We start from the raw sequence: 115343 nt of genomic DNA, 5'->3' as shown, positions 1-115343 counted from the left end.
CACCTGCCCGCTGCCGACTCGTCGCCACCCGGGCAACCTACCCGCTCGTACTTCGGCGCCGACGCACCTCCGGATCGGTGCGCGCCGCCACCAACAAAAGGCCACCCGCCTCACCACCCACCCGCCCCACCCGGACCGCGACCTCGCGGGCGGAGGCGTTGGCGGTAGAAAGCAGCCGACCCGCCGCGGGGGTGGAGGCCCTGGCGGCGGGTCGGCAACGGAAGTGCGGGCGGTCAGTCAGGTGATGGCTGACCACCGGATGTGCTTGTCAGACGTCGAACTGGGCTTCTTCGAGGCGCTGCTTGACTGCCGTCAGGTAGCGGGCCGCGTCGGCGCCGTCTACGAGGCGGTGGTCGTAGGTGAGGGCCAGGTAGACCATCTGGCGGATCGCGATGGTCTCGCCGAGCTCCGGGTGGGTGATGACGACCGGGCGCTTGACGACCGCGCCGGTACCGAGCATGCCGACCTGCGGCTGGTTCAGGATCGGCGTGTCGAACAGGGCGCCGCGGCTGCCGGTGTTGGTGATGGTGAACGTGCCGCCCGCCATCTCGTCCGGCAGCACCTTGTTGTTGCGGGTGCGGTCGGCCAGGTCGGCGATCTTCTTCGCCAGTCCGGCGATGTTCAGGTCACCGGCGTTGTGCACGACCGGGACCATCAGGCCCTTCTCGGCATCGACGGCGATGCCCAGGTGCTCGGCGGCGTGGTACGTCACCTCACCGGCCTCGTCGTTGATCGACGCGTTCAGCTTCGGGTACTGCTTCAGCGCGTCCACCGCGGCGAGCGCGAAGAACGGCAGGAAGGACAGCTTGACGCCCTCGCGGGCCTCGAACTCGGCCTTCTTCGCCTGCCGCAGCTTGGCGATCTCGGTGACGTCGACCTCGACCACGGTGGTCAGCTGCGCCGAGACGTGCAGCGAGTTGACCATGTGGTTCGCGATCGCCTTGCGGATCCGGCTCATCTTCTCGGTCGTACCGCGCAGCGGGCTGACCGTCGCGGGCTTCGCAGCAGCCGGGGCGGACGATGCGGCAGCCGGAGCGGGGGCGGCCGCGGCTGCCTTCTTGGCCTCGGCGGCGGCGATGACGTCCTGCTTGCGGATGCGGCCGCCGACGCCGGTGCCCTGGACCGAGCCGAGGTCGACCTGGTGCTCCGCGGCCAGCTTGCGGACCAGCGGGGTGACGTAGTTCGGGCCGTCGGAGGAGGAGCCGTTTGACGAGGCGGCCGGGGCAGACTGCTGAGCTGGGGCCTGGGCGGGCTGCGCCGGGGGAGCGGACTGAGGGGCCGGAGCCTGCGCGGCGGGCTGAGCCGGAGCCTGAGCCGCCGGTGCCTGAGCGGACTGCGGGGCAGGGGCCTGGGCGGGAGCGGACTGGGGCGCCGGTGCCTGGGCGGCCGGTGCCTGGGCCGGGGCGGACTGCGGGGCCTGTGCGGAGGCCGACTGCGGTGCCTGGGCCTGCGGTGCCTGGGCCTGGGGGGCGGCCTCCTGCTGCGGCTCTGCCGGCTGGGAGGGTGCGGACGCGGCCGGGGCGGCGTCGCCGGAGCCGACGATGGCTAGTTCGGCGCCGACCTCTACGGTCTCGTCTTCGGCGACCTTGATCTCCAGGAGCTTGCCGGCGACCGGCGAGGGGATCTCGGTGTCGACCTTGTCGGTGGAGACCTCGAGGAGAGGCTCGTCGACGGCTACGTCGTCGCCTACCTGCTTGAGCCAGCGGGTGACGGTGCCCTCGGTGACGCTCTCGCCCAAGGCCGGGAGGGTGACGGAGGTGCCGGATGCGGCCGAGGAGGTCGCGGGGGCTGAGGCGGCTTCGGCCGGAGCGTTGGAGGAGGAGGCGTCGCCGGGGGCGGCCTGCTGCGCGGCCTGCGCGGGCTGGGCCTGCGTGGCAGCCTCCGCCTGCGGTGCGGCCTGCTGGGCATTCGCCTGCGAACGTGCGTCCGCCTGCGGGACCTGAGCCTGCGCGGCGGCGTCGGCCTGCGGGGCCTGGGCCTGTGCGGCGGCGTCGGCCTGCGGGGCCTGGGCCTGCGGGGCGGCGTTCGCCTGCGGGGCCTGGGCCTGCGGGGCGGCGTTGGCCTGGGCGGGCTGCTCGGCGGGTGTCTGGGTGTTCTGCGCCTCGGCGGGAGCCTGGGTGTCCGCGGAGGACTGGTCGGCGGCGGGAGCGTCTGAGGAGCCGGAGGATTCGCCGGCGTCGCCGATGACGGCTAGTTCGGCGCCGACCTCTACGGTTTCGTCTTCGGCGGCCTTGATCTCCAGCAGGGTGCCGGCCACGGGGGAGGGGATCTCGGTGTCGACCTTGTCGGTCGAGACCTCCAGCAGGGGCTCGTCAACGGCAACCGTGTCACCGACCTGCTTGAGCCAGCGGGTGACGGTTCCTTCGGTGACGCTCTCCCCGAGGGCCGGCAGGGATACAGAGGTCGGCATGACGGTCGTTGCTCCTTCGTCTGATCGGTCGAGTGTCAGCCTACGGTGCCGCCGGAACGGGCGAGATTCGGGTCACAGCCGACCCGCACGTCCCAGCGGCATCGAAACTACCCGCGGCTGGCCTTACTCATGGAAGTGCAGGGGCTTTCCGGCCAGCGCGAGATGCGCTTCGCCGAGAGCCTCGCTCTGGGTCGGGTGGGCGTGCACCAGCGGCGCGACGTCGGCGGGGAAGGCCTCCCAGTTGTAGATCAGCTGGGCCTCGCCGATCAGCTCGCCGACCCGGGAGCCGACCATGTGCAGGCCGACCACCGCGCCGTCCTTGGCCCGGACCAGCTTGACGAAGCCCTGGGTCTTGAGGATCTGGCTCTTGCCGTTGCCGCCGAGGTTGTAGTTCAGGATCTCGACCTCGCCGTACTTCGCCCGCGCCTGCTCCTCGGTCAGGCCGACGGAGGCGACCTCGGGCTCGGAGTACGTGACGCGCGGGATGCCGGCCTCGTCGATCGGGGCCGGGTTCAGCCCGGCGATGTGCTCGGCGACGAAGATGCCCTGCTGGAAGCCGCGGTGCGCGAGTTGCAGGCCGGGCACGATGTCGCCGACCGCGTAGACGCCCGGCATACTGGTCTGGAGGTTCTCGTCCACCGTGACGAAGCCGCGGTCGAGTGCGACCCCGACCTCCTCGTAGCCCAGGCCGGCCGTGTTCGGGCCGCGCCCGACGGCGACCAGGAGCAGTTCGGCCTCGATCACCTCACCGCCGGCGACGGTGACGCGTACGCCGTTGTCCACCACCTCGACCGACTCGAACGCGGTCCCGGTCTTGAACGCGATCTTGCGCTTGCGGAAGGCCCGCTCGAGGGTCTTGCTGCAGTCGGCGTCCTCGGCCGGCACCAGCCGGGGGAGCGCCTCGACGATGGTCACCTTGGTGCCGAACGATGTCCAGGCGCTGGCGAACTCGACGCCGATCACGCCGCCGCCGAGGACCACCGCGGACTCCGGCACCCGGTCGAGGGTCAGCGCGTGCTCGCTGGCGATCACCCGGTGGCCGTCGAGCTCCAGGCCCGGCAGCGACTTGGAGTACGAGCCGGAGGCGATGATGACGTTGCGGCCGGTGTACGTCGTACCGGCGACCTCGACCGTGGTCGGGGAGGTGAGCCGTCCCTCGCCCTCGATCACGGTGATGCCGCGGGACTTGATCTGCCCCTGCAGGCCCTTGAACAGCCGGTCGACGACGCCGTCCTTGTACTTGTTCACGCCGCCCATGTCGACGCCCTCGAGCGTCGTCCGGACCCCGAACTGCTCGCCCTCGCGGGCCGAGTCGGCGACCTCGGCCGCGTGCAGCAGCGCCTTGGTCGGGATGCAGCCGCGGTGCAGGCAGGTGCCGCCGAGCTTGTCCTTCTCCACCAGAGCCACCGACTTGCCCAGTACTGCGGCGCGCAGCGCGGCGGCATAGCCACCACTGCCACCGCCGAGGATCACCAGGTCGTACGTCGCGTTGCTGTCTGCCGTGTTCGTCACAGGTTCCTCCGTGGGCGTCAGGTCGGCGGGCGGCCCCCGGATCGCGGAGTTCCGGCCCGGGCGTCATCTTGTCACCGTCGGCCCGACGCGTCCCGTCCGGGCCCACGCTGCGGGCCGGATTTGCGGGAATGGTGGACACTTGCTCCCATGAAGTGGTTCGGTCGCCGGCAGAAGCCCGGCACGATGCGCAAGTCGGACACTCCCGACCAGGCGCACCTGCGAGAGTTCGCCCAGACCCGGCAGGGTGTCGAAGGGTTCGTCGAGCCGCGCACGGCGGTGACCGACTACACGCTGCTACTCGTCGCCATCGACGGTGAGTGGACCCGTCGCCGGGTGCCGTCGGTCGAGTGGGCCCACAACTTCGCCAACAAGCTGGGCATCCCGTCGTACGACGCTGCCGTCGTCGGCTACCCGCCCCGGATGCGCGAGTACAACGCCCGAATGAAGAAGAACGGCCTCAGCTAGAGGCTCGGACGAGCGCGGGCGGTGTCACCGCCTACATCGAGCCGCGCGCCTTGGCCCAGTTCCTCCTGACCACCTCAAGTGCATCCGCGGCTGTGATCTCCAGCCTCAACTGCCCGCCAAGGTCCCGGCGCCAACGGCTCTCGTCTGGCGGAGTCGCGAACATACTGTCGTCAGGCGGCCGATTCGTCGGACCGTAGCGAACGAACAGACGCGCCGCCTCCGGACTGATGAGATCGATCATCGCCAGTGCCCAGAGGTCGTACAGGTCTCGTGCAGCGGCTCGGTCGAACCAAGCTGTCGTCTTCCATGCGGCGAACGAGGGTGGTGTCGGTGTGGACAGCCGCGCGGGTGGCGCGTCGCTGTAACGCTGCACCAGGTCGACGGTCCGCACCGGCCACTTCGGGTATCCGAGCGGATCCAGGAGTTGGAGTCGTACGGTCAGACCATCCGGTGAGCGCAGGAGCGCGGAGTCCACGTCTCGGACCTCGGTCAGTGATGGCTCCCCAGGACAGTCGTGGGAACTCACGTCTCCCCTGCCACTTCGGTGAGTGCCGCGAGCAGGTGGGAGATCAGGTGATCTCGCCTGATTTGGTTGTCGGAGGCTCCGAAATGATCCGCGATGGTGCGGGCCTCGGCTGGGTTCAGCATCTCAATTCCTCGCGGCGAGGGCGCGTTCGACGGTGGCGCGGCGATGTTGTTGCTGGGCGAGTTCGAGGAGGAGGTCGAGGTCGGACCGGCTCAGGAGGGCGTCGACGGCCTCCTCGGCCGCATCCGGGGCGCCGCCGAGTTGCGGTCTCGCGATCAGGTCCAGCGCTGTCTGCTCGATTGTGGTGACCCAGCCCGTTGCGAGTTCGGTGTGCTGACGCTGCAGGTCGAGGGTCGCGAGGTTTCTCCGGACGAACAGAATCTCGGCGTCGCGGTCGACGAGGGTGATGTCGCGGCGGTGGTGGGCGACGGCGACCGTGGCGATGTTGATGACTCTCGGAATCGCGTCATGGATGCGCGCCGCGCTGATCCCCATCAACGCGGCGGAGTCCGGACGCCCGCCGGCGGTGGCGATGCCGATGGCGACTGCCTCGAGGTCCGGCAACCAGTTCGTTCCCACCATGTCGTCTGGCACGACGGCGTACTGACCACTCGCCAACCGATGAAGAGCTCCCGCGTCCTCCAGTCGCCGGAACTCAGGCCGGGGATGCGCGTAGATTCCTTCGGCGTCGGCAGGCCTGAGCACGCGGCCCCGCCGGACTAGGTCCGGCGGGATGCGCCCAGTTGCATAGGAGGGCATTCATTGTCACATTCGTAGGGTATTTGCCTACGATTGTGACAGTGAAGGTGGACGCTGGCAACTCCCGGACAACTGGCTAGAGGATGGGTGTGCCGTACCGGACCGCGAGGGGTGCACGATGTTGGAGATCCGCTACCTGATCAGCTGGCCGCGGCGGCCAGTTCCACTAGCGTGCGGACCGAGTACCCGGTGCCGCCCGGGGTGGTGTAGCCCGAGGCGCCGCCGTCGTTGAAGGCCGGGCCGGCCACGTCCAGGTGCACCCAGTCGATGCCATCGGCAACGAAATCGCCGAGGAACGCGGCCGCGGCGAGTGCGCCGCCCCAGGCCTCGCCGGTGATGTTCGCCAGGTCGGCGATCTTCGAGTGCGAGCGCAGCTTGTCCAGCATCTCGGCCGGGATCGGCAGCGGCCACATCGCCTCACCCGCGGCGACGGCGGCGTCGACCACCCGGTCACGGGCGGTGTCGGTGTTCGCGAACGCGCCGGCCACCTTGGTGCCCAGGGCAACGACGCAGGCCCCGGTCAGGGTGGCCACATCGACGATCAGGTCGGGCTGGTCCTCCGAGGCCCGGACCAGGGCGTCGCCCAGGACGAGGCGGCCCTCGGCGTCGGTGTTGAGCACCTCGACCGTCTTGCCGCCGTACATGGTCAGTACGTCGGACGGCCGGGCCGCCGAGCCCGACGGCATGTTCTCCGCCATCGCCGCGTAGGTGGTGATCTGGACCGGCAGGCCGAGTCGCGCGATCGCGACGGTGGCGGCGATCACGGCCGCGGCACCGGCCATGTCGGACTTCATGCTGATCATGCCGCTGGCGGTCTTCAGCGACAGGCCGCCGGAGTCGAAGGTGATGCCCTTGCCGACGAAGGCCAGGTGCGTCACCGGCTTCTTCGGCGTGTAGGTGAGCCGGACCAGCCGCGGCGGGTTGGTGGACCCCTGGCCGACGCCGAGGATGCCGCCATAGCCGCCCTTGGCCAGCGCCTTCTCGTCCAGCACCTCGACCTTGACGCCGTGCTCCTTGCCCAGCTTCTGGGCGTGGGCGGCGAACTCGGCCGGGTGCAGGTCGGACGGGGGCGTGTTCACCCAGTCGCGGACCTGGTGGACGGCCTCGGCGGTGACCTCGGCGCGCTCGACGGCGACCTTGGCGTCCCGGTTGCGGGCCAGGTCGGTCAGCACGATCACGTTGCCCGGCGTCTCGCTGTTCGCCTCGGACTTGTAGGTGGTGAAGCTGTAGCGGCCGATCAGCGCGCCCTCGGCGACGGCCCGGACGCACTCGGCGTCAGGCGTCGGCAGCGCGAAGGCGACGGACTGGGCGGTCTTGGCGGCCCGGATCCCGACGCCGGCCGCGACCCGCAGGTCCTCGGTCTTGAGCGCGCCGTCCGGTGCGCTGCCCAGGCCGACGGCGATCAGCATCGCCGACCTGCCGGGCTTCGGGCCCGGCACCTTGGTCACCTCGCCCGCCTTGCCGGTGGCGCCGAGGCCGGACAGCACCTCCACCAGCTTCCCGCCGTACGCGGCGTTCAGCGACTCGGTCCCGGCGGGCAGGGTGACGCCGCCGTCGAGCTTGACCACGCCGATGACCAGGACGTCGGTCTTGACGCCGGCCGGATCGGACTTGCTCAGGGTGATGGTGCTCACGAAATCCTCAGTCCTCCTTGACCGGGTGGCAGGGTGCCGGTCGTGACGGTACGTGAATGCTGCCTCCGCATGCTACGCGGCGCGGGCCCGCGATCGGACACAGCGCCGACCCGCGGCGTGATGTCGGCCGCATCACAGGACGGCCGAGTCCGGTAAGTTCCGCTGCATGACCGAGTCTCCCGCCTTGAAGAAGTCTCCCCTGCACGAGCGGCACGTCGCCCTGGGCGCCAAGTTCGCCGAGTTCGGCGGCTGGGAGATGCCACTGGAGTACGGCGGGGTCGTGGCCGAGCACACCGCGGTCCGGACCTCCGTCGGCGTCTTCGACGTGAGCCACCTGGGCAAGGCGACGGTCAAGGGCCCGGGCGCCGCGGAGTACGTGAACTCCTGCCTGACCAACGACCTGGGCAAGATCGCGCCGGGCCAGGCGCAGTACACGCTGTGCTGTGCCGAGGACGGCGGCGTGGTCGACGACCTGATCGCCTACCTGCACGCCGACGACGACGTGTTCCTGATCCCGAACGCGGCGAACACCGCCGAGGTCGTTCGCCGGCTCGCCGAGCAGGCGCCGGAGGGCGTCGTGGTGACCAACACCCACGACGACTACGCGATCCTGGCCGTCCAGGGCACCAACAGCGACGACGTGGTCGCCGCCATCGGTCTGCCGACCGGCCACGACTACATGTCCTTCGCCGTCGCCGCCTTCCCCAGTACGCACAGTTCCGGTACTCCGGTCGTGGTCTGCCGCACCGGCTACACCGGCGAGCGCGGCTACGAACTGGTGGTCCCGAACGAGGCGGCCGTCGGGATCTTCGACGCGCTGCTGAAGGCAGGGGAGCAGTACGGCATGGTCCCCGCCGGTCTCGGCGCGCGCGACACCCTCCGTACGGAGATGGGCTACCCGCTGCACGGCCAGGACATCTCGCCCGAGATCACCCCGGTCCAGGCCCGGTCCGGCTGGGCCGTGGGCTGGAAGAAGGAGCACTTCTGGGGTGACCAGGCTTTGCGCGCGGAGAAGGAGGCCGGCCCGGCCCGCATCCTCCGCGGCCTGCGCGCCGTCGGCCGGGGGATCCCGCGGCCGCACATGACGGTCGCCGACCCGGCCGGTACGGCGCTGGGCGAGGTCACTTCCGGCACCTTCTCCCCGACGCTCAAGAAGGGCATCGCCCTCGCGCTGCTCGATGCCTCGGTCAAGGAAGGCGACCAGGTCGCCGTCGACATCCGCGGCCGGCAGGAAGCGTTCGAGGTGGTCAAGCCTCCGTTCGTGACGGTGCACGTCCGCGAGAGCTGACGGGAAGCAGTTCGGCACAGTCCGTGACGAGGTGGCACAGAAAGGCCACTGTCCGGGCTGTGTCGCTGCCTTTTCGCGAGCGATTCCTTGCGGTCAGTGACCTACTACCAGCGAATCCGTCAAACCGTCAGCCACTCCGGTAACGATTTGCGTACTCGTGCCGCAACCGGCTGGTCTAGTTCTGACGGCGTCCGGCAGGCTAACGCGCGGCTCTGGGGGAGCCGGATGTCAACTGGATTTCAGAGCTGACCGGAGCGCGCATGAGTATTGGGTCCCCCGACTCGACCGTGGGTGTCGAGGACCACCCGGCGTCGGCGGAGCCGGCCCGTGCGGCCTCCGTCGCCCACGGCAAGTCTCCGACCCGGGTCGCGCTGGACCGGCTCCGCAAGGACAAGGTCGCCGTCGCCTGCGCCTGCGTCGTGCTGTTCTTCATCCTGATCGCTGTGTTCGCGCCGCTGCTGACCAAGCTCGAGGGCGCCGACATCGGCACCTTCAATCCGGCCCTGGTCGACGAGTACGGCTTCCCGCTCAGCGGGCCGACCGCCGAGCACTGGTTCGGCGTCGAGCCGAAGACCGGCCGGGACAACTTCGCCCGCTGGGTGTTCGGCGCTCAGCCGTCGCTCATCGTCGCGTTCGTCGCCACCCTGTTCGGCACCGTCGTCGGCGTGCTGATGGGCCTGCTGGCCGGCTTCCTCGGCGGCTGGGTCGACCGGGTGATCTCCTGGGTGATCGACTTCGTGCTCAGCCTTCCGTACCTGCTGTTCGCGATCGCGATGGTGCCGATCGTCGAGTCGCTGCGCGGTGGATCGTTCACCCTGACGCCCGACGAGCAGGCCTCGACCAGGTTCTACGTACTGATCTTCGTCCTCTCCTTCTTCGGCTGGGCCGGCCTGGCCCGGATCATCCGGGCCGAGGTGCTGTCCCTGCGCGAGCGGGAGTTCGTCCTCGCGGCGCGGGCGATCGGCGTACCGACCCGGCAGGTGCTGTCCAAGGAGTTGCTGCCGAACCTGGTCGCGCCGATCGTGATCTCGGCCTCGCTCTCGCTGCCGGCCTACGTGACCGCGGAGGCGGGCCTGTCCTTCCTCGGCGTCGGTCTGATCGAGCCGAAACCATCCTGGGGCCAGACGATCGCGTCCGCGACGAACTGGTTCAAGGCCGACCCGTTGTACCTGTGGCTGCCGGTGCTGGGCATCACCGCGCTGGTGCTCGCGCTCGCCCTGCTGGGCGACTCCGTGCGAGACGCCTTCGACCCCAAGACTCGCCGGTAGCCCGGCGTTGCCCCAGCGGCAGAAAAGGAGAAACACGACAATGCAGTGGAAGCGCATCACCGCAGTCGCGGCAACGGTCATGCTGGCGGTCGGCGCCTGCGGCAGCCCGTCGTCGAACAACACCAGCGGCGGCACCGGGGGCGATGCCGGCAAGGCTCAGGAGAAGGCGACGGACGCGGCGCTGAAGGGTCCGGTGGCGGAGATCCAGGGCGCGAAGAAGGGCGGCACGGTCACCGTCTTGTCCGACGTCTCGCCGGACACGCTCGACCCGACCAACATCTACTACATCGACGGAACGCAGATCGCCAAGCTGATGTACCGCGCGCTGACGCAGTACAAGCTGGACCCCAAGTCCGGCAAGCCGATCCTGGTTCCCGACCTCGCCGAGGACCTGGGCACCAAGTCCGCCGACGGGCTGACCTGGACGTTCAAGCTCAAGCAGGGCATCAAGTACATGGACGGCCGGGTGGTCAAGGCCGAGGACTACGCGTACGCGATCAAGCGGTCCTTCGCGCACGACCTGTACGACGCCGGCCCGGCGTACCAGACCCAGTTCTTCAAGGACGGCGAGAGCTACGGCGGCCCGTACGGCCCGAACGGCGACAAGTACGCCGGGGTCGAGACGCCGGATGAGAAGACCCTGATCATCCGGCTGGCCAAGAAGTTCGACGACCTGCCCTTCTTCGCGGCGTTCCCGCTGTTCACGCCGATCCCGCAGGACAAGGACACCCAGAAGAACTACGACCAGAAGCCGATGACGACCGGCCCGTACCAGGTCGCGTCGTACACCACCGGCACCCAGCTCAAGCTGGTCCGGAACCCGCACTGGGACCCGAAGACCGACCCGGTCCGGCACCAGTACCCCGACGGCTGGGACTTCAAGTTCTCCCAGGACGTGCTCAAGGTGCAGCGTCAGGTGCTCGCCAGCACCGGCCCGGACGCGAACGCGCTGAACTACACCGACCTCGACGCCAGCCTCATCCCCGAGGTCAAGGACCAGAGCCAGATCGTCCGCGGGCAGAAGCCGTGCACCAGCTTCTTCGGCATGGACACCCGCAAGATCCCGCTGGAGGTCCGCCAGTTGATCGCGCAGGCGTTCCCGTACGACACCTGGCGCAAGGTCCGGGGGCTGAGCCCGGACACCGCGATCCCGGCCTCCACCATCCTGCCGCCGGCCGTCCCGGGTCACGAGAAGTTCGAGCTGCCGGGCCTGACCGGCCGCGGCAAGGGCGCCGAGGACCCGGCCGTCGCGGAGGAGATCAAGTCGAAGCTGAAGGACCTCGGCAAGGAGAACTTCACCCTCAGCTGGTACTACGCCAACGACGACAAGCCGCGGACGCTGGCCAACCAGCTGTGGACCCAGGTGTTCACCGCGGCCGGCTTCAAGGTGAAGTCGGTCGGGGTGCCGAAGGCCAAGATCCGCACCATGACGAACGACCCGAGTGCTCCGGTGAACATCGGCCAGGGCCCGAGCGGCTGGTGCTCCGACTGGCCGTCGGGTTCGAGCTGGATCCCGGTGCTGTTCAAGTCCGACGCCGTCAAGCTGAGCAACAGCGTCGGCATGCTGCAGGACAAGGACCTGGACGCCGAGATCGACCGGGTCGCGGCGCTCAGCCCGGACGACCAGCTGAAGGAGTGGCCGAAGGTCGACAAGCTGATCCTGGACAAGCACCTGCCGGCTCTGCCGCTGTACTACAGCGCCAGCGCCTACCCGGTCGGCAAGAACATCGGTCACGCCGTTCACGACATGACCCAGGGCATGCCCGAGTTCACCTCGATCTTCCTCAAGCAGCCGTGATCCGGACTGTGCCGAGCAGCAGTCTGATCACCTGACGGTGGGGTGACGGCCGGATCCCGGTCCGGCCGTCACCCCGATCGATGAGGAGAAACCTCGTGCTCTACTTCGTGGCGCGCCGGCTCGTCAGCGCGCTCAGTGTCGTGCTGGCCACGCTGATCGCGACCTTCACGCTCTTCTTCGTCGCCCCGACCGACCCGGCCGCGGCGATCTGTGGTGACCGCAACTGCACCCAGCAGCGGTACGACGAGATCAAGGAGAACCTGCACCTCGACCGGCCGAAGGTGCGGCAGTTCGCCGAGTTCACGGTCGGCATCTTCGCCGGCCGGACCTTCGAGACGGCCGGCACCAAGCGGGAGTGCGGCCCGCCCTGCCTGGGCTTCTCCTTCAAGAGCGACCGGCCGGTCACCGAGTTGCTGAAGACGCGGCTGCCGGTGACGGTGTCGCTGGTCGCGGGGTACGCGGTCCTGGTGCTGACGATCGGTGTCTTCGTCGGCTCGATGGCCGCGAAGCGGCGCGGCGGCACCGGCGACCGGGTCCTGATGAGCAGCACGCTGATCCTCAGTTCGATCCCGTTCTACATCGTCGCGCTGATGATCTCGCTCTACCTGACGATCCTGTACCCGATCCTGCCGCGCGGCGGCTACACGCCGATCTCGGAGAGTCCGGGGAAGTGGTTCGCCGGTCTGCTGACGCCGTGGCTGGTGATCGGCGTCTACAACTGCACGCAGTACGCGCGTTACGCCCGCGGCTCGATGGTGGAGACGCTGAGCGAGGACTACATCCGTACCGCGCGCGCCAAGGGCCTGTCGGACCGGGTCGTCACCTACAAGCACGCGTTGCGAGCGGGCATGATCCCGGTCATCACGATCTTCGGCCTGGACATCGCCGGCAGCCTCGCCGGCGCCATCTTCACCGAGAAGATCTTCGACCTGCCGGGCCTCGGCACCCTGGTGCTGGAGAGCCTGACCACCTACGACCTGCCGGTGATCATGGGCACCGTCCTGGTGGCCTCCGTCATCCTCGTCACGATGAACTTCCTGGTCGACGTGGCCTACAGCGTAATCGACCCACGAGTGAGGATGTCATGACCCTGGACAAGCTCTCCGCCCAGCCGGTCACCGCCACCCGCGAGCGGCGGGCGACCTCGCTGACGCCGAGCGGCGAGACGCCGTACCTGGTGGTCGAGGACCTGACCGTCCGGTTCCCGACCGCCGACGGCCTGGTCAGCGCGGTGAACGGGCTGAGCTACGCCGTCCCGCTCGGCCGGACGCTGGCGATCGTGGGCGAGTCCGGCTCGGGCAAGTCGGTGTCGAGCATGGCCGTGATGGGGTTGCACGACCCCCGGCGGACCAGGATCAGCGGGTCGATCAGGCTCGGCGGCGACGAACTCGTCGGGCTGCCCGAGAGCGACCTGATGAAGGTCCGCGGCGACGCCGTCGCGATGGTCTTCCAGGACCCGCAGTCGTCGCTGCACCCGCTCTACACCGTCGGCGACCAGATCATCGAGGCCTACCGGGTGCACCACCCGGTGTCCAGGAGCGTCGCGAAGAAGCGCGCCCTGGAGATGCTCGACCTGGTCGGCATCCCGAACCCGGTCCGCCGGTTCAAGCAGTACCCGCACGAGTTCTCCGGCGGGATGCGGCAGCGCGCGATGATCGCGATGGGCCTGGTCAACGACCCGAAACTGGTGATCGCCGACGAGCCGACCACGGCGCTCGACGTCACCGTGCAGGCGCAGATCCTGGACCTGCTGAACACCCTGCAGAAGGAGTTCGGATCCGCGATCGTGCTGATCACGCACGACCTGGGCGTGGTGGCCGAGATGGCCGACGACGTCCTGGTGATGTACGCCGGTCGCTGCGTCGAGTACGGCACCGCCGAGGACGTGCTCGCCCGGCCGCGGATGCCGTACACCTGGGGTCTGCTCGAGTCGATCCCGACGGTCTCCGCCGCGAGCGAGCGGCTGCGCCCGATCAAGGGCCTGCCGCCGAGCCTGCTGGCGCTGCCGAGTGGCTGTTCGTTCAACCCGCGGTGTCCGTACACAGAGCGGGTGCGAGGTGAGCGCTGCACCACCGACCTGCCCGAGTTGCTTCCGGTGGACGGTGCCGGAGCCCACACGTCCCGCTGCCACCTGCATGACAAGGCCTCGATCTACGAGGTCGAGGTCGCGCCGAGACTGGGCTGAGGACAGAGATGAGCAACACAGTGCGATCCCGTGACATGGCACCTGACGCGGCGCCGGTCGACACGTCCCCGCTGCTGCAGGTGCGGCACCTGACGATGCACTTCCCGATCAGGGAGGCCGCCGGCCTGCGCCGTACCCGGAAGGTCGTGCAGGCCGTCGACGGCGTCAGCTTCGACCTGGGGCCGGGCGAAAGCCTCGGCCTGGTGGGGGAATCCGGTTGTGGCAAGTCGACGACGGGCCGGATGATCACCCGGCTGCTGAGGCCGACGGCGGGCCGGATCCTGTTCAAGGGCACCGACATCGCCCGGATGAGGGAGAAGGACCTGCGCCCGTTCCGGCGGCAGTTGCAGATCGTCTTCCAGGATCCGTACAGCTCGCTGAACCCGCGGCAGACGGTCAGCAACATCCTCAGTACGCCGCTGCGCGTGCACAACCTGGTCCCGAAGGGCAAGGAACTCGACCGGGTCCAGGAGTTGCTGGAGCGGGTCGGCCTGAACCCCGAGCACCACAACCGCTACCCGAACGAGTTCTCCGGCGGCCAGCGGCAGCGGATCGGCATCGCCCGGGCCCTCGCGGTGGAGCCCGAGGTGATCATCGCCGACGAGCCGGTGTCCGCGCTGGACGTGTCGATCCAGGCGCAGGTGATGAACCTGCTGGACGACCTGCGCCGCGACCTCGGCATCGCCTTCGTCTTCATCGCCCACGACCTGGGTGTGGTCCGGCACTTCTGTGACCGGGTCGCGGTGATGTACCTGGGCAAGATCGTCGAGCAGGGCCCGCGGGAGCAGATCTACGGCGCCCCGCAACACCCGTACACGCAGGCGTTGCTGTCCGCCGCACCCGACCTGGGCACGATCCGCGGCATCCCGCCGAAGGAGCGGATCCGGCTGGTCGGCGACGTCCCGTCCCCGATCGACCCACCGAGCGGTTGCCGGTTCCGGACCCGCTGCTGGAAGGCCGAGGACATCTGCGCGCACCAGGAACCGTCCCTGGTGCCACGCGGCCGCTCCGGCCCCAGCCACGCGGCCGCCTGCCACTTCGCCGAACCGAAACTCGACCTCACGGCCGCCACCGCCTGAGCTCTTCTACTCGTGGTGGCTGTGTTTGAGCTCGTCGCGTTCCTGGGCGAAGCGGACTGACTCGAAGGCGACCAGGCCGGCAAGGATCGCAGTCAGTACTGCGACCTGGGCCAGCGCCGGCAGGTCGGACAACGCCAGTACCGCGACCGCGCACAAGGCGGCGGCGATCAGGCGGCTGATGCCCACTTTGTGGGTGGTTCGCCACTTGAAGGCGACGTGGCCGAGTAGATAGAGCACGACGCCGGCGAAGAGCGCGAACAGGCCGACGCCCTTCAGCGGGTCGTCGAGGTGGTGGTGCTCGGTGTCACCGACGTACTCGAGCACCTTCTTCAGGCCGAGGGCGAGCAGCACGATGCCGGTCACCATCGGGAAGTGCAGGAACGTGTAGGCGTCGCGGCCCAGCTTCGGCTTGGTCTCGGCCGGTTCGGAGACCAGCGCCTGCTCGCCGAAGTGGACCGTCGCGTCGAAGTAGATCCACCACAGCGCCGAGGCGATGGCCAGGCCGAGGACCGAGGCGATGATGATCGGCCAGGAGATGGGCAGGTCGGTGACGCCGACGCCGATCGCCACGATCGACTCGCCCAGCGCGATGATGATGACCAGGCCGTGCCGCTCGGCGAAGTGCCTTGCCGAGTGCAGCCGCCAGCCGCGGGCATCGATCAGGTAGGTGCCGCCGTAGTCGGCAGCCAGCGCCGCGGCCCACAGCAGCGTCTGGGTCGTGCCGTGGAACTGGGAGGCGACGAGCAGCAGCGCAGTACCGGCCAGCATCGACGGCGCGAATCGGAGCAGGGTCCGGCGCAACTGGGCGTCGCCGTCGGCGATCAGCCAGAACAGCCACAGGTGCATCGCCCGGAAGGCGAAGTACGCGACGGCGATGACCACCGGGCCCGGAAGGCCGCCGGGCAGGTCGTGGAAGGCCTCCGGGATGGCGAGCGCGATCAGGAACATCGCCGCCATCGCGGCCAGCATCACCGCCCGGATCGGCCCCTCGTCAGCCTTCACCAGGTTGCACAGCCAGGAGAAGCCGATCCAGCTCCACCACAGCAACCCGATCAGCAGGACGCCGCGGATCACGCCGGGCCAGGTCAGTTCGTGGGCCATCAGCGCGGTGATCTGGGTCAGCGCGAAGACGAAGACCAGATCGAAAAACAGTTCCAGCGTGGTGACCGAGTGACCCTCGGAGGTGGCCTGCGCCCTGATCGGCGCCCTGCGTTTGCTCATGGCGCTCATTGTGTCCGACGAAGCGGTTATCGGAAGGCGATAACGCCTCTTTCCGCGCACCGCGGCCGACCGACAGCATCGGACCACCGATCTCCCTGACCGGAAGGATGTGGCCGCGGTGAAGGCTGTTCGAGTCCATGAGTACGGAAAGCCACCGACCCTCGACGACGTCCCCGATCCGGGCCTGAACGGGCCGCTGGACGTCATCGTCAAGGTGGACGCGGCCGGGGTCTGCCGCACCGACCTGCACATCATCGAAGGGCAGTGGGCCGAGAAGAGCGGCGTGGAACTGCCCTACGTGATCGGCCACGAGAACGCCGGCACGATCGTCGAGGTCGGTCAGGCCGTGACCGGGGTGAGCCCGGGCGACAAGGTGATCCTCCACCCGCTGGTGACGTGTGGACTGTGCCGGGCCTGCCGAGCGGGCGACGACGTGCACTGCACGAACTCCGAGTTCCCCGGCATCAACCGCGACGGGGGCATGGCCGAGTACCTCCGTACGTCGATCCGCTCCGTGGTGAAGCTGGACGACGGACTCGCGCCAGCGGACGTCGCGGCGCTGGCCGACGCGGGGTTGACGGCGTACCACGCGGTCCGGAAGGCGGTTCCGCTCGTGCATCCCGGTGACCGGGTGGTGATGATCGGCGCCGGGGGACTGGGCCACATCGGCCTGCAGTGTCTGCTCGCCCTGACGCCTGCGCGGATCACGGTGGTGGACCGGTCGGCCGAAGTACTGGAGAAGGCCTCGAAGCTCGGCGCGCACGACACCGTGCTGAGCGACGGCGACCAGGTCCAGCAGGTGCTCGACCAGACCGGCGGCGAGGGCGCGCAGGTGGTCCTCGACTTCGTCGGCGAGCACGGCACCGAGGCGGACGGCGTGGCGATGACGCGCAACTCCGGCTCGTACTTCGTGATCGGGTACGGCGGCAAGGTCGACGTCCCGACCATCGACATCATCTCCCGCGAGATCAACGTGGTCGGCAACCTGGTCGGTTCCTACAACGACCTGGACGACCTGATGACGCTGGCCGCGCAGGGCCGGGTCCGGCTGGCCACCAAGCAGTACTCCCTGGACGACGCGCTGACCGCGCTCGACGACCTCGACGGCGGCCGGGTCCCCGGCGGTCGCGCCATCCTCACGAGCTGAAGGGCTGTTCACATGTACAGCAAGGACGGGAACGACTACTTCATCGTCGACAGCCACGTGCACGCGTGGGACGCGACGCCCGCGAACCAGGCCAACCGGTACGGCGAGGGCTTCATCAACTGCTTCTACGACTACCACCGCAACCTGTCACCCGAGGACAAGGTGTGGACGCTGGAGGAGTTCCACAAGCAGTCCGAGGAACGCATCATCAAGGACCTGTTCACCGACGGGTACGTCGACTGGGCGATCTTCCAGCCGACCTACCTGACCGACTTCTACGTGAACGGCTTCAACACCACCGAGCAGGACGGGCTGATCGCGGAGAAGCACCCGGACAAGTTCATCGTGAACGGCTCCTGGGACCCGCGCGACGGCGAGGCCGGGCTGGACAAGCTGACCGAGCTGGCCGAGCGCTGGAATTTGCAGGGTGTGAAGCTCTACACGGCCGAGTGGAAGGGCGATTCCAAGGGCTGGAAGCTGACCGACCCGTGGTCCTACCGCTACCTGGAGAAGTGCGAGGAGCTCGGGATCCGCAACATCCACATCCACAAGGGCCCGACGATCTACCCGCTGAACCGGGACGCGTTCGACGTCGCCGACGTGGACGACGTCGCCTCGGCGTTCCCCGGGCTGAACTTCATCGTCGAGCACGTCGGCCTGCCGCGGCTGGAGGACTTCTGCTGGATCGCCACCCAGGAGCCCAACGTGTACGGCGGGCTCGCGGTAGCGATGCCGTTCATCCACAGCCGGCCGAAGTACTTCGCCCAGATCATCGGCGAGTTGCTCTACTGGATCGGCGAGGACCGGATCACGTTCGCCAGCGACTACGCGATCTGGACGCCGGCCTGGTTGATCGAGAAGTTCGTGGACTTCGGGTACCCGGCGGAGCTGGACGAGTACCCGGAGCTGTCGGTGACGGCGAAGAAGAAGATCCTCGGGCTGAACGCGGCGAAGCTGTACGGCATCGACGTACCGGCCGAGCTGCGGCTGCCGGAGAACACCACGGACAAGGCCCCGATCGGCTCCGAGCCGCTCCCGGTGGCGTGATGACCGCCGATGTGGCCGTCGGGCCGCCGGGTGTGCGGCCGGACGGGGTCGAGGAGGGGATCTGGGCCGGCCTGGCGACGGTTCGTGATCCCGAGTTGGACGCGCCGATCACGGAGCTCGGCTTCGTGTCGAGCGTGGTCTCGTCGGCTGAGGTGCTGACGGTCGAGCTCCGGCTGCCGACGTACTTCTGCGCGCCGAACTTCGCGTATCTGATGGTCGCCGACGCGTACGACGCCGTCGCCGCGCGGGCGGGTGATCGGGCGGTGGTGATCCGGCTGCTCGAGCACTTCGCGTCGGACGAGATCAACGCAGGCGTCGCGGGTGGACGGGGTTTCGCCGGCTCTTTCCCGGGCCTTGCGGACGGCGAGCTGGAGCAACTCCGGATCACCTTCCAACGGAAAGCCCACCGCGCCTGCCAGGAGCAGGTCGCGTCGCACCTTCTCAAGTCCGGCTGGTCTGTCCCGGACCTGTCCGGGGCGACTCTGGCCGACGCCTCACCTGGCGAGGACCTGGATCGCCTACGCCGCCGCCGTACGGAGTTGAACCTGCCTGCGGATCCTGAGGCCCCGCTGCTGGTCCAGGACGACGGAACCCCGATCGCTGAGCTGGACCTCCCGGTGCAACTCCGCCTGGCCAAAACCACCCGAATCAGCATCGAAGGCAACTCAGGCCTCTGCCGAGGCCTCCTGAGCGTCCGCTACAACCTCCCCCGCCCGCCAGACGTGGACCAGGTGAGCGGATGACCGCGCCTCGCCGGGGGCGTGCGGTCGGGTTGGTTTCGAGGCAGGCTGTGAGGGTGAACGCCTCTGCTCCTCAGCTTGATCCACCCGCCGCAGGCGGGGGAGCAGCGCTGCGTGGGGAGTCGGCGACCGCGGCGCCGGCGCCAGTGTCTGGGACTGTGCAGTCCGTTTCTCGGGCTCTGCGGGCGATGGAGTTCGTGGCGGCCAGCCGGGATGGGGTGACGGCCAAGGAGATCGCGGCGCATCTCGAGTTGGCGTTGCCGTCGGCGTACCACCTCTTGGCGACGTTGACGGAGTCCGGCTACCTGGTGCACCTCGCGCAGAACCACCGGTACGGGCTGGGCTACCGCGTGCGGCTGCTCGAGCAAGGGCTGGAGCGGCAACTCGAAGTACCGCCGTTGATCGCGGCGGCTGTCCGGCGGCTCCACCTGGAGGCCGACGCGGCGGCGTACTACGCGGTCTACCGCGAGGTGGATGTCGTGATCGCGCACGTGGTCGACTCCGAGCGCCGGCCGCGGGTGCAGGTGCTCGACATCGGCTTCCACGAGGCGACGCACGCGACCGCCTTCGGCAAGGTGATGCTGGCCGCGATGACGCCGGAGGACCGAGGCGCCTACCTGGACCGGGTCGGCCTGCTGAAGTGCACCGCGAACACGATGACGGACCGGCCGCAACTGGAGACGCACCTGGAGAAGGTACGGCGTTCCGGGGTGGCGTTGGAGATCGGCGAGTTCCAGGACGGCTTGTCGTGCCTGGCCGCGCCGGTCAGGTCGAGCGCGGGCGCAGTACTGGCGTCGGTGGCGATCTCGCTCCCGTCCGCCGACTTCGCCGCCCGCCGGTGGAACCTGGAACGCGCAGTACGCCGGGGTGCCCTGGTGGCCACCCGCGCGGTCAACTCCCTCTAGACGACAAAGAACGGATCGCCACTCCGGGCGGGGAGTGGCGATCCGTCGTTGGAACGGCGGGCGGCTGCCGATGCAGGGGTCAGGCAACCGCCCACCGGGTCTGAGGGCGGGTCTGCTTATCCCCTGCGTGCTGCGCGGCACTCGGCACGGCACCTCGCCGCACTGGAGCAAAGGCCACGATGGAAAAGCATCGAGGCCTTCACTCCAGCACACCGAGCTACCGCACCGAGCACCTGCTCGCGACTGCAGGGCATAAGCAGACCCGCCCTAGGCGCGGCCGTGGGCCTGTCGGCTGCGGCGGCTGAGGGAGTCGATCGTGACGGCGATCAGCAGCACGCCGGCGGTCACGATGTACCGCACGTTCGAGTCCAGGCTGAGCAGGCTGAGGCCGTTGGAGATCGACACGATGACCAGCGCGCCCAGCAGTGCCGAGTACGCCGAACCGCGGCCGCCGAACAGGCTGGTTCCACCGATCACGGCGGCGGCGATCGCGTTCAGGTTGGTGTCGGCACCACCGCTGCTCTGGTTCACCGCGACCAGCCGGGCCGCGGCGAGCAGACCGCCGACCGCCGCGAAGGTCGAGCAGGCGGCGAACACCGACAGGTAGATCATCCGGACGTTGATACCCGCCCGCCGGGCCGCTTCGACGTTGCCGCCGACCGCCATCACGGACCGGCCCCACCGGGTACGCCGTACCGCGAAGTCGGTGACGACGACCAGCAGGATGAACAGCAGGAACATCGACGGTACGCCGCGGTCGCCGTTCAGCACGATCACCGGGATCAGCAGCACCACGGCCAGCGCGCCGGCCTTCAGGCCGATGACCGAGGTCGGCGCGGCGGACAGGCCGGCCGACGTCCGCTGACCGCGGGCCCGCAACCGGCCGAGGGCGTAGAGCGCGACCGTCACGGCGATCAGCCCGTACGCGATCGCGGGGGACAGGAAGCTCTGCGTCGCGAACTTGACGATCGCCGAGTCGAACGGAAGGTTCAGCGAACCCTGCTTGCCCAGCACCAGCAGTTGCAGGCCGAGGAAGCCGAGCAGACCGGCCAGCGTGATCACGAAGCTCGGCACCCCGAACCGGGTGTAGAGCAGCCCGTAGAGCAAGCCGATCACCGCGCCGGCGGCGATGGCCGCGACCACCGAGAGGGCCAGCGGCCAGCTCTCGTTCACGAAGGTGACGCCGAGAATGGCCGCCGACAGCCCGCTGACCGAGCCGACCGACAGGTCGATCTCGCCCAGCAGCAGGACCAGAACGATGCCGATGGCAATGACCCCGACCGAGGTGGTCTGCAGGGTCAGGTTGACCAGGTTGCGGCTGGACAGGAAGGAGCTGTTGGCGATCTGGAATACCGCCCAGATGATGATCAGGCCGACCACCACCGGGACCGAGCCCAGGTCGCCCGACCGCAGCCGGGAGGTGAACGCGGAGATCGCGCCGCTGACGCCGTGGCTGGCGATCAGGCGCTCGTCCTGCAGGTCGGCCGGCAGCGCGGCGGGGTCCTGCACCACGTCCGGCACGGTGTCTTGGACGGGGACCTTCGATCCGTCGACCGGGGTGGTCATGATGCGGAACCTTCCTCACGGGTCCGGCGCGCCGCGCGCTCGGAGACTGCGTTGTCCGTGGCGCCGGTGATCGCGGCGATGATGTCCTGGGTCTTGGTCTCGCTGACCGTGAAGACCCCGTTGTTCCGGCCCAGCCGCAGTACTGCGACCCGGTCGGCGACCGCCATCACGTCGGCCATGTTGTGACTGATCAGGATCACCGCGAGGCCACGCTCGCGGAGCCGCTCGACCAGGTTGAGCACCTCGGCCGTCTGAGCCACACCCAGGGCGGCGGTGGGCTCGTCCAGCATCACCACCTTGGGCTGGCCGAGCAGGCTGCGGGCGATCGCGACCGTCTGGCGCTGACCACCGGACAGGCTGGCCACCGGGATCCGGACGCTGGGGATCTTGGCCGACAGCTGGCGGAGCAGCTCCCAGGAGGAGCGTTCCATCTCGACCTCGTCGAGCACGTTGCCCTTGCGCAGCTCGCGCCCGAGGTACAGGTTCGCGACCACGTCGAGGTTGTCGCACAGGGCCAGGTCCTGGAACACCGTCGCGATGCCGAGCTGCTGCGCCTCGGCCGGACTGCCGACCCGCACGGGCCGCCCGTCGAACACCATGTCGCCGTCGTCGGCCGTGTAGACCCCGGCGATGGTCTTCACCAGCGTCGACTTGCCGGCGCCGTTGTCACCGACCAGGGCGAGCACTTCACCAGCGCGCACGTCCAGCTCGATGTTCTTCAGCGCCTGGACCGCGCCGAAGCGCTTCGAGACGCCCCGAAGCGCCAGCACCGTACCGGCCATCGCCGGCGCGGGGGTGGGAGTGACAGTCATCGATCAGCCTCCTGAGGCTTGCTGTCCGGTCGACGGTCCGGGTGGGTACGCGGTGCCCACCCGGACCGTCGGGAACCGGGATTACTTGAGGCCGGCGGTCGCGCAGGCGGCCGCGAACGACGCGGTGCAGATGTCGGTCACCTTGTAGATGCCGTCCTTGACGACAGTGTCGTTGATGTTGGCCTTGGTGACCGCGACCGGGTCCAGGATCGTCGAGGGAACGCCGGACTTGTCGGTGGTCGACTCGGGCTTGCCACCGGTCGCCAGCGCCACGGCGCCCTTGGCGGCGGCCTCGGCCTGCGGCTTCACGGCCTTGTAGATGGTCATCGCCTGGTCGCCGGCGACGATCCGCTGGATCGCGGCGAGCTCGGAGTCCTGACCGGTGACCGGCGGGAGCGGCGTCACGCCACCACCCTTGAGGGCGGCGATGGCGCCACCGGCGGTGCCGTCGTTGGCGGCGTAGACGCCGACCAGGCCGGCCTTGATCGCGCTCAGCTGTCCTTCCATCCAGGCCTGGGCCTTGTCCGGGCTCCAGTCCGGGGTGTCGAACTCCGCGGCGACCTTGAAACCGCTGGAGTCGAGCACGCTGTGCGCGCCCTTCTTGAAGTCGGCCGCGTTCGGGTCGGTCGGCGAGCCGTTGATCATGGCGATGTTGCCGGACGTCTTGCCGGCTGCCTTGAGGGTGTCGATCAGGGTCTGGGCCTGCAGCTTGCCGACGGCCTCGTTCTCGAACGAGACGTAGTAGTTCGCGCCCTCGATGAACCGGTCGTAGGCGATGACGGGAACGTTCTGGCCCTTGGCGGAGGCGACGACCGCGGCGGCGGCCTTGCCGTCGACCGGGTCGAGCACGAGCACCTTGGCGCCCTGGGTCAGCGCGGCCTCGGCCTGCTGCTGCTGCTTCGCGGCGTCCTGGTCGGCGTTGCTGTAGATCAGCTCGCAGTCGGCGCACGCGGCCTTGAGGGCCTCGGTGAACAGCGGCCGGTCCAGGGACTCGTACCGGGTCGTCTTCGACTCCGGGAGCAGCAGCGCGATCTTGCCGCCGGCCTTGGCGTCACCGCCGGCCGCGGTGTCGGGTTCGTCCGACCCACAAGCCACGAGGGAAAGGGCAAGGGCCGAGACGGCGATGCCGAGGCCGACAAGACGGGTTGGTGAGACGGACATAGAGCGACTCCTTGACGTGAGGGCCCGAGTAGGCCTGAGCAGAGTCAAAGGCAGATCGGGCTTGACGTCAAGGCTTGAATTCAAGAAATAGACATATCGTTGTTACACGGTTGTCTCCAGCAACCTGGCCGTCCGCGAGTGGCTCAGCACGGACGCCAACTGAATGGCGCCGAGCACATCCGCTTCGTCACCGAGTTCAGCCGGCCGTAACTCCACCGTCGCGGCCGCGCTCGGGATCGCGCAGCGGTCCAGCGCCTCCCGCATCGGGAGCAGGATCAGGTCGCCGGCCTCGGCCATCTTGCCGCCGACAACGATCACCTCGGGGTTGAAGAGATTGACCAGGCCCGCCACCGCGACGCCGACCCGGCGGCCGGCATCCTCGACCACCCGCCGGCAGCCGAGATCGCCGGCCAGTGCCCGGGTGACGACATCCCTGAGCCGGAGCGCCCCGTGCGAGGCCTGCAATGAACTGAGCAACGCGCGGGACCCGACGAAGGTGTCGAGGCAGCCGCGGTTGCCGCAGCGGCAGATCGGACCGTTCTCGTCGATGGTGAGATGGCCGATCTCGCCCGCGGTGCCGGCCGAGCCGCGGAACACCTCGCCACCGAGCACGATGCCCGCGCCCACGCCGTACGAGAACTTGATGTAGCAGCCGTGCTGGACGCCGCGCAGCGCGCCGTTGCGGAGTTCGCCGAGGGCGGCCAGGTTGGCGGTGTTGTCGAGCGCGACCGGGGCGCGCAGATGCCCGGCCATCGCCTCGGCCACGTTGACGCCGCGCCAACCCGGCAGTACCGCGTCCGAACCCGCCTCGCCGCTGACCGAGTCGACCGGAGCGGGCAGGCCGAACCCGATCGCGCCGATGTCCTCGACGCCCGCGCCGACCTGCTCGGCGAGGTCGGCGAGCAGTCGGGCGGCGCGTTCCATCCCGTCGTCGGCGACGTGGTCGGCCTGCAGTGGCATCAGTTGCTGAGCGAGAATCTCGCTGTTCTCGGAGGCGATCGCCACCCGGACGTCGCGTTCACCGAAGGCGACCCCGGCCAGCAGTCCACCGCCCGAAGCCAGCGAGACCAGTACCGCGCGGCGACCGTTGCGGATGCTGCGGGACAGGCCGACCATGCCGGCCTGGTCGAGTTCCTTGACCATGTTGGAGACGGTGGCGGCGGACAACCCGGAGGCGGCAGCGATCTCGACCTGCGTGAGTGGACCGTGCTGCCGGACAACCCCCAAGACACGCTCGCGGTTGGCTTCGCGGAGCGAAGCCTGCGAGCCAGGCGCTGGGCGGGTTGCGTTCATTACATAAAGATAACGGATCGCGGGGCTTTCGCTCCCGAACCGCCGGTACCGATACTGCGAGTGATCGCCATGTGTCCTCACTGTTACGCCCAGTACTGCCCATCCAACCCCCGCGAGAACACTAATGCCCAGGTCGGGACATCCCTTGGTCTCGGGGGACTGGCGTGGCGTCAGGAGGTGAGGGCGAGCGTGATCAGGGCGGCTGGAAGAGCGAGTTCGACGCCGGCGCCGAGGGTGTCGCCGGTGATTCCGCCTAGTGCTGTGGTTGCCCGGTGGGTTAGCGCGCCGGCGACGAGGACTGCGATGAGTACCGCGGCGCCTGCGCCGATCAGATCAGGGCCAGTTGGTTCAGAGGGGCTGGTCAGCCAGGTGAGGGCTATGGCTGAGGCGAGTGCGGCGAGGGTGAGGACATAGGCGGTGAGCGGCCGGACCGTGGAGGCGACCATGGCGCCCAGGCCGTCGGGGCGGGCGGACGGGGTGGTGGTGCGGCAGGACCAGGGGAGGGTAAGGCGGCTGGCGACGGCGCCGATGAGGAGGGCCTGCCAGCCGAAGCCGGCTTGGATGCAGGCGGTCAGGGCGGCGACGTCGATCAGCAGGACGCCGGCGATCGAGGCGACGCCGAACGGGCCGATGTCGCTCCGCTTCATGATCCGCAGCATCGTCTCCCGGTCGCGCCTGCTGCCGAATCCGTCGGCGGTGTCGGCGAGCCCATCCAGATGCAGGGCCCCTGACAATCCCATCAGCACCACGATCCCAAGCACCGCGGAGAGCAACTGGGCCTCAGGCTTCAGTGCGTCGGCCGCGGCCACCACAGCCGCCGCGATCCCGCCCAGCACCAACCCGACCGCCGGTGCCCAAGCCATCGCCCGCCCCGCCACCACGCGATCAACCTTCGAGGGCATCCCGGCAGGCAGCACGGACAACGTTCCGACTGCCAGCCTCAGGCCGTTCACAGGGCGACGGTCCGGCCGGCGGTGCACCACAAGACCGTGTCGGACCGACGGGAAATCGTGGTGTTGACGCGTCCCATCAGGTCACGGAAGAGCCGGGTGCCGGCGTCGGCCGGGACCACCCCCGAGCCGACGTCGTTGCTGACAGCAACGACTAGGCGGGGAGTCGCGGACCAGGCCGCGGCCAACTCCTCGATGCGTTGCTCGACGGCCGTGGAGCGGTTGAGGTCGTCCCAGACCTCGCAGTCGTCCATCGTCCGCGCCAGCCAGAGCGTCAGGCAGTCGATCAGCAGCGGCGGACCCGGCGTCTCCAGCACGGGCACGAGGTCGATGGTCTCCACGAGTCCCCAGGTCGCCGGCCGCCGCTCCTGGTGCCGAGAGATCCGCTCGGCCCACTCGGGATCAGCCGACCCATCTCCACCCGTCGCGACGTACACGGTGTCGGGGTGCTCGGCCATCAGTCGCTCGGCCTCGGTGGACTTCCCGGAACGCGCCCCACCGAGGACCAGAGTGCGCTGGGCAGCCACCGGCGCCGTCCAGGAGACCAGCGACCCGTCAGGCGCCAGTACGTCGTACCGCAGCCCGCGCGGGGTCCGGGTCGTAGTCACCTCGTACCCGGCGACCGCGACGTTGCCGTCGACTCCCAACCGCAGTACTCCGTCAACGACCGCTCCATCCGGTCCGGTGACGAGTTCAGCCATTGACCGACCTCCTCTCCTCGAACACCACCGGTACGTCGAACGCCGCCTTCCGGGCCGTCCGGCGGAACGCGTTGAGGATCGGCCGACCCAGCAGCAGCACCAGTACTGCGCACAGCACCCCGCGGGGGATGTCCCAGCCGAGCGAGGTGGCCACCACGAACAAGAAGTACCTGTGCAGGTTCTCCGCCAACGCGTCGCCCGGGATGAACGAGAAGTCGCTGCCGAAGGTGGCGTACGGCCAGAACCACAGGTTCATCACCAGGCCGTAGAGAATCCCACCGACCAGCGAGTACGCCGCCAGCAGGAGGATCTCCAGCCGGCCGCCCACGCGCGGGAGGAGGCCGGCCAGGCACCCCACCCAGGCGCAGGCGAACATCTGGAACGGCATCCACGGCCCCACCCCGCCACTGACCAGTGCACCGGCCAGCAGCGACAGCGCGCCCAGGACGAACCCGAACCCGGCACCGAAGGCCCGCCCAGCCAGGATCAGCAGGAAGAACTCAGGCTCGAGCCCAGCAGTACCAGGGCCGAGTGCACGCAGTGCGGCACCTACTGCCGCCAACATGCCGAGGAGGGAGATCACCTTGGCGTCGATCCCTGATTCGGACAACTCAGCCAGTACTACGGCGACCAGGAGCGGCAGGAGCAGGACGAACAGCCAGGGCGCGTCCGTGGTGTGTCCGAGCGCTGATTCCCCGCTCTGTGACGTCTGCCAGAGCAGGGGCCAGCCGAAGGCGAAGATGCCGACGACCGACGCGAGCACCAGGGTCGCAGTACTGCGGGGCTTGAGGCGGAGCAGGTTCACGAGGCCCGTTCCAAGGCGGTAGCGACTTCTCCGACGGTCAGGAACGGCAGTGGTGCAAGGATCTTCGCCACCTGCGGAGCGAAGGCGGGAGAGCCGGAGATGACGGTGGCGGTCTCGCCATCGCTGACCAACTCGCCTTCGGCCAGCACCAGCACCCTGGTCGCCACTTCGGCGACCATCTCCACGTCGTGCGTGGACAGCACGACCGCATGCCCGGCCAGAGCCAGTTCCCGCAGGATCTCCACCAGCCGCCGCTTGGCGCCGTAGTCGAGCCCACGGGTGGGTTCGTCGAGCAGCAGCAGCGGGGGAGCGCCACACAGTACGACGGCCAGAGCCAGGCAGAGGCGCTGTCCCTCGGACAAGTCGCGCGGGTGCAGCCGGTCGTCGATATCGGGAGCTAACCGGGTGAGCAGGGCTCGACAGCTACCAGGGGACACCCGGAAGTCGTCATCAGCGCCGGCACACTCGTCAGCCACCGTGGCGGCGTACAGGAGGTCGGCAGGCTCTTGAGGGACCAACCCCACCGCCTTCACCAACCTCGACGGCTTCGTACGCCGCGGGTCGACTCCGGCCGCGGTGGCACTTCCCGAGCGCGGCTGGACGAGTCCGACGAGCGCGTTGAGCAAGGTGGACTTGCCGGCGCCGTTCCGGCCCATCAGGGCGACCACCTCGCCGGACCTGATGCTCAACGACACCCCGCGCAGAGCAGGGATGTTGCCGTAGGCCACGATCAGGTCCTTGCACTGCGCTAGTTCGTGCCCTGCTACGGCAACCGGCCGCAGTGGCGCCAAGCCGGTCAGCCGAGTCCGCAGCGCGACGGCAGCGCGCCGGGCGTCCCGCACTGACAGGGGCAGCGGCGACCAGCCCGCAAGTCGGCCAAGCTCCACCACGGGCGGTGCCACTGGGGCTGTGATCATCTGGTCGACCGGTAGACCTGTGGAGACTGCCGCAGTGCCACCTGGTACCTCGATAACCCTGTCGGCGTACTGGACCACCCGCTCGAGCCGATGCTCAGCCATCACGACAGTGACGCCCAAGTCGTGCACGAGCCGCTGCAGCGCGGCCAGGACCTCTTCAGCAGCCTGGGGATCCAACGCCGACGTGGGCTCGTCCAGAACCAGTACCGCCGGGTGCGAGGTGAGTGCGGCCCCGATAGCGGTCCGCTGCCTCTGCCCACCCGACAGGGACGTCAAAGCCCGATCCCGTACGTCGGCCAGTCCCAGCAGGTCGAGTGTCTCCTCGACCCTGCGGCGCATGACGTCCGGCGGGATGCCGAGTGACTCCATGCTGTAGGCCAGTTCATCCTCGACGGTGTCGGTGACGAAGCCTGACATCGGGTCCTGCCCGACGATGCCGACCACGTCGGCCAGGTCACGCGGGCGGTAGTCCTTGGTGTCCCGGCCGTTGACCAGTACCCGGCCGGCCAGGGTCCCGCCGGTGAAGTGCGGGACCAGGCCGTTGATGGTCCGCAGCAGGGTGGACTTGCCGGAGCCGGTCCGGCCGATCACCAGAGCCAGTTCGCCTTCAGGGATGGTGAAGCTCACGTCGCGCAGCGCGGGCTCGGGGGCGCCGTCGTAGGTCACAGTCACGCGGTCGAACTCGATCATGCGGGCACCAGTTCCCGTCGTCGGGTCAGCGGTGGTGCAGCGATGGCCGGAACCAGTCCGACCAGCAGACCGAGCACCGGGACCCAGGGCACGGGCGGAACCATCAGCGGCCCCGCTAGTACGAGCCCTTCCACGCCACGGGCAGCAGAGATGACCATGACCCCGGCTGCCACCGCACCGGACGCAGTGACGAGCCACTCGGGCAGGGCCCACGGATCCGGCCGGTAGCGCGACCTGGTCACCCGCTGATGGCCGACTGCCATGGCGCCGACCGCGAGCAGCAGACCGACTACCAGAGCTCCGGCCGCGACGGGGAAGGCCATGGCGTCGGTAAGCAAGGAGTAGACGCCTAGAGCAATGCCGAGCAGGCCGAGCAGGACGGAGCCGCCAGTGATGCGCCGCTGCCGACGCGGCACGTGCGCAGTGCGGCCGTAGCCGCGGGAGTCCATGGCGGCGGCCAGCTCGACGGACCTGTCGAGTGCACCCTCGAGGACCGGCATCGCCGTGGTGCGGAACGAGCCGCGCGTTCGCCCGCGCAGGCGGCGTGCAGCCCGGGTCCGCCGGGCATCGGTGACCAGCTGCGGGGCGAAGGTGAGCGCGACCACGCACGCGACGCCCATCTCGTACAGGGCTCCGGGGAGCGACTTGAGGAGGCGGCGTGGGCTGGCCAGGGCGTTGGCCGCGCCTATGCAGCAGAGCATCACTGCCAGCTGGCCGCCGTCGTACAGGGCTGTGAGGACCGCTTCGGCGGTCACTTCGCCGCCGAGCTTCACGCCGTTGGCCCAGTCGGGGAGCGGGATCTCCGGCAGAGTGAACAGCACGAGGTTGCCCTGCGAGCGGGTCGACAGCACCGCTTGCAGGACCACTCGAATAGCGATGACGACCAGACCGAGCTTGAGGAACGCGATGTAGCTGTTGGCCCAGGGAGCATCGCCGCGGCGGGCGGCGACCACGAAGCCCGCCACTACCAGGATGAGGACCAGCAGCACAGGGTTGCGAGTCCTGCTAGCGGCTACTGCGAGTCCTAGGGCCCACAGCCACCAGGCCCCGGGGTGAAGAGCCCGGGGGAGGTTCGGAAGGTCGACAGCGCGCACTTAGGTTCGCTGACCCGTACGGCGACGGCTGAGAACTAGACCGCCACCAGCAAGGAGGAGTACGACGACCGCCGCGATGACGATGCCCGTCCAGGGTGCACCGTCGTCACTCTGCTCTGTTGGTGCAGAGGCGGGGGAAGGCGCGTTGGCCGCGCCGACCGGGGTACCGATCTCCAGCTGTACCGGCTCGTCAGTGGCCGGCACCTGGATGTTCTTGACGGGGTCACCGCAGCCCGTGGCGGGGTAGCCCGCGATGCCGCAGGTGAGGCCCTTCTCGATCCGCACCGGCTTCACCGCCGCCAGGACCTTCGCACCGGTCGCCTTCGGATCGGTCACCACACAGGTCCCGGTGGCGGCGGGAGGAGCCTGGCCGGACACGGAGTCCGCGGGGGTGCCCGAGTCGATCACCACGGCGACCCGCTTCTTGCCGGTCTCGGCCGCTGTCGCGCCGCAGATGGTCTCGAAGTCCCCGGCCGCCCGAGGCAGCCGTGGCTTGGCGCCACCCAGCGCGTACCGCCAGCCCTCGACCGAGCCGTCCGCCGGGACAGTGACGTCCGCGCCCTTCTGGGCGAAGGCCCACTGGCCGTTGGACCACTGGTAGTAGCCCCAGAAGCGGTAGCCGTCCTCTGCCTGTGCAGTGGTGGTGACGGTTCCGGCGAGCAGCAGCCCCGCCAGCAGGCTGAGGACCAGGCGTGCGGTCCGCTTTGCAGTCATCTCATGTCCTCGATCGGGCCGGACCCGGTGGAGGACAGATCTCGCGGCACGCATGCCGGGAGGCCGGGCTCCACCCGCGGACCTCGGCGGGTAGGTGAGCCTGTCTGCCTGTGGCCCAGCGGTCCGGCTCGCCGCGGCGGTACGCGGCCTACGGTTGCGGGTCAGCGCCGGCTTCGGACCGGCTTCCCTGCGCCACAGGAGTGGTTCTCGCCGCAGCTTACCGCTCAGCATCCGGACACAGGCGAGCCCGTACGGCGAACGTGCGGCAGGGCACAGTTCGCCGTACGGGCTCCGAAGCGGTACTGCGGGCCGTACTGCGGGTGGCTACTCCGAGGCGGACAGGCTCATCGGGCCGTAGACCTCGCGGTCGTCCTCGAGCAGGTAGACCTGCTCGACACCCTTCTCCGCGAGCTCGCGCCAGATCTCGCCGAGCCAGCTCTCCGCGTCACCCTGGGCGGAGAACTCCGCGCCGGTCAGCTCTCCCGGATCGGCCGGCTCACCGGCGGCGGTCTCGAACCGCCAGGTCCAGCTCACGAGCCCGGCCGGGTCTGCGGCGAGTTCTGCGCGGTCTTGGCCGGGTCCCGCTCGACGATGCCGCCGAGGGTCTCGTCGATCCGCTTCAGCTGCGCGTCCTCGAGCTTCACACCGGACGCCTTCACGTTCTCGGCGACCTGCTCGGGCCGGGAGGCGCCGGTGATCGCCGAGGACACGTTCGGGTTCTGCAGCACCCAGGCGATCGCGAGCTGGGCCAGGCTCAGCCCGACCTCGTCCGCGATCGGCTTCAGCTCCTGCACCCGGGTCAGCACGTCGTCGGTGAGGAAGCGGCCGATGAAGTTCGCGCCGCCGTTCTCGTCGGTCGCCCGCGAGCCGGCCGGCGGCTGCTCGCCCGGCTTGTACTTCCCGGTCAGCACGCCCTGCGCGATCGGGGAGAACACCACCTGCCCGATCCCGAGCTCCTCCGAGGCCGGCACGACCTCGCCCTCGATCACCCGCCAGAGCATGTTGTACTGCGGCTGGTTGGAGACGAACGGGATCCGCAGCTCACGAGCCAGCCGGTGGCCCTCCTGCAACTGCTCGGCGGTCCACTCCGAGACTCCGATGTAGAGCGCCTTGCCGGACCGGACGACGTCCGCGAACGCCTCCATCGTCTCTTCCAGCGGCGTCTCGGTGTCGAACCGGTGCGCCTGGTACAAGTCCACGTAGTCCGTCTTCAGCCGCTTCAGCGACCCGTTGATCGACTCGTGGATGTGCTTGCGCGACAGCCCGGCGTCGTTCGGTCCACCCGGCCCGGTCGGCCAGTACACCTTGGTGAAGACCTCCACGGATTCCCGCCGCACACCCTCCAGCGCCTCACCCAGGACGACCTCCGCCTTGGTGTTCGCGTAGACGTCAGCGGTGTCGAACGTGGTGATCCCGGCGTCGAGCGCCGCCTTCACACAAGCCTTGGCCTGCTCGTTCTCCACCTGCGACCCGTGCGTGATCCAGTTCCCGTACGAGATCTCACTGACCTTCAACCCACTGTTCCCGAGATACCGAAAGTCCATACCTCGACCCTACTTCCCCCACCTCGCCCACACCCCGCCAACCCGCGTCGCACTCACTCCCAGGTCCTCCGGTACGACGTACACCCGCGCCACAGCCGTCGCAGGCAGGCCGTCAGCACCTCGGCGGATCCGTGAACGATCGGGGATCGGGTGGGGTTCGATGTCGATTTGGAGGCGTGTCGTGCGTATGGGAGATGAGAGGTTGGCTACGAGAGGAGTGGTGGAGATGACGCAGTATCTGCTCGCGGTGCAGTTGGTCGACGGGGAACCGGCGCCGCCGGACGACGGAGGCGCCGTCGACGCGCTGAACCAGGAGATGGTCGACCAGGGCGTCTGGGTCTTCGGCGGCGGGTTGCAGGCGCGGTCGACGCGGAAGGTCGTCCGGGTCGAGGCCGGCGAGGTGCTGGTCACCGACGGCCCGTTCGCGGAGAGCAAGGAGTACATGGCCGGGTTCTGGGTGATCAAGGCACCCGACCTCGAGACCGCGCAAGGTTGGGCGGCCAAGGCCACCAAGGCCTGCCAGGTCCCGATCGAGGTCTCGCCCTTCGACCCGGCCGACGGGTGACCCGGCCGATGGGTGGGCCGGCCGACGGGTGACCCGGCCGTCGATCAGTGGTTGCGCGCGATGAGGTCCAGCAGTTTCGCGTGCGTGGCTGCGTCGGCAGCGGCGACGAGGCCCGGCCCGGTGAGCACGGGTCGGCCGCGGAGATCGGTGACGACGCAGCCGGCCGCTTGGCAGAGCATGATGCCGGCGGTGAAGTGGACGCTGTCGCGCAGTGTCCCGTTGGCCACGTACGCCGCGCGCCGCCCGGCCATGACCCACGCGAGGGTGAGCGTGGTGGACGAGACCCGGGGCGCGAACATGTCCCGGAACTCCTGGTCGGCCAGCAGAGCGGTGGGGTGGAACCGCGCGGTCGGCAGCGCATCCACGTCGATGTCGACGATCCGGGAGATCGCCGACGGTTCGGCGGGTGAGTTGGCGCCGTCGCGCTGTACGAAGGCTTTGGTCCCGTCGGTCCAGAAGACCTCGCCGCTGAGTGGATCGGCGACCGCGGCAACCGCCGGCCCGTCTGCTGACTGCAAGGCGACGTTGACGCAGAACAGCGGAGTCTGAGCCGCGAAGTTGAGCGTCCCGCAGAGCGGATCCACCAGCCACGTCCGCCCAGCCGGCCCGTTCGAGCCGCCGGCGCCGTACTCCTCGCCGACGATCGCGTCCTCCGGCCGGGCCCGGCGGATCAGCTCGACGATCGCCTGCTCTGCCTCCAGATCGGCATCCGTGGCGAAGTCGGTCGGCGACTTGGCATACCGCCCCACCGCCGTCCCGTACTTCGCCCGCACCACCGCCGCCCCCGCCGAAGCCGCCGCGACCGCCACCTCGACATCCGAGCCGGCCCCGCCAGACACTTCGGGCACGCCGGAAACAGCAGGCATGCCGGACGCCTCAGACACCCTGACTACGCGGGCTTCTCGCCGCGGGCGACCATCGGCTTGGGCAGCCGCCAGCGGCGCATCTGCATCGTCCGGCGAACGGCGTAGAAGCCGATCCCCTTGGCCGACTCGTTCGGGAACTTCTTCGCGACGGCCCGCTTGAGACCGCCGGTGAGGATGAACCAGTCGAACGCGATCGCCACGATCATCACCAGGAACAAGATGTTGACCAGGCCGGGCAGCCAGGTGAACGCGGCCGAGAAGACGACGCCGAGCAGCGAGATCACCAGCAGCACCGGCAGCGCGAACTCCATCACCGACCAGCGCGCGTCGACGTAGTCCCGGGCGAACCGCCGGACCGGCCCCTTGTCGGCGGCCGGCAGGTACCGGTCGTCGCCGGTCTTCAGGGCGTCCTGCATCTTGGCCCGCTCGATCCGGACCTTCTCCCGCCGGTAGGCAGACGCTTCCTTACGGTTACGCGGCTTCTTCAGGGCCGCCTTCCGGGCCGCCTCGGCATCACGCCGGGTCGGGGTCGGACGTCCCTTGCCTCCGGGCTTCGGCTCGGGGGCCGTGGGCGCGGTTTGTTTCGATGTCTCAGACTTGGTACGACGGAACACGGAGACTGAACCTCATTCGGGAACTGGCGGCGCCGGCCTCGGGGTGGTCCCCGGACCTTTCGACCACTTTATCCGGGCCGGTCCCGATAGTGTGGTGACCCATGGCGACATAGGGTGGTTGACACGCACGCCGGGTCCACTCTCCGGCACAGAAGGGGTACGGATATCGATGAGCATCTTCAGGCGGATGTCGACGATCTTCAAGGCCAAGGCCAACACGGCCCTGGACAAGGCCGAAGATCCTCGCGAAACCCTTGACTACTCGTATCAGAAGCAGCTCGAACTGCTGCAGAAGGTACGCCGCGGCGTGGCTGACGTGGCCACCAGCCGGAAGCGGGTGGAGCTGCAGGCTTCCCAGCTGCAGGCGCAGTCGCAGAAGCTGCAGGACCAGGCACAGAAGGCGCTCTCGATGGGCCGGGAGGACCTCGCCCGCGAGGCCCTGACCCGCAAGTCCGGGCTGCAGGGTCAGATCGACGACCTCACCACCCAGCACGCCCAGCTCCAGGGCGAGGAGGAGAAGCTCACCCTCGCGTCGCAGCGGCTGCAGGCGAAGGTCGAGTCCTTCCGCACCAAGAAGGAGACGATCAAGGCCACCTACACGGCGGCCGAGGCGCAGACCCGGATCAACGAGGCCTTCTCCGGCATCTCCGAGGAGATGAGCGACGTCGGCCTGGCCGTGCAGCGCGCCGAGGACAAGACCCAGCAGATGCAGGCCCGTGCCGGTGCGATCGACGAACTGCTCGCCTCGGGCGCGCTCGACGACGCCAGCGGCAGCAGCAAGGACAGCATCACCCTCGAGCTGGAGCGGATGTCGACGGGGTCGGACGTCGAGTCCGAGCTCGCCGCGCTGAAGGCGCAGTTGGCTCCGGCCGAGGCGCCCAAGCAGATCGCCCAGGACGCACCCGGTGGTGCGGCCCAGCCCCAGCAGCCAGTTCAGCAGCCCGCACAGCAGCCGGCTCGACCGCAGGACGGAGACGCGTAGATGATCGTCCGGATCATGGGCGAAGGTCAGTGGGTTCTGGCCGACGACAAGATCGACCAGCTCAACGCGGTGGACACCGACCTGGAGAAGGCGGTCTCGGCCAACGACGAGGACGGCTTCCGTACTGCGTTCGCCGCGCTGCTGGACTTCGTCCGCAACGGCGAGCGGGTGCCGGACGACGTGCTGCACGACTCCGACGCGATCCTGCCGCCCGGCGACAGCACGCTGGCCGAGATGCGTGAACTGATCAGCGGAGACGGCCTGATCGCCGGCTGATCACTTTCTGTAGTTGTTACCGACCTCCGGACCCGCTTGGGTCCGGGGGTCAGTTTTTTTCCCGCGAGAGGGCGTTCGGGTTCCGGACCGATAAAACCCGGAATGGCTACTGTCGGATACTGGTCTGGCGTAGTAATCTGCGGTAACTGCCGTTGTGGGGGCGGCATTTCATCGAAGTCCGTGACGGGGAGTGGGTCAGGTCCCGGGCATCGATTCACCTGTGGGGGGTGGCTCTGTGTGACTGACTTTGTCGTGTCCGAAGGTTTGGCTGATCCAGCCGATCAGCGGCCGGCGGCGATGGGGGATCGCCGTCGACCGGTCTGGGTGGTGCCCGACGAGGTGCCGGCGATCGTGCCGCGGTCGGCCCGGTTCACCGAGGCGCGCTGGGTGGCGAAGTACCGGTGGGCGGCGCTCGGCGGTGACTTCGCGGCCGCGCTGATCGGTGTCTCGGGTGCGCTGGTGACCCGGTTCGGGGGCCAGATCAGCCTGGGCTATTTCGTCCTGGGCGCTGTCCTGCCGATCGCCTGGCTGGCCTGCGTGGCGTTGGAACGGGGGTACGAGACCCGCTACTTCGGCACCGGCCCGGAGGAGTTCAGGTCGATCCTGCGGGCCACGGTGGCGCTGACCGCCGTGGTGGCGGTCGCGTCGTACGCGACCAAGAGCAACGTGGCTCGCGGTTTCGTCGTGCTCGCGGTTCCGATGACCTGCGTGGCGGCGATGCTGGCGCGGTGGCTGCTGCATCGCAGCATCGCCAATCGCCGGTTCGTCGGCCGCTGCATGCGCCGGGTGCTCGTGGTCGGGCACAACGGGCAGGTGACGACGCTGCGGCGGCACCTGGAGGAGCGACCGGCCGACGGGTACGTCGTCGTCGCGACCTGCCTGCCGCGCGGTGGCGCCGCCGAGGAACCCGGGCCGGGCTCGGAGTTGCTGGGGCGGACCGAGGTGGACATCCTCGCCGCGGTCGACCTGTACGCGGTCGACGTGGTGGCGGTGGCCGCCGATCCGGAGCTGTCCGGGCATTCGCTGCGCCGGCTGTCCTGGGCGCTCGAGCAGCGCGGTGTCGACCTGATCGTGTCGCCGGGCATCGTCGAGGTCGCCGGTCCGCGGATCTCGATCCGTCCGGTCGCCGGCCTGTCGCTGCTGCACCTGGAACGGCCGTCGGTGAGTGGTGGACCGCATCTGCTGAAGAGCATTTTCGACCGGACGGTCGGCGGGGGAATGCTGCTGCTGTCCGCTCCGCTGCTGCTGGTGATCGCCCTGCTGGTGCGGTTGACCAGCCGCGGCCCGGTGCTGTTCCGGCAGACCCGGGTGGGACGGTCCGGTGTCGAGTTCTCGATGCTGAAGTTCCGGACCATGAGCGTCGACGCCGAAGCCCGCAAGGCCGAACTGCACGCGCTTGACGAGGGCAACGGAGTGCTGTTCAAGCTGCGCGACGATCCGCGGGTGACCCGGGTCGGCAAGCACTTGCGGCGGTTCTCGCTGGACGAGTTGCCACAGTTGGTGAACGTCCTGCGTGGCGAGATGTCTCTGGTCGGGCCCCGGCCGCCGCTCGCGGCCGAGGTGGCGATGTACGCCATCGACGACGCCCGCCGGATGCTCGTCAAGCCCGGGCTGACCGGACTGTGGCAGGTCAGTGGACGCAGCGATCTGACGTGGGAGGAGTCCATGCGGCTCGACCTGCGGTACGCCGACAACTGGTCGATCGCCCTGGACCTGCTCATTTTGTGGAAGACCGCCCGGGCCGTCCTCGGCCGCGACGGCGCCTACTGACAGACCGCACCAGGTAGTGACGTGTTCCCGAGGGGGGAATCCATGCCGAACCTCAGTGTCACCGGCATCATCGACGAAGCAGAATCGATCGCCAGGTCCGAGGCCGCCGACCTGGTCGACCGCGCCGCGCACGGCGATCAGGCGGCCTGGAGCCGGGTGGTCGACCACTACGCCAGACTCGTGTGGGCCGTCACCCGCAGCTTCCGGCTGACCGACAGCGACGCCTGCGACGTCTCGCAGGTGGTCTGGCTGCGGCTGCTGGAACACATCGACCGGGTCGATCCGGTCCGGGTCGGCGCCTGGCTGGTGGTCACCACCCGCCGGGAGTGCCTGCGGGTGCTGGCCTTCCGCAAGCGAGTGCTGCTGACCTACGAGCCGGACGCCTTCGAGGTCGTCGCCGGTGACCAGCCGGAGCTGGACGCGGATCTGCTGGCCGACGAGCGAGCGGTCGACGTACGGCGTGCGCTGGAGAGCCTGCCGGACCGGTGGCAGCAGTTGCTCGGCATGCTGATGGCCGACCCGCCCGCTCCGTACGCCGTGATCTCCGAGCGGTTGGACATTCCGATCGGCAGCATCGGCCCGATCCGTGGGCGCTGCCTGGACAAGCTCAGAGTGCTGCTCGCTTCTTGAGCCGCGCAGCTGAGCCGAGTGCCTGGGCAGACCCCCCGGCCCAGAGCCGGCGGCCGGTTGGGCGCCTGGATCAGAGCATGATCCACGCGGTCCGGACCGGCCGCTGTGCTGTGCCGGGCCAGCGGAGCAGGAAGCTCACCAGCCGCGCCGCCGAGCTGTCGTCGGTGTCCCCGCCGCGTGACTCCACCACCACCGGGCCGGCCGGGCAGATCCGCAGGTCCACGGTCAGCTGCTCCTGGCCGCGAACGTCGACGTCGAGCGTCCAGCCCTGGCCGGCGAACCGCAACCGGCGTACTCCGTCGCCGCCGCTTCCCGGGGCGTCCACCAGGCTGTCGTAGACCAGGTCCAGCACGTCGAGGTCCCGCTCGTGCCGCTCGAACGCGGCGTAGCCGGCTGAACGGAGCAGCTCCAGCTGCTCACCGGCGGCGCGCTCGGGTCGCCCGGTCATCGTCCTCAGCGCTCCCCTTGCACCTTGATCACGCTGTCGCGGTCCTGGACGTACGGCGCGCCCTGCCAGGCGGCCCAGTTCACCCGGTTGCCCTGCTCGTGCACGATGAAGTTCCACGGCCCGCGGTAGGTGTTGGCGTAGAAGCGGTTGCCCTGGTCGAAGGTGATGGCCTGCTGGATGGCCTTCTCCTTGTACGGCGACCAGACGGGGAACGTGCCCCAGTTGGAGAACAGCCCGTTGTAGCCGCAGCCGCTGCGCGAGGCGCAGGACTTGCCGATCTTGTTCGGATCGAGGGAGAAGGTGTTGCCGTGGACGTGGACGTTCTGCGTCTTCCACCGGCAGTCACCGAGGTACGGCTGCTTGCCGATGTTGGCCGCGACGCAGCTCTTCACGGTGACGGTCGCCGGGTTGACCAGCGTGCCCGACCCGGTGCTCGTGTTGGCCGGCGAACCGGCGAACCGGTCGGCGTTCTCCCACAGGATCACGCCGGCCCAGTTGTCGGTGAAGACGTTGCCACTGATCTCGAACGTCTGGTTGAACATTCCCGCCACCCGCTTGTCGCTGCCGGATTCGGAGATGTACACCGCGGAGGTCGGGAATCCGCCGTTCGCCGGGCCCTTGCCGAGACCGTTGCGGACGAAGGTGTTGCCCCGGATGCTCGCGTTGTAGCTGGTCTCGTAGACGATCGCCTCGGCGGTGTTGTCGGAGAAGTAGTTGCCCTCGATGGCGAAACCGGTGTTGTTGGTGTCGGCCCACAGGCCGGCGCTGCGGTTGTGGTGCACCCAGTTGCCGCGCACCACCGCGCCCGTCACCTCCCAGAACTTCCCCCCGCCGGTGCAGCCGCAGCCTGGCTTGGCCGCCTCCCAGTCGTCGGTGTTGTTGCCGGCGATCTCGTTGTTCTCGATGGTGATGCCGGCGACCTTGTCGGGGTTGTAGGCGTTGAAGCCGTACTGGCCGTTCTCCTGCAGGCAGTTGCCACGGATCTGGCTGCGGCTGCCGACCATCACGCCGGCGCCCGCGTTGTGACGGATCGTGTTGCCCTCGATCGTCCAGCCGATGGCGGCGTTGTGGTTCACCACGCCTTCGTCGTTGTTCGTCTTCGGGGCGCCGAAGTTCTGGATGGTGAGGTTCTTGATGGTCACATTCGTGACGTAGCCGGTGAACGCGTAGCGGTTGACCCGCCCACCGTCGAGCACCGCTCCCGGTGCGCCCAGGTAGGTGTTCCCTTCCTTGGGAATCACCTGGCTGAAGGGACCGGCGCCGAGGGAATGGGTGCCGGGCTGCAGCCAGAACGTGGTGCCGGCCGGACTGGCCTTGGTGATGTCGTTGAGGTTCTGCGTCGTGGCGACGGTGACCGCGCCGGCCGGCGCGGTGGCCGGTCCGGACAGCACCGCGGTGTTCCCGCAGATCTTGGCCGTCGGCGTGGACGGGGCGGTGAGCGGCGGTGTCGGTGCGGGAGCCGTCGAGTTGCTCTGCGCCTGCCCCGGGGCGGGATCGTCGTTGTCGACGACGATCGCCACCAGCAGGCCGGCGACGAGGACCAGGCCTACGGCGACGGCCACCAGTCGGTGGCGGTACCACGCGGATCCACGGCCGGGGGACCGGGACGAATCGCGTTGTTCCATGACACTTCCTTCGGGGCAGCGGTTCGCGCTCAGGGGCGAGCGGAGACGGAGTGGCGGATGGCGAACCGGTAGATGTCGAGCAGTTGCTCGATGTTGCGCTGGGGGTCGTGCTGCTTGTCGTACGTCTCCCGGGCGCGGCGGCCGTACTCCTGGTAGCGCTCGGGGTTGGTGTCGACATCGAGCAGGAGTTTCGCCAGTGCCTCGGGCTGTCCTGGTTCAAACAGTGCGCCGTCGGCGCCGTCGCTGACAAGGTCGGGGAAGGACCCGTGGCCGGCTGCGAGCGGCGGCACACCGACAGCCATCGCCTCCACCACCACGAGACCGAAGGTCTCCTCCCACTCCGAGGGCAGGACCACCGCACGGGAGCGGGCGATCAGCTCGAAGCACTGCTGTTTGGTGAGGTGTCCGGCGAGTTCGACCGACGGGCGGTCAGCGGCCCAGGCCGTCACCTCGGGCAGCAGCGGACCACCGCCGGCGATGACGAGCCGTAGCGCGTTGTCGCCGGCCAGGGCACGGTAGGCGTCCCAGCCCTTCATCAGCAGCGGTGCTCCCTTGGGCGCGTCCAGCCGGCCGACGTAGGCCACCTGCCGTTGCCGGTCACCGCCGACCGGACCGTCGTACGGGACCAGGTTGTGCTTCACGAAGGTCCGCCGCGGCTCGAATCCCATCGCCGCGAGCAGAGTGCGCTGGGAGTCGGAGATGAAGATGTAGGCCGACGCCAGGTCGCGCCAACTCCGGCGGTGGGCGCGGGCGGCCAGTACCGTCGGCCCGGTAGCGAGCGCCGAGCCACGGTAACAGCGATGCACCAGCGCGGACGTGGGGTTGCCGCCGGCACAGTCGTGGCAGACGTCGCCGTCGCGGAAGAAGTCGCCACTGGCGCAGAGCAACTTGTAGTTGTGCAGGGTGGCGACGACCGGGACCGCGGCGTCCCGGCACGCGTACAGCACCGACGGGCTCAGCAGCGGGAAGGTGTTGTGGACATGCACGACATCGGGCCGGGTCCGGTTCAGAGTCGCGCCGAGATCCCGCTTGCTGGTCGGGTTCCAGACCACCCGGGCCGGCAGCGTCGCCTTCTGCCAGGCCGGCCAGCCCTCGATCTCGTCACTGAGCCGCCCGAACGTCTCGACCTGGTGGCCGAGCGCCGCAAGGGCCTCGCCCTCCTGTTCGACGACGCGGTTCTCGCCGCTCGGTGCGGTCGACCGGTACGTGTTGTGCACCAGCAGGATCTTCATCGCACTCCTTCGCGGGAGGCTCCCGAGTACACCAAGGACGCGGCCAGCGTCAGCTCGAGGAGGTACGGCGACGCGTCGCTGAGGCCGCTCTCGGTGAAGGAGGCGACGACGCAGTAGGCGACCAGGAACAGGGCCAGGGCGCGGCGCGGACCGTCCGGCTGGAAGAAGGCCGCGGTCAGGACGAACAACACCGTCGCCACGACGATCGCGACCCCGGCCAGGCCGATGTCGTAGTACGTGCCCAGCCAGTTGCTGTCGATCGGCAGTCCGTTGAAGGACTTGTTGGACAGTCCGAGGCCGAACACGGTCTCGAAGGTGGAGCGCGGCGCGGCCGCGATCGACTCCCAGACCGCCCGGCGGCCGGTCAGAGCGGCGACCTCCTCGGTGTCCTGGCCACGCGCGAGCCAGGTGGTCACCACGGAACCCAGGGTGAGTGCTCCGACGGTGAAGAGGGCGACGCCGATGGCGAACGACTTGCGGACCCGCGACCGGGTGGTGAACAGGCTCAGGCCGGCGATCAGGACCCCGGCCAGCAAGGCGACCAGAGCAGTGCGGGTGTGCGTCAGCAGCAGGATCGGCACGGACAGCAGGACGCTGATCAAGGCCAGTTCGCGACGGAGCAGGCCGGACAGCCACAGCACCGTGGTCAGGCCGGTCGCCACCGCGGCGTAGTGGCCGACCTGGGTCGGCGGGACGGGCCAGAGGGCTCCACCGAGCCGGTCGTCGGTGAGCGCGACCCCGGGTGCGACCAGCAGGCCGAGGAGGACGGAGCCGAGCACGACCCACATGATCATCAGGTGGGTACGCACCAGCAGCAGATCGCGCCGGGTCCACCATGGCGTCAGCAGCCACAGCACCGCGATGAAGAGCAACAGCCGGGCCGCCCGGAAGAGCGCGCCGAACAGGAACTCGGCTCCGATGCTGGCCAGCAGCGACTCCGACGCCAGCAGCGCCAGCAGGAAGATGAAGACGCTGGGCCGGATCCGCGCGGGCCGGTTCACGCTCAGCACCAGCAGCAGGGCGACCACCAGGGAAGCCTGGGTGATGAGCTTGCCGACGATGCCGGGGATCGGCAGGATGTGCGGCGAGCCGGGAAAGAACGTCAACACGTTCAGTACCAGCAGGCCCCAGACCGCCTGCACCCGCCGGCGCCGCCGGCGTTCCGGTGCGACGATCCGCCTCGCGCCGGGGTCGCCCGCGAGTCGCGCGCCGATGCTGGCGATCGCGCTCATCGGCCGAACATCTCCAGGTCTCTGGTCGACCCGGCCGCGGCCTCGGTGGCCTCCGCGACCCCGACACCCTCGTCGGTGCGGTCCGCGTTGAGCACCACGGCCGTGTCGATCGAGAGGCCGGCGAGCCGCAGCATCTGTCCGGTGGCGTGGATCTTGGTGGCCGTCGAGCGTCCCGCTGTCACCACGGCGGCGGCGTGGGATGCCCAGGTGGCCAGATGGTCCGCGCCGAGCGCCGGCGTCAGGGTGGCCAGGGTGAGGACCAGGTCGGCGGCGTCCCAGGCGGCGTCGAGGGCGAGGTCGCCGGAGCCGGTCGGACGGTTGTTGTCGCCGAGCCGCAGGTAGCACCCCTCGGCCGGGCCGCGGTCAGGATCGGGGCGGAACACGTCGAGGCGCCGGCCCGATTCACTGAAGCGCGACTCGTGGGTGCCGGTGGTCTTCACGCCGAGAAGGCCGGCCAGCAGGCCGGTCCCAGTCAGGTCGGCGACCAGCACATGCTTGCGTTCGGCCGCCGCCGAGACGGCCAGTGAGGCCGTCGCGAGGGCACAGGCCCGGACATCGTCGACGCTGACCACGGCGAGGGCAGGCGTCGGCGTCCTCGACCAGTTGATCTGCTGGTCGAGATGCTGCGCCAGCAGCCGGACCTCAGGGTGCTCTCGCTGGGACTTGCGCAGATAGGTCGGGTACGGGCGCCAGCGCCAGCGCGGTGGCCGGCCCGTGCTGAGCCGGACCCGGGCCGCCAGCGACCGGGCGATGTCCTGCCGCTTCCACAGCCGGTCGGACAGCAGGGCCCGCACGACGACGAAACCGAGGCCGATGAAGAGTCCCGCGACCAGCCCTGAGACGGCGCCGATGGCCAGTGTCCTCTTCTGCGACAGCGGCACCGGCGCGGCCTCGTCGAGCATCCGGGTGCTGTTCATCCGGGAGGCCTGTACTTCTTGGTCGATGAGCTGTTGCTCGATGTACTGCAACCGGTCGCGGGCCGCGCCCAGCCTGATCGCCTCCGGGCTGTTGGGCACCTTCAGGTCGCGTGGATCGTCACCGGCGGCCGTGACCGCCGCCTCGGCCTCGGCGACCAGTGACTTGGCCGTGGCGAGGTCACGACGCAGCGGGATGTCCAGCTGGCTGATCTGCTCCCTGCGGAAGGCCAGGTAGGTCTGCGCCAGCACCGTGGCCAACTGGGTGGCCTGCTCGCTGGTCTCGGCACTCGCCGAGATCTCCAGCACCCGGTCGGTCAGTGGGGTCACGGTGTACCGCTTGAGTAGGTCGTCCGGCGTCTCGGCCAGCTTGAGTCGGTCGATCGCCCGCTGAGCCACGGTGTGCGTGGTCACCAGACTCACGTCCGTGGCCGCCGCCCGGGCCGGGTCGTCGCCTTCGCGGTGGGTCAGCAGCAGCCGGGCCGAGGAGACGTTGGCCGGTGGCAACACGGTGGGCGTCGCCAGTCCCAGGACCAGCCCGGCGAACGCGAGCACTAGCCAAAGCCGCAGATGCCGTTTGACCGCGTCACGGAGGAAGCGAAAGGTGACCAGGTGGTCGGGCGGGAAGGCGGCGGACCGCTCGTCGGTGAACAGGTCGTCGTCATCGTCCCAGGCCGGGTCGGCGCGGAACGACTCGGAGTACGGCTGGTTGCTCATCTGGTCCTCTTCGCCGTGCCGGTGAGGAGGGTGGGCAGCCGCGAGCCGGTGCGCCTCGTCGACTGCGAGACGCGGCCGATGGTGCGGTCGGTCGGGTCGGGGTCCATCACGACCAAGCCGTCGATGCCGCGGTCGTCCGCGGCGGCCGCGACGGCGAGCCGGGCCAGCTCCTCGGCCGTCACCGTGCCCGCCGACAGGGCGACGATCGTCCGGGTGGTGGGTTCGGCGCCGGCCACGTCCGGCGCGTCGCGGTCGACCACCACGATGTGGATGCTGACGGCAACCTTGCCGGGAGGTTCCTGGTGGTTGTCGACCACGATCGCGGTGGACAGGCCGATCGAGCTCGCGAACGCCGCCAGTTGCGGGCCGAGCGGCCGGGCCCTGTCGTCCCCGGCGAACGAGATGACGCTCAACGACACGGGTGGTCCGCCCTTCACGTCCAGACCGAGGTGGTGCAAGGTCTTGCGCAGGCTCCAGGCCTCGACCGCCGTCGGTGCGTAGTGTTCGAGCAGGTTGGCCCAGTCCGTGAGGTTGTCGGCCCGGTAGGACGAGACCGACGCCAGCACCGGCAGCCCGACCGCGTCCGAGATCTCGTCCCGCAGCCGCAGGCGCCGGTCACCGCGCGCCGCGGCCAGTACGCCGATCGAGCCGGCCACTGCGCCGAGCAAGGCGCCCAGCAGGCCGAAGATGCCCAGATGGATCGCCAGGTTGCCGCCTCGTGCGGTCGTCGCTTCTTCCAGCATTCGAGCCCCCGTCTTCTTCCCCAGGTCGCCCGGCAGCTTCTGGTCCGTGGTGACGAAGACCAGATAGACCTCGGCGACGGCGTTGGCCAACCGCATCGCCTGCTGGGCCGAGCTTCCCCGTGCGTCGATCTTGATCACGTCCTGGGTGACCGCGACGACCTTGACCCGATCGCGGACCACGTCGGTGACCAGCGGTGGCGCCAGGTTCTGGCCGGCGCTCTTGAGCACCGGCTCGCTGCCGGCGATGAACACCTGCGTCTCGATGCTCTGCGTGCCCGCCTCCTTCTCCGCGTCGGTCGCGGGCGGCGGCGGTAGTACCACCAAAGAGGTGGCGGTGTGCAGCGGCGGCTCCACCAGGGCGTAGCCGATCCCGCCCAGCAGACCGAGTACGGCCACCGCGGCGACCACGCGGCGCTGCCGCCGGATCGCCCGCCAGGACTTCTTGACGTCCAGCTCCTGTGTGCTCACAGGCCCCTCCAGTCGAACGCCGTCGGTTGGTTCCTGTAATAGAGGGCGCGGAACGGAGGCTGATACAGCCGAGGCCCGGTCAGTGCCGGAACTGGAACCGGCTGACCAGGACTGAGTCCGCCAGGAGCCGACCGGTACCGAGCAGCGTGGTGCTTTCCACCCGGTGCCCGAAGCGGGGCGAGTACCACCCGAGAATCGGATCGGTGTCGCCGCGGTGCGCGTTCCAGGTCAGTTCCGGCGGCAGGTCCACGGTCGCGGTACCGGTCGGCCAGCGAAGCCGGGCGGTCGGACCGTCGAGTTCGACGCTCACCTGTGGCCCGAGATGCCAGGCCAGCCGGGCGGAAGCGGCCGCGTCCAGGCTGTCCTCGACCCGAAGGAAGCCGCCGCGATGGTCCAGTTCGACCGACCGGCGATGCGTGACCGGTGGATCGGCCGCCTGGTAGCCATCGTGCTCGGCGGTCCACGTCGACGCGTCGTCGCTGGTCGAGAACCGCCGTACGTGCCCGGTCGCCCCCCGCAACCAGAGGAACGGTCCGCCTTGCACGGACTGTTCGGCGCCGGCCACCTCCAGGGTGTTGTGGCCGATGGTCGAGCGGAAGTAGTTCCGCCAGGACTCCTCGCCGTGGTAGCAGTACGTTCCAGGATCGGCCAGGATGTCGACCCCACCGACCCGGAGCTCGAGCGACAGTGCGTCGGCATGGGCATGTGCCGCGATCGACAGGAACCCGTGCGGCCCCGCGTCGGCACGGCACCAGATCTCCGGACCCGGGTCGCGGCTGTGCAGGATCGTGAGGCCCGCGTCGGCGAAATGCTCCGGCCGGATGTCCGGGCGATCAGGCTGACGGCGTTGCCCCACCAGGGACCCAGCCAGTACCGCGGCCGCTGTGGCCGGCGTCCGCGGCCACCAAGGGGCATCGCCGACGAGAGCCGAGCCGAGGTTGAGAAAGGCCGACCAGTTCGTCAGCTCAGGCGGATCGAGCACCAGCACCTGGCCCTCGTCGTCGTCGCCCTGGCGTGGCGGCCGCAGCGTCTCGTCGACGATCGCCGCGGCCACGTCGAGCATCCGGGTCAGCAGCGACCAGGTCTGCTCCGACAGTGGATGGCCGGCTCCGTCAGCCTCGGCGGCGGCGTACAGACCGAGTTCGGCGACGAAGCGGTGGTAGTCGGTCGCGAGTTCCCGATTCACCCCGGAAGCGAAGGTGTTCGCGTCCAGCTCCCGTTCCAGCAATGCGGCAGCGTCGCGGCGCCACCCCGCACTCTCGGCGAACCAGGGAAAGGCACAGGCGGCCGCGAGCTGACCGGCGGCCTCGGCGATCACGTGGTTGTTCGCCGACGAGCCGCGGCTGCGGAACGCGGCGAGATAGCGCTGGTGCCAGTGCAGTTGCCGGATCGCGAGTTCGTTGTGCTCGAACAGGTCGCCCACTCCGGGCCAGTCGGCAAGCAACCGTCTGATCCAGGTCCAGCTGATCAGCCGGATGCCGACCTCGATCCCACTGGTCCAATGGATCCCGGACAGGAACGGGTTGCGCTGCCACCAGTCCCGCAACTGCTCCGCGGCCCGTTCGGCATAGCTGTCGTCGTGGGTCAAGTACCAGGCCGCGGCCAACTGGGTCAAGTGGTGGTGCCGAGACAGCTCCCACACCTGTTTCACGTTCCCGACGAGCTCCTCGGAGCGATGGTTCACCCGGAACGCGTACTGCGCCGGGTCGGACCGCCGGCCGGTGACAGGGTCCCGGAACCAGTCGGGCGAGCGCAGATCGCTGCGAGCGACGCCCAGTACTTCCAGCTCACCCGCGAGGATCGCGTCGGCGGTGGAGATCACCGCCTTGCGGGCTTCCTCCGGTACGGCGGCCGCAGTACCGGGCGGCAGGGTCGTGGTGAAGGTTCGCTCCCGGGTGCCGGGTGCCTGCCCGCCGGCTTCCTGGCCGGGCCGAACCTGCTGAGACGCCCAGGTCGTCCGGCGGACGTGGTCCCGCGTGCGCCAGACCAGTTCGGTGGGCGACATCCGCCGCAGGCGCCGGACGTACCACCCCACTGGCTGGCGGCTCACTCCGGTCCCTGGCCGCGGTGCTGAGGCGAGGAGGCGACGGGTTCCGGGCGGCCGCTGGACAGGCTTCGATCGACGGCGATGGTGGCCCGAGTGGTGGCGATCAGAGACTCGAAGGGGATGGGCATCGCCGACCCCGACCGGACCGCCGCCACGAAGTTCTCCAGCTCGGCCTGCTGGCCCTTGTCCGTACCCCCGCGGGCCTTCTTCGTCGCCGGACGGCGGCCGGTCCACAAGGACGCCTTCTGGAAGTTGTCGAGCCTGGCGTTCCGGCCGCCTCCGGTAACGTCGAGCGTCTCCTTCGGGAACCGCGCGTTGCCGCAGCTGAGATAGCTGATCGTGCCGGTCGAGCCGTTCTCGAAGCGCAGGTTCACGATCACGTCCCCGGTATCCGGTCCATGGACGGCATAGACCTCGATCGGCAGGCTGTCCAGCCACCACGACAGCGTGTCGATGAAGTGGCCGCCCTCGCCGGCGAACCGGGTGCCCTCGCGGTCCTGGTCGAGGTACCAGCTCGTCGAGTCCAGCCGTCCCGCGTTCACCAGGTACCGCACCGCCGCGCCGCCGCCCGGTTCGCCGAACCGCGACCGGAGATCGGTGAGCAGCGGAGCGAAGCGGCGGTTGAAGCCGACCATCAGGCGGTCGTTGCCGGTGGCGTCGACGACCGCGACGATCCGATCCACTTCCTCGTCGGTCAGCGCGAGCGGCTTCTCCACGAAGACCGCCTTGCCGCGTTCGAGGGCCCGACAGGTCAGGTCGGCGTGGCTGCTGTGCCGGGTGACCACGAAGACCGCGTCGATCGACTCGTCGTCCAGGACCGCGTCGGCGTCGGTCGAGATGCTCGCGAAACCGAAGCGCCGCCGGGCGTTGGCCGCCGACAACGACTTGTTCGTGGCGACGTGCGCCAGCACCGCGTCCTCGTTCTTGGCCAGATGTGGCAGCAGCATCGAGGACGCGTAGTTGCCCGCGCCGACGAAGCCGAGCCGCACCTTGCCGGTGGTCCCGGTGGTCCCGGTGGCCGCGATCGGCCGGGTCTTCCCCCGGTCCGCCTCAGGGGCCGGCTGGGGGAGCGGCGCGGAGTCCGGGTACTCGAAGAGGAAGCCGACACCGGGCAGCGCGCCGGTGCTCAGCTGCTGGTAGACCTCGGTCGCGTCCGCGATCGGGAAGATCCGCGCGACCAGCGACGAGACGTCGATCTGCTCGCGGGCGATCAGGTCGATGAAGCACTCCAGGTTGCGCCGCTCGGTCCAGCGGACGTACCCCGCCGGGTAGTCGATGCCTTCGAGCTCGTACCGGTCGTCGTAGCGGCCGGGTCCGTAGGAGCGGGAGAACCGGACGTCCAGTTCCTTGTCGTAATAGGCGTTCCAGGGCAGGTCGAGCTTCGTCTTGCCGATGTCGACGATCCTGGCGCGGTCGCGGGCGAGCCGCGCGGCCACCTCGACCGGCCCGTTCGACGAGCCGCCGGCGGCCAGCAGGACGTGATCGGCTCCGAGTCCATTGCTCGCGCCGAGCAGCGCCCGCTCCAGCGTCGCGACGCCCGCCTCGTCGGCCGACGAGCAGGCGATCGCACCGGCCTTCTCCGCCATCCGGCACCGGTCGTCGACGGTGTCGATGCCGAAGACCCGGACACCGGCCGCGACCAGCAGCCGCACCACGAGTTGGCCGACCAGGCCGAGCCCGATGACCACCGCGGTGTCACCGAGCTGGACCTCCGACTGCCGGACGCCGTGCATCGCGATCGCACCGACCGTCGAGAAGGCGGCCTGCTCCGGCGGAACCCCGTCAGGCACCGGTACGCACAGGTTGGTCGGGATCCAGTTGTACTCCGCGTGCAGCGCGAACTCGTTGCCCGCGGCAGCGACCAGCTGGCCGACGCTGAACTCCTCGGCGCCGCGGCCGACCTCGACGACCACGCCGCACAGCGAGTAGCCCAGTGGTGTGTAGGAGTCGAGCTTGTTCATCACCTTCTTGTAGGTGTTGACCGCGCCCTGCTGGACGACGGAGTCCAGCACCTTCTTCACCTGGTCCGGCCGGGCCCGGGCCTTGCCGAGCATCGACAACCGGGCCTCACCGACCTTCATCAACTCGGTGCCGGTGGAGATCAGCGAGTACAGGGACTGGACCAGCACCCCGCCCGGCGCGCAGGCCGGCGGTGGCACGTCGAGAACCGCGAGCTCACCGGACTTGTAGTTCTGCGCTACCTGCTTCATGGTCGTCTCTCGCTTGTTCAGAAGGGTCACGTACTGACTCCCAGCTCACCCAGATGGCGGCACCAGGTCTCCAGCGTCAACAGCTGCCAGATCTGCTTCGAGTAGTCCTCGCGGCCGGCCCGTTCGTCCTCGACCAGCCGGGTGACGGCCTGCCGGTCGAGGAAACCGCTGCCGACCAGTTCGCCGTTCAGCAGCACATCGTCGACCAGTTCGCGCAGGTCGTTGCGGACCCACGCGCGCAGCGGCGCGCTGAAGGACGCCTTGGGCCGGTAGATGATCTCCTTGGGCAGCCAGGCCTCGGCCGCGCGCTTCAGCGCGAGCTTGCCCTGCCGGCCCTGGATCTTGTCCCGGCCCGGGATCGAGAACGCCGCCCGGACGACCTCGGGGTCAACGAAGGGGGTCCGCACCTCGGTCGACGCGGCCATGCTCGAGCGATCGGTGTAGGCCAGGTTCAGGCCGGGCAGGAACATCCGCGAGTCGGCCAGACACATCCGGCTCACGTGGTCGTCGAGCGAGGTGTCGTGGTACAGGTCGCTGTGCTCGGCGAACAGCTTCCCGACGTATGGCTCCAGGTCGGGGCTGAGCAGTCCGACGAGTTCGTCGGCGTCGTACATCGTGTAGCTGCGGCGGAACGCGGCCTCCTCGGGCAGGTCCGCGAAGGTGAGGAACCGCTTCGCCCAGCGCGCGTATCGCAGGCCCCGGCCGTTCACGGTCACCGGCAGCCGTCGTACCGCGGGACCGACCATGCCGTTGCGTACGACGCTCGGCAGTCGCTGGTAGCGAGCGCCCATCACGCAGGCGAGGTGCTTGCGGTAGCCGCCGAACAGTTCGTCGGCGCCCATCCCGGACAGCAGCACCTTGACCCCGGCGTCCCGGGCCGCGTCGCACATCAGCAACGTGTTGATCGCGGCCGGGTCACCGATCGGCTCGTCCAGGATGTCCACGATCCGGGGGAGCAGTTCCACCACATCCGGCGCGATCTCGATCTCGTGCAGGTCGATGCCGAACCGCTCGGCCACCTTGCGGGCATAGATCGCGTCGTCGGGCATCGCCTCGAGCTTCTGGTCCTCCGCCCGGAAGGTGATCGTGTAGGCGTCGATGCCGGGATCGAGGCGCTTGGCCAGTACGGTCACCAGGCTCGAGTCGAGTCCACCGCTGAGGAAGGTCGACACCGGTACGTCGGCGACGAGGTGCGCGGCGACGGACTCCTCGATCACCTGGCGCAGATCCGCGGGAGGTCCGGCAGCGGCCTCGGCGGCGACGTCCGCCGTCCGCCAGTACGTCGCGCGCCGGCTGCTGCCGTCCGGCCGGAACTCGGCCCACGAACCGGGCGGGAGTTTCTCCACGCCCTCGATCGCGCAGCGCTGCTCGGGCAGCCAGTAGTAGAGCATCGACGAGATCAGCGCACCCGGATCGGTGCGCAACTCCGGGCCGACCGCGGCGACCAGGGCCTTCAGTTCGGAGGCGAAGACCACGCCGCCCTGCCGGGCGAGGACGTAGAGCGGCTTGATGCCCATCGGGTCGCGGGCGAGGAACAGGCTGCCGGTCTGCTCGTCGAGCATGGCGAACGCGAACATGCCCCGGAACCGCGGCAGCGCGGCGGGACCCCAGCGGCGCCAGGCCTCCAGCACCACCTCGGTGTCGGAACTGGTGACGAAGGTCGAGCCCGACGCCGCGAGCTCGGCCCGCAACTCCTTGTAGTTGTAGAGCTCGCCGTTGTAGCTGATCGTCAGGCCCTGCTTGGACAACGGTTGGTCGGCCGCCCCGGACAGGTCGATGATCGAGAGCCGGCGGTGCGCCAGGTACGCGCTGATCCGGCCGTCCTCGAACCGGTGGATCCCGGTCGCGTCCGGGCCGCGGTGGGCGATCCGGTCGGACATCGTCTCGGCGAGCACGAGGCCGTCGTGCTGCTGGTAGCAGCCGGCGATCCCACACACGTCAGGACCCCGCAGTCCGGGCAGGCCCGCCCACGACGCCACCCGCGACACCGTCTGCCGACTGGTCGTCTGCCGACTGGTCGGTGACGGCCTCGGCCTCGCGACCCGTGAGGCGGTCGTAGACCCCGACGTAGGCCTTCTGCTGGTGCTTCCAGGCGAGTTGGGTCTCGACCAGGTCGCGGCCGTGCCGGCCCATCCGGCGGCGGCGTACCTCGTCGTCCAGCAGGTCGACGATCGCCTGCCCGTACTTCGCCACGTCGTTCGGCTCCACGTACTCGGCGGCATCGCCGGCCGAGACCCTGGTCTCGCGCAGGTCGAACGCGACCACCGGCAGCTCGAACGCCATGTACTCCATCGTCTTGTTCATCGTGGACACGTCGTTGAGCGGATTCTTCGGATCCGGCGACAGGCCCAGGTCGGCGGCCGACATCACCCGCTGGACCGTCTCGTCCGGCACCCGGCCGGTGAACTCGACGTGGTCGGCCAGGCCGAGCTCGTCTCGCAGCGCCACGACCTCGTCGAAGCAGTCGCCACTGCCCATCAGGGTGAAGGCGACGTCGGTGCGGCCGAGTTTGTTGACCACCTCGTCGGCCGCGCGCACGACGATGTCGACGCCGTCCTGCGGGCCCATCACGCCGATGTACGCGACCAGGAACCGATGCCCCCGCCGGCACGACTCGTCGACCTGGCCCCGCCGCAGCTTGTCCGGGTCGGGACCGGTCCGCACGACGGTGACGTCGTCGGGCGCCTTGCCGCTGCGAGTGATCGCGATGTCGCGGTACGAGTCGTTGGTGGAGGTGACGTGGTCGGCCGTGCGGTGCGTCATCCGCTCGAGGAACCGCAGTCCCCGGTACGGCAGGCCGGCGGCGTCGGGGAACCGCGACTGGTACAGCTCCGGGCAGAGATCGTGGTGGTCGAAGACGAAGCGGGTGCCGTCGATCCGGCGCAGCATCATCGCGATCGGCCAGAAGATGTCCGGCGGGTTGCAGGCCTGCAGCACCTGGAACTTCCCCTGCCGGCGGGCCCGCAGTACGAGCCGAAGCGTCATCAGGAACGAATAGACGTACTCGCCGATGTACCCGAGCTTGCTGCCGCCGGGGGAGTATCCGCGGTACTTGTGCATCTTGACGTCGTCGATGACGTGGTACGCCGGATCGTCCGGCCCCTTCGGGCAGACCACGGTCACGTCGTACCCGGCGCTGACCAGCGCCTTGCACTCCAGCCAGACCCGCCGGTCGAAGGGCACGTGCAGGTTCTGGATGATGATCAGCACCCTCGGCACGCTCACCAGCCCACTCCCTCGTAGCCCGGGAGAGCCTCGACATCCGCGCCGAGCCGGCCGCTGAGGTCGATGGTGCGGCCCGGTGGATGCTCGAGCAGGGCGTCGACCACCTGGGAGTCCGTGGTGGAGACCAGCGCCAGGTCGGCACCGCGCAAGGCCTCGACCGGATCGTCCGTGAGCACCCGTTGCAGATGGGGAAGCTTGGACTGGACGTGCCGCTTGTTGGCACCGACCAGCCGGCTCGGGTTGACGATCGAGTCGTAGATCCGCACGTTGTAGCCCTTGCCGATCAGCCGCTCGGCGAGTTCCACGCTCGGGCTCTCCCGCAGGTCGTCGGTCGCGGTCTTGAAGCTCAGACCGAGCAGGGCCACCTCGCGCCCCGGCCCGGCGACGACGCGGTCGACGACATCGCGGACGATCAGTTCGTTGCTGGCCAGCGTTCCGGCCAGCAACGGAAGGTCGGTGTCGTTCATCCGGGCCAGGTGCAGCACCGAGCGCAGGTCCTTGGGCAGGCACGAGCCGCCGAACGCGAAGCCCGGCCGCAGGTAGTACGGAGAGATGTTCAGGCTGGTGTCCTGGCAGAACAGCCGCATCACCTCGCGCGAGTCCACCGCGTAGAACCGGAAGATCCGGCCCATCTCGTTGGCGAACGACACCTTCGTCGCGTGGAACGCGTTGCAGGCGTACTTGAGTGCCTCCGCGGTGCGCACGTCGACCACCTGGACCGGCTTGGGGAGGAAGCCGAACAGTTCGGTCAGCGCACTGCCGACCCGTGGATCGGCGGTGCCGACGACGACGAACGGCGGCGCGAAGAAGTCGGCGAGCCCGGAGCCCTCGCGCAGGAACTCGGGGCACATCGCCGTTCCGAAGTCGAAGCCGTCACCGGGCGGCTGTTCGGCCAGAACCGGTCCGACGACGGTGTCGACGGTGCCGGGCGGCACGGTGCTGCGGATGACGATGCTGTGGAAGCCGGACGCCGGCGGTGCGACGGTCCGTGCGGCCGCCGCGATGTCCTGGACGGCGCGGCGGATATAGGTGAGATCGGTGCTGCCACTGGCGGTCGACGGCGTCCCCACGCAGATCAAGGAGACATCCGCGCGGTCGAGTGCCGCCCGCGGATCGGTCGTCGCGTGCAGTCTTCCCGCGGCGACCCCCGCGGCCATCAGTTCGTCCAGGCCCGGTTCGACCACCGGGCTGCGTCCCATCGTGATCGGATCGACCTTCGCGGTGTCGACGTCCACTCCCCAGACGTCGTGGCCGTTGGCGGCCAGACAGGCAGCGGTCACCGACCCCACGTAGCCCAGGCCGAATACGGCAACCTTCATAACGCCCCCCACTAGCTCATCTGGCGCACGAGTCGTGCTGCATGGCGGCAGCGTTCAAGAGAGGGACGGCGAAGCGTCCCTGATACAAGGAATCTCGATCGAATCGCCGCGCCGGTCGCACCGATCGCCGGCCGGCCGGAAATCCGGATGTATCAGACCGTGCTCCGGCGGATCTGTAGTAGTCGGAAGCCGGAAAGCGGTCCGGCCCGCTGAACTGCGGCGAGGAGATGTCGATGAAGGTTCTGGTCACCGGGGATCGCGGCTACATCGGTGCGGTGCTCGTTCCGTTCCTGCGCGCGGCCGGCCACCAGGTCGACGGCCTGGATCTCGGGCTGTACGAGGGGTGTGACCTGCTCGGCGGCCCGGACCCGATCGGCGATCGGGCCCCCCGGGACATGCGCGACGTCGGCCCCGCGGAACTCGACGGCTACGACGCGGTCGTCTGCCTGGCCGCCCTGTCGAACGATCCGCTCGGCCACCTCAACCGCGATACGACGTACTCGGTGAATCTGGACGGAACCCTGCGGGTGGCCGAGGCGGCGAAGGCGGCCGGCGTCGAGCGGTTCCTGTTCGCCTCCTCCTGCAGCCTGTACGGCGCCGCCGGCTCCGAGGCGGTCGGCGAGGACGCCGACATGTACCCCGTGACGCCGTACGGGGAAACGAAGGCCCTTGCGGAGAAGGAGCTCTCGAAGCTCGCGGACGACAACTTTAGCCCGACCTACCTGCGCAACGCCACCGCGTACGGCGCCTCCACCCGGCTGCGGCTCGACATCGTGGTGAACAACCTGACCGCGATCGCGATGACCACCGGGCAGATCCGGATGGAGAGCGACGGATCTCCGTGGCGGCCGCTGGTGCACATCGAGGACATCAGCCGCGCCTTCCACACCGTGCTCGAGGCACCACGCGAAGTGATCCACGACGAGGCCTTCAACGTCGGCCGGTCCGAGGACGTGGTCCAGGTGCGTGACATCGCCGAGATGGTCGGCGAGGCCGTTCCCGGCTCGACCGTGTCGTTCGCCGAGGGGGCGGGACCGGACCTGCGCAACTACAAGGTCGACTTCGCCAAGCTCGGCGACACGTTCCCCGACCTGAAGCTGCGCTGGACGGTGCGGGCCGGCGTGGAGGAGCTCGCCGCGGCGTACCGGCGGCACGGGCTGACGCTCGACGACTTCAACTCCGCGCAGTTCGTCCGGCTGCGCAGGATCAACCAACTGCTGAAGCTGGGCCTGGTCGACGACCAGCTCCGGCGGACGACCGACGAGCAGTTCCCGGCACCCGGCTCACCTGCCCTCACCGCGAGCGACACCGTTGAGGAGATGCACTGATGGGGGAATCTCTCGGCTGCCGCCTGTGCGGACAGCCCTTGACGCGCACATTCGTGGACATCGGCATGTCCCCGCCCTGCGAGAGCTATCTGCGCGCGGACCAGCTCGACGACGGCGAGACGTTCTACCCGTTGCACGTACGGATCTGTGACAACTGCCTGCTGGTCCAGCTGCCGGCGTACGTCGCGGCCGACGACGTGTTCAGCGACTACCTGTACTTCTCGTCGTTCTCGACCAGCTGGGTGGAGCACGCCCGCAGGTTCGTCGTCGACATGCAGGAGCGGCTCGGCCTCGGTGCCGAGAGCCTGGTGGTCGAGGCGGCCAGCAACGACGGCTACCTGCTGCAGCACGCGGTCGCGCTCGGAATCCCGGTGCTCGGCATCGAGCCGGCCGCGAACATCGCCGAGGTGGCCAACGAGAAGGGCATCCGGACCGAGAGCTACTTCCTCGGCGAGGGGACCGGACAGGACGCCGCGGCCCGGTACGGCAAGGCCGACCTGGTGGTGGGCAACAACGTGTTCGCGCACGTACCGGACATCATCGACTTCGCCAAGGGCCTGCGGGCGCTGGTCAAGGACGACGGTCTGGTGTCGCTGGAGTTCCCGCACCTCCTCCGGCTGATCGAGGGCCGGCAGTACGACACGATCTACCACGAGCACTACTCGTACCTGACCTTGAAGACCGCCTCGGCGGCACTGGAGGCGGCCGGCCTGAAGGTGGTCGACGTCCAGGAGCTGGTCAGCCACGGCGGTTCGCTGCGGGTCATCTCGACACCGGTGGAGACGGCGGGGGAGCCGTCCGACCTGGTGCTCAAGGTGCTGAAGAACGAGGAGGACGCGGGACTGCACACGGTCGAGGGCCACGCGGGTTTCGCGCGCGACGTGTTCGCGATCAAGGCCGACCTGGTCGAGTTCCTGGTCGGCGCGGCCCGGGAGGGCAAGTCGGTCGCGGGCTACGGCGCACCCGGCAAGGGCAACACGCTGCTGAACCACTGCGGTGTCCGGGAGGACCTGCTGCCGTTCACCGTCGACCGCAGCCCGCACAAGCACGGCATGTACCTGCCCGGGACCCACATCCCGATCTTCGCGCCGGAGCGGCTCGCCGAGGTCCGCCCGGACTACATCGTGATCCTGCCGTGGAACCTGCGGGAGGAGATCGTGCACCAGCTCGGCTATGCACGGGAATGGGGCGCGCGGTTCGTCGTCCCGATCCCGCGCCTCGAAGTGATCTGACCTGCCGGCTGATACCGGCGAACGACCAGGGAGGGGTTCCATGAAGGTCGTTATCTTCTGCGGGGGGCTCGGACTGCGGATGCGCAGCGGAGTCGACTCCGCACCCAAGCCGATGATGACGATCGGTGACCGGCCGGTCCTGTGGCACGTGATGCGGTACTACGCGCACTTCGGCCACACCGAGTTCATCCTCTGTCTGGGGTTCGGGGGAGCCGCGGTCAAGGAGTACTTCCTGCGGTACGAGGAGACGCACTCGAACGATTTCGTGATGACCAAGGGCGGGCAGCAGATCGAGCTGCTCGACTCCGACATCAGCGAGTGGAAGATCACCTTCGTCGACACCGGCATCGACACCAGCATCGGCGAACGACTGCGCCGGGTCCGTCCGTACCTCGAGGACGACGACGTCTTCCTGGCCAACTACGGCGACGTGCTCACCGATGCGCCGATGGACAAGATCGTCGACCACGTGCTCGCCAGTGACATCACCGCGAGCCTGCTCGCCGTCCCCCCGCAGTCCTCCTTCCACGTGGTGGAGTTCGGGCCGGACGCCCGGATCAACGGGCTACGTTCGGTCACCGAGCTGCCGCTGTGGATCAACGGCGGCTACTTCGTGCTGAAGAAGGAGGTCTTCGACGTGCTGCACCAGGGCGAGGACCTGGTCGGGGACGCCTTCCCGCGGCTGGCCGCGATGCGCCGGCTGGAGGCGATCCCGCACCACGGCTTCTGGGCTCCGATGGACACCCTGAAGGAGCGCAGCCAACTCGAGGAGCTGTACCGGTCCGGCACCAAGCCCTGGGCGGTCTGGACCCGCGAGGCGCACGACCAACACCTCCAGCCACACCCCGTGCCCACCGCCCCACCGGTGCCGGTTCCACCGATCGTGCCGGCAGCTTCGTCCGTGCCGCCCGTCCCGGTCGCCCAGCCTCAGCCGGCTGCGCCCGCCGTACCGGCTGCGCCCGCCGTACCGGCTGCTTCGGCCGTGCCGGCTGGTTCGTCTGCTGTGGTGGCGATCTGATGTTGCCGTTCCAGCTCGGCCTGGGTGGCCGCCCCACGCACCTGGTCGCACTCGGCGCGCACCCGGACGACATCGAGATCGGCTGCGGCGGCACCTTGCTCCAGCTGGCCGAGGCCGTGCCGGAGCTGACCGCCGAGTTCGTGATCGCCACCGGTACTCCGGTCCGGCTGGAGGAGGCCCGCCGCGGCGCGGAGCTCTTCCTGCCCGGCTGCGAGGTGACGATCACGTCGGCCGAGCTGCCGGACGGCCGCCTCCCGACCCACTGGGAGAACACCAAAGAGTTGCTCGAGGCAACGGCCCGGGGGAGCCGGTCACCCGACCTCGTGCTCGCACCGAGCCGGACCGACGCGCACCAGGACCACCGCACGATCGCCGGGCTGGCGACCACGGTGTGGCGTGACCACCTGGTGCTGCACTACGAGATTCCCAAGTGGGACGGCGATCTCAGCCGGCCGTGGCTGTACGTCCCGCTGACCGAGGAGCAACTGCGCGAGAAGGTCGCGCGGCTGCACAAGGCCTTCCCGTCCCAGGTCGAGCACGACTGGTTCGACGAGGAGGTCTTCGCCGGGCTGGCCCGGCTGCGCGGGATGGAGTGCCGCGCGCGGTACGCCGAGGCCTTCAGCACCGCCAAGGCGACGTTGACATGGTGACGGACCTGGTGACGGACACGATGCCCGGAGGGGAAGAGATGGCGAGCTTCAGCTGTCGCGGATGTGCCGGCGACGACGTCGTACCCGTGGTCGATCTCGGTGCTCAGCCGTGTGCGGACCACTTCCCGCCGGTCGACACGCCGGGGGAGGATCCACGCTGGCCGCTCGAGCTGTGGCTCTGCCGCGGCTGCAAGCTGGTCCAGCTGGGCCCGGTCGAGCCACAGCTGCCCGAGCCGCCGCTGGCGGTCGAGTCGGCCACCAGCATCGCGCACGCCGAGGCATCGGTGAAGGAACTGCTCGCCGACCACCCGGACCTGAACGGCCGGGTGGTGTTCGAGTTCGCCAGTCACCACGGGGGATCGTGGCTCGACCACCTGCGGGCCGCGGGCTGCCGGATCGCGACCGGCGACGAACGCGCCGACCTGGTGGTGGACGTGCACGGCATCGCCCACGAGCCGGCCGTCGGCGAGATGATGAAGCTGCGGGCGGACCGGCTCGCGCCGGGCGGCCTGCTGGTGCTGGAGTTCCACCACCTGCTGCCGTTGTTCATCGGCAACCAGTTCGACACCATCCGCCACGGCCACTGGTCGTACCTGTCGCTCGGTGCGGTGATCCGGCTGGGCGCGCTGTACGGCCTGGCGGTGGAGTCGGTCCAGCGGATCGACATGTTCGGTGGCAGCCTGCGGGTGATGCTCAGGCACGAGGACGAGGCCCAGCCCGACGAGTCCGTCCTCGAGACGCTCCAGGACGAGGCGGCCGCCGGAATCTCCGACGAGATCCAGTTGGCGGGCTTCCAGGAAGCGGCCTGGCACGCGGCGGGCGCGCTGCATGACGAACTGGTCAGGCACCAACAGGCCGGCCGGATGGTGCTCGGCTACGGCGCGCCCTCGAAGGCGCCAGTGCTGCTGGACCTCAGCAAGGTCGGCACCGACCTGCTCCCCTTCACGGTCGACGCCGCGCCGGGCAAGCACGGCCGGCGGATCCCCGGCTGCGGGGTGCCGATCCGCTCGATCGACGACCTGCGGGCGGTCCAGCCGGACGTGGTCCTGATCCTCACCTGGGACATCGCCGACGAAGTGATCTCCCAGCTCGAGGCCGACGCCGGCGGCTGGGGCGCCACCTACCTGGTCCCGCTCCCCGAGCCGCACGAAGTCGTGGGCTGACCATGCGAGGGGTCCTGCGCCGGCTCACCTGGGGACTCGCCGACCAGGCCGTGACGAGCATGGTCAGCTTCGTGGTCGGTGTCGTCGTCGCCCGGTCGATGGGCGCCGTCGAGTTCGGCGCCTTCAGCCTGGCCTGGGTGACGTACGGCGTGGTGGTGAACATCTCCCGCGGTCTGGCCACCGATCCGCTCGCGGTCCGGTTCAGCGGCGTACCGCGGGCCGACTGGCGCAAGGCAGTCGCGAGCTCGACCGGGATGGCCATCGCCGTCGGTCTCGCGACCGGGGCGATCTGCATCGCGGCCGGGCTCGCGCTGGGAGGCAAACCCGGCGCGGCCTTCATCGCGCTGGGTTTCGTGCTGCCCGCCCTCACTCTCCAGGACAGCTGGCGGTTCGCCTTCTTCTCCAGCGGGCAGGGTGGCAAGGCCTTCATCAGCGACATCACCTGGGCGGTCGCTCTGGTGCCGCTGCTCTATCTGGCCTCGCACCGTGCCAGCGTCACCTTGTTCGTACTCGCCTGGGGCGCGGCCGGCGCGTTCGCCGCGCTGGTCAGCGGGCTGCAGGCCGGAATCGTGCCGCGGTTGTTCCGGGCCCGTCAGTGGTTCTCCCAGCACCGCGACCTCAGCCTGCGGTACCTGGTGGAGAACCTGACCATCAGCGGCGCGTACCAGTTCCGCATGTACGGCCTGGGCGCCTTCGCCGGAATCGCGGCGGTCGGTACCGTCCGCGGCGCCGAGATGCTGCTCGGCCCTTTCTTCATCGTGCTCTCCGGTGTCGGTCTGGTGGCGGTGCCGGAGGCCGCACGGGTGTTGCGCCGATCGGTGCGCAAACTGCAGCTCTTCTGCCTGCTGCTCGGCGGCGCCCAGGCCGCCGCGGCCCTGGTCTGGGGGTTGGCGCTGATCGTCGCCCTGCCGCACGACTGGGGTCACAAGCTGCTCGGCGACGTGTGGTCGTCGGCGCAGTATTTGTTGCTACCAGCAACCTTGTCGGTAATGAACGCGAGCTTCTACACCGGCGCGGCCGCCGGATTGCGGGCCCTCGGCGTGGCCAGGCGAAGCCTTCGGGCCCAGCTGTGGGCGTCGGCGGCCTATCTGGTCGGCGGTGTCACCGGCGGTGCCCTGGGCGGGGCCGTCGGATCGGCCTGGGGATCGGCGGGCGCCACTCTGGTCGGCGCGATCGTCTGGTGGTGGTACCTGCGGGCCGGGATCCGCGAACGTCTGACGGCCGAAGCGCCGGTGGACGTCGTCGGGCCCGGCGCGGACCAAGAGGAGATGCCAGAAATGAGGAGCACATGAACGCGGCACCGCGACTGACGGTCGGCCTGCCGGTCTACAACGGCGAGCAGTACCTTTCGGAGTCCCTGGACGCCCTGCTGGGGCAGAGCTACGGCGACTACGAGATGATCATCTCCGACAACGCCTCGACGGACGGCACCGAGGAGATCTGCCGGGACTATCTGGCCCGCAACGCGCGGCTCAGCTACGTCCGGCAGCCGGTCAACATCGGTGCGGCGCCGAACCACAACTACGTCTTCGAGCAGTCCCGGACCGAGTTGTTCAAGTGGGCGTCGCATGACGACCTGTACGGCCGGGACCTGCTGCTGCGCTGTGTCGAGGCGCTCGACGCCGACCGCGACCTGGTCCTGGCGCACGCCTGGCAGGCGATCATCGACGGCGCCGGCGACATCGTGCTGAAGGTGGACTACCCGCTGGACACCGACAACCCGAGCGCGCCGGAGCGGTTCAAGAGCCTGCTGCTGACCGTCGGCGGTGACGACTTCTACGGCGTGATCCGCTCGGAGGTACTCCGCCGGACGCCGCTGCACGCGAGCTATCACCACGCCGACCGGACGATCATGGCCGAACTGGTACTGCACGGCCGGTTCCACCAGGTGCCGGAACTGCTGTACTTCCGCCGCGACCACCCGGACCGGGCCGAGCGGGCCCAGCCGACGATCCGGGCCAGGGCGGCGAACATGGACCCGAAGCGCGGCGACAAGCTGCGCAACCCGACCGCGCGGCTGCTGGCGGAGTACGTGGCCGGCTTCGTCGGCGCGATCCGGCGGGCGCCGCTGTCGTCAGCGGACCGGCGCAAGTGCCACTTCTACCTGGTGCAGTGGCTGGCGAGCAGGGCGCTGCCCGGTTCGTCGCACCGGATCGAGGACAGCGCGACGCCCACCGCGCCCACCACGATCCCCGCAGCTTCCGCCGTCGCCGGGCACCGGAGGGCCTCCCAGGAATGAACAGGGCACCACGGATCGCCATCCTCGGCCTGCTCGGGTCGGGCAACCTCGGGAACCACGGCTCGCTTGACGCGATGCTGCAGTTCCTGCGCGCCGAGCACCCCGACTCGCAGATCACCTGCGTGTGCTCGGGGCCCGCGGAGGTCGAACGGCAATATGGCATCCCGTCCTTCTCCATCACCTGGTACCACCCCGGCCGGGCCGGCCGGTCGCGGCTGGTGACGATCGCGCTGAAGGCGTTCGGCAAGGTCGCCGACCTGGTCCGGACCCCGCGCTGGGTCCGCCGCTACGACATCGTGATCATCCCCGGCATGGGCGTGCTGGAGACCACGCTGCAGTTGCAGCCGTGGGGCTGGCCGTACGCGTTGTTCCTGGTCTTCGCCTGGGCCCGCGTCTTCGGCGTCAGGACCGCGCTGGTCAGCGTCGGGGCGAACGTGCCCCGCGAGCGCTCGATCAGGATGCTCTTCGCCGGCACCGCCAAGTTCGCCTCCTACCGATCGTTCCGGGACACCGACTCCCGCGACGCGCTGCGGCAGATGGGCCTCGACGCCGGCGCGGACGCGATCTATCCGGACCTGGCCTTCGCGCTGCCGTTGCCGAAACCGGCGGACGCTCCGGTGATCGCCCCCACCGTGCGAACCGTGGGGCTGGGGGTGATGGCCTACCGCGGGACCAATGCCGACCGGAGCCGGTCTGGCGAGGTGTACGAGGCGTATGTCCGCAAGATGATCGACTTCAGCCGCTGGCTGGTGGACCAGGGATACCGGGTCCGGCTGCTGACCGGAGATCCGTCCGACGAAGCCGTGGTGTCCGCCGTGGTCGATGACCTGCGGCGGACACGCCCCGGAGTCGTGGACGCGCTGCTGATCAGGGAACCGGCCGAGTCGCTCAGCGAGTTGATGGAACAGATGGCCGGTGTCGACCTCGTGGTCGCCTCGCGCTATCACAACGTGCTGTCGGCGCTGAAGCTGTCCAAGCCGACGATCTCGATCAGCTACGCCCGCAAGAACGACATCCTGATGGAAGACATGCGGCTGGGCGAGTTCCGGCAGCCGATCCAAAGCCTCGACGTCCAGCGGCTGATCGAGCAGTTCCGGGCGCTGGAGGCCCGGGCGTCGCGGCTGGAGCCGGAGATGCACCGCAGGAACGCCGAGTACGTGAAGCTGCTCGAGCAGCAGAACGCCGCGCTGTCCGCGACCCTGTTCGGCGCCGCCGCGCCGAAGCGGAGCGCGGCCGGCGGCGCCGAGTCGAAGGAGGCTTGATGGACGTCATCCAGGTACCGAGGATCGCCGGGGCGCTGCTCTTCCTGCCCACGCCGCACGCGGACGAGCGCGGGTTCTTCTGCCGCACCTTCGACCGCGACGTCGTGAAGACGGCCGGGCTGGACCCGGACGCGTTCCAGCAGGACAGCGTCTCCCGGTCGGCCAAGGGGGTGGTGCGTGGCATGCACGTGCGCTCGGGTGCCGGCGAGGCCAAGCTGGTGCGCTGCTCGTACGGCGCGGTCTTCGACGTGGTGGTCGACCTGCGGGCGGACTCGCCGACCTACTGCAACCGCGAGTACTTCGACCTCACCGGCGACAACCAGGTGACGGTGTATGTGCCGGCCGGCTGCGCGCACGGGTTCCAGGCGCTCACCGATCCGGCCGACGTGTCGTACCGGATCGACCGCGCGCACGACCCGCGGGAGGACGTCACGATCGTGTTCGACGATCCCGACCTGGACATCGCCTGGCCGCTGCCGGTCAGCCTGATGTCCGATCGGGACAAGGCGGCGCCCTCCCTGGCCGAGGCGACCAGGAGGCTGAGATGACCAACGGCGGCAAGTCCTTCGTCCGATCCGGCGACCTGAACTCGCGTCTGCACGCGGTGGTCCCCGGCGGTGCGCACACCTACGCCAAGGGCGAGGACCAGTACCCGGCCGGAATGGCCCCGGTGATCAGCCACGGACTCGGCGCGCACGTCTGGGACGTGGACGGCAACGAGTACATCGAGTACGGCTCCGGCCTGCGCTCGGTCAGCCTCGGGCACGCCCACCCGCGGGTACTCGACGCGGTTCGCAAGGAGCTCGAGCGGGGCAGCAACTTCGTCCGGCCGAGCACGATCGAACTGGCGGCCGCCGAGCGGTTCCTCGGCACGGTCCGGACGGCCGAGATGGTGAAGTTCGCCAAGAGCGGCTCGGACGTGACCACGGCCGCGGTGAAGCTGGCGCGCGCGGTCACCGGCCGGCCGCTGGTGGCGATCTGCCAGGACCAGCCGTTCTTCTCCACCGACGACTGGTTCATCGCCACGACCGCGATGTCGGCCGGGATTCCCGAGGCGGTGGCCGAGCTGACCGTCGGCTTCCCGTACGGCGATCTGGCCGCGACCGAGGAGATCCTGCGCGAGCACGACGGCCGGGTCAGCTGCCTGATCCTCGAGGCCGCCACCCAGCACGATCCGCCCGACGGGTACCTGGCCGGTCTGCGCGACCTGGCCCACCGGTACGGCTGCCTGCTGGTCTTCGACGAGATGATCACCGGCTTCCGCTGGTCGGAGGCCGGCGCCCAGGGCGTGTACGGGGTGACGCCCGACCTGTCCACCTTCGGCAAGGCGCTCGGCAACGGCTTCGCGGTGTCGGCGCTGGCCGGTCGCCGCGAACTGATGGAGCGCGGCGGCCTGCACGACTCCCGCGAACGGGTCTTCCTGTTGTCGACGACGCACGGCGCCGAGACGCATTCGCTGACCGCGGCGATGGCGGTGCTGGACGTCTACGAAAGCGAAGGCATCAGCCGGCGGCTGCACGAGTTGGGCGACCGCCTCGCGGCCGGCGTACGGCAGGTGGCCGCGGCGGCAGACGTCGCGGAGCACGTGCTGGTCAAAGGCCGGGCCAGCAACCTCGTCTTCGCGACTCTGGACGAGGACCTGCGGCCGTCCCAGCAGTACCGCACGCTGTTCCTGCGCGAACTGATCCTCGGCGGCGTGATCGGCCCGTCGTTCGTGGTGAGTTCCGCACTGTCGCAGGACGACATCGACCGCACGGTGTCCGTGGTCGAGAGGGCTTGCGCCGTCTACCGGAAGGCACTGGACGCCGGTGATCCCGGCGGATGGACGGGAGGACGGCCGGTCAAACCAGTTTTCCGCCGCTTCGCCTGACAGCGAGCCGGCGTCGGGCCATGGCCCCAGGCCCAGCAAAGGAAAGTAAGCCGCAGGCAGTCGGTGCCTGCGGCTCAGACATGAGCGCTTCTGCTCGTTTTGGAGGGGGTCACCATGCATGCGATCTACCACGACGCGGACATCAGCGACGACGATCGCAGGGAGAAGCTGTACAACGGGGACTTGTTCGTCTACTCGCCCCGACCGTCGACGCTGGCGCTGACCGGGTTCGCGGCCGAGCTGGCCCGGGAGGCGTTCGCGCCGCTGGATCCGGAGACCGCGCAGTTCGAGATGCCGGTGGAGGAGTACGCGGCGCTGCTGGCCGAGCTCAAGCCGCGGTTCATCCACCACCCGGAGTCGAAGCGGCTGATCCAGGAGATGCTGGTGGATCTCGGCTGCGACCCGGAGCAGGTGTACTTCGACGTACCGCGGATGCGGAGTTCGACGTCGAACGACTACCTGACCACCGGGATCGCGTTCGCGTTCCACCCGCACCGCGACACCTGGTACTCCGCGCCGTACTGCCAGCTCAACTGGTGGTTGCCGATCTTCGCGATCGGTGACGACAACGGCCTCGCCTTCCATCCGCGGTACTGGGCGACGCCGGTGAAGAACAGCTCGCGGGTCTACAACTACGCGGACTGGAACGCGACCAGCCGGGTGATCGCGGCGACCCAGATCGGCACCGACACCCGGGTCCAGCCGGTGCCGGAGGAAGAGGTCGAGTTGGTGCCGCAGATCCGGCCGATCTGCAGGCCCGGCGGAATCATCCTGTTCTCCGGAGCCCAGTTGCACTCCAGCGTGCCGAACACCTCCGGGCGGACGCGGTTCAGCATCGACCTGCGCACCGTGCACCTCGGCGACGCACAAGCAGGGCTGGCGGCGCCCAACATCGACTCCGAGTCGACCGGCACGACGATGGGCGACTACCTGCGGACCAGCGACCTCGAGCACCTTCCCGATGAACTGATCAGCGCGTACGACATCCCGAAGCCCGCGGTCGCGTGAGTTGGTCCGGCCGGCGTCGTCCCGACGCCGGCCGGACTAACGGTGGCCGGCGAGCTTGTCGACCAGGAGGGCCGTTGCCGGGACGGCCATCAGAGCAAGGCCGAAGCCGCCGATGGTGTCGGTGGGGTAGTGCGCGGTCAAGTCGATCTGCGCATAGGCCATCGCCGCCCCACCGGCCAGGGCGAGACCGAGCACGAGGGCCGTGCCGAAGACTTGTCCCAACGTGAGCAGGTCGCTCAGCAGCAGGCCGAGGACCACGCAGACCGCCGTAGCGGCCGCGGTGTGCCCGCTGGGATAAGAGAGGAAGTCATCGTGGATGCGCCGATCCACGATGTCCTTGAGGACCGTTGACAGCACAGTGACCACGCCCATCCCGATGAACGCGGCGACGGCCAGTCGACGGCGGCCGGCGAGCAGACAGAGCGCCATGACCAGCAGCACCGCGAGTGATCGGCCTATCGGTTCGCCGATCCAGTCCACCGCCAGGGCTGTCTGCCAAGCCCCGGCGGGTGTGTTGACCCGCGGCTGGATCCATCTGTCCAGCCCTGCCGGCGCCGTGCCGCCTGCGTAGGTCACCGCCGGCACAGCGAGCAGCAAGGCCCCGAGAATCGTCAGCAGCGCGGCCGATAGCCGCAGTGCGGGAATCACGGCCGGTCTGATCTCGCGCGCGCCGGCGCGCGCGTGACCCCCTTCGTTTGTCGCCATTTCCCCCACCCCTGTGCAAATTCTATCCGCAGGTTTGCGAGGGTCGATCGCTGCAGCCGGGCGGAGGTAGTACTCTGCGATGTCTTGCCACCGACAGGTTGGTGAATTCTGGGGATGTGGAGTCGGGGACACATGGTTCGCGGGGTGGGTTCACCGGGGGGTGACCAAAAGGTGGGCGACGCCGGACAGGCGTGGCTTCCACCGATTGACAGTGGTGACGGGCAGACTGCAGACTGCTCTGGGCAGTGGCGTAGTGTGCCCGGGCGATCGCAGCGTGAGACGAAGGGCCGGGTGTGAGCGGAGTCAGTGACGCCCACGGTCCCGTCTGGGTGGTCCCGCACGAAGTGCCGGCGATCGTGCCGCGCTCGTCCCGGTTCACCGAGCCCCGCTGGGTCGGCGTCTATCGCTGGGCCGCGGTCGGAGGCGACCTGCTGGCGGCGATGATCGGCATCTCAGTCGCGCTGCTGACGCGTTTCGGCTACCAGGTCGGCAGCGGCTATCTGGTGATCAGCAGTCTGTTGCCGTTGGCCTGGGTCGCGATGGTTGCCTTGTCCAAGGGTTACGACTCCCGGTACTTCGGCGCCGGGCCGGACGAGTTCCGGTCGCTGCTGCGCTCCGGGGTCGGGCTGACCGCCGCGGTCGCGCTCGTGTCGTACGCGACGAGGACCGAGATCGCCCGCGGCTTCGTGGTGCTGGCCATCCCGGTGATCGTGGGCGCCGCGCTGTTGCTGCGTTACGGGCTCCGCAAGGACCTGCACCGGCACCGGGTCCGCGGCCGGTGCATGCACCGGGTGCTGGTGGTCGGCCGGACCGATCCCGCCGCGACGTTGTGCGAGCATCTGGAAAGCCGGCCGACGGACGGGTTCCGGGTGGTCGCGACCTGCCGGCCGCGCGGCGGTGCCGGCTCGACCGGGCCGCTGCAGCCCGACGAACTGGACGAGGCCGACATCATGTCCGCGGTGGACCGTCATGCCGTGGACGTGGTTGCCGTGTCCACCGATCCCGAGTTGGCGGGGCAGTCGCTGCGGCGGTTGTCGTGGGCGCTCGAGCAGCGTGGGGTCGAGTTGATCGTGTCACCCGGCATCATCGAGGTGGCCGGCCCGCGGATCTCGGTCCGCCCGGTGGCGGGCCTGTCCCTGCTGCACCTCGAGCGGCCGTCGGTGAGTGGCGGACCGCATCTGCTGAAGGCTGTCTTCGACCGAGTGTCCGCCCTTACCCTGGTGACCCTGCTGGCACCGGTGCTGATCGGTCTCGCGATCGCGGTGAAACTGTCCAGCCCGGGGCCGGTGCTGTTCCGGCAGACGCGGGTCGGCCGGGCGGGGACCGAGTTCACCATGTTCAAGTTCCGCAGCATGTACTCCGACGCCGAGCAGCGCCTCAGCGACCTGTACTCGCTGAGCGACGGCAACGGGGTGATGTTCAAGCTGCGCGACGATCCGCGGGTGACGCCGCTCGGCCGGCTGATCCGGCGCTTCTCCCTCGACGAACTGCCGCAACTCTTCAACGTACTGCGCGGCGACATGTCCCTGGTCGGCCCGCGGCCGCCGCTGTCCGAGGAAGTCGCGCTGTACGCCGCCGACGACACCCGGCGGATGCTGGTCAAGCCCGGCATCACCGGGCTGTGGCAGGTGAGCGGACGCAGCGACCTGTCCTGGGACGAATCAGTCCGGCTGGACCTGCGCTACGTCGACAACTGGTCGATGACGCTGGACCTGCTCATTCTCTGGAAGACCGCACGTGCGGTGATCTACGGCTCGGGAGCCTATTGATGTCCATCGACCGACGGTCACCGGTATACGTCGCAGGTCACCGGGGACTGGTCGGGTCGGCGATCTGGCGCCGGCTCGAAGCCGACGGATTCACCCAGCTGATCGGCGCCACCTCGGCCGAGCTCGACCTGCGCGACCGGGCGGCGACGTTCGCCTTCTTCACCGAGCACCGCCCGGCGGCGGTCATCGATGCCGCGGCGCGGGTCGGCGGCATCCTGGCCAACCGTGACCATCCGACCGAGTTCCTCAGCGACAACCTGCGCATCCAGGTCAACCTGATGGACGCCGCGCTGGAGGTCCGGACCCCGCGGCTGCTGTTCCTGGGCTCGTCCTGCATCTATCCCAAGTATGCCGAGCAGCCGATCCGCGAGTCGAGCCTGCTGACCGGTGAGCTGGAGCCGACCAACGACGCGTACGCGATCGCCAAGATCGCCGGCATCATGCAGGTCCAGGCGGTCCGCCGGCAGTACGGTCTGTCCTGGATCTCGGCGATGCCGACCAACCTCTACGGGCCGAACGACAACTTCGACCTGACCAGCTCGCACGTGCTGCCGGCCCTGATCCGGCGGTTCCACGACGCCAAGCAGGCCGGGGCGCCGGAGGTCGTGCTGTGGGGGACCGGCACGCCGCGGCGGGAGTTCCTGCACGTCGACGACCTGGCCGCCGCCTGCCTGCACCTGCTCGAGACGTACGACGAGCCGGGGCCGATCAACGTCGGCGTCGGTGAGGACGTCACGATCCGCGAACTGGCCGAGCTGGTGGCCCGCGTGGTCGGCTACTCCGGTGCCATCAGCAACGATCTTTCGAAGCCGGACGGCACCCCGCGCAAGCTGCTGGACGTGAGCAGGCTGCGGGCCCTGGGCTGGAAGCCCGACATCGATCTGGAAGCCGGCGTCGCGAGCACCTACGCCTGGTATCTGGAGAACCTGGGGAAGGACGCATGAAGAAGGCGCTGATCACCGGGATCACCGGCCAGGACGGTTCGTACCTGGCCGAGTTGCTGCTCGGCAAGGGATACGAGGTGCACGGCCTGATCCGCCGCGCGAGCACGTTCAACACGCACCGGATCGACCACCTGTACACCGATCCGCACGAGCAGGACAAGCGCCTGTTCCTGCACTACGGCGACCTGACCGACGGATCCCGGCTGGTCACGCTGCTGGCCACCATCCAGCCCGACGAGGTCTATCACCTGGCCGCGCAGAGCCACGTCCGGGTGAGCTTCGACGAGCCCGAGTACACCGGCGACACGACCGGGATGGGGACCACCCGGCTGCTCGAGGCGATCCGGATGATCGGGCTGGACTGCCGGTTCTACCAGGCCAGCAGTTCGGAGATGTTCGGGGCCACGCCGCCGCCGCAGAACGAGGAGACGCCGTTCTACCCGCGGTCGCCGTACGGCGCGGCGAAGCTCTACGGGTACTGGATGACCCGCAACTACCGCGAGGCGTACGACATGTTCGCGGTGAACGGGATCCTGTTCAACCACGAGAGCCCGCGCCGCGGCGAGACCTTCGTGACCCGCAAGATCACCCGGGCAGTTGCACGGATCAAGCTCGGCCAGGAGAAGCGGCTGTACCTCGGCAACCTCGAGGCCTGCCGCGACTGGGGCTACGCACCGGAGTACGTCGAGTGCATGTGGCAGATGCTGCAGCACGAGAAGCCGGCCGACTACGTGGTCGCCACCGGTACGTCGTACTCGGTGCGCGACTTCGTCTCGCTGGCGTTCGAGCACGTCGGCCTGGACTGGCACGACTTCGTCGACTACGACGCGCGGTACGAGCGGCCGACCGAGGTGGACTCGCTGATCGGCGACGCGTCCAAGGCCCGCGAGGACCTGGGCTGGAAGGCCCAGGTGCACGTGCCGGAACTCGTCCGCATCATGGTGGACGCCGATCTCGCCGCCCTGACCCGCGAGGACTGAGCGATGACCGTTGGGACGAAGCAGGAGCGCGTCGACGTGCTCGGGATCCATGTCAGCGTCACCGACATGGACCAGACCGTCGACACGTTCGCCCGGTGGATCGACTACGGGGATCGGCACCTGGTCTGCGTCTCGGACATGAACGCGCTGCTGCATGCCCGCGCCGACGAGCGACTCACCGAGGTCTACAACACCTCGGGGATGACGCTGCCCGACGGGATGCCGCTGGTCTGGGCCGGGAAGAAGGCCGGCTTCGACCAGATGGCCCGCGTCTGCGGACCGGACCTGCTGGAGCGAGTGATGGCCGAGGCCGCCGAGCGCGGCTGGACGCAGTACTTCTATGGCGGAGCCGACGGGGTGGCCGAGCAACTGCGGGACACCTTCACCCGGCAGCACCCGGGGCTGCGGGTGGTGGGCGCCTACTCGCCTCCCTACCGCCAGTTGACCGAGGCCGAGGACGCCGAGATGGTCGACCGGCTGAACGAGGCGAAGCCGGACATCATCTGGGTCGGCCTGGGTGCGCCCAAGCAGGAGCGCTGGATGGCCGAGCACCGGGACCGGCTCGACGCCGCGATCCTGATCGGCGTCGGCGCCGCGTTCGACTTCCACACCGGCCGGCTCGATCGCGCACCGGGCTGGATGCAGCGGTCCGGCCTGGAGTGGAGCTACCGGCTGTACAAGGAACCGCGTCGGCTCTGGCGCCGGTACGTCCTGGGGATTCCGCGCTTCGGGGTCGGCGTCCTGCGCCGGCCGCCGCGACCCGTGTCGTGAGCTCAGAAATGCTGTCTTGAAGCTTCGGAGACTGGTCGGACCCGCCGGCCGAGCGGGCTGGGGACTGGCCGATCAGGGCCTGTCCAGCCTGAGCAATCTGGCGGTCGGGGTCTTCGTCGCGCGAAGCAGCAGCGTCGCCGACTTCGGCATCTATGCGCTCGCCTTCGGCGGCTACACGATCGCGCTCAACGTCTCCCGCGCGGTCGCCACCGAACCTCTCTCCGTACGGCACTCGGGCAGTCGTAGCCCGGCCTGGGAACGAGCAGTCCGAGCCTGTACTGCGACCGCCGTGCTCGCGGGGCTCGTCGGCATGTTCGTGGGCCTGGCGATCGCGCTGTTCCCGGGTGTCCCGTCCAAGGGCGTGCTGATCGCCTTCGCGGTGACCCTGCCCGGGTTGTTGTTGCAGGATGCCTGGCGCTGGGCCTTCTTCGTCGTGGGGGAGGGCCAGAAAGCCTTCTTGAACGACCTGATCTGGCTATTGGCGATGGGCGCGATCTTCGCCGGGCTCTACCTCACCGGCTCGGCTACAGCCTTCACGCTGACGCTGGGCTGGGGACTGGGCGCGGTGGTAGCCGCTATCGCCGGCCGGTTCCAGGCTGGCGTGACACCCCGGCGGCAGCTCATCAAGGAGTGGCTGCAGAGCCACCGGGACCTGACCCCGAAGTACGTCGGGGAGATGCTCGCGGTGAGCGGCACGATCCAGGTGTACCTGATCGGGATCACCGCAGCCGCCGGACTGGCCGCGACGGCTGGTATCCGCGGCGCGCAGGTCCTGCTGGGCCCTGTGAACGTGCTGAACCAGGGGATCCGCATGATCGCAGTACCGGAGGCTGCGCGGGCTCTGCAGCACTCCTACCGGCGATTGTGGCTTGTGGGCCTGGCGATCTCACTGGGCGTCGGTGCCGGGGCTCTTGCTTGGGGAGCGGTCTTCCTGCTGTTGCCAGAAGTAGTGGGCAGGGAGTTGCTCGGCCCTGGCGTTTGGGCTCAGGCCAGGACTGTCATGGTCCCGGTGATCCTGCTGCAGGCGTTCGGTGCCTCGAATGCCGGTGCCTTCGCCATCATGCGCGCCCTCACAGCCGCTACCAGAGGTCTGCAGGTCCGCTTGGTCTCCTCGATCATCCTGATCGTCGCAGGCGTCGGAGGAGCCTTCCTGGCCGGCCCCAAGGGTGCGGCTTGGGGCCTGGCCGTCGCGTCGTTCTGCACTCTCCTGTTGTGGTGGCACGAGGCTCACCGGGCCATCGCGGCCCACAGGCTCACCGCACAGTGACGGTGGAGTAGCCACCTCGTACTGCGTTGTTCCCGTCGTAGACCTCGATCCGGTACATCTGCGAAGTACCGGAAGGGGCCGTAGTGTCGGTCAGCGTCACCGTCGGCCGGCTCCAGAAGGTGGAGTTCGCCGTGGTGGTGGCGACCACCGTGTTGCTGCCGCTGCGGAGCAACCGGTAGGTCAGGGTGATGTCGTCGTTGTCCAGTGACGTCTGGACGGTCGCCCGCACCTGGCCGGTCGTAGTACTGGACAGTGTCGGCAGCACCGGGCCCAGCGGAGCAGCACCCGGGCCGAGGTTGGTGAAACGGGTCAGGCCCTGCTGGTTGGCGCCGTTGACCTTGGTGAAGTCGCCACCCACCCAGAGATCGGAACCACCCGTGGCCGAGACGAGCGGCCCCACGAAGGTCGGCGTACCGGCGTTGGTGTTCGGGAACCACGGGCCGAGGTTGCCGTTGGCCGGGTTCTGCAGCAGCAGGAAGTGGGCGCCGGTGCCGTCCGCGAAGGCTCCCGGGCAACTGTGCGCGTGCGAGCCCTTGAACAGCCAGCCGTTCACCATCGTGATCGCCTCGGTGGCGCCGAGGCAGTTGTTCTTCCAGACCAGGTTGCCGGTGGCAATGTTCGCCGCCCAGGTCCCATCGAAGCAGCCGCCACCGTCGCCGGCGTTGGCGAAGTACACGACGCCGCCGCTGGTCTCGATGTCCTTGACCCGCGAGGTGCACCGGCTGTTCGGCAGCGGCACCGCGGCCGCCGCCGCGAACGGGAGTTGGGCGCCGGTCGAGTTGTTCACGCTGGCCACGGCCCAGCGGCTGACGCCACCGATGGTGGAGAAGGTGCCGCCGAGGTAGACCTTGGAGTTGTCGTCCGCGGCGTCGATCGCGTAGACATCCGCGTTGGCGTTCGGGTTCCACGGCAGCAGGCTGCCGGTGACCGTGCTGATCGCCGCCGCGCGGTTGCGGGTGACGCCGTTGACCAGGCCGAACGAGCCGCCGAAGTACAGGCTGGTGCCGCCGATGGCGATCGTCTTGACCCGGTAGGAGACGCTGGGCCGGATGTTCGCGACCAGCGCGCCGGTGGCAGTGTCGAAGGCCGCGACCCGGTTGCGGACCTGACCGTCGACGCGGGTGAAGTCGCCGCCGACATAGACCCGGGAGCCGTCCGGCGAGGCGACGATCGACCAGACGACGCCGTTGAGGGTGTGGTTGAAGCCGGTGTCGAGAGCGCCGGTGGTCTGGTTGAACGCGGCCAGGTAGGTCCTGACGGTCTGGCTCGTACCGGCCGCGGCGCCCGGCGGGCGCACCCGGGTAAACCGGCCGCCGACGTACGCCTTGCCCTTGGCAACGGCCAGCCCGAGCACGCTCGCGTCGGTCTGCCAGGCCGAGTTGGCGACCGCCGTCAGGGATGCTCCGGTACCGGGTGCGGGAAGCGCGGGCACGACGGCCAGCGCGAGCCCTGCCGCGCTGAGAGTACTGATGATCCTTCTGAGTCGCATGTCTGTTCCCCCGGTCAGCGTGCGTCGAAGTGGGTCTGGACCTGGCTCGCGTCCAGCGCCGTCGGATAAACCGCTACTTCATCCAGTGTGCCGTCGATCCCGGCGTTCGTGGGCTGGTTCGGCCAGGCGTTCAGGTTGTCGGCGCCGATCCGCCAGTACCCCGTGTACGCCTCGGCGGCGGTCACGCTCTGAGTGCCCAGCAGGACGCCGTCCAGGTAGAACTTCATCGAGCCCGGCGAGAAGGTGCCGACCACGTGGTGCCACTGGCCGTCGTTGGTACCCGGCGCCGAACTGATCGTCCGGGTCGAGCCGTCGTAGACGCCGAAGGTCACCCTGCCGTCGTTCTGCAGGTAGACGTGCCGGTCGTACTGGCTGCTGGTCCCGTTCGGGTTGTTGCCGAAGCCGACGATCTTGCCGCCGCTGCCGGAGGTGGTCTGGTACCAGGCCTCGACGCTGAAGTTCTGCGGCTGGCTGGTCGAGGTCTGCCCGATCATCCGGCCGTTGCCGGTGAAGTCGGCCGCGGTGTTGCCGCCGCTGGTGAGTACGCCGGTCGCGCCGAGGCTGACCCCGGAGTACGGGCCGGTGTTGTTCTGCCCGGACGAGTCGGTCGCGTTCGCCGTACCGCTGGGCTCACCGAGTCGCCAGTACGCCGTCGGCCCGTCCGCCAGGATCTGCTGGTCGTACGGCGCGTCCACGCTCGCCACGGTCACCGGGGCCGAGTAGTTGCCGCGCAGGGTGTGGCTCCCGTCGGTCACCTCGATCCGGTACACCTGCGAGGACCCGAAGGGGAGACCGGTGTCGGTGAAGGAGAGCCAGGGCCGGTTCCAGAACCTCGAGTCCGCCGTGTACGTCGCGACCACGGTGTTGCTGAAGCCCCGCAGTACTCGGTAGGTCAGGGTGATGTCGTCGTTGTCCACGACGGTCTGGAAGTTCACCTTGACCTGGCCGGCCTTGTAGCTGGTCGGGTTCACCGGGGCCGGTTTGGCCGGAGCCGCACCGGGTCCGGTGTTCGTGAAGCGGGCCAGGCCCTGCTGGCCGCCGCCGTTCACCGTGGTGAAGTCGCCTCCTACCCAGAGGTCCGCACCACCTGTGGCAGACACCAGCGGGCCTACTGCGGTCGGTGCGCCGGTGTTGGTGTTCGGGAACCAGGGACCGAGCTCACCGGTGTCCAGGTGCTGCGTGAGCAGGAACCGACCGGGGCCCTGCGGGAACCCGTTGCCGCCGAGGTAGGCGCAGTCGTGCGCGTGGGAGCCCTTGTAGAGCCAGCCGTTGACGACGGTGACGGACTCGGTCGCGCCCAGGCAGTTGTTCTTCCACAGCAGGTTGCCCGAGGCCACCTCCGCCGCCCAGGTGCCGTCGAAGCAGCCGCCACCGTCACCGGCGTTGGCGAAGTACACCCGGTCGCCGCTGGTCTCGATGTCCTTGACCCGCGAGGTGCAGCCCGGCGCCGGGTTCGGTACCGCGCTTGCGGCCGGGAAGACCTGCAGCGATCCGTCGATGGGATCCAGGCTGGCCACGGACCAGCGCGCAGTACCGTTCATCGTCGAGAAGTTGCCGCCGACATAGACCCTCGAGCCGTCGTCGGCCGCGTCGATCGCGTAGACGTCGTTGTCGGCTTGCGGAGCCCAGGGGAGCAGCGCCGCGGTACTGGTCGTCACGGCGGCCAGGCGAGGCCGGGCGACATTGTTGACCAGACCGAACGAGCCGCCCAGGTAGACGGTGCCACCGGAGACCGCGAGGGCCTTGACCCGGTAGGAGACCGAAGGCTTCCAGTTGGTGACCAGGGCGCCGGTGGCGGTGTCGAAGGCGGCGACCCGGTTGCGGGTCTGCCCGTCGACGTTGGTGAAGTCGCCGCCGACGAAGACCCGGGACCCGTCGGCCGAGGCCGCGATGGCCCAGATCATCCCGTTCAGGGTGTGGTTGAACCCGGTGTCGAGCGCACCGGTGTTCTGGTCGAACGCGGCCAGATAGGTCCGCGTCGTCTCGCTGGTACCGGCTGCCGCCCCCGGTGGCCGGACCTTGGTGAAACGCCCCCCGACGTACGCCTTGCCGTTCGCCACCGCGAGTCCTTGCACGCTGGCGTTGGTCTGCCACGCCGGGCTCGTCAGAGCCGGCAGCGAGGCGCCGATGCCCTGGGCCGGAGGTGCTGGTGACAGCAGCGCTGCCACCAGCAATCCACCCAGAGCGAAAATCCCCACCTTCTTCACAACATCCCCCCTCAAGGATGTACCTCTCGCGCCGCTTGGTGCGGCCGAGAGTCACATGGCCCGGCTCACCGGACCTTCACCGAGAACGCCGGGCCCTTCATGATGTTGCGCCCGTCGTGCACCTCGATGTGGTAGCTGACCGTCTGGCCGCTCTTGACGCCCTTGTCGACCAGGGTGATCGTCTTGCGCGGCTCCCAGTAGTAGGTGTTGAGCTTGTACGACCCGATGTTGGTCGCGCCGCGGAAGACGTTGTAGGTCAACGAGATGTTGTCCAGGTCGTAGACGTCGCGGAAGCTGACCGTCACCTGGTTGGCCAGCGTGCTCGACAGAGCCGGAGCCTTCGGTACCGCCGGTGCCGCGCCCCCCGGCGCGTTCGTGAACCGGGTCAGACCCTGCTGGATCTTGCCGTTCACGTGCAGGAAGTCGCCGCCGACCCACAGGTCGTTGCCACCCGAGGCCATCGCCAGCGGGCCGACCTTGGTGGTGCTGGCCTGGTTGGCGTCGGTGTTCGGGTACCACGGGCCGAGCTTGCCGTTGATGCCGCTCTCCACCAGCAGATAGTGCGTACCGGTGCCGTCGCCGAAGGCGCCGGAGTCGCTGCAGTTGTGCGCGTGCGAGCCCTTGTAGACCCAGTTGCCGATCGCCTTGATCGCCTCCGTCGCGCCCAGGCAGTTGTTCTTCCACAGCAGCTTGCCGGTCGGCACGTCAGCCGCCAGGACGCCGTCGTAGCAGCCGCCGCCGTCGCCGCCGTTGGCGACGAAGACCTTGTCGCCGAGCGTGTCGATGTCCTTCACCCGGGTCGTGCACTTCAACGTCGGCTTCGGGATGGCCGCCGCGGCCGGGAACGAGAAGGCCGCGCCGGTGGTGTTGTTCAGCATCGCCAGCGAGTAGTGGTCCTTGCCGTTGACCTTCGTGAACGGTCCGCCGACGAACACCCGGGTGCCGTTGTCGGACAGGTCGATCGCGTACACGTCGTCGTCGGCGTTCGGGTTCCACGGCAGCAGGTCGCCCTGGATCAGCCGGACCGCGGCGAGCCGGTTGCGGACCTTGCCGTCCACCGTGCCGAACGAACCACCGAGGAACACGCTGTTGCCGAAGATCCCGAGCGCCTTGACCCGGTAGTTGACCGCCGGGTCCCAGGCGGCGACCAGCTTGCCGGTGACCACGCTGAACATCGCGATGTGCTTGCGGGGCAGGCCGTTGACGGTGGTGAAGTCGCCGCCGATCACGACCCAGTTGCCGTCCGGGCTGGTGGCGATGCTCCAGACGGCGCCGTTGAGCTTCGGCGCGAACGCCGTCGGCGCGCCGGTGGTGCGGTTGAAGGCAGCGATGTAGGTCCGGGCCGCCTCGCCCTGACCGGCCGGCTTGCCGGGCTGCCGGATCCGGGTGAACAGGCCGCCGGCGAACACCGTGTTCCCGGAGACCGCGAGCGCGTTCACGCTGGAGTTGGTCTGCCACGACAGCTGCTTGATCGCCGACACGGCCGAGCCGAAGCCCGACGTGGCCGCCACCACCGGTGGCCCGGAGGGGATCAGGGCAGCGCCGAGCACAGCGGCAGCTGTCACGACTGCCAGAACTAGCTTCTTCATCAACGTCCTTAGGACTGGGCGGAGGGGGATGCGTTGGCACGCGAAATCTAGCGCTGGTGGGAGACCAACGTGAAGCTGGCCTCCCTCCGGCGTTATGACTTTGTGCTATAGCAGCCCGACCGTCCGCTCAGCGTGCGGTGTTCGGGTGGTTCTCGTGCTGATCAGCGGGCGTTGTAGTGAGCCAGCACCTGGGCGTCGGTCAACGCGTACGGGTAGACCGCCGCCTCGTCGATGACCATGCCCGTCTGCGTCGCCCCACCACCCGACCAGCTGTTGGTGTTGTCGTTGCCGACGCGCCACCAGCCGTAGTACAGCCCGGCCTGGCCGACCGTCTGGCTGCCGACCAGCACGCCGTCGACGTACAGCTTCATCACTCCGTTGTCGAAGCTGCCGACCGCGTGGTGCCAGTTGCTGTTGTTCTTGTTCGACGCGCTGTTGAGGATGCGCTGGGTGCCGTCGTTGATCCCGAAGCTGACCCGGCCGTCGGACCGCAGGTAGAGCATCCGGTCCTGCTGGCTGCTGCTGACCGTCTTGGAGTTGCCGAAGCCGATGATCCGGCCGCCGCGGAGGAAGCTCTGCTTGAACCAGGCCTCCACGGTGAACTGCTGCGGCATGCTGTAGGCCTTCTCGCCGACCATCTTGCCGTTGCTCGCGCTGGCGCCGGCCGCGGTGTTCCCGGCGATCGCGCCGGCCTGGCCGAGCGTCATCCCGGAGTACGTGCCGTTGTTGCTCTGGCCGGAGGAGTCGACCGACGTGGTGGTGCCGACCGCCTCGCCGAGCCGCCAGTACGCCTGCGGGCCGTCAGAGCCGATGATCTGCTCGTACGCCGTCGACGCGGTGCTCGCCACCGTGATCGGGTCGGAGTAGTTGCCCCGGATCGTGGTCGTGCCGTCCGTCACCTCGACCCGGTAGTTCGTCACCTCGCCCGGCGTGACGTTGGTGTCGGTGAAGTGCAGCCACGGCTTGTCCCACGGCGTCGACGTGGCGGTCCAGGTCGCGATCGTGGTGTTGCTGAAGCCCTTCAGCAGCCGGTAGGTCAGCGTGCTGTCGTCGTTGTCCACCACCGTCGGGAAGTGGATCTGTACGACCCCCGGCTGGACGCTGGACGGCGTCAGCTTGGCGGGCTTGGCCGGAGCCGCACCCGGGCCCGCGTTGGTGAAGCGGGTCAGACCCTGCTGGCCGGCACCGTTGGAGGTGGTGAAGTCGCCACCCACCCACAGGTCCGAGCCGCCGGTCGCGAACGCCAGCGGGCCGACCTCGGTGGGCGGACCGGCGTTGGTGTTCGGGAACCACGGGCCGAGCTTGCCGTCGGTCAGCGACTGGGTCAGCAGGAAGCGGTAGCCGAAGCCCTGCGGGAAGCCGCCGGCGCCGTTGTAGGCGCAGTCGTGGGCGTGCGAACCCTTGTAGAGCCAGCCGTTGACGACCTTGATCGTCTCGGTCGCGCCCAGGCACTGGTTCTTCCACTTCAGCGCGCCGGTGGCGATGTCCGCGGCCCAGGTGCCGTCGAAGCAGCCGCCGCCGTCACCACCGTTGCCGAAGTACACGGTGTCGCCGCTGGCGTCGATCGCCTTCACCCGGGTGGTGCAGGAGCCGTTCGGCGGCGGGACCGCGGAGGCGCCGGCGAACGGCAGCACGGCGCCGGTCACCGGGTCGAGGCTGGAGACGGTGTTCTGATTGGTGCCGTTGACCGTGCTGAACTGGCCGCCGGCGAACACCTTGGAGGCGTCGTCGGCCACGTCCACGGCGTACACGTCGCCGTTGGTCGAGGGGGCCCAGGGCAACAAGGTGCCGAGGTCGGTGGTGACCGCGGCGAGCCGGAGCCGGTCGTTGCCGTTGACCAGGCCGAACGAGCCGCCGAAGTACACGGTGCTGCCGGACACGGCGATGGTCTTGACCCGGTAGGAGACCGAGGGCTTCCAGTTGGACACCAGCGTGCCGGTGGCGGTGTCGAAGGCGGCGATCCGGTTGCGGGTCACGCCGTTGACGGTGGTGAAGTCACCCCCGATGAAGATCCGGGAACCGTCCGCGGACGCGGCCACGGCGTACACCTGGCCGTCCAGGACCGGGTTGAAGGCGGCGACCAGATTGCCGGTGGTCGCGTCGAACGCTGCCAGGTAGGCCTGCCCGACCTCGTTGGTGCCCAGTGGCGAGCCCGGCGGCCGGACACTGGTGAAACGGCCGCCGACGTAGGCCTTACCGGCGGCGACGGCGATCCCCTGGACACTCGCGTTGGTCTGCCAGACCGGACTGTCGAGCGCCGAGAGGGAGGCACTGACGCTCTGGGCCGGCGGTGCCAGCACCAGGACCCCAGTGGAGGCCAGCAGAGCGCCGACGACTCCCAGACGTGCGAACAGCCATCTCTTCTTCATACAGCGGTGTCCCCCTCGGACAGGCGCCGCCCCGGCGCCGTACAGGTGTGATTTCGCGACGATGGTGAAATCCCCCGATTTCCCCCGAGCACAGAGTAGGCCACAGAAAGTGAGGTTTGACCAGTCTCCCGCGCGCGGCGGACCCGAGGTCGGTTTCATGGGGTGGGCGATCCCTATATCCTGTGCCTCGGCAAGGATCCGGTCACCACATGTGACCAGCGTTGGTTGGATTGGGGACCGGATGGAACCGGGCACTGTGGTCTGGCGGGACACCGCTCAGTCACTTCTGCGACACAAGTGGCTGATTCTGGGCTGCGTCCTGCTGGGCATCGGCGGTGCGGCGGTCTTCTCGCTGTCCCAGACCGAGCGGTGGACCGCGTCCAGCCAGGTCGTGATCGGCCCGGCCGTGCCGCCGGCGCTGGTCGGCAACCTGCCCACCGGTGCGGACAAGACCGGTCCACTCGGCCTCGACCTGCCGGCCGAAACGCAGGCCCGGGTGATGGCCAGCCCGACGATCCTGCGCGAGGTCGCCAAGTCCCTCGGCCTGCCGACGAGCGACGACTCGGTCCAGTCGCTGGCCTCCGTCACCCGGGTCAAGGCGGTCACCGACAACGCGTACCTGATCACCATCGACGGCCCGACCGCCGACGACGCGGTCAGCCGGGCGAACGCGATCGCGCGGATCTACCTCGCCCAGCGCCAGACCGAGGCCAAAACCCTGCTCGTCACGCTGGCCAGCCAGGCGACCGACCGGGCGAAGACGGCGACGGCCCAGTCCAGGACCCTGGTCAGCCAGATCTCGGACGCCGTCCAGAACGGCGACACCCAGACCGCCGCGGCGCTGCGTGATCAGCGGGTCGGTCTCGCGACCGAGGCCAGGCAGGCCGCCGACGACGCGTCCGCGATGAACAAGGCTCTGTCCGGCGTCGGTGCCAGCAGCCAACTGGTCACGCCGGCCACCAAGGACACCGCGTCCTCGTCGCCGCTGGTGATGCGCGACATCACGGTCGGCGGCATCCTCGGCCTGGTGCTGGGTCTTGGCCTGGCCCTGCTGAGCACTCACCTGAGCCCGTTCATTTTGACCCGCGACCAGGCTGCGCGCGCGGCTGGTTCACCGGTCATCACCGCGTCGGTCGGGCATCGCCGGTTCTGGCACCGGGCCGCGCCGCAGTTGCCGCCGTCGGAAGTCACCGCTTTGGGGACGGAGGCCAGCGGCGCACTGGCTCGCCGCGAGCTGAACCCGAAGGGGATCGGTGGAAGTGGCGCGGGCGCTCTGCTCGTCGTGTCAGCCTCGGCGACGCCGAACTCCGCCGGCATCGCGCTGGCGATGGCCGAGGCGAGTGCTCGTGACGGCCGCGAGACGCTGCTCGTCCTCGCCGACCTGCGCGGTACTCCGGTCGTCTCGCACGTGACCGATCATGAAGGCCTCACCGACCTGGTCACCGAGCCCGCGGCGACGCGCGCAGTACGGGCTCGCAAGCTGTTCCGCCCAGGCACGGTCGCGGACCTCTATGTACTGCCTCCGGGGCTGAGCCACGACGATTCCGCGCTGGCCGTCGGGCCTTCGCTGGTGCCTGGCATCGTGGCGGACCTGCCCCCGGGGTACTCGGTGGTCATCCACGGTCCGGCGTCGGTCGGCCGGCACGGGATCAGCCCGCTGGCCGCGGCTGTCGACGCCTCGGTGCTGGTGATTCAGGTGGGCCTCGACAAGGAGACCGACGTCACCCGGCTGACCGCCGCTCTCGCGTTCGCGGGCGCGCCGGTGCTGGGCGTAGTACTGATCGGTGCTTCGCGGCATGACGAGACGTTGGGGATCCCGCTGAACTTCAGTTCGGCCGACCCGGTCGCGCCGCCGATCCGCTGACGGTGCTTCGATGACCCCGATGGTGCTTCGATGACCCTGACGGCGCCGCCGGTGCCGGGAACCACCTACGAGACCGACCGCGACAAGTCCAAGTGGCTGTGGATGCTCTTGTGGTGCCTGCTGGTTCTCGGCGTCCAGCCGTGGTCGTCCCGGGCCGCCGCGCCGCAGGGCACCACCGGGTCGACCAACAGCCTGATGAAGGGCGTGCTGCTCGGTGCGATCTTCCTGATCGCGCTGGCGGCGATCAAGCCGGGCTTCCGGACCCGGGCCAATCCGGCCACCAACCTGTACGTGGCCTACGCGCTGTTCGCGACCGCCACGGCGTTCCTGCTCGCCGACCCGGTGGGCCCGCTGCTCCGGCTGGCCCGGCTGCTGATCGGGTTGTCCCTGCTCTACATGCTCTGGCGACCGCTGGTCCGCAGGCCCGAACGCCTGATCCGGGCGCACCTGGTCGCTCACCTGGTACTCGCCCTGACGGTCGTCCTCAGCGTCATCTGGCGTCCGGAGGTGGCCTGGCGGCCGCTCAGCTCGTTCGGCACCGGCTACCGGCTGCAGGGCGTCCTGATCCCGATGCTGCCACCGCGAGTCGGCGAGGTCGGAGCGATCCTGGCCGGCCTCGCGATCATCGCGCTGTTCTCGCGCAAGCTGAAGTTCATCCCGGCGAGCACGCTGATCGGCATCGGCCTGGTACTGGTCGCGCTGAGCCGCACCCGCACCGCGGCCGCGGCGATCGCCTTCGGCCTGGTGCTCGCTCTGATGCTGACCCGCAAGACCTGGTTCGGCCGGATCGCGTCGATCTCCGTGCCGGGGTTGATGGGGCTCGCGTTCCTGGTCGTTCCGTCCCTGCACAACTGGTTGCTCCGTGGCCAGGGCACCAAGCAGATCAGCTCACTGAGCGGCCGGACGACCAGCTGGCAGTACGTGCTGGACGAACAGGTGTCGCTGCAAACCGCGATCATCGGCCACGGCCTGGGCAACAAACGCGTCCTGCTGCGCCGCGGCGAAGGCGACATCGACGTGATGGCAATCGACAACAGCTGGCTCGGGCTCTATTGGGAGACAGGCCTGCTGGCAGTCACCATCGTCGGCATCGCGATGATCGTCGCCTGGGTCTGCGTACTGCGCGCCCCCACGCCGTTCGTGAAGGCCAGCGGCGCCCTACTCCTCGGCTACGTCTCAGTCGCCTCTCTGAATGAAAGCGGCCTCTCCGACCTCAGCTCGATGACTCTCCACCTGCTGGTAGCGGCAGCCGTCTGCGACTCCGACCGCTTAAGAGCCCGAGCCAAGTCCCTAACCACAAAACCAATCACCACCACCAAAACCCGCTGGGTTTAACTAACCCCAGCGGCCTGGCCCCAGCCGCCACCCGCGGGCGCTAGCTGCTGATGCTGTCCTTGTCGAAGCCGGCTTCCTGCCACTGGGTCCAGGTCATCGTCTTGCCGCGCCAGGCGAACCGCTCGGCGTTCTGCCCACCGATCCGATAGCTGTTCCGGCTGAACGTGATCGCACCGTCCGGCGCCGGCGAATCCTTGTTCTCGACCACACCCGTGCTCGCGGACTTCGCGTCCATCACCACCTGGTTGGCCTCGATCACGACGTCCTTCAGCACGTACTTCCCGCGCGGCCCGTCGCCGCGAGTCCGCGACTGGATCGCGATGCCGTTCCGGTTGTCCTTCACCAGGTTCCCGGCCACGGTCACACCGGCAGACGTGTTCACGTTGATCCCGCCGCCGTCCCACAAACTCGGCCCGGACCCACGCCCGGTCCCGAACCCGTTGCCCTCGACCACGTTCTGCTCGATCGTCGCGTTGTAGCTGATCTCGTACCGAATCCCGTCCGCCGCGTTGTCGCGGATCCGGTTCCCGGTGATCACCCGGTCGTACTCCGCGATGTCACTCCACATCCCGATCCCGCGGTTCGCCACGATGTCGTTGCCCGACACCTCGCCGGACGACCGGGTCGACTTGATCCCGCCGGACTCCCAGTCCGCGATCCAGAATCCGTCGGTGTTGTTGCGGGTGACCAGATTGCCGGTCAGCTTCACGTCGGCTGAGTGGTACTGCCCGATGCCGAGCTGCCCGTTGTCTGCGACGGTGTTCCCGCTGACGACGGCCTTGTCGCCCTCGATCACCATCACCCCGACCGCGTGGTTCCAGCGAACCTCATTGGCCGTCACCTTCCACCCGGGCCCGACCTGGAGCGCACCACCTTGCGGCTTGCTGGCGAAGTGCTCGATGGTCAGCCCGGTGATGGTGACGTCGGCCGCGGACGCCTCGATCGCAGTACGGGTGCGTGACATCTCGACGGACTTACCAGCCGGGTCGTCGGCGACGTACACGGCGTTGGCTTGATAGTCACCGAAGAAGGTCCCGGACTCGAGCGCGTCCAGGCTCATCACCCGAGTGAGGTGCTTGCCATCCACGAAGATCTGCTCACCCACCTGGCAAGGATTGGTCTTCTCGTCCTCGCACCTGCCCTTGAGCTCGTACGCCGCCGGCAACACCCCGCGGACCACCCAACGCGCGGGTCGTCCTCGACCTGCAGCGCCGTCCGCCCGCCACCCAGTCAATGGAACCGACCCGGTCAGCACAGCCCCTTCACTGCTAGCCAACGTAACCCCGGCCTTAGGCCGCAGCGCCCGCCCGATCCTGTGCAGACCTTTCCCGAAGCAGAACGTCTTCGCCTCCGGGTTGGCCTCGATCACCTTCTGCGGATCCGCGCCGACCGCGATCATCACGCCTTCACACTTAGCCGCAGTCGCCGGCCCAGTCGGCCCAAGCTTGACGCTAGCCGCGGAGGGAGCGGCGGTAGGCACCCCAAGACTCGGCCCACTCGGTGCCGGAGCCCCTCGCTCTGGATCGTCGCTGCACCCCGCCAACAAGAAGACAGCGACCAAAGCAGCCCCCGCCGACGTGATCCCGCGTCCCATTCGTTCCCCTCATACCCAAGACCAACCCCGGAAGTCGCCCAACTATAGGTGCTCACCCAGGGCTTGCAATCGATACCGCGGTACACCCCTACGGTCGGAACATGTCCGTTACCAAGAACCCCCACCCACCGTCGCCCACGAGCCCGCCGCCCACCGACGAGAACACGTGGGTCCCCTCCTCGTGCACCCTGCCAACCGTCGAGCAACCGCTGAGGGTCGCCGAGTTCGACCAGTTCTTCGCCGACTCGGTCCAAGCCATTCGCCGAGTCGACCCCACCAGACTCGACCTGACACTCCTCCCGACAACCGAACCTCAAGCCAGAGATCTAGCCACCCGCGAAGTCTCCTGCTGCTCCTTCTTCACCTTCGACTTCACCCCCACGACCGACACTGCCGGTGCAGCTGCGTTGACGATGACCATCACCGTCCCAGCCAGCCCCACCTACAGCGCCGTACTTGACGCCGTCGAAGCCCGTGCGAACACACGCAGCCGCCCAGGCGCGTGAACGCACATAGTCGCCCTGCCGAACCCGGCGCCTCGACGAAAAGCTCAGCAGCACCTTCGCCAGTTCGCGGCGCTCGTGTGCACGCAGCGGCGGGTCAGCGGATGTACGTCGTCCGGGCGAGGTTGTACGCGAGGTCCTGCGCCACCTGGAACGCGTCGTCCTCTTCCAGGCGGTGCTCGACCACAAGCTTCGCCAGGTAGCCGGCGTCGATCCGGCGAGCGAGATCATGCCGAGCCGGGATCGACAGGAAGGCCCGCGTGTCATCGACAAAGCCAGACGTGTTGTAAAAGCCCGCTGTCTCCGTCACCAGTTCGCGGAACCGCCGCATCCCGTCCGGGCTGTCGAGGAACCACCACGGCGCGCCCAGCCGGACCGTCGGGTACACACCGGCGATCGGGGCGAGCTCACGCGAGTACGTGGTCTCGTCGACGGTGAAGAGCACCATCCGGAACCCCTCGGCATGACCGAACTTCTCCAGCACCGGCCGCAACGATCGCGTGAACTCGGTCGCTACCGGGATGTCGTGCCCCTGATCCGGTCCGTACGTCGCGTGGATGTCCGGGTGGTGATCCCGCAGTACGCCCGGGTGAAGCTGCATCACCAGCCCGTCCTCGGCCGACATCGCCGCCATCTGGAACAGCATGTGCCCTGCGAACGCGGCAGCATCGTCGGCCGACACCTCACCCTTCCGCGCGGAGTCATAGATCCGCGTGGCGGCCGCGTCCTCCAGGGGACTAGCCGCCGCGCTGAGGTGCCCGTGGTCCGTCGCCAGCGCACCGGCGGCGCGGAACGCCTCCCGCCGCCGCCGAAGTGCCTCCAGATAACCCTGGTACGTCGAAGTGTCGGTGTCGGCGCGTTCGCCGAGCTGCTCCGCGAGGTCGCTCCAGCCGGGCCGGTCGAGGTGGACCAGGGCGTCCGGCCGGAACGTCGGGATCACCCGCCCGGGCAGATCGGCGGCCAGCTTCGCGTGGTACGCCAGATCGTCCGTGGCCGCGTCGGTGGTGGAGATGACCTCGATCTTGAACCGGTCGAGCAACGCGCGCGGGCGGAACTCGGGCTCGGCCAGTCGCGCCGAGATCTCGTCGTACAGCTGGTCGGCCGTCTCCGCGGAAGGTGCGACGTCGAGGCCGAGCACTTCGGAGAACTCGTGCTCGAGCCAGTAGCGGCTCGGAGTGCCGAGGAAGAGCTGCCAGCGTGAGCAGAACTCCCGCCAGATGTCGCGCGGTTCGGCGGTGCGTACGCCGTCGCGGCGGGGGAGTCCGAGCCGGTCGGGCGCGACGCCCTGGGACACCAGCATCCGGGTGACGTAGTGGTCCGGCACCACCAGCAGGTCGGCGGGGTTGCCGAACGCTTCGTCGGTCGCGAACAGGCCGACGTCGACGTGACCGTGGAAGCACAGCAGCGGCAGGTCCTGGGTGGACGCGTGGATCCGGCGGGCCACCTCGCGCGCCTCGCCGGCGGGCAGGGCGCGGTCCGGATGAGGCTGCAGGGCCTTCGGCATGGGTCCTCCGTGAGGGGTCGACTGCAACGGATGCTGCAAAGGATTGCAGTACTGTCAGCCTCGCACAAGTCCAGGAAATAAGGGAAGTCCAGTAGTTGACCGCAATCGGCCATTGAAGTCTTGACACAAGACTGCAACCGATTGCAGACTCACCCAACGGCCCGCTCGGGTCGCCCGGAGCGAGGCTGGAGGTGGAGATGGCCGCGACGATCCGCGACGTCGCCCGCCTGGCGGGCGTGTCCCCGTCCACCGTGTCGAGGGCACTGTCGATGCCGGGCGTGGTCAACGCCACCACCCGGGCCCGGGTCCAGGCGGCGGCCGATCGGCTCGGCTACGAACCGAACCGGGCGGCCCGCGGACTGATCACCGGCCGGACCGGGAACATCGGGCTCGTCGTCCCCGACCTGGCGAACCCGTTCTTCCCGAGCGTGGTGAAGGGCGTTCAGGCCCGGGCCCGGGCGTCCGACGTGGCGGTCTTCCTGGCCGACACCGACGAGGACGCGAGGGCCGAGGCCGGTCTCGTCCGCGCGCTCGCCAAGCAGGTGGACGGGATGATCCTGTGCTCGCCCCGCGCGAGCCAGGAGGACCTGGCCGCGATCGCCCAGGAGACGACCGTGGTCCTGGTGAACCGGCTGGTCGAAGGCATCGCCGCGGTCACCTTCGACAACGAGGGCGGCATGCGGCAGGCGGTCGCTCACCTGGTCGCGCTCGGCCACCGCAAGATCGCCTGGGTCGGCGGACCGCAGACCTCCTGGTCCAGCGCGCACCGCATTCTCGGCCTGACCGCGGCCGCCCGCGACTCAGGAGCGGAGCTGATCGAGGTCGGTCACTTCGCCCCCACCTACGACGGTGGGATGGCGGCCGCCGACCAGGCGGTGGCCACCGGTGCCACCGCCGTCGTGACGTACAACGACCTGGTCGCGATCGGGCTGCTGGCCCGGTTGCACGCACGGGGAATCTCGGTGCCCGACGACCTGAGCGTGGTCGGCGTCGATGACATCGCCATGTCCAGGATGTCCCGGCCCGCACTCACCACGGTGCGGCTGCCCAAACAACGGGCCGGCGAGATCGCGGTGGAGCTGCTGCTCGCCGTCCTCGACGCTCCCGATCCGGACACGATCGTCGGCAGCCGCGGCAGCCTGCCCGGCGAGCTGATCGTGCGGGACTCCACCGGCGTGGCCCACCGCCAAGCACGACCCTGATCCAGAGGAGACAACTCGGATGCGCCCCTACCGGATGATTGCCACGGCCGGCGTTCTCGCCGTGCTCGCAGCCTGCGGAGCCCCAACCAGTGGCCAGCCGGCCGCCGAAAGCACCGGCGACGTGCCGGACAAGCCGTCGAAGGCCGTCACCCTGAACATCCTCGACGTGGCCGGCAACCTGCAGCTGACCCAGGGCATGATCGACGAGTTCGTCAAGCAGCACGCCGACGTGATCTCCAAGGTCACCTACTCCAAGTCGCCGGCGCCCGAACTGGCCGGCAAGATCAAGGCCCAGCAGAACGCGAACCGGGTCGACATCGACCTGGTCCTGACCGGTACCGACGGCCTGTCCGCCGGGCAGCAGCAGGGCATCTGGAACGACCTGCTGCCGAAGTACGCCGACCGGCTGCCGGGCATGAAGGACTACCTGCCCCCTGCGCAGAAGATGCAGGAGCTGGCGGGCAACAGCGGGGTCACCGTGACGTACTACCCGTCCGGCCCTCTGCTCGAGTACCTGCCGGCGAAGGTGGCCAACCCGCCGACGAGTGCCGAGGAGCTGCTCGCCTACGCGAAGGCGAACAAAGGCAAGGTGATGTACGCGCGGCCCTCGAACTCCGGCCCCGGCCGCACCTTCCTGATGGGTCTGCCGTACGTGCTCGGTGACAAGGACCCGAAGGACCCGGTCAACGGCTGGGACAAGACCTGGGCCTACCTCAAGGAGCTCAACCAGTACGTCGACTACTACCCGTCGGGTACGGCGGACACGATGAAGGCGCTGGCCAACGGTTCGTCGAACATCATCGTCAGCACCACCGGCTGGGACATCAACCCGCGCGTCCTCGGTACGATCCCGAAGGAAGCCGCGATCACCACGCTGAAGGGCTTCCACTGGGTCACCGACGCGCACTACGCCGTCGTACCGAAGGGCGTCTCGACCGACAAGCAGGCCGCGATCCTGCAGCTGCTGCAGTTCATGCTCACCCCGGAGCAGCAGGCGAAGGCCTATGACAAGGGCTACTTCTACCCGGGTCCGGCGGTCAAGGGCGTCGAGCTGTCGCAGGCGCCGCAGGAGAGCCAGGACGCGATCAAGAACTTCGGCCGGCCGGAGTACGAGAAGCTCATCGCCGACAACCCGACCGAAGTACCGCTGGACGCCAAGGGCCTGGTCGCGGCCTTCGACAAGTGGGACCGCGAGGTCGGTGGTAGCAAGGTGAAGAGCTCGTGACCGGATTCGGCCGGCTCCGGCTCGACGGCGTCGGCCGCCGGTTCGGTACGGCGGACGCCCTGGCCGACCTGGACCTGACGATCGAGCGGGGCGAGTTCATCGCCCTGCTCGGGCCGTCCGGCTGCGGCAAGTCGACCGCGCTGAACTGTCTGGCCGGCCTGCTGCCGTTGACCGCGGGCAGCATCTGGCAGGACGACCAGCGGATCGACACGCTTCCGCCGGAGAAGCGCGGCTTCGGCATGGTCTTCCAGAACTACGCGCTCTTCCCGCACCTGACCGTGCGCGACAACATCGCCTTCGGGCTGCGGATGCGCCGGTTGCCGAAGGACGAGGTACGCCGCCGGGCCGACGCGGCGATCGAGATGGTCCGGCTGGAGGAGCACGCGAGCAAGCTGCCCGGCCAGCTGTCCGGCGGGCAGCAGCAGCGGGTCGCGATCGCCCGGGCGACGGTGCTCGAGCCGTCCCTGGTGCTGATGGACGAGCCGCTCAGCAACCTGGACGCGAAACTCCGGCTGGAGATGCGGACCGAGATCCGCAGGCTGCACCAGTCGCTCGGTCTGACCACGGTCTACGTCACGCACGACCAGGAAGAGGCGCTCAGCATGGCTGACCGTCTGGTGGTGATGCGGCTCGGCCGCGTGCAGCAGATCGGCACGCCGGAGCAGGTCCACACCAAGCCGGCGACCTGGCACGTCGCGGACTTCATGGGTTACCGGAACCTGCTGCCACTCGTGGCCAACCGGGTCGACGGCGACGCCGTGACGGTGCCGCTCGGCGGGACCACCGTGAACGGCGTCGCCCAGGGATCGATCAGCTCGGGCGACGAGGTCGTCGCGGCGGTGCGGCCGGAAGACGTCCGGCTCGGGAACGAGGACGTCACCGGGCTCAAGGGACGCGTCGAGGTCGTCGAGTACCAAGGCCGCGAGCTGGCCGTCGAGGTCGCCCTCGACGGCGGGGTCCGGCTGCACGCGCGGACGGATCGTCAGGTCGTGGCCGGCGACAACGTCTCGGTCACGGTCACCCCCGGACGGCTCCTGGTGTACCCGTCCGAGAGCTCGGCCGATGTCCCCGTGGCCGAACTGGCGCCGGCAGGTCTGGCGGTATGAGCGCCCGCACCGAGTCCGCCCCGTCCCTGAACTGGCGGCATCGGCTGGCCGAACGTGGCGTCGACCGGAAGCTCTGGATGTTGCTGCCGGCCACGGTCTTCGTGCTGGTGCTGTTCATCTACCCGTTCCTCTACGGCCTGAGCCTGTCGTTCCAGCCGATGGAGGGCGGTGGCGTGCTCGCGAACTACCAGCGGTTCTTCGGCGACGCCTACCAGCGGGACACGATCGCCACCACGCTGAAGATCGCCCTGCCCGCGGCGCTGCTGAACGTGCTCGCCGCGGTGCCGATCGCGTTCCGGCTGCGCGGCCGGTTCCGGGGCAAGCGCCTGATGACCACGCTGCTCGTCGTCCCGATCACGCTCGGCACCGTGCTGACCGCCCAGGGGCTGCTGAACTTCCTCGGCCCGACCGGCTGGTTCAACCGGGTGCTGATGGCGATCCACCTGACCGACGACCCGGTCCGGCTGACGAACAACTACTGGGGTGTCTTCTTCTCCCTCGTCATCACCGGGTTCCCGTTCGCGTTCCTGCTCGTCCTGTCGTACCTGAGCGGGATCGACCCGACCCTGGAGCGAGCCGCCGCCACGCTGGGAGCCTCCCGCGCCCAGCGGTTCCGCCGGATCACGCTGCCGTTGCTGGCTCCCGGCCTGGCGACCACCTTCCTGCTCACCTTCGTGCTCGCCTTCTCGGTCTTCCCGTCGGCCGTGCTGGTGGGTAACCCGGCCGGTTCCACCCGGGTGATCTCGCTCGCGGCGTACCAGGCCGCGTACGAGCAGTACGACTACTCCTACGCCTCCGCGATCGCGATGATCATGGGCGCGGTGGAGCTCGTCGTGGTCGCGATCGTGCTGGTCTGGCGGGCTCGGCTCTATACCGGATCCACCGGAGGTAAGGGATGACCGCCACCGCAGTACCCGCGAAGCCGCGGCGTTCGCTGAAGGCGACGCCGACCGCCTGGGTGATCTGGGCCGCCGTCGTGTTCTTCTTCATCAACCTCGCCGGGATCGTCGGCTCGGTCCTGGTGAGCTCGTTCGGCAAGAGCTGGTTCGACACCTGGCTGCCCAGCGGCTTCACCACCCAGTGGTACGGCGACGCGTGGCGGGAGTTCGGCCTGCTGCAGGTCGTCACCGTGACGCTGCTGGTGTCGGCGCTGGTGGTGATCCTGTCGGTGCTGATCGGCGCGCCCGCGGCGTACGTGCTGGCGCGGCAGAACTTCCCGGCCAAGCGGCTCGTCTACCTGACCTTCCTGCTGCCGATCCTGATGCCGCCGATCACGTACGGCATCCCGCTGGCGACCGTGCTCTACAAGTTCGGCTTCGCGGGGCACCTGTCGGGCGTCGTCCTGGCCAACCTGGTTCCATCGGTGCCGTTCGTGATCCTGACCATGACGCCGTTCATCGAGCAGGTCGATCCGCGGGTCGAGAGCGCGGCCAGGATGCTCGGCGCCGGGACCCGGGCGATCTTCCTGAAGATCCTGGCGCCGCTGCTCGTCCCGGGCCTGCTCGCCTCGGCGATCCTGGTGCTCGTGCGCACGGTCGGCATGTTCGAGCTGACCTTCCTCACCGCCGGACCGGACTCGCAGACGCTCGTGGTCGCGCTGTACTACTCGATGTCCGCGGCCGGCATCCGGGCCCAGCAGTCGGTGGACGCGATGGCCGTCATCTACACGTCGATGATGCTGGTGCTGCTCGTCGTGGCGCTGCGTTTCGTCAATCCGACCCAGCTGGTGGCCCGGGTGAAGGAGGAACCTGAATGAGGATCACCGCCGCCCGGGTGGTGGTCACGAGTCCTGGACGCAACTTCGTCACGCTGAAGATCGAGACCGACGAAGGCGTCCACGGCATCGGCGACGGGACCCTGAACGGTCGTGAGCTCGCCGTCGCCTCCTACCTGAACGACCACGTCATCCCGCTGCTGATCGGCCGGGACCCGGCGCGGATCGAGGACACCTGGCAGTACCTGTACCAGGGTGCGTACTGGCGACGCGGACCGGTGACGATGTCCGCGATCGCTGCCGTGGACACTGCCCTGTGGGACATCAAGGGCAAGGTCGCGGGCCTGCCCGTCCACCAGTTGCTCGGCGGCCGGAGCCGCGACGGCGTGACCGTCTACGGACACGCCGGCGCCGATACCACCGAGCAGTTGCTGACGGAGGTCGAGCACTACGTCGGCCTCGGCTACAAGGCGGTCCGGATCCAGACCGGCATCCCCGGACTCGCGTCGACGTACGGCGTCGGCCACGTCGGTACGACGTACGAACCCGCCAACGCGGAGCTGGATCTGCCGGCGGAGAGCGTCTGGTCCACCGAGAAGTACCTGGCGCAGGTCCCCTCGGTGTTCAAGGCGGTCCGTGACGAGTTCGGGCCGACCCTGCGACTGCTGCACGACGTCCATCACCGGCTGACCCCGATCGAGGCGGCGCGGCTCGGGAAGAGCCTCGAGCCGTACTCGCCGTTCTGGATCGAGGATCCGGTCCGGGCCGAGCTGCAGGAGGGGTTCCGGCTGATCCGGCAGCACACCACGACGCCGATCGCGGTCGGTGAGGTGTTCAACAGCATCTGGGACTGCCAACAGCTGATCTCGGAGCAGCTGATCGACTTCATCCGGACCACCGTCGTGCACGCGGGCGGCATCACCCATCTGCGCCGCATCTTCGACCTGGCCGCGCTTTACCACGTGCGGAGCGGCTCGCACGGCGCGACCGACCTGTCGCCCGTCTGTCTGGCGGCCGCGCTGCAGCTCGACATCTCGATCCCCAACTTCGGTCTCCAGGAGTACATGCCGCACTCGCCGGAGACCGACGCGGTCTTCCCGCACGGCTACAGCTTCGCGGACGGCTATCTGCAGCCGGGAGAACAGCCCGGTCTCGGCGTGGACCTCGACGAAGAGGCCGCGGCCGCCTATCCGTATCGCCCGGCCTATCTGCCGGTGAACCGCCTGGAGGATGGAACGGTGCATTCATGGTGATCCCGGACGTGCTGGTGATCGGCGAGATCCTGGTGGAGCTCAGCTCCACCGAGCCGCTCGACGCCGGTACGAACCTGACCTTGAACTTCTCCGGCGACGCGCTCAACTCAGCCGCCGCGGCCGCCGCTGCCGGGGCGCACACGGCGCTGCTCGCGCGGGTGCCCGACGATGAGCTGGGCGACCGGCTGCTCGAACGAGTGGTTGCGCTAGGCATCGATACGTCCCAGGTACGCCGGGTGAACGGCCAGCACGGGCTCTACCTCCAGCACGCCGATCCCTCCGGCGACCGGGAGTTCACCTATGTCCGCCGGGGAAGTGCCGGCTCGGGACTCGGCCCCGGCGATGTGCCGCTCGATCTGGTCGCCCGGGCCGGTGCGGTGCTGGCCAGCGGTATCGCGTGTGCGATCTCCCCGCTCTCGGCAAAGGCGGTGCGAGTCGCGGCCTCCAACTCGCGGTGCTTCGTATTCGACCCGAACTGGCGTCCCCGGCTGGTGGACGCGGCCGGCGCGGCGGAGCACCTCCGCGGGCTGGCGAAGTACACGCGGCTCGTCACGCCGGCCTGGCCGGGAGAAGCCCAGTTGGTGAGCGACTCCGACGACCCGAGCGCCGTCAGTAGTGCGATCCGAGAGCTCGGCGTGCGGGCGGTGGCATTGACCCGCGGCGCAGAGGGCGTCCTGCTCGACGACGCGGGGCGGATCATCGAAGTACCGGCGATCACCGCGCCGATGGTGGTCGACCAGACTGGTGCGGGAGATTCCTTCGCCGGGACAGTGACGGCGAGACTCGCGCTGGGAGACGAGTTGGTGGACGCCGTCCGGCTCGGAGTGGCGGCCGCTTCGCTGTCCGTCGGCGGGGTGGGCGGCACCGGCCACGTCGCCACCCTGGAAGAGACCCGGGCCCACGCGGCCAACGGAGCAGCGGAGGTATCGGCATGACCGCACGACTGAGTTTCGCCAGCCTCCCGGCGGCTCACCCGCCGGCGGTGGATCCTCGCGAGCTGACCGTCGGCATCGTCCACCTCGGGCTCGGCGCGTTCCACCGCGCCCACCAGGCCGTCTTCACCGAGGAAGCCGCCCGCCTGACCGGAAGCACCGGCTGGGGTATCGGCGGGGTCAGCCAGCGCTCGACAGCCGTTCGCGACCAACTCGCCCCCCAGAACGGCCTGTACGCCGTACTGACTCGTGGCCCGGGTGATCCCTCGATCCGGGTGATCGGCAGCATCCGGGACATCCTGACCGCGCCGGAGGACCCGCAGGCCGTGGTCGACCGGATCGCCGGCCCTGAGGTCGCCGTGGTGACGCTGACGGTGACGGAGAAGGGTTATCGGGCCGCCGCGGCCGGGGGCCTCGACCTCACGGATCCGGAGATCCGGGCGGACCTCACCGGTCGGCCGCCCCGGACTGTCGTCGGGCAACTGGCGGCCGGCCTGGCTCGGCGGGCCGAGCTCGGAGCCGGCCCGCTCACGATCGTCTCCTGCGACAACTTGGTGGCCAACGGCCCCTTCCTCCGGCGGCTGATGGAGGACTACGCGACCGCCGCCGGTGCGCCGGCCGGCCTGGCGAAGCAGTTGGAGGTGGCCAGGTTCCCCGCCAGCATGGTCGACCGGATCGTGCCGGCCACCACGGCGGCCGACCGGGACGAGGCCGCGCGCCTGCTCGGAGTACGGGACGAGGCTGTGGTGGTCGCGGAGCCGTTCCTCCAGTGGGTGATCGAGGACGACTTCGCCGGGCCCCGGCCGGATTGGGACCGGGCCGGCGCCGTGCTCACCGACGACGTGGCGCCCTGGGAGCAGGCGAAGCTCAGGATGCTGAACGCGACCCACTCGATGCTCGCGTATCTGGGCGGGCTGCGCGGTTACGAGACGATCGCGCAGGCCGTTCGCGACGAGGAACTCGCTCGGCTGGCGCAGCAGTTGATGACCAGCGACGTGGTCCCGACGCTGACGCCGCCGGACGGGCTGGATCTGACGGCGTACGGGGCGAGCGTCCTGGAGCGCTTCGCCAACCCTGCTCTCAAACACCGCACTGCCCAGGTCGCAATGGACGGTTCGGTCAAGCTGCCCGTCCGCCTGCTCGGGACGGTCCGCGACCGCCTGGCCGCCAACGCCGAGCCCCGGCTGGCGTCTCTGGCCGTCGCTGCCTGGATGGTCTACGTCGCCAGGGGCCAGGACGTGAACGGCCGCCCACTGTCCCTGGACGACCCGCAGGCGGACAAGCTTCGCGCGGCCCTGCAGGGGTCCGGACAAGAACCTCGGCAGTTGGTGGAGGCGCTCCTGGGCGTCGAGTCCGTCTTCGGGCCCGACCTCCGTGAGTCCGAGACCTTCCGTGGGCTTCTCACCGGCCACGTCACGGCGCTGACGAGCTGAGTCAGCGGCCGACGGTGAAGTTGCTGTCGGTGTCCAGGCCGGCGGCTTGCCATTCGGTGGCGCTGAACCATTGGCCGAACTTCTGGAAGCGGTCGGCGGTGAGGCTGTCCAGGATGTAGTTGTTGCCCTTGAGGACTACCTCGCCCAGTGGGATCGCGGCGCCGGAGTTCTGGACCATCCCGGTGGCTGTGGTGCCGCCGCGCATGGTCACCTTGTTGCCGGTGACCGTCACGTCGCGGAGCAGGTTCAGGCCCCACGGGCCGGTGCCCCGTGTGCGGGACTGGATGGAGATGCCGTTCACGTTGCCGGCCAGGGTGTTGTTGCGGACCTGGACGTTGGCCGACGTGTTGACGTTGATGCCGCCGCCGTCCCACAGCGAACGACCCGAGCCGCGGCCGGTACCGAGGCCGTTGCCGGTGATGAGGTTGTTCTCGATCACGCCGTTGCGGCCGATCTCGTAGCGGATCCCGTCCGCCGCGTTGTCGATGATCTGGTTGTCGCTGAACAACCGGCCGTCGTCGTACGCGTCGCTCCACAGGCCGACGCCGAGGTTCTGCTTGATCAGGTTGCCGGTGACGGAACCGTTGGTCGACCAGGTGGTCTTGATGCCGCCGGACTCCCAGTCGGCGATCCAGAAGCCGTCGGTGTTGTTGTTGCTGACCTGGTTGCCCTTGATCGTGCCGTTGGTGCTGCTGTACTGCCCGACGCCGAGTTGCCCGTTGTACTGGATCAGGTTCTTCTCCAGCGTGGCGCCGTCGGCGTTGACCAGCATCGCGCCGACCGCGTGGTTCCAGCGGATGTCGTTGGCGAACACCTTCCAGCCGGAGCTGAGCACCACCGCGCCGGCCTGCGGCACACTGGCGAAGTGCTCGATGGTCAGCCCACGGACCGTGACGCCGGGCTGGCTCGACCCGATCGCGGTCGACGTCTTGGACATCTCGACCGCCTGGCCCTGCGGCTGGTCGCCCAGGTAGATCGCGTTCCCGGCGTAGTCGGCGTAGAAGGTGCCGGGGACAACCTTGTCCCGGGTGTTCACCCGCTTCAGGTGCTTGTCGTTGAGGAAGACCTGCTCGCGCAGGAAGCAGATGTTCGCGACGTTGTCCTCGCACTGACCAGTCTGCCCGTACGCCGGGGGCAGGGCTCCCTTGGTGACCCAGTCCCCGTCGGTGGCGGCCCAGTCGGTCAACGGCACGGACCCGGTCAGTACTGCGCCCTGGTCGCTGCCGAGGGTCATGTTCGCCTTTGGGCGGAGCGGCCGGTCGATCCGGTGCACGCCGGCCGCGAAGCAGAACGTCGTACCGGAGACGGCCTGGTCGATCAGGTCGGCGGCGTTCTGGTCCGGGCTGATGGTGGTGCCGTTGCAGGCCGGGGCCTGCGACGGTCCGGCCGGGAAGGCGCCCGGCGCCGGCGTGGTCGGCCGAGGCGTAGGAGTGGGAGTAGACGTCGGCGTAGAGGACGGCGTCGGAGTAGGAGTGGAGCTGACGGTCGGCGTGGTGGGCGGCCTGGTCGGCACCGGCGGCGGCGTGGGCACGCTGACGGTGGGCGTCGACGTCGGGCGCGGCCACGGCTTGCGCGGGTGGTCGCCCGGCAGCACGCCGGTCCCCGGCTTGCGGTCCTCGCCGAAGGCCGAGGCGATGTTGGATCTGGTGCCCGCCACGATTCCGGTGATGGCGACCGCACCGGCTGCCGCCACACAGATGATGGTCACTGACTTCTTCACTGACGACCCTCCGGGGGTTCGGGTACCACTTCTCTGCACCCCCCTGGTGCGGCCTTCCCCAGAAAGACTACTACTTGACGTAGTCGTGGCAATGCGCATTGTCGTTGCGCGTGCCCCCCATTGCCGATCAGACCTCGCTGCGAGCAGGGGAATCGGCGAATCTCTGAGTCAGTTGCCCCAGGCGTGTTTCGGTGTCGTTGCCGGGTGCATCAATTGCGCTGGGTGATTGAGGTTGCGCTCCGTGATGCTTGCCCGGGGCATCGGGCTCGGGAGTCTCGGACCGGCTCAGCTCGTCAGGAAGCTCCCCGCCGTGTCGAGGCCGGCACTGCGCCAGCCGGTGGCGTTCAGCTTGGTGCCGAACTTGGCGAACCGCGGCGCGGCCAGCTTGTCCAGCAGGTACCGGTTGCCGCTGAAGGTCAGCTGGCCGGCCGGCACCTCGGCGCCGGAGTTCTGCACCATGCCGGTGGCCTGGGTGCCGCCGGTCATCCCGACGGTGTTGCCGGTGACGCGCACGTTGCGGAGCAGGTAGCGGCCCCACGGTCCGTCGCCCCGGGTGCGGGACTGGATCGAGATGCCGTTCACGTTGCCGGTCACGACGTTGTTGCGGACCTGCACGTTGGCCGAGGTGTTGACGTTGATGCCGCCGCCGTCCCACAGCGACGAGCCGGAGCCGCGACCGGTGCCGAAGCCGTTGCCGGTGATCGTGTTGCTCTCGATCACCCCGTTGCGGCTGATCTCGAACCGGATGCCGTCGGCGGCGTTGTTCAGGATCTTGTTGGAGCTGATCACCCGTCCGTCGTCGGCCACGTCCGCCCACATCCCGACGCCCTTGTTGGCCCGGATCACGTTGCCGCTGACGGTGCCCGAGGAGCGGGTGGACTTCATCCCGCCGGACTCCCAGTCGGCGATCCAGAAGCCGTCGGTGTTGTTGTACGTGATCACGTTGCGGGTGACGTTCGCCTTGAGCGAGTTGTACTGGCCGAGGCCGAGCTGACCGTTGTGGTGCACCAGGTTGCGCTCGATCCTGGCGCTGTTCGCCTTCACCAGCATCAGGCCGACCGACTTGTTCCAGCGGACCTCGTTCGCCTTCACGGTCCAGGCCGGGCCGGAGACCAGCGCACCGGCCTGCGCCGGGCTGGCGAAGTGCTCGATGGTCAGGCCGCGGACGGTCACGCCCGGCTGGTTCGACTCGATCGCGGTCGGCGTGCTGGACATCTCGACCGAGCGTCCAGCCGGGTTGCTGCCGAGGTAGATCGCGTCCGCCGTGTAGTCGGCGTAGAAGCTGCCCGGCTTGACGGCGGCCAGGGATGCGACCCGCGTCAGGTGGGTGCCGTCAACGAACACCTGCTCCCGCAGGTGGCAGATGTTCGCCTTGTCGTCCTCACACTGCCCGGCCTTCCCGTACGCCGCCGGCAGCGCGCCGCGGCTGACCCAGTACGCGCCCGATTTGCTCCAGCTGGTGAGGGGCACCGAACCGGTCAGAATCGCACGGGCGGAGCTGGCGATCGTCATGTTCGCCTTCGGCCGGATCGTCTGGCTGATCCGGTGCCGACCGGCCGCGAAGCAGACGGTGGAGCCGGCCGGCTGGGAGTTGACCACGGACTGGGCGTTCTGGCCGGGCTTGATCACCACGCCGCTGCAGGGACCGGCCACCGCTGGGCCTGCGTCGCTCTCACCGACGGCCGGTTCGGCGGGCTTGGTCGTGGTCGTGGTCGTCGGCTCGGACTTGGTGGCCGTACTGGTGGGCGTGCTGCTCGCAGATGACGTCGGGCCGGTGGTCGGCGGCTTGGTGGAGACGGTGCCCGGGGCCTGGGTCGGCTTCACGGTCGGGTCGTTGGAGGGGAGGACCGCGGAACCGGACGGGCCGTTCTGGGCCGCATCGCGTGACTTATCGGCGGATGCCGCGTTCTTGTGGTGAGAGATGACGGGGTAAGCGACTGTAACGACAGCCAACGCCACGGCGATAAGGGCTGCGACCAACAACTTCCTCAAAGCACCCTCCGGGTGTATCGGCGCGCGGTCGTTTCGTCCCCAGGTGCGGCCTGACGTACCAGTTGTCACCACCGCGAACACTTAAGGTGATGTCATGCGGGTCGCCATGTTGCACAACCGTTACCGTTCGGGTCAACCCAGTGGTGAGAACACCGTGGTCGATCAAACAGCTGATTTTTTGCGTAGCTCAGGACATGACGTCGACCTGTATGCACAGAACAGCGACGAAATAGCCCAAATGAGCCGGACTGATCGCGCACTGTTACCGTTTCGCTCCGTATGGTCATTCTCGGCCGAACGCGATTTAACCTTCCGATTGCAGAAGCAGCGTCCTGACATCGTTCACGTGCACAACACGTTCCCGCTCTTCAGCCCGTCGGTACTGCGCGCCGCCCATCGGCTGGATCTGCCGGTGGTGGCCACGCTCCACAACTTCCGGCTGATGTGCGCGAACGCCGTCCTGCAACGCGACGGCGGCCCCTGCGAGGACTGCGTCGGCCGGATCGCGTGGCGCGGAGTAGTGCGCGGCTGCTATCGGGACTCGAAGGTGCAGAGCCTGCCGCTGGCGACGGGAATCAGCGTGCACAACGCTCTGCACACCTGGACCCGGTACGTCACCACCCTGGTCGCGCCGTCGGAGTTCGTCCGCTCCCGGTATGTCGCGGGTGGATTCGACCCCGGGCAGATCGTGGTCAAGCCGCACGCGGTGTCGCAGTACGGCGCGGTGCGCAGTGGAGCCGGTGACGCGGTGGTCTTCCTCGGCCGGCTGGCCGAGGACAAGGGGTTCGCGGATCTGCTCCAGGCCTGGGACCCGACGCTGGGGGAGTTGGTGGTGATCGGCGACGGCCCACTCCGGGCCGAGGCCGACGCCCTGGCGCAGCGCGATCCGTCGGTCCGGGTGCTCGGGCAACTGCCCTGGGACCGGTGCATGGAAGTGCTCCGTACCGCGCGCGTCGTCGTGGTTCCGGCGCGTTCCTATGAGACGTTCGGTCTCGTGGTGATCGAGGCGTTCGCACACGGCGTCCCGGTGGTCGCGTCCCGGATCGGGGCGCTGGCGGAACTGGTCGACGACGGCGAGACCGGTGCGCTGACCGAGCCGGGCGACCCCGAAAGTCTGCGGAAGGCCCTCGGGTGGCTCACCGACCCCGCGACTTCGGTAGCCTTCGGCGAGCGAGCCCGGCAGGTGTATCTCGAGCGCTTCACCCCGGAGCGGGACCTGGCGGCCACGGAGAGGATCTACGCCGATGCGATCGCGCGGCACGCGGCCGGCACCCGGACCGGCCGACGCGGCCAGGCACGCGGTGACCGGGGGCGCTAGGTCGTCGATGATTACTCGGTGTAAGGTCTCCGCTGACGTGGGGGGTCACGTCAGTCACTGGTGGGGACCGGTTGTCCGGATGTTCGCCAGGAGTTCAGTTTTCCAGTCGCCCGGGGGGCGCAGGGGCAGGGCCCGCGGGGGCTCGATGGGGGAGTACAGAGTGCCGCAACGCATCGGCTATCTGACCGGGGTCTTCGATCTGTTCCACGTCGGGCATCTCGACGTGCTCGAGCAGGCGAAGCAGCAGTGCGACCGGTTGGTCGTCGGCATCCTGACCGACGACTGGGCCGAGGACGCCTGGGGAGCCCGGCCGTTCGTGCCGATCGTCGAGCGGGCCCAGATCGTCGGGCAGTTGCGCTGCGTCGACGAGGTGGTCGTGGTGGATGGCGTCGCGGAGCCGGACTGGCTGATCGGTGCGCTGGGGGTCGAGACCGTGTTCGCTGCCGGTGGTACCGACGGAGTGCTGGGTCCTGACGAGTTCGACGGGATTCCCGCCGGCCTGGTCAGCGAACTGGCGCCCGGACGCGGTTCCCGCAGCCAGATCCTGCGCGCCGCGATCGACCAGCGGCAGTCGCGCAGTTCCGTCGCATGAGCGGCCGCTCCGTCGGCGACGTGGTCGCCGAACTGTCGAGCGCGCAGAAGCCGTCGGCCGGCACCCCGGCGTACTCGAGGTTCGTCAACCGCCGGATCGGCCGGTATCTGGCCGCCGGCGCGTTCCTGGCCGGCCGTACGCCGAACCAGGTCAGCTTGAGCAGCGGGTTCTGCTCGCTGGTCGGGATCGTGCTGATCGCCACCGTCGAACCGAGCCTGCCGCTGGCGTTGGCCGTGACCGCCCTGCTGGTGCTGGGCTACGCGCTCGACTCCGCCGACGGGCAGCTCGCCAGGCTCCGCGGCGGCGGCTCGCCGCTGGGGGAGTGGCTCGACCACATGATCGACTGCGTGAAGATCGTCCTGCTGCACAGCGCGGTACTGATCTCGCTCTACCGCTTCGATGCCTTCAGCAACGAACTGGTGCTGCTCGTCCCGCTGGCCTACCTGTGCGTGTCCGCGGTGATGTTCTTCGGCCTGATCCTGATCGACCAGTTGCGTCGCCGGCACGGTGGCGCGAAGGGCAACGTCCGTGGTGACTCCGTGCTGAAGTCGTTGCTGATCGCACCGAGCGACTACGGCGTACTGTGCCTGGTCTTCCTCACCTTCGGCCGGCCGACCGTCTTCACCACCCTGTACGGCGCGTTGCTGGCGGCGAATCTGCTGTTCCTGCTGGCCGCGATCGTCAAGTGGTACAAGGAGATGGCCACCCTGCAGCCGGCCGCGCGGGCGGCGGAGGTGAACAGCTGATGGGCGTGATCGGCTACGCCCCCGGCGTGTACGACATGTTCCACATCGGCCACCTCAACATCCTGCGCCGGGCCAGCGAGCACTGCGACTTCCTGATCGCCGGCGTCGTCGAGGACGACGTGGTGACCCGGATCAAGGGCCGGCCGCCGGTGGTTCCGCACGACGAGCGGATGGAGGTCGTCCAGGCCATCGGGCTGGTCGACCAGGTGGTCAGTGACTGGTCCAGCGACAAGTTCGAGATGTGGAAGCAACTGCGCTACGACGTGCTCTTCAAGGGTGACGACTGGAAGGGTACGGAGAAGGGTCTGCGGCTGGAGAAGCTGCTCGGCGAGGTCGGTGCCAGCGTGCACTACTTCCCGTACACCGCCTCCACCTCCAGCACGGACCTGCGCCGGCTGCTGGAGGGCACAAGCTGATGTCGAGCCGGCCGAAGATCCTGGTCAGCGCCTACGCGTGCCGGCCGAACGGCGGGTCCGAGCCGGGGGCCGGCTGGGCCTGGGCCAAGGCCGCTGCCCGCGATCACGACGTCTGGCTGCTGACCCGCGGCAAGTTCGCGCACGAGATCGCCGAGGAACTGGCGATCCGGCCGATCCCTTCGCTGACGGTGGTCCCGCTGGAACTGCCGAACTGGCTGTTCAAGCTCCGGCGCCGGCCCGCGGACGTGTACTGGTACTACCCGCTCTGGCAGCGATTGGCCGGCCGTACTGCGCAGCGCCTGCACGCCGAGCACTCCTTCGACGTCATCCACCACCTGACCTTCGCCGTGGACTGGATGCCGGCCGGGGTGGTGCAGGAGTCGTCGGCCAAGGTGATCTGGGGACCGGTCGGTGGTTCGACCACGGCACCGTTGTCGATGGCGCACTGGCTCGGCTCGCGCGGCATGCTGACCGAACTCGTACGCCGCGGCTACACCGGCCTGTGCCGCAAGCTGGTCGGGCGAAAGCTTGCCCAGAGCGCCGATCTGGTGGTTGCCCAGAACAAGGACGTCGCCGAGTACTTCGCCCGGTACGCGCGCGAGGTCGTCGTCCAGCCGAACGTCGCGATCAGCCGCTTCGCCACCGCGTGCGGCCCGCGCGAACCGTACGGCGCCGCCGGCACCAAGACCGCGCTGTTCGTCGGCCGGCTGATCCCGTGGAAAGGGGTGCTGATGGCAATCAGCGTCCTGGCCCGCCCGGAAGCCGCGAACTGGGAGCTCCGCGTGATCGGCGACGGCCCCGACTGGCGCCGCGCCGAACGCCTCGCGGAGGAACTCGGCGTCCGGGACCGGGTCGAGTTCGCCGGCCAGCTCCCGCGTGAGGAAGTCCTCACCGCCCTCCTCCGCGCCGACGCCCTCCTCGCCCCAGCTCTGCGCGAAGCCGCCGGCTGGGCAGTAGCCGAGGCCCTGGCCAGCGGCTGCCCCGTCGTCTGCGTCGACCGAGGCGGCCCCGCCGTCATCGTCGCCCCCGAAGACGGCGCCGTCGTCCCCTGGCAAGGCGACGTAGTAGGCGAACTGGCCAAAGGCCTGGCCTCCATCAACACCCGCATCGACCCAGTGAACCGCTGGGCCCCCGACCGGATCCCCGACCTACTCGCCACCTGGTACGCCTCAACCCGCGTCTCCCGCTGACGAGCCACCAGCACTCGGGAAGCGCGGTCGGCGCTTGTCGAGGAACGCTGCGATCCCTTCCTGTGCGTCGGCGCTACCGACCGCGGCGCGGATCGTGAGTGCCTCGCGGCGCATCACCCAGGCCGGGTCCGGGGAGGAAGCGCAGCGGAGTAGCCGTTTGGCCACCACCTGAGCGGTCCGCGAGCCGGTCAGCAGCGTGCCGACCACCCGTTCCACGGCGGCTGGGAGCTCGTCGTCGGGATGTACCTCGGCGACGAGGCCGGCGGTCATCGCCTCCTCCGCGGTGAGCAGCGGGTTGAGCAGCGCGAGATAGAGAGCCCTGTGCAGCCCGAGCGATGCGGAGAGCAGGCTGGTTCCGCCGTCCGGCGAGAGACCGACCTTGGTGTAGGCGATCGAGAACCTGGCCGAGTGCGCTGCCAGTACGACGTCCGCCGCTGCCGCCAGCGCGACGCCGGCACCAGCCGCGACACCGGTGACGACGGACACAACGACCGCCTCGAGGTTGTGCAACTCGGTGATCGCCCGGTGCAGTGTCTCGGCCAGGTCCTCGACGTACTGCTCGCGATCGTCGGCGGCGGCGATCGCGACGAGGTCGCCGCCGACACTGAACGCGTCGCCGTCGGCCGCGAGCACCACGACCCGGACGTCGTCGGCGCGGGCCCGGCGCACCGACCGTCCGAGCTCGTCCAAGGTGGCCAGGTCGAGCGAGTTCCGCCGGTCGGGACGGGCCAACGTGATGTACGCCGCTCCGCCCGCGCCGCGGTACCGGATCCGGCTGGTCATAGCGGCAGCACCGGCGTACGGGCCAACTCGGCTCTGGCCAGCGACTGCAGGTGCACCTCGTCCGGACCGTCGAACAATCGCATGGCCCGGTGCCAGCCGTACATCGCCGCCAACGGAGTCGCGTCGGACAGCCCGGCTCCGCCGTGCACCTGGATGGCCCGGTCGATGACCGCCGCGGCGGCGCGCGGCGCGGCGACCTTCGCCATCGCCACCAGGTGCCGGGCGGCCTTGTTGCCCGCCGTGTCGATGACGTGGCACGCCTGGTGGCAGAGCAAGCGAGCCTGATCGATCGCCAGCCGGGATTCGGCGATCTGCTGCTGGACAACACCCTGCTCGGCCAGCGGTACTCCGAACGCCACCCGTCGCCGCGCCCGGTCGCACAGCATCGCCAATGCTCGCTCGGCAGCCCCGAGCGCGCGCAGACAGTGGTGGATACGTCCCGGTCCGAGCCGGGCCTGTGCCGCGGCGAACCCGCCGCCCTCCTCACCCAGCACGTTGGCAACCGGGACGCGGACGCCGTCGAGCCGCAGCTCGACATGCCCGTGCTGGTCGTGGCGCCCGAAGATCGGCAGGTCACGGACGACCGTGACGCCGGGGGTGGCCATCGGCACGATCACCATCGTCTGCCGTCGGTGTACCGGCGCGGCCGGATCCGTCCGGCCCATCACGATCAGCACCGCGCAGCGCGGATCGGCCGCGCCAGTGACCCACCATTTGCGCCCGGTGATGACGTACTCGTCGCCGTCCCGCTCGATCCGGGTGGCGATGTTGGTCGCGTCGCTGCTCGCCACCTCCGGCTCGGTCATCGCGAAGGCCGACCGGATCCGGCCGGCGAGCAGTGGCTCCAGCCACGCGCAGCGTTGCTCCGGCGTGCCCAGCAGGTGCAGCAGTTCCATGTTGCCGGTGTCCGGCGCCTGCCCGTTGATCGCCTCCGGCGCCAGGTCGTGACTCCAGCCGGACAGTTCCGCGATCGGCGCGTACTCGAGCTGCGTCAGCCCGGACTCGGCCGGCAGGAACAGATTCCACAGGCCAATCGACTGCGCCCGCAGTTTCAGCTCCTCGACCACCGGCGGGACGGTGTGATCAGCGGGCCCGGCCGCGGCGCGGTAGGCCTCGTACAGCGGTTCCGCGGGCAGTACATGCTCGTGCAGGAACACGGCCATGCGGTCCGTCAGCTCCTGCGCTCGCAGTGAGACGTCCACCCCTGCGATCGTCGACATCTGGTCTTCTCCTCCGAATCGAACGCGTGTCGCCGGCTCAGCCGTCGAGGGCCCGATGGCCGCGGTCCACCAGCGGCGCGACCAGTTCGGCCAGCCGGTCGAAGCCGGCGCCGACGGTGTGTCCCCGCAGGTCGCGGAAATGGATGCTCTCGAAGATCGCGGCCAGCTTGTAGTACGCGAATCCCAGGTACCAAGGCATGTTGCCGAAGGCAACAGGGTGGCCGGCGGCGTACCGCTCGAGCAGCCGGCTGCCGGAGGGGAAGGCGGGCCACTCGCCCGGTACCGCGGCCACCGGACTGTTCATCCCGGCGATGCCGTCCCACCAGACGAGCATCGAGGCGAGATCGGTGAGCGGATCACCGATCGTCGCCATCTCCCAGTCGAGCACGGCGCGGATCCGGGGGACGCCGGCTCGTTCCTCGACGACCACGTTGTCGAGCCGGTAGTCGCCGTGCACCACGGCAGTACGGGACGACCGCGGTACGTCCTGCGCGAGTCTCTCGCCCAGGCGGTCGATGCCGGGGATGTCCCGGGACCGCGAGGCGGCGAGTTGCTTCCCCCAGCGCCGGACCTGCCGCTCGAGGTAGCCGTCCGCCCGGCCCAGTTCGGACAGACCCACGCGAGCCGGATCGACCTCGTGCAACACCCCGAGCGTGTCGACGAGCGCGTCCGCGAGGGACTGCGCGGTCCTGGGCGACAGGTAACGCAGCTGGTCAGCGGTGCGATAGACCGTGCCTTCGGCGTACTCCATCAGGTAGAACGGCGCTCCGATCACGCTGACATCGGCGCAGAGCAGGAACGGCTGTGGAACCGGCACCGGCGTCGGCGCCAGCGCGGACAGGACCCGGTACTCGCGGCCCATGTCGTGTGCGGTCTCGAGCACGTGCCCCAGCGGCGGCCGCCGAAGTACCCAGCGTCGGTCGCCGTCGTCGAGCAGATAGGTCAGGTTCGACCGTCCGCCCGCGATCAGCTCGGCCGACAACTCGCCGCTCAGCCCGCCCGGCAGCCGTTCCGCCAAATAGACGCGCAGGGCAACGAGATCGAGACCGGCCAGGGTGCCGGCGGTGTCCGTCACCCCGACCGCTTCCGCAGCTCGCGCCGCAGGATCTTGCCGGTCACCGTTTTCGGCAGCTCGTCGATGAGCTGGACGCCGCGCGGATACTTGTACGCCGCGAGCCGCTCCTTGCAGTGGGCGATCAGGTCGTCCGGGGTCGCGGTCGTCCCGGGTTTCAGGCTGACGAACGCCTTGACGGTCTCACCCCGGTACTCGTCCGGTACGCCGATGACGGCGGCCTCGCGTACCGCCGGGTGCTCGTACAGCACGTCCTCCACCTCTCTCGGCCAGACCTTGTACCCGGACGCGTTGATCAGGTCCTTCTTGCGGTCGACGATGTAGAACCAGCCGTCTGCGTCCATGTACCCGACATCACCGGTGCGCAACTGCCGGCCGGGCAGCGCATGCGCGGTCTCGTCGGGTTTGTTCCAGTAGCCGAGCACCACCTGGGGCCCCGACGTCACGATCTCACCGATCTCCCCGGCCGGAAGATCGTTGCCGTTGTCATCCTGGATGCGCACCATCGTTCCGGGGGCGGGCACACCGACCGACAGCGCGCCGCTGGCCGGGTCCACCGGCGCCGCCACCCGCGGCGGTACGAGGTGCGAGGGCGAGGTCGTCTCCGTCAGTCCGTAGACGTTGTGCACGTAGATGCCGAAGGAGTCCTGGAAGCTCCGTGCGGTGCTGGGGGCGATCGGTGCACCGCCGGAGTAGACCGTCCTCAGCGACGCGAGATCCGCACGCGTCACGCCCGGGGTGTTCGACAGCGCGATGAACACGGTGATGGCGCCGACCGTGAACGTCGTCCGGTGCTCACGGATCGCGTCGAGCACGACTCCCGGCTCGAACCGATAGGCCAGCACCAGCGGCGCGGGGATCAGCAGGGAGACCGCGATGTGGGCGATCAGCCCGGTGATGTGGAACAGCGGCGCGACGCCGAGGACCGTGTCGTCCGGGCCCAGCCGGCACCAGTCGCGGTACACCTGCGCGTTGTAGGTCACGTTCCCGTGCGTGTTCATCGCGCCCTTGGGCGTACCGGTGGTGCCGGAGGTGTAGGTCAGGAAAGCCACGTCGTCGACGTCGTACGACACCGGCTCCGGCCGGCCGCCGCTGTGCGCGTCGATGAGCTCGACGAAGTCGGAGGTGCCCTCGTGCCGGGTGCGTTCGATGCCCTTGAAGACCCGCTCGTCGTCCCGGCTCTGGTAGGCCAGTTCGCTGGTGGTGACCACGAATCTCACATCGGTGTCGGCGACGACGTCGCGCGCGACCGCGGAGTACAGGCCCTCCAGGCACAGCAGCACGGTGGCGCCGGAGTCCGCCAGCAGATAGGACAGCTCGCGCTGCTTGCTCATCGGGTTGACCGGTACGACGATGCCGCCCGCCTTCCAGGCCGCCAGCAACGCGATCACGAACTGCGGCACGTTCTGCAGGTACAGCGCGATCCGGTCGCCGCGGCCGAACCCGTTCGCCTGCAGGGCGACGGCGAACGCGTCGGACAGTTCGTCGAGATCGCGCAAGGTGAGGACGCCGTCGAAGTACTTGACCGCCACCGTGTCCGGGCGGCCGGCGACCGACGCGCGGAACATCGCCAGGGCGTCGGTGAACTCGGGGTCGAGGTCGACCGCCTGGCCGTCGGCGTACCGGCCGAGCCAGGGGCGGTCGTCGTAGCTGTTCATGCCGCGCCTACTTGATGACGACCGGGTTGACCGGGGCGCCCGTGCCGTTCACGACCTTGAGCGGCGCGGCGGTGTACATGAAGTCCCACTGGCCGTCCTCGGCGCAGTCGCCGGCCAGCTTGTCGAGATCGCAGATCTCGGTGAACGTGATGCCGAGGTTGCGCATCAGCGCACAGTGCAGCGGCAACGCCACGCCGCTCTCGGGGTCGATGGTCACCTCGTTGGCGATCGTGTCGGTGACCAGGTTCGGCACCTCCAGTTCGTGGAACCACTGGACGAGTTCCGGGGAGTAGGTCAGGCCGGGTTCGTTGAAGCCGTCGTAGAAGGCTTCCTTGCCGAGTTGGTGGAAGAGGTTCAGGAAGCCGGTCCTGATCACCAGGATGTCGCGCGGCCGGATCTCCACACCCTGGGCGCCGGCGCAGGCGAGCAGATCCTCGTGGGTGAAGGTCTCGCCCTTGCCCAGAGTCTCCATGCCGCGGTGCCGGGCGATGTCCAGCAGTACGCCGCGGCCGACGACGCCCTTCTCCGCGATCGGCTGCACGCTGGCCTTGGCCATCCCGCCGATCGTGCTGGTGGCGTCGAACCCGTTCCAGATCTGACCGTCGTACCAGACGTGACCGAGGGCGTCGTACTGCGTGGAGCCCTGGAGGAACGCGGACATCGCGTCGTCGGCGTAGTGCAGACCACCGGGGAAGGTCGGTCCCTTGTCGGCGAGCCAGTGGCTCTCGTCGAGCAGCATGTACCGCTCGGAGCCGCGACGGCCGGGCCAGACCGGATCCCCGGCCGGGTTGCCCATCGGCATCTGCAGGGTGAAGACCTTTCCTGACCGGACCAAGGTGGCGGCGGCGAGGGCCTCCGCCGGGCCGAGGTAGTTGAGCGCACCGACCTCGTCGTCCGAACCCCACTTGCCCCAGTTCTTCGGCGAGTCCTTGAGCAGGTCGCCGACGTACGGCGCGGTTGTCTCAGTCATCCTGACCTCCGGTGTCGTAGCTACCGAGCGAGCGATCGGTCTGTGATGAACAACCTTGCGGACATCATCTGAGGCTGTCAAGATCCGGGCGGCCGTGTCCTCGCCGGGATGCGGGGCTCAGGGTGGGGAGCAACGTAGAGTGTTCAGCCATGAGTAACACCGAGCGATCCGGCGCGCGTGTCTGAACAGCCCGCGACCGATACCGACCCCCGGGCCACGATCGGCCGCCGGGTCCGCCAGTTGCGGATGGCGCGCGGCGTCAGCCTCCGGCGGCTGGCGGGCGACCTTGCTGTCAGCCCGGCGACGCTGAGCGCTGTGGAGAACGGGCGGACGGGCGTCGATGCCGTCCGGTTGGCGCAGATCGCCGGGTTGCTCGACGTCCCGGTCGAGCAGTTGTTCCCCGCCCCGCCCACGGACGGGCCCAAGCGCTCCACCCGTGGCGCGGTGGGAACGGTTGCCGTCGGCGACGACTGGCGGCGGTTCCCGCCGATCGAGCTGGACGCGCCGCTGGCGGCTGCGCTCGCGGCCTTCCTCGAGGTCGGGTACCACGGCGCGACCATCCGGGACATCGCGCAGCGGGCCGGTCTGTCAGTGCCCGGCGTCTATCACCACTACGCCAGCAAGCAGGAGATGCTGGTCGCGATCCTCGACCTGACGATGGAGGACCTCCAGGCCCGGATGCGCGCGGCGCGGACCGAGGGAGCGGATCCGGTCGAGAGATTCGCCTTGCTGGTCGAGTGTCTGGCGCTGTTCCACACCCACCGGCGCGAGCTCGGGTTCGTCGGAGCCAGCGAGATGCGCAGCCTGGAACCGGTGGCGCACGAGCGGGTCGCGGCGTCCCGGCGTGCCGTCCAGCGCATGGTCGACCTCGAGGTCGAGCACGCGACCCGGGACGGTTCGTTCACGACCCCGCACGCACACGAAGCCTCTCGGGCGGTGGTCACGATGTGTACCGCGCTGTCCCAGTGGTTCCAGACCGGCGGCCCGGCCAGCGCCGAGGAGGTCGCCCGCCTGTACGTCGACCTCGCCCTCAACCTCGTCGGCCGCTCCCGTACCTGAGCCCCGCGTGCGCGGAAGCGCCGCGGGGCACAGGCGCCGACGTACTAGTCGCGGGTCTTGCCGGGGAGGGCGAGCATGCGGTCGAGGGCGATCTTGGCGTACTGCTCGGTCTCGGGGTCGACCTTGATCGGGTTGACGACGGTGCCGGCGACGAGGTTCTCCAGGGCCCAGACGAAGTGGGGGAGGTCGATGCGGTTCATCGTGGCGCAGTAGCAGACCGTCTTGTCGAGGAAGACGATGTTCTTGTCGGTGTGCTGCTTGGCCAGGCGCTGGACCAGGTTGAGCTCGGTGCCGACGGCCCACGACGTACCGGGCTCGGCTGCCTCGAGGGTGTTGATGATGTACTCCGTCGAGCCGACCAGGTCCGCCTTGAGGACGACCTCGTGCTGGCACTCGGGGTGGACGATCACGTTGACGCCGGGGACACGGGAGCGGACGTCGTCGACCGCGGCAGCGGTGAACCGGCCGTGGACCGAGCAGTGGCCGCGCCACAGGATCATCTTCGCGTCGGCGAGTTGCTCCGGGGTCAGGCCGCCGCCCGGCTTGTGCGGGTCGTACACGACGCACTCGTCCAGGCTGATGCCCATCTTCTGAACCGCGGTGTTGCGGCCGAGGTGCTGGTCGGGGAGGAAGAGCACCTTCTCGCCCTGCTGAAAGGCCCAGTCGAGAGCGACGTCGGCGTTGCTAGACGTACAGACGGCGCCGCCGTTGCGGCCGCAGAACGCCTTGATGTCGGCGCTGGAGTTCATGTAGGTGACCGGCACGGTGACATCGGCGACGCCGGCGTCGGCCAGCGCGTCCCAGGCCGCCTCGACCTGCTGGATCCGGGCCATGTCGGCCATCGAGCAACCGGCCGCGAGGTCCGGCAGGATCACCGTCTGGTTCTCGTTGGTGAGGATGTCGGCGGACTCGGCCATGAAGTGCACGCCGCAGAACACGATGTACGGCGCGTCCGGGCGGGCCGCCGCGTCGCGGGCGAGCTTGAACGAGTCACCGGTCACGTCGGCGAACTGGATCACCTCGTCGCGCTGGTAGTGGTGACCGAGCACGAACACCTGGTCACCGAGCGCCGCCTTCGCCTTCAGGGCGCGCTCGACCAGGTTCGGGTCGGAGGCCGGCGGGAGGGCGCCCGGGCACTCCACCCCGCGTTCGGAGTGCGGATCGGTGTCCCGGCCCAGGAAGAGCAACGGGAGTGATTTCGAACCCTCTGCGATGGTCGTCACGTCAACCATCGTGCCACGCCCGACCTGCCCGGCCGCATGGTGCACGTCACTGCTCAGAATGCGAAATCATCGCGAGTTCTCGCAGCCGGGCCGTGCCGCCGGACCGGACCGGCTCACCGTGACCGAAACACAGCATCCCGGCGTCGAAGCCGGCCAGCCGGCTGAGTGAGTGGGTGGCCGCCGTCCGGTCCTGGTTGAAGACGCCGAGGATGAGCTGACCCTCGTACTCCGCCACCGCGTCTCCGGTGAAGAGGACGCCGTACCGGGGGAGGTGGAGGGCGATGCTGCCCGCGGTGTGCCCGGGGATCGAGATCACGTGCGCGCCGCCGCCGAAGTCGAGGATGTCGCCGTCACTCACCTCCTGGTCCACTGCGACCGGTGGGGCGCCGAGATGCCCGTCGACGAGGGCGAACAGCGGCCGCTCCCAGTCGAGGAGCACGGGAGGCGGCACCGGCAGGATTCCCTCGACCAGCGGAGCGTCGTTCCGATGGACCAGCAGCGGTGCGTCACTCCACTCCCTGATCTCCGCGGCGGATCCGGCGTGATCGCCGTGCGCGTGGGTGAGCACGATGCGGCGAAGGTCCCGGTGATGGTGGCCGAGGTCTTCGATGGCCAGTCTGATCGCTTCGCCGGCGCCGACCGGACCGGTGTCGATCAGGGTCAGTCCGTCCGCGTCCTGCCAGAGGTAGGCCTGACCGACGGGGAAGCGCAGCAGGTGCAGCTCCGGCCTGAGTTCCACAAGCTCCATGTGTTCGAGGCTAGGCCGGGACACGCCTCCAGACAGCGCGATCTGCTCGTAGCAGACGACTGTGGAAACATCGGGGAATGACTGACGTGGTCGTGGTCGGGGCAGGGCTCGCCGGGCTCAACTGGGCCGTCGGGCTGCAGGAGAAGGGCCTCGCCGTCACGGTCCTCGAAGCGGCCGATGAGGTCGGTGGGCGAGTCCGGACCGAACTGGTCGACGGCTTCCGGTGCGACCGGGGATTTCAGTTGCTCAACCCCTCCTATCCGGCCGCCCGACGGTACTTCGACCTACCGGCCCTTGACCTGCGGTACTTCGCCGCCGGTGTGGCCGTCGCAGGAGCCGCCGGTACTGCGACCGTCGCCGACCCCCGGCGCGAACCCGGACTGATCAGGCGTTCGCTCCTCAGCGGATACGTCCGCCCTGTAGAGCTTGCCCGACTGGCAGCCTGGGCAGCACCTGCACTCGGCTCCGTGCCACGCCTGCTCCACGGCCCCGACGTACCGCTGGCTGAGTCGTTGGATCGAGCCGGCGTCGACGGACGACTGCGCCACGAGATCCTCGAACCGTTCCTGGCCGGAGTGCTTGCCTCTGACGACGGCTCCACCTCGGCTGCTTTCGTGCGGTTGCTGCTGCGCGCCTTCCTCCTCGGTACTCCGGGCCTGCCGGCCGACGGGATGAATGCGCTACCTCGGCAACTGGCGGCACGACTGGCCGAGCCCGTGCGTACCGGCGTACGGGTGGTTTCGGTCAGCGGGACCTCGGTCAAGACCACGGACGGCGAACTCGCCGCGAAGGCGGTCGTGGTCGCGACCAACCCATCAGTCGGACTCGTCCGCGTTCGGGCGCCGCGGATGAAGGGTCTGAGCACCTACTGGTTCGCCGCCGACGAGCCACCGAGAACCGACAAGCTCCTGGTAGTCGACGGTCGCCGAGACGGTCCCATCGTCAACACAGCGGTCATCTCCAACGTAGCGCCGTCCTACGCGCCACCCGGCCGCCACCTGATCCAAGCGACCACCCTCTGGCCGACGAGTGCCGTCGAGAGCGAGGTCCGGATCCAGCTGACTCGCCTTTATGGCCGCTCAGCCGGAGCCTGGAACCTCATCACCCGCCACGACATCCGCGAGGCCCTCCCCGAACAACCCGCCCCACTCGTCGCCCGCCAGCCCGTCTCCCTCGGCGACAACCTCTTCATCGCCGGCGACCACCGCGACACGGCTTCCATCCAGGGCGCCTTGGTCTCCGGCCGCCGCGCGGCCAACGCCGTCGCCGCTACCTGTCCGGGAGGTGGTTCCGGTGCAGCGCGGTGAGGAGCGGGTAGGGGAGGATGTCGGCTATGCGCGTGCTGATTGCTCCGGACAAGTTTGCTGGGACGTTGACTGCGGTCGAGGCCGCGGCTGCCATCGAGGAAGGGTGGCGGCGGCGGGATCCGCAGGCCGAAGTACTGGTGGCGCCGATGGCGGATGGCGGGCCCGGGTTCATCGACGTACTGGCGGCTGTTGTCGATGGCACCTTGTTGTCCGTGACGGTGCGTGGTCCGCTCGGCGACGAGGTTCCCGCGACCGTGCTCGTGGCGGGGGAGACGGCGTATATCGAGACCGCTCAGGCCTGTGGGCTGCACCTGGTCGAGCCGGCTGACCGGCGGCCGGAGGACGCGAGCACGTACGGCGTGGGTCAGTTGATCGCCGCGGCGGTGGACGCCGGTGCCAAGCGGATCATCCTCGGCCTCGGCGGGTCCGGCACGAACGATGCCGGCGCGGGACTGCTGGCCGCGCTGGGTGCGACCGCGGCCGGTGGTGAGCTGGACAAAGGCGCCACGGGGCTGGCCGAGTTGACCGAGGTGGACCTCGAGCCGGCCAGGAGCCGGCTGGCCGGGATCGAGTTCGTGGCCGCCAGCGACGTCGAGAACCCGATGCTCGGGCTGCGGGGTGCGACCAACATCTTCGGCACCCAGAAGGGCATCACCGACGACCGGAAGCCCGCGGTCGACGGGTACCTGACCAAGTTCGCGGAGCTCGCCGGGCGCAAGACGGCCGACCAGAAGGGCGCGGGCGCGGCCGGCGGACTCGGCTACGCGCTGTTGCTGCTCGGCGCCGAGCGGGTGTCCGGGATCGACCTGGTGGCGTCGCTGACCGGGTTGGAGGCGAAGGCCGGGCAAGTGGATTTGGTACTGACCGGCGAGGGCGCGTTCGACTTCCAGTCCCGCGACGGCAAGGTGATCTCGGGCGTCGCGAAGGTGGCGAACGACGCGATGCGGCCGTGCGTCGTCCTGGCCGGGAAGGTGCAGATCGGGGCCCGGGAGATGCGCACGATGGGCGTCGAGTCGGCGTATTCGCTGGTCGACGCGGTCGGCGAGGAGCAGGCGTTCGCCGACCCGCACGGCTCGCTGGCGGCCGTCGCCGAGCGGGTCGCCCGGACCTGGGCGCGCTGAGCGTACGGCGTACGCGGTACCGGCCCGGGTTCAGCCGGTGAGCCGCCTGCTTGATCCCCGAAATTGGTGTGCGACCATGGGAATGGTTCGGGATCGACTGCTGTTGACCCGGATGACAGCGGACTTTCCGCGCGCGGCCGCCTGCCCATAGCGACCGAGCGCTCAAGAGATGACTGGAGTCAGGAATGACTGAAGCGCAGACCGAGCAGGCCGCAACTACGGCCAGTGGCATCCTGTTGACCGACGGGGCTGCTGCCAAGGTGAAGGCGCTGCTGGACCAGGAAGGTCGCGACGACCTCGCGCTGCGCGTCGCCGTGCAGCCGGGCGGTTGCTCCGGCCTGCGGTACCAGCTGTTCTTCGACGAGCGTCAGCTCGACGGTGACGTGGTGGCCGACTTCGGTGGCGTCAGCGTTGTGACCGACCGGATGAGCGCGCCGTACCTCAAGGGTGCGTCGATCGACTTCGTGGACTCGATCGAGAAGCAGGGCTTCACGATCGACAACCCGAACGCGACCGGCTCCTGCGCCTGCGGCGACTCGTTCAACTGAGCAAACCCGAAGCCCCGCTCA

At 69.1% G+C, this 115343-nt stretch carries 100 protein-coding genes; 52 read left to right on the top strand and 48 right to left on the bottom strand.

What is annotated here, in order from left to right:
- Positions 1-268: 268 nt before the first annotated feature.
- Together sucB and lpdA are read right to left on the bottom strand one after the other, a co-directional pair.
- Positions 269-2410 (bottom strand): 2-oxoglutarate dehydrogenase, E2 component, dihydrolipoamide succinyltransferase, encoded by a 2142-nt coding sequence (sucB, locus tag ABD255_RS06935; protein ID WP_344211011.1) that lies wholly within the window; start codon positions 2408-2410, stop codon positions 269-271.
- Positions 2411-2533: 123 nt separating this feature from the next.
- Complete coding sequence (gene lpdA / locus ABD255_RS06930; protein WP_344211009.1) at positions 2534-3922, bottom strand: dihydrolipoyl dehydrogenase; 1389 nt, start codon at positions 3920-3922, stop codon at positions 2534-2536.
- A gap of 147 nt (positions 3923-4069) precedes the next feature.
- Between lpdA and ABD255_RS06925 the strand changes: the two genes are divergently transcribed.
- The gene (locus tag ABD255_RS06925; protein ID WP_344211007.1) at positions 4070-4387 is read left to right on the top strand and encodes a hypothetical protein; all 318 of its coding nucleotides are present in this window, start codon (positions 4070-4072) and stop codon (positions 4385-4387) included.
- A 31-nt stretch (positions 4388-4418) separates the two neighbouring features.
- Here ABD255_RS06925 and ABD255_RS06920 read toward each other — a convergent pair whose 3' ends face one another.
- The 4 genes from ABD255_RS06920 to ABD255_RS06905 form a co-directional block, all read right to left on the bottom strand.
- Positions 4419-4862 (bottom strand): nucleotidyl transferase AbiEii/AbiGii toxin family protein, encoded by a 444-nt coding sequence (locus ABD255_RS06920; RefSeq protein ID WP_344211006.1) that lies wholly within the window; start codon positions 4860-4862, stop codon positions 4419-4421.
- 47 nt (positions 4863-4909) lie between these two features.
- Positions 4910-5035, bottom strand: coding sequence for a hypothetical protein (locus tag ABD255_RS06915; RefSeq protein ID WP_344211004.1), 126 nt, complete (start codon positions 5033-5035; stop codon positions 4910-4912).
- Between the two features lies 1 nt (position 5036).
- Positions 5037-5672: a type IV toxin-antitoxin system AbiEi family antitoxin gene (locus ABD255_RS06910; protein WP_344211002.1), complete on the bottom strand. Its 636-nt coding sequence runs from the start codon at positions 5670-5672 to the stop codon at positions 5037-5039.
- Between the two features lie 140 nt (positions 5673-5812).
- Positions 5813-7306, bottom strand: a complete 1494-nt coding sequence (locus ABD255_RS06905) for a leucyl aminopeptidase (protein WP_344211000.1) — start codon at positions 7304-7306, stop codon at positions 5813-5815.
- Positions 7307-7472: 166 nt separating this feature from the next.
- On the opposite strand from ABD255_RS06905, the gene gcvT reads away from it, so the two are divergent.
- The 6 genes from gcvT to ABD255_RS06875 all read left to right on the top strand — a co-directional run bounded on the left by gcvT (position 7473) and on the right by ABD255_RS06875 (position 14924).
- Positions 7473-8594 (top strand): glycine cleavage system aminomethyltransferase GcvT, encoded by a 1122-nt coding sequence (gene gcvT / locus ABD255_RS06900; protein ID WP_344210998.1) that lies wholly within the window; start codon positions 7473-7475, stop codon positions 8592-8594.
- A 260-nt stretch (positions 8595-8854) separates the two neighbouring features.
- The gene (locus tag ABD255_RS06895) at positions 8855-9862 is read left to right on the top strand and encodes an ABC transporter permease (RefSeq protein ID WP_344210996.1); all 1008 of its coding nucleotides are present in this window, start codon (positions 8855-8857) and stop codon (positions 9860-9862) included.
- Between the two features lie 40 nt (positions 9863-9902).
- Positions 9903-11660 (top strand): ABC transporter substrate-binding protein, encoded by a 1758-nt coding sequence (locus ABD255_RS06890; RefSeq protein WP_344210994.1) that lies wholly within the window; start codon positions 9903-9905, stop codon positions 11658-11660.
- 95 nt (positions 11661-11755) lie between these two features.
- A complete protein-coding gene (locus tag ABD255_RS06885; RefSeq protein ID WP_344210992.1) occupies positions 11756-12748 on the top strand; it encodes an ABC transporter permease in 993 nt (330 codons plus the stop codon).
- Complete coding sequence (locus ABD255_RS06880; RefSeq protein ID WP_344210990.1) at positions 12745-13845, top strand: ABC transporter ATP-binding protein; 1101 nt, start codon at positions 12745-12747, stop codon at positions 13843-13845. Before ABD255_RS06885 ends, ABD255_RS06880 begins: the two co-directional genes overlap by 4 nt.
- 8 nt (positions 13846-13853) lie before the next feature.
- Positions 13854-14924 carry an ABC transporter ATP-binding protein gene (locus ABD255_RS06875; RefSeq protein WP_344210988.1) on the top strand — a complete coding sequence of 357 codons (1071 nt, stop codon included), beginning with the start codon at positions 13854-13856 and terminating at the stop codon, positions 14922-14924.
- Between the two features lie 6 nt (positions 14925-14930).
- Here the strand turns inward: ABD255_RS06875 and ABD255_RS06870 are convergent, their stop codons facing one another.
- Positions 14931-16145: a low temperature requirement protein A gene (locus tag ABD255_RS06870; RefSeq protein ID WP_344210986.1), complete on the bottom strand. Its 1215-nt coding sequence runs from the start codon at positions 16143-16145 to the stop codon at positions 14931-14933.
- Between the two features lie 118 nt (positions 16146-16263).
- Here ABD255_RS06870 and ABD255_RS06865 point away from each other — a divergent pair, with 118 nt between their 5' ends.
- The 4 genes from ABD255_RS06865 to ABD255_RS06850 all read left to right on the top strand — a co-directional run bounded on the left by ABD255_RS06865 (position 16264) and on the right by ABD255_RS06850 (position 19984).
- Positions 16264-17292: an NAD(P)-dependent alcohol dehydrogenase gene (locus ABD255_RS06865; RefSeq protein WP_344210984.1), complete on the top strand. Its 1029-nt coding sequence runs from the start codon at positions 16264-16266 to the stop codon at positions 17290-17292.
- A 12-nt stretch (positions 17293-17304) separates the two neighbouring features.
- On the top strand, positions 17305-18339 hold the full coding sequence (locus tag ABD255_RS06860) for an amidohydrolase family protein (RefSeq protein WP_344210983.1): 1035 nt from the start codon (positions 17305-17307) through the stop codon (positions 18337-18339).
- Entirely contained in the window at positions 18339-19082 is a 744-nt protein-coding gene (locus ABD255_RS06855; RefSeq protein WP_344210981.1) for an iron-sulfur cluster assembly protein, read from the top strand. The genes ABD255_RS06860 and ABD255_RS06855 overlap by 1 nt, the downstream gene beginning before the upstream one ends.
- A 155-nt stretch (positions 19083-19237) precedes the next feature.
- Complete coding sequence (locus tag ABD255_RS06850; RefSeq protein WP_344210979.1) at positions 19238-19984, top strand: IclR family transcriptional regulator; 747 nt, start codon at positions 19238-19240, stop codon at positions 19982-19984.
- A 267-nt stretch (positions 19985-20251) separates the two neighbouring features.
- Here the strand turns inward: ABD255_RS06850 and ABD255_RS06845 are convergent, their stop codons facing one another.
- The 12 genes from ABD255_RS06845 to ABD255_RS06790 form a co-directional block, all read right to left on the bottom strand.
- Entirely contained in the window at positions 20252-21550 is a 1299-nt protein-coding gene (locus ABD255_RS06845) for a sugar ABC transporter permease (RefSeq protein ID WP_344210977.1), read from the bottom strand.
- A complete protein-coding gene (locus ABD255_RS06840; protein WP_344210975.1) occupies positions 21547-22362 on the bottom strand; it encodes an ATP-binding cassette domain-containing protein in 816 nt (271 codons plus the stop codon). Before ABD255_RS06840 ends, ABD255_RS06845 begins: the two co-directional genes overlap by 4 nt.
- Positions 22363-22443: 81 nt before the next feature.
- The gene (locus ABD255_RS06835) at positions 22444-23523 is read right to left on the bottom strand and encodes a substrate-binding domain-containing protein (RefSeq protein ID WP_344210973.1); all 1080 of its coding nucleotides are present in this window, start codon (positions 23521-23523) and stop codon (positions 22444-22446) included.
- Positions 23524-23625: 102 nt separating this feature from the next.
- Positions 23626-24816: an ROK family transcriptional regulator gene (locus ABD255_RS06830; protein ID WP_344210971.1), complete on the bottom strand. Its 1191-nt coding sequence runs from the start codon at positions 24814-24816 to the stop codon at positions 23626-23628.
- A 170-nt stretch (positions 24817-24986) separates the two neighbouring features.
- Entirely contained in the window at positions 24987-25769 is a 783-nt protein-coding gene (locus ABD255_RS06825; protein ID WP_344210969.1) for an adenosylcobinamide-GDP ribazoletransferase, read from the bottom strand.
- Positions 25766-26467, bottom strand: a complete 702-nt coding sequence (locus ABD255_RS06820; RefSeq protein ID WP_344210967.1) for a bifunctional adenosylcobinamide kinase/adenosylcobinamide-phosphate guanylyltransferase — start codon at positions 26465-26467, stop codon at positions 25766-25768. Before ABD255_RS06820 ends, ABD255_RS06825 begins: the two co-directional genes overlap by 4 nt.
- Complete coding sequence (locus ABD255_RS06815; RefSeq protein WP_344210965.1) at positions 26460-27272, bottom strand: ECF transporter S component; 813 nt, start codon at positions 27270-27272, stop codon at positions 26460-26462. The genes ABD255_RS06820 and ABD255_RS06815 overlap by 8 nt, the downstream gene beginning before the upstream one ends.
- Complete coding sequence (locus ABD255_RS06810) at positions 27269-28879, bottom strand: ABC transporter ATP-binding protein (protein ID WP_344210963.1); 1611 nt, start codon at positions 28877-28879, stop codon at positions 27269-27271. The genes ABD255_RS06815 and ABD255_RS06810 overlap by 4 nt, the downstream gene beginning before the upstream one ends.
- Positions 28876-29868, bottom strand: a complete 993-nt coding sequence (locus ABD255_RS06805; RefSeq protein WP_344210961.1) for an energy-coupling factor transporter transmembrane protein EcfT — start codon at positions 29866-29868, stop codon at positions 28876-28878. Before ABD255_RS06805 ends, ABD255_RS06810 begins: the two co-directional genes overlap by 4 nt.
- Before the next feature lie 105 nt (positions 29869-29973).
- Entirely contained in the window at positions 29974-30687 is a 714-nt protein-coding gene (locus ABD255_RS06800; RefSeq protein WP_344210959.1) for an SCO2322 family protein, read from the bottom strand.
- Between the two features lie 324 nt (positions 30688-31011).
- Positions 31012-31221, bottom strand: coding sequence for a hypothetical protein (locus ABD255_RS06795; protein WP_344210957.1), 210 nt, complete (start codon positions 31219-31221; stop codon positions 31012-31014).
- The gene (locus tag ABD255_RS06790; RefSeq protein ID WP_344210956.1) at positions 31218-32231 is read right to left on the bottom strand and encodes an aldo/keto reductase family protein; all 1014 of its coding nucleotides are present in this window, start codon (positions 32229-32231) and stop codon (positions 31218-31220) included. The genes ABD255_RS06795 and ABD255_RS06790 overlap by 4 nt, the downstream gene beginning before the upstream one ends.
- Before the next feature lie 226 nt (positions 32232-32457).
- Between ABD255_RS06790 and ABD255_RS06785 the strand changes: the two genes are divergently transcribed.
- Entirely contained in the window at positions 32458-32796 is a 339-nt protein-coding gene (locus ABD255_RS06785; RefSeq protein ID WP_344210955.1) for a YciI family protein, read from the top strand.
- Positions 32797-32840: 44 nt separating this feature from the next.
- Here the strand turns inward: ABD255_RS06785 and ABD255_RS06780 are convergent, their stop codons facing one another.
- Positions 32841-33662: an inositol monophosphatase family protein gene (locus ABD255_RS06780; RefSeq protein WP_344210953.1), complete on the bottom strand. Its 822-nt coding sequence runs from the start codon at positions 33660-33662 to the stop codon at positions 32841-32843.
- Positions 33663-33685: 23 nt separating this feature from the next.
- The gene (locus tag ABD255_RS06775; RefSeq protein ID WP_344210951.1) at positions 33686-34276 is read right to left on the bottom strand and encodes a DUF3043 domain-containing protein; all 591 of its coding nucleotides are present in this window, start codon (positions 34274-34276) and stop codon (positions 33686-33688) included.
- Positions 34277-34445: 169 nt separating this feature from the next.
- On the opposite strand from ABD255_RS06775, the gene ABD255_RS06770 reads away from it, so the two are divergent.
- The 4 genes from ABD255_RS06770 to ABD255_RS06755 all read left to right on the top strand — a co-directional run bounded on the left by ABD255_RS06770 (position 34446) and on the right by ABD255_RS06755 (position 37934).
- The gene (locus tag ABD255_RS06770; protein WP_344210949.1) at positions 34446-35258 is read left to right on the top strand and encodes a PspA/IM30 family protein; all 813 of its coding nucleotides are present in this window, start codon (positions 34446-34448) and stop codon (positions 35256-35258) included.
- Positions 35259-35534, top strand: a complete 276-nt coding sequence (pspAA, locus tag ABD255_RS06765) for a PspA-associated protein PspAA (RefSeq protein ID WP_344210947.1) — start codon at positions 35259-35261, stop codon at positions 35532-35534. It abuts the gene before it with no gap.
- Positions 35535-35771: 237 nt separating this feature from the next.
- Complete coding sequence (locus ABD255_RS06760; RefSeq protein ID WP_344210945.1) at positions 35772-37304, top strand: sugar transferase; 1533 nt, start codon at positions 35772-35774, stop codon at positions 37302-37304.
- Between the two features lie 42 nt (positions 37305-37346).
- Complete coding sequence (locus ABD255_RS06755; RefSeq protein WP_344210943.1) at positions 37347-37934, top strand: RNA polymerase sigma factor; 588 nt, start codon at positions 37347-37349, stop codon at positions 37932-37934.
- 70 nt (positions 37935-38004) lie between these two features.
- On the opposite strand, the gene ABD255_RS06750 is transcribed toward ABD255_RS06755, so the two are convergent.
- The 11 genes from ABD255_RS06750 to ABD255_RS06700 all read right to left on the bottom strand — a co-directional run bounded on the left by ABD255_RS06750 (position 38005) and on the right by ABD255_RS06700 (position 54114).
- Complete coding sequence (locus ABD255_RS06750) at positions 38005-38382, bottom strand: hypothetical protein (RefSeq protein ID WP_344210941.1); 378 nt, start codon at positions 38380-38382, stop codon at positions 38005-38007.
- A gap of 5 nt (positions 38383-38387) precedes the next feature.
- Positions 38388-40007 carry a right-handed parallel beta-helix repeat-containing protein gene (locus tag ABD255_RS06745; protein WP_344210939.1) on the bottom strand — a complete coding sequence of 540 codons (1620 nt, stop codon included), beginning with the start codon at positions 40005-40007 and terminating at the stop codon, positions 38388-38390.
- 29 nt (positions 40008-40036) lie between these two features.
- Positions 40037-41239, bottom strand: a complete 1203-nt coding sequence (locus ABD255_RS06740) for a glycosyltransferase (RefSeq protein WP_344210937.1) — start codon at positions 41237-41239, stop codon at positions 40037-40039.
- The gene (locus ABD255_RS06735) at positions 41236-42471 is read right to left on the bottom strand and encodes an O-antigen ligase family protein (protein ID WP_344210935.1); all 1236 of its coding nucleotides are present in this window, start codon (positions 42469-42471) and stop codon (positions 41236-41238) included. The genes ABD255_RS06740 and ABD255_RS06735 overlap by 4 nt, the downstream gene beginning before the upstream one ends.
- The gene (locus ABD255_RS06730; RefSeq protein ID WP_344210933.1) at positions 42468-44102 is read right to left on the bottom strand and encodes a YveK family protein; all 1635 of its coding nucleotides are present in this window, start codon (positions 44100-44102) and stop codon (positions 42468-42470) included. Before ABD255_RS06730 ends, ABD255_RS06735 begins: the two co-directional genes overlap by 4 nt.
- On the bottom strand, positions 44099-45313 hold the full coding sequence (locus tag ABD255_RS06725; RefSeq protein WP_344210931.1) for a Wzz/FepE/Etk N-terminal domain-containing protein: 1215 nt from the start codon (positions 45311-45313) through the stop codon (positions 44099-44101). The genes ABD255_RS06730 and ABD255_RS06725 overlap by 4 nt, the downstream gene beginning before the upstream one ends.
- Positions 45314-45392: 79 nt before the next feature.
- On the bottom strand, positions 45393-47363 hold the full coding sequence (locus ABD255_RS06720; RefSeq protein ID WP_344210929.1) for an alginate lyase family protein: 1971 nt from the start codon (positions 47361-47363) through the stop codon (positions 45393-45395).
- Positions 47360-49600, bottom strand: a complete 2241-nt coding sequence (locus ABD255_RS06715) for a bi-domain-containing oxidoreductase (RefSeq protein WP_344210927.1) — start codon at positions 49598-49600, stop codon at positions 47360-47362. Before ABD255_RS06715 ends, ABD255_RS06720 begins: the two co-directional genes overlap by 4 nt.
- Positions 49597-51549: an asparagine synthase (glutamine-hydrolyzing) gene (gene asnB / locus ABD255_RS06710; protein ID WP_344210925.1), complete on the bottom strand. Its 1953-nt coding sequence runs from the start codon at positions 51547-51549 to the stop codon at positions 49597-49599. Before asnB ends, ABD255_RS06715 begins: the two co-directional genes overlap by 4 nt.
- Positions 51509-52795 carry a glycosyltransferase family 4 protein gene (locus ABD255_RS06705; protein WP_344210923.1) on the bottom strand — a complete coding sequence of 429 codons (1287 nt, stop codon included), beginning with the start codon at positions 52793-52795 and terminating at the stop codon, positions 51509-51511. Before ABD255_RS06705 ends, asnB begins: the two co-directional genes overlap by 41 nt.
- The gene (locus tag ABD255_RS06700) at positions 52792-54114 is read right to left on the bottom strand and encodes a nucleotide sugar dehydrogenase (RefSeq protein ID WP_344210921.1); all 1323 of its coding nucleotides are present in this window, start codon (positions 54112-54114) and stop codon (positions 52792-52794) included. The genes ABD255_RS06705 and ABD255_RS06700 overlap by 4 nt, the downstream gene beginning before the upstream one ends.
- Before the next feature lie 233 nt (positions 54115-54347).
- Here ABD255_RS06700 and ABD255_RS06695 point away from each other — a divergent pair, with 233 nt between their 5' ends.
- The 11 genes from ABD255_RS06695 to ABD255_RS06645 all read left to right on the top strand — a co-directional run bounded on the left by ABD255_RS06695 (position 54348) and on the right by ABD255_RS06645 (position 65884).
- Positions 54348-55442 (top strand): NAD-dependent epimerase/dehydratase family protein, encoded by a 1095-nt coding sequence (locus ABD255_RS06695; protein WP_344210919.1) that lies wholly within the window; start codon positions 54348-54350, stop codon positions 55440-55442.
- Positions 55442-56674 (top strand): class I SAM-dependent methyltransferase, encoded by a 1233-nt coding sequence (locus ABD255_RS06690; protein ID WP_344210917.1) that lies wholly within the window; start codon positions 55442-55444, stop codon positions 56672-56674. Before ABD255_RS06695 ends, ABD255_RS06690 begins: the two co-directional genes overlap by 1 nt.
- 40 nt (positions 56675-56714) lie before the next feature.
- Complete coding sequence (locus ABD255_RS06685; RefSeq protein ID WP_344210915.1) at positions 56715-57692, top strand: sugar phosphate nucleotidyltransferase; 978 nt, start codon at positions 56715-56717, stop codon at positions 57690-57692.
- Positions 57692-58342, top strand: coding sequence for a PIG-L deacetylase family protein (locus ABD255_RS06680; protein WP_344210913.1), 651 nt, complete (start codon positions 57692-57694; stop codon positions 58340-58342). The genes ABD255_RS06685 and ABD255_RS06680 overlap by 1 nt, the downstream gene beginning before the upstream one ends.
- Positions 58336-59505 (top strand): class I SAM-dependent methyltransferase, encoded by a 1170-nt coding sequence (locus tag ABD255_RS06675; protein WP_344210911.1) that lies wholly within the window; start codon positions 58336-58338, stop codon positions 59503-59505. Before ABD255_RS06680 ends, ABD255_RS06675 begins: the two co-directional genes overlap by 7 nt.
- 2 nt (positions 59506-59507) lie before the next feature.
- Positions 59508-60797: an MATE family efflux transporter gene (locus tag ABD255_RS06670; protein ID WP_344210909.1), complete on the top strand. Its 1290-nt coding sequence runs from the start codon at positions 59508-59510 to the stop codon at positions 60795-60797.
- Positions 60794-61744, top strand: a complete 951-nt coding sequence (locus ABD255_RS06665; RefSeq protein ID WP_344210907.1) for a glycosyltransferase family 2 protein — start codon at positions 60794-60796, stop codon at positions 61742-61744. The genes ABD255_RS06670 and ABD255_RS06665 overlap by 4 nt, the downstream gene beginning before the upstream one ends.
- Positions 61741-63006, top strand: coding sequence for a polysaccharide pyruvyl transferase family protein (locus ABD255_RS06660; RefSeq protein ID WP_344210904.1), 1266 nt, complete (start codon positions 61741-61743; stop codon positions 63004-63006). Before ABD255_RS06665 ends, ABD255_RS06660 begins: the two co-directional genes overlap by 4 nt.
- Positions 63006-63554: a dTDP-4-dehydrorhamnose 3,5-epimerase family protein gene (locus ABD255_RS06655; RefSeq protein ID WP_344210902.1), complete on the top strand. Its 549-nt coding sequence runs from the start codon at positions 63006-63008 to the stop codon at positions 63552-63554. The genes ABD255_RS06660 and ABD255_RS06655 overlap by 1 nt, the downstream gene beginning before the upstream one ends.
- A complete protein-coding gene (locus ABD255_RS06650) occupies positions 63551-64876 on the top strand; it encodes a glutamate-1-semialdehyde 2,1-aminomutase (RefSeq protein ID WP_344210900.1) in 1326 nt (441 codons plus the stop codon). The genes ABD255_RS06655 and ABD255_RS06650 overlap by 4 nt, the downstream gene beginning before the upstream one ends.
- Before the next feature lie 114 nt (positions 64877-64990).
- The gene (locus ABD255_RS06645; RefSeq protein ID WP_344210899.1) at positions 64991-65884 is read left to right on the top strand and encodes a phytanoyl-CoA dioxygenase family protein; all 894 of its coding nucleotides are present in this window, start codon (positions 64991-64993) and stop codon (positions 65882-65884) included.
- A 36-nt stretch (positions 65885-65920) separates the two neighbouring features.
- Here the strand turns inward: ABD255_RS06645 and ABD255_RS06640 are convergent, their stop codons facing one another.
- Positions 65921-66589, bottom strand: a complete 669-nt coding sequence (locus ABD255_RS06640) for a phosphatase PAP2 family protein (protein ID WP_344210897.1) — start codon at positions 66587-66589, stop codon at positions 65921-65923.
- A gap of 293 nt (positions 66590-66882) precedes the next feature.
- Between ABD255_RS06640 and ABD255_RS06635 the strand changes: the two genes are divergently transcribed.
- From ABD255_RS06635 to ABD255_RS06615, 5 genes are read left to right on the top strand one after another with little or no spacing between them, the layout of a single operon-like run.
- A complete protein-coding gene (locus tag ABD255_RS06635) occupies positions 66883-68358 on the top strand; it encodes a sugar transferase (protein WP_344210895.1) in 1476 nt (491 codons plus the stop codon).
- Positions 68358-69302 (top strand): GDP-L-fucose synthase family protein, encoded by a 945-nt coding sequence (locus tag ABD255_RS06630; protein ID WP_344210893.1) that lies wholly within the window; start codon positions 68358-68360, stop codon positions 69300-69302. Before ABD255_RS06635 ends, ABD255_RS06630 begins: the two co-directional genes overlap by 1 nt.
- Positions 69299-70282, top strand: coding sequence for a GDP-mannose 4,6-dehydratase (gmd, locus tag ABD255_RS06625; RefSeq protein ID WP_344210891.1), 984 nt, complete (start codon positions 69299-69301; stop codon positions 70280-70282). Before ABD255_RS06630 ends, gmd begins: the two co-directional genes overlap by 4 nt.
- A gap of 3 nt (positions 70283-70285) precedes the next feature.
- Positions 70286-71053: a WecB/TagA/CpsF family glycosyltransferase gene (locus ABD255_RS06620; protein ID WP_344210889.1), complete on the top strand. Its 768-nt coding sequence runs from the start codon at positions 70286-70288 to the stop codon at positions 71051-71053.
- 16 nt (positions 71054-71069) lie between these two features.
- A complete protein-coding gene (locus tag ABD255_RS06615; RefSeq protein WP_344210887.1) occupies positions 71070-72320 on the top strand; it encodes an MATE family efflux transporter in 1251 nt (416 codons plus the stop codon).
- Here ABD255_RS06615 and ABD255_RS06610 read toward each other — a convergent pair.
- The 4 genes from ABD255_RS06610 to ABD255_RS06595 all read right to left on the bottom strand — a co-directional run bounded on the left by ABD255_RS06610 (position 72307) and on the right by ABD255_RS06595 (position 79974).
- Complete coding sequence (locus ABD255_RS06610) at positions 72307-73809, bottom strand: fibronectin type III domain-containing protein (protein ID WP_344210885.1); 1503 nt, start codon at positions 73807-73809, stop codon at positions 72307-72309. The genes ABD255_RS06615 and ABD255_RS06610 overlap by 14 nt on opposite strands.
- 14 nt (positions 73810-73823) lie before the next feature.
- Positions 73824-76007, bottom strand: a complete 2184-nt coding sequence (locus tag ABD255_RS06605) for a LamG-like jellyroll fold domain-containing protein (protein WP_344210883.1) — start codon at positions 76005-76007, stop codon at positions 73824-73826.
- A 74-nt stretch (positions 76008-76081) separates the two neighbouring features.
- Positions 76082-77605, bottom strand: coding sequence for a WD40 repeat domain-containing protein (locus ABD255_RS06600; protein WP_344210881.1), 1524 nt, complete (start codon positions 77603-77605; stop codon positions 76082-76084).
- Positions 77606-77766: 161 nt separating this feature from the next.
- Positions 77767-79974: a LamG-like jellyroll fold domain-containing protein gene (locus tag ABD255_RS06595; protein ID WP_344210879.1), complete on the bottom strand. Its 2208-nt coding sequence runs from the start codon at positions 79972-79974 to the stop codon at positions 77767-77769.
- Between the two features lie 241 nt (positions 79975-80215).
- On the opposite strand from ABD255_RS06595, the gene ABD255_RS06590 reads away from it, so the two are divergent.
- Both ABD255_RS06590 and ABD255_RS06585 read left to right on the top strand, forming a co-directional pair.
- The gene (locus ABD255_RS06590) at positions 80216-81838 is read left to right on the top strand and encodes a Wzz/FepE/Etk N-terminal domain-containing protein (protein WP_344210877.1); all 1623 of its coding nucleotides are present in this window, start codon (positions 80216-80218) and stop codon (positions 81836-81838) included.
- A gap of 30 nt (positions 81839-81868) precedes the next feature.
- The gene (locus ABD255_RS06585) at positions 81869-83173 is read left to right on the top strand and encodes an O-antigen ligase family protein (protein ID WP_344210875.1); all 1305 of its coding nucleotides are present in this window, start codon (positions 81869-81871) and stop codon (positions 83171-83173) included.
- Positions 83174-83213: 40 nt separating this feature from the next.
- Here ABD255_RS06585 and ABD255_RS06580 read toward each other — a convergent pair whose 3' ends face one another.
- The gene (locus ABD255_RS06580; protein WP_344210873.1) at positions 83214-84278 is read right to left on the bottom strand and encodes a right-handed parallel beta-helix repeat-containing protein; all 1065 of its coding nucleotides are present in this window, start codon (positions 84276-84278) and stop codon (positions 83214-83216) included.
- A gap of 590 nt (positions 84279-84868) precedes the next feature.
- Between ABD255_RS06580 and ABD255_RS06575 the strand changes: the two genes are divergently transcribed.
- Positions 84869-85273, top strand: a complete 405-nt coding sequence (locus tag ABD255_RS06575) for a hypothetical protein (protein WP_344210871.1) — start codon at positions 84869-84871, stop codon at positions 85271-85273.
- A gap of 94 nt (positions 85274-85367) precedes the next feature.
- Here the strand turns inward: ABD255_RS06575 and uxaC are convergent, their stop codons facing one another.
- Positions 85368-86774, bottom strand: a complete 1407-nt coding sequence (gene uxaC, locus ABD255_RS06570; protein WP_344210869.1) for a glucuronate isomerase — start codon at positions 86772-86774, stop codon at positions 85368-85370.
- A gap of 197 nt (positions 86775-86971) precedes the next feature.
- Here uxaC and ABD255_RS06565 point away from each other — a divergent pair, with 197 nt between their 5' ends.
- The 8 genes from ABD255_RS06565 to ABD255_RS06530 are packed head-to-tail and all read left to right on the top strand — an operon-like array spanning position 86972 to position 95639.
- Positions 86972-87976: a LacI family DNA-binding transcriptional regulator gene (locus ABD255_RS06565; RefSeq protein WP_344210867.1), complete on the top strand. Its 1005-nt coding sequence runs from the start codon at positions 86972-86974 to the stop codon at positions 87974-87976.
- 19 nt (positions 87977-87995) lie between these two features.
- On the top strand, positions 87996-89201 hold the full coding sequence (locus ABD255_RS06560; RefSeq protein ID WP_344210865.1) for an ABC transporter substrate-binding protein: 1206 nt from the start codon (positions 87996-87998) through the stop codon (positions 89199-89201).
- A complete protein-coding gene (locus ABD255_RS06555) occupies positions 89198-90307 on the top strand; it encodes an ABC transporter ATP-binding protein (protein WP_344210863.1) in 1110 nt (369 codons plus the stop codon). Before ABD255_RS06560 ends, ABD255_RS06555 begins: the two co-directional genes overlap by 4 nt.
- Positions 90304-91206, top strand: coding sequence for an ABC transporter permease (locus ABD255_RS06550; protein ID WP_344210861.1), 903 nt, complete (start codon positions 90304-90306; stop codon positions 91204-91206). Before ABD255_RS06555 ends, ABD255_RS06550 begins: the two co-directional genes overlap by 4 nt.
- A complete protein-coding gene (locus ABD255_RS06545; protein ID WP_344210859.1) occupies positions 91203-92063 on the top strand; it encodes an ABC transporter permease in 861 nt (286 codons plus the stop codon). Before ABD255_RS06550 ends, ABD255_RS06545 begins: the two co-directional genes overlap by 4 nt.
- A complete protein-coding gene (gene manD, locus ABD255_RS06540; RefSeq protein ID WP_344210858.1) occupies positions 92060-93274 on the top strand; it encodes a D-mannonate dehydratase ManD in 1215 nt (404 codons plus the stop codon). The genes ABD255_RS06545 and manD overlap by 4 nt, the downstream gene beginning before the upstream one ends.
- Positions 93268-94209: a sugar kinase gene (locus tag ABD255_RS06535; RefSeq protein ID WP_344210856.1), complete on the top strand. Its 942-nt coding sequence runs from the start codon at positions 93268-93270 to the stop codon at positions 94207-94209. The genes manD and ABD255_RS06535 overlap by 7 nt, the downstream gene beginning before the upstream one ends.
- Positions 94206-95639, top strand: coding sequence for a mannitol dehydrogenase family protein (locus tag ABD255_RS06530; protein ID WP_344210854.1), 1434 nt, complete (start codon positions 94206-94208; stop codon positions 95637-95639). The genes ABD255_RS06535 and ABD255_RS06530 overlap by 4 nt, the downstream gene beginning before the upstream one ends.
- Before the next feature lies 1 nt (position 95640).
- On the opposite strand, the gene ABD255_RS06525 is transcribed toward ABD255_RS06530, so the two are convergent.
- Both ABD255_RS06525 and ABD255_RS06520 read right to left on the bottom strand, forming a co-directional pair.
- Positions 95641-97359: a right-handed parallel beta-helix repeat-containing protein gene (locus ABD255_RS06525; protein WP_344210853.1), complete on the bottom strand. Its 1719-nt coding sequence runs from the start codon at positions 97357-97359 to the stop codon at positions 95641-95643.
- 285 nt (positions 97360-97644) lie between these two features.
- Positions 97645-99183 (bottom strand): right-handed parallel beta-helix repeat-containing protein, encoded by a 1539-nt coding sequence (locus ABD255_RS06520; RefSeq protein WP_344210851.1) that lies wholly within the window; start codon positions 99181-99183, stop codon positions 97645-97647.
- A 262-nt stretch (positions 99184-99445) separates the two neighbouring features.
- Here ABD255_RS06520 and ABD255_RS06515 point away from each other — a divergent pair, with 262 nt between their 5' ends.
- From ABD255_RS06515 to ABD255_RS06495, 5 genes are all read left to right on the top strand, one after another.
- Positions 99446-100669, top strand: a complete 1224-nt coding sequence (locus ABD255_RS06515) for a glycosyltransferase family 4 protein (RefSeq protein ID WP_344210849.1) — start codon at positions 99446-99448, stop codon at positions 100667-100669.
- A 160-nt stretch (positions 100670-100829) separates the two neighbouring features.
- Positions 100830-101261 carry an adenylyltransferase/cytidyltransferase family protein gene (locus tag ABD255_RS06510; RefSeq protein WP_344210847.1) on the top strand — a complete coding sequence of 144 codons (432 nt, stop codon included), beginning with the start codon at positions 100830-100832 and terminating at the stop codon, positions 101259-101261.
- Entirely contained in the window at positions 101258-102007 is a 750-nt protein-coding gene (locus ABD255_RS06505) for a CDP-alcohol phosphatidyltransferase family protein (RefSeq protein ID WP_344210845.1), read from the top strand. Before ABD255_RS06510 ends, ABD255_RS06505 begins: the two co-directional genes overlap by 4 nt.
- Entirely contained in the window at positions 102007-102423 is a 417-nt protein-coding gene (locus ABD255_RS06500; protein ID WP_344210843.1) for an FAD synthase family protein, read from the top strand. The genes ABD255_RS06505 and ABD255_RS06500 overlap by 1 nt, the downstream gene beginning before the upstream one ends.
- Positions 102423-103613 carry a glycosyltransferase gene (locus ABD255_RS06495; RefSeq protein ID WP_344210841.1) on the top strand — a complete coding sequence of 397 codons (1191 nt, stop codon included), beginning with the start codon at positions 102423-102425 and terminating at the stop codon, positions 103611-103613. The genes ABD255_RS06500 and ABD255_RS06495 overlap by 1 nt, the downstream gene beginning before the upstream one ends.
- Here ABD255_RS06495 and ABD255_RS06490 read toward each other — a convergent pair.
- From ABD255_RS06490 to ABD255_RS06470, 5 genes are read right to left on the bottom strand one after another with little or no spacing between them, the layout of a single operon-like run.
- A complete protein-coding gene (locus ABD255_RS06490) occupies positions 103593-104396 on the bottom strand; it encodes an enoyl-CoA hydratase/isomerase family protein (protein ID WP_344210839.1) in 804 nt (267 codons plus the stop codon). The genes ABD255_RS06495 and ABD255_RS06490 overlap by 21 nt on opposite strands.
- Positions 104393-105616 carry an acyl-CoA dehydrogenase family protein gene (locus tag ABD255_RS06485; protein ID WP_344210838.1) on the bottom strand — a complete coding sequence of 408 codons (1224 nt, stop codon included), beginning with the start codon at positions 105614-105616 and terminating at the stop codon, positions 104393-104395. Before ABD255_RS06485 ends, ABD255_RS06490 begins: the two co-directional genes overlap by 4 nt.
- Positions 105617-105653: 37 nt before the next feature.
- Complete coding sequence (locus ABD255_RS06480; RefSeq protein ID WP_344210836.1) at positions 105654-106691, bottom strand: phosphotransferase family protein; 1038 nt, start codon at positions 106689-106691, stop codon at positions 105654-105656.
- The gene (locus ABD255_RS06475; RefSeq protein ID WP_344210835.1) at positions 106688-108346 is read right to left on the bottom strand and encodes a long-chain-fatty-acid--CoA ligase; all 1659 of its coding nucleotides are present in this window, start codon (positions 108344-108346) and stop codon (positions 106688-106690) included. Before ABD255_RS06475 ends, ABD255_RS06480 begins: the two co-directional genes overlap by 4 nt.
- Positions 108347-108353: 7 nt before the next feature.
- Positions 108354-109316 carry a cyclase family protein gene (locus ABD255_RS06470; protein ID WP_344210833.1) on the bottom strand — a complete coding sequence of 321 codons (963 nt, stop codon included), beginning with the start codon at positions 109314-109316 and terminating at the stop codon, positions 108354-108356.
- A gap of 177 nt (positions 109317-109493) precedes the next feature.
- Between ABD255_RS06470 and ABD255_RS06465 the strand changes: the two genes are divergently transcribed.
- The gene (locus ABD255_RS06465) at positions 109494-110375 is read left to right on the top strand and encodes a TetR-type transcription factor C-terminal domain-containing protein (protein WP_344210831.1); all 882 of its coding nucleotides are present in this window, start codon (positions 109494-109496) and stop codon (positions 110373-110375) included.
- Positions 110376-110419: 44 nt separating this feature from the next.
- Here the strand turns inward: ABD255_RS06465 and nadA are convergent, their stop codons facing one another.
- Together nadA and ABD255_RS06455 are read right to left on the bottom strand one after the other, a co-directional pair.
- Positions 110420-111598, bottom strand: a complete 1179-nt coding sequence (gene nadA / locus ABD255_RS06460; protein ID WP_425554386.1) for a quinolinate synthase NadA — start codon at positions 111596-111598, stop codon at positions 110420-110422.
- A 46-nt stretch (positions 111599-111644) separates the two neighbouring features.
- Entirely contained in the window at positions 111645-112346 is a 702-nt protein-coding gene (locus ABD255_RS06455) for an MBL fold metallo-hydrolase (RefSeq protein ID WP_344210827.1), read from the bottom strand.
- A 77-nt stretch (positions 112347-112423) separates the two neighbouring features.
- Here ABD255_RS06455 and ABD255_RS06450 point away from each other — a divergent pair, with 77 nt between their 5' ends.
- The 3 genes from ABD255_RS06450 to ABD255_RS06440 all read left to right on the top strand — a co-directional run bounded on the left by ABD255_RS06450 (position 112424) and on the right by ABD255_RS06440 (position 115322).
- Entirely contained in the window at positions 112424-113653 is a 1230-nt protein-coding gene (locus tag ABD255_RS06450) for an NAD(P)/FAD-dependent oxidoreductase (RefSeq protein WP_344210825.1), read from the top strand.
- Between the two features lie 26 nt (positions 113654-113679).
- Positions 113680-114774: a glycerate kinase family protein gene (locus ABD255_RS06445; RefSeq protein WP_344210823.1), complete on the top strand. Its 1095-nt coding sequence runs from the start codon at positions 113680-113682 to the stop codon at positions 114772-114774.
- 185 nt (positions 114775-114959) lie between these two features.
- Positions 114960-115322, top strand: a complete 363-nt coding sequence (locus tag ABD255_RS06440) for a HesB/IscA family protein (RefSeq protein WP_344210821.1) — start codon at positions 114960-114962, stop codon at positions 115320-115322.
- Positions 115323-115343: the final 21 nt, after the last annotated feature.

The organism is Kribbella sancticallisti, from assembly GCF_039530625.1.
Classification (GTDB): Bacteria; Actinomycetota; Actinomycetes; order Propionibacteriales; family Kribbellaceae; genus Kribbella; species Kribbella sancticallisti.
Note: the sequence above shows the minus strand (reverse complement) of the source record. Positions and strands in the feature narration are given on the sequence as shown.

What these genes read in the sequence shown, in the direction of transcription:
- manD (WP_344210858.1), top strand. Translation starts at nt 92,060, where the DNA reads ATGAGGATCACCGCCGCCCGGGTGGTGGTCACGAGTCCTGGACGCAAC.
- ABD255_RS06735 (WP_344210935.1), bottom strand. Translation starts at nt 42,471, where the DNA reads ATGAGCGCGATCGCCAGCATCGGCGCGCGACTCGCGGGCGACCCCGGC.
- ABD255_RS06470 (WP_344210833.1), bottom strand. Translation starts at nt 109,316, where the DNA reads ATGACTGAGACAACCGCGCCGTACGTCGGCGACCTGCTCAAGGACTCG.
- ABD255_RS06475 (WP_344210835.1), bottom strand. Translation starts at nt 108,346, where the DNA reads ATGAACAGCTACGACGACCGCCCCTGGCTCGGCCGGTACGCCGACGGC.
- ABD255_RS06835 (WP_344210973.1), bottom strand. Translation starts at nt 23,523, where the DNA reads ATGTCCGTCTCACCAACCCGTCTTGTCGGCCTCGGCATCGCCGTCTCG.
- ABD255_RS06665 (WP_344210907.1), top strand. Translation starts at nt 60,794, where the DNA reads ATGAACGCGGCACCGCGACTGACGGTCGGCCTGCCGGTCTACAACGGC.
- ABD255_RS06655 (WP_344210902.1), top strand. Translation starts at nt 63,006, where the DNA reads ATGGACGTCATCCAGGTACCGAGGATCGCCGGGGCGCTGCTCTTCCTG.
- ABD255_RS06890 (WP_344210994.1), top strand. Translation starts at nt 9,903, where the DNA reads ATGCAGTGGAAGCGCATCACCGCAGTCGCGGCAACGGTCATGCTGGCG.
- ABD255_RS06780 (WP_344210953.1), bottom strand. Translation starts at nt 33,662, where the DNA reads ATGCCTGCTGTTTCCGGCGTGCCCGAAGTGTCTGGCGGGGCCGGCTCG.
- ABD255_RS06445 (WP_344210823.1), top strand. Translation starts at nt 113,680, where the DNA reads ATGCGCGTGCTGATTGCTCCGGACAAGTTTGCTGGGACGTTGACTGCG.
- ABD255_RS06450 (WP_344210825.1), top strand. Translation starts at nt 112,424, where the DNA reads ATGACTGACGTGGTCGTGGTCGGGGCAGGGCTCGCCGGGCTCAACTGG.
- ABD255_RS06830 (WP_344210971.1), bottom strand. Translation starts at nt 24,816, where the DNA reads ATGAACGCAACCCGCCCAGCGCCTGGCTCGCAGGCTTCGCTCCGCGAA.
- ABD255_RS06650 (WP_344210900.1), top strand. Translation starts at nt 63,551, where the DNA reads ATGACCAACGGCGGCAAGTCCTTCGTCCGATCCGGCGACCTGAACTCG.
- ABD255_RS06680 (WP_344210913.1), top strand. Translation starts at nt 57,692, where the DNA reads ATGTTGCCGTTCCAGCTCGGCCTGGGTGGCCGCCCCACGCACCTGGTC.
- ABD255_RS06840 (WP_344210975.1), bottom strand. Translation starts at nt 22,362, where the DNA reads ATGACTGTCACTCCCACCCCCGCGCCGGCGATGGCCGGTACGGTGCTG.
- ABD255_RS06610 (WP_344210885.1), bottom strand. Translation starts at nt 73,809, where the DNA reads ATGCGACTCAGAAGGATCATCAGTACTCTCAGCGCGGCAGGGCTCGCG.
- ABD255_RS06595 (WP_344210879.1), bottom strand. Translation starts at nt 79,974, where the DNA reads ATGAAGAAGAGATGGCTGTTCGCACGTCTGGGAGTCGTCGGCGCTCTG.
- ABD255_RS06790 (WP_344210956.1), bottom strand. Translation starts at nt 32,231, where the DNA reads ATGGACTTTCGGTATCTCGGGAACAGTGGGTTGAAGGTCAGTGAGATC.
- ABD255_RS06785 (WP_344210955.1), top strand. Translation starts at nt 32,458, where the DNA reads ATGACGCAGTATCTGCTCGCGGTGCAGTTGGTCGACGGGGAACCGGCG.
- ABD255_RS06585 (WP_344210875.1), top strand. Translation starts at nt 81,869, where the DNA reads ATGACCCTGACGGCGCCGCCGGTGCCGGGAACCACCTACGAGACCGAC.
- pspAA (WP_344210947.1), top strand. Translation starts at nt 35,259, where the DNA reads ATGATCGTCCGGATCATGGGCGAAGGTCAGTGGGTTCTGGCCGACGAC.
- ABD255_RS06860 (WP_344210983.1), top strand. Translation starts at nt 17,305, where the DNA reads ATGTACAGCAAGGACGGGAACGACTACTTCATCGTCGACAGCCACGTG.
- ABD255_RS06670 (WP_344210909.1), top strand. Translation starts at nt 59,508, where the DNA reads ATGCGAGGGGTCCTGCGCCGGCTCACCTGGGGACTCGCCGACCAGGCC.
- ABD255_RS06645 (WP_344210899.1), top strand. Translation starts at nt 64,991, where the DNA reads ATGCATGCGATCTACCACGACGCGGACATCAGCGACGACGATCGCAGG.
- ABD255_RS06560 (WP_344210865.1), top strand. Translation starts at nt 87,996, where the DNA reads ATGCGCCCCTACCGGATGATTGCCACGGCCGGCGTTCTCGCCGTGCTC.
- ABD255_RS06660 (WP_344210904.1), top strand. Translation starts at nt 61,741, where the DNA reads ATGAACAGGGCACCACGGATCGCCATCCTCGGCCTGCTCGGGTCGGGC.
- ABD255_RS06590 (WP_344210877.1), top strand. Translation starts at nt 80,216, where the DNA reads ATGGAACCGGGCACTGTGGTCTGGCGGGACACCGCTCAGTCACTTCTG.
- ABD255_RS06500 (WP_344210843.1), top strand. Translation starts at nt 102,007, where the DNA reads ATGGGCGTGATCGGCTACGCCCCCGGCGTGTACGACATGTTCCACATC.
- gmd (WP_344210891.1), top strand. Translation starts at nt 69,299, where the DNA reads ATGAAGAAGGCGCTGATCACCGGGATCACCGGCCAGGACGGTTCGTAC.
- ABD255_RS06910 (WP_344211002.1), bottom strand. Translation starts at nt 5,672, where the DNA reads ATGCCCTCCTATGCAACTGGGCGCATCCCGCCGGACCTAGTCCGGCGG.
- ABD255_RS06620 (WP_344210889.1), top strand. Translation starts at nt 70,286, where the DNA reads ATGACCGTTGGGACGAAGCAGGAGCGCGTCGACGTGCTCGGGATCCAT.
- ABD255_RS06545 (WP_344210859.1), top strand. Translation starts at nt 91,203, where the DNA reads ATGACCGCCACCGCAGTACCCGCGAAGCCGCGGCGTTCGCTGAAGGCG.
- ABD255_RS06505 (WP_344210845.1), top strand. Translation starts at nt 101,258, where the DNA reads ATGAGCGGCCGCTCCGTCGGCGACGTGGTCGCCGAACTGTCGAGCGCG.
- ABD255_RS06455 (WP_344210827.1), bottom strand. Translation starts at nt 112,346, where the DNA reads ATGGAGCTTGTGGAACTCAGGCCGGAGCTGCACCTGCTGCGCTTCCCC.
- gcvT (WP_344210998.1), top strand. Translation starts at nt 7,473, where the DNA reads ATGACCGAGTCTCCCGCCTTGAAGAAGTCTCCCCTGCACGAGCGGCAC.
- ABD255_RS06565 (WP_344210867.1), top strand. Translation starts at nt 86,972, where the DNA reads ATGGCCGCGACGATCCGCGACGTCGCCCGCCTGGCGGGCGTGTCCCCG.
- ABD255_RS06550 (WP_344210861.1), top strand. Translation starts at nt 90,304, where the DNA reads ATGAGCGCCCGCACCGAGTCCGCCCCGTCCCTGAACTGGCGGCATCGG.
- ABD255_RS06695 (WP_344210919.1), top strand. Translation starts at nt 54,348, where the DNA reads ATGAAGGTTCTGGTCACCGGGGATCGCGGCTACATCGGTGCGGTGCTC.
- ABD255_RS06700 (WP_344210921.1), bottom strand. Translation starts at nt 54,114, where the DNA reads ATGAAGGTTGCCGTATTCGGCCTGGGCTACGTGGGGTCGGTGACCGCT.
- ABD255_RS06690 (WP_344210917.1), top strand. Translation starts at nt 55,442, where the DNA reads ATGGGGGAATCTCTCGGCTGCCGCCTGTGCGGACAGCCCTTGACGCGC.
- sucB (WP_344211011.1), bottom strand. Translation starts at nt 2,410, where the DNA reads ATGCCGACCTCTGTATCCCTGCCGGCCCTCGGGGAGAGCGTCACCGAA.
- ABD255_RS06755 (WP_344210943.1), top strand. Translation starts at nt 37,347, where the DNA reads ATGCCGAACCTCAGTGTCACCGGCATCATCGACGAAGCAGAATCGATC.
- ABD255_RS06895 (WP_344210996.1), top strand. Translation starts at nt 8,855, where the DNA reads ATGAGTATTGGGTCCCCCGACTCGACCGTGGGTGTCGAGGACCACCCG.
- ABD255_RS06730 (WP_344210933.1), bottom strand. Translation starts at nt 44,102, where the DNA reads ATGAGCAACCAGCCGTACTCCGAGTCGTTCCGCGCCGACCCGGCCTGG.
- ABD255_RS06630 (WP_344210893.1), top strand. Translation starts at nt 68,358, where the DNA reads ATGTCCATCGACCGACGGTCACCGGTATACGTCGCAGGTCACCGGGGA.
- ABD255_RS06750 (WP_344210941.1), bottom strand. Translation starts at nt 38,382, where the DNA reads ATGACCGGGCGACCCGAGCGCGCCGCCGGTGAGCAGCTGGAGCTGCTC.
- ABD255_RS06685 (WP_344210915.1), top strand. Translation starts at nt 56,715, where the DNA reads ATGAAGGTCGTTATCTTCTGCGGGGGGCTCGGACTGCGGATGCGCAGC.
- ABD255_RS06880 (WP_344210990.1), top strand. Translation starts at nt 12,745, where the DNA reads ATGACCCTGGACAAGCTCTCCGCCCAGCCGGTCACCGCCACCCGCGAG.
- ABD255_RS06800 (WP_344210959.1), bottom strand. Translation starts at nt 30,687, where the DNA reads ATGACTGCAAAGCGGACCGCACGCCTGGTCCTCAGCCTGCTGGCGGGG.
- ABD255_RS06745 (WP_344210939.1), bottom strand. Translation starts at nt 40,007, where the DNA reads ATGGAACAACGCGATTCGTCCCGGTCCCCCGGCCGTGGATCCGCGTGG.
- ABD255_RS06875 (WP_344210988.1), top strand. Translation starts at nt 13,854, where the DNA reads ATGAGCAACACAGTGCGATCCCGTGACATGGCACCTGACGCGGCGCCG.
- ABD255_RS06490 (WP_344210839.1), bottom strand. Translation starts at nt 104,396, where the DNA reads ATGACCAGCCGGATCCGGTACCGCGGCGCGGGCGGAGCGGCGTACATC.
- ABD255_RS06440 (WP_344210821.1), top strand. Translation starts at nt 114,960, where the DNA reads ATGACTGAAGCGCAGACCGAGCAGGCCGCAACTACGGCCAGTGGCATC.
- ABD255_RS06575 (WP_344210871.1), top strand. Translation starts at nt 84,869, where the DNA reads ATGTCCGTTACCAAGAACCCCCACCCACCGTCGCCCACGAGCCCGCCG.
- ABD255_RS06925 (WP_344211007.1), top strand. Translation starts at nt 4,070, where the DNA reads ATGAAGTGGTTCGGTCGCCGGCAGAAGCCCGGCACGATGCGCAAGTCG.
- ABD255_RS06485 (WP_344210838.1), bottom strand. Translation starts at nt 105,616, where the DNA reads ATGTCGACGATCGCAGGGGTGGACGTCTCACTGCGAGCGCAGGAGCTG.
- ABD255_RS06515 (WP_344210849.1), top strand. Translation starts at nt 99,446, where the DNA reads ATGCGGGTCGCCATGTTGCACAACCGTTACCGTTCGGGTCAACCCAGT.
- ABD255_RS06495 (WP_344210841.1), top strand. Translation starts at nt 102,423, where the DNA reads ATGTCGAGCCGGCCGAAGATCCTGGTCAGCGCCTACGCGTGCCGGCCG.
- ABD255_RS06675 (WP_344210911.1), top strand. Translation starts at nt 58,336, where the DNA reads ATGGTGACGGACCTGGTGACGGACACGATGCCCGGAGGGGAAGAGATG.
- ABD255_RS06640 (WP_344210897.1), bottom strand. Translation starts at nt 66,589, where the DNA reads ATGGCGACAAACGAAGGGGGTCACGCGCGCGCCGGCGCGCGCGAGATC.
- ABD255_RS06820 (WP_344210967.1), bottom strand. Translation starts at nt 26,467, where the DNA reads ATGGCTGAACTCGTCACCGGACCGGATGGAGCGGTCGTTGACGGAGTA.
- ABD255_RS06810 (WP_344210963.1), bottom strand. Translation starts at nt 28,879, where the DNA reads ATGATCGAGTTCGACCGCGTGACTGTGACCTACGACGGCGCCCCCGAG.
- ABD255_RS06870 (WP_344210986.1), bottom strand. Translation starts at nt 16,145, where the DNA reads ATGAGCAAACGCAGGGCGCCGATCAGGGCGCAGGCCACCTCCGAGGGT.
- ABD255_RS06530 (WP_344210854.1), top strand. Translation starts at nt 94,206, where the DNA reads ATGACCGCACGACTGAGTTTCGCCAGCCTCCCGGCGGCTCACCCGCCG.
- ABD255_RS06535 (WP_344210856.1), top strand. Translation starts at nt 93,268, where the DNA reads ATGGTGATCCCGGACGTGCTGGTGATCGGCGAGATCCTGGTGGAGCTC.
- ABD255_RS06770 (WP_344210949.1), top strand. Translation starts at nt 34,446, where the DNA reads ATGAGCATCTTCAGGCGGATGTCGACGATCTTCAAGGCCAAGGCCAAC.
- ABD255_RS06855 (WP_344210981.1), top strand. Translation starts at nt 18,339, where the DNA reads ATGACCGCCGATGTGGCCGTCGGGCCGCCGGGTGTGCGGCCGGACGGG.
- ABD255_RS06740 (WP_344210937.1), bottom strand. Translation starts at nt 41,239, where the DNA reads ATGAAGATCCTGCTGGTGCACAACACGTACCGGTCGACCGCACCGAGC.
- uxaC (WP_344210869.1), bottom strand. Translation starts at nt 86,774, where the DNA reads ATGCCGAAGGCCCTGCAGCCTCATCCGGACCGCGCCCTGCCCGCCGGC.
- ABD255_RS06600 (WP_344210881.1), bottom strand. Translation starts at nt 77,605, where the DNA reads ATGAAGAAGCTAGTTCTGGCAGTCGTGACAGCTGCCGCTGTGCTCGGC.
- ABD255_RS06915 (WP_344211004.1), bottom strand. Translation starts at nt 5,035, where the DNA reads ATGCTGAACCCAGCCGAGGCCCGCACCATCGCGGATCATTTCGGAGCC.
- ABD255_RS06845 (WP_344210977.1), bottom strand. Translation starts at nt 21,550, where the DNA reads ATGACCACCCCGGTCGACGGATCGAAGGTCCCCGTCCAAGACACCGTG.